We start from the raw sequence: 115,343 nt of genomic DNA on the forward strand, positions 1-115,343 counted from the left end.
AGTGAGTAGGATGCGCTGAGTTGCGGGAAGCTGATCAAGGCCTCGGTGGCGATGGCGAGCGGCGGTCGCCGGGGCTGAATCGCATCGGGACGCCTGGTGATGGACGGTCGAGGTCGTCGACTGACTTCAGAGCGCAGGGCTTGGGCAGGATTGAGAAGGACTGCGTTGGTGCGCCGCGGCCCCTTGTCTGTTCGGGTCAGGTGTCTGCGGAGTCGTTGTCAGCCTCGGTAGGGGCGGCGTCGGTCTCGTCCGTTGTTTCCGAGTTGCTGGTGGCCTGTTCCATCGCGTACGCGCACAGTTCCTCGAAGGAGACGTTGTTCTCCAGGGCGATCCTGAACAGCGTCTCGAACGCGTCCATCACCTCTACCGGTACCGATCCGCCGCGTACGCGTTGCAACCAGGCGGATTGTTGTTCCATCGGGTGGGTGCCGACTGCCGGCTCGCCGACGTAGAGGGGAAATGACGCGCGTGCCGTCCCGAACTGGCAGTCGATCATGAAGGATCTCACCGGGTTGACCCTCCGTCCGCTCGGACGTCGACCTGGCCGATGGTGCCGGTGTTCGCGATGTTGATGCCACCGGTGTTGTGCTGCTCGACCGTGCCGGTCTGCGGGAGTGGTGCAGGGGACTCGTCGATGCGGGGCGGGTCGTCCTGTTCGGCGGGAGGTGTTGGGTCCGCGTCGGTCGGTGTCTGCTGTCGGGTACGCGTCACGGCGATCGCAGCACTGACCACGGTGATCACGAACGCTCCCAGGCCGGCCCACCAACTCGCGCGTTCGAGCCCCTCGTCGACCAGGAAGATCACGCCGATGGCCAGCAGGATTGCACCCGCCAGCACATAGACGGTGACCCAACCGGCGGCCCGTCGACTACCCCACATGTCTCCATCGTGGCCTGTCACTTCACCAGCTGGGTAAGCCGTTCGGCCAGTAATGGTCGCGCCACGTATGGTTGTGCGGTCTCTGCGAGCCGGGTTTTCTGAAACGGTGACGCCGCCGCAGGATGACGTGCCACCCGTGAGCCAACCGCAGCAGCCGACCGGCGACGCTCTCGCCGGAGTGCTTCGCCAGCTGTCCGGCGGCACCACGGGCGCCACCGGGCAGGCCAACACGGGCGGCACGAACATCGCCAACAGCGGTGTCATCGAACGCCTCACGGTGGCGCTGTCGACAGCACCTCCGCAACCATCGACCACCGCCTTCGTCAGTTATCCGGAGAGCGACCGGGAATGGGTCGAGCAGTCGCTGCTGGCGGCGCTCGATCCGTTGCCCCTGCAACTCTTCTACTCCGGCGGTCACCTGAGTCAACCCGATGACTGGGAAATGGTGTACGCCGTCATGGACAAGGCGTCGCTGCTCATCGTGGTGGGTCGGGACAGTTCGGTGGTGCGTGACCGTCGGGTGCGCGACCAGGTCGCCTACTGGCTCGACAGCCATCCGGACCGCAGTGGGGTGGTGCTGGTCGGCCAGCCGGACAGTCGGCCCGAGGCGATCGACAGTCGGCTCGCCGGCCTGCCGATGGTCGCGATGCCGGTCGGCGAGGTGGCCGCGGCGTCGCGGGCCGCCGCCGACGACCGGCTGGTGCGGGCCATCCGTTTGACGCCGCGTGCCGAGCCGGTCGCCACCCGGGACCGGGTGGCCGACGAGGACGCGCTCGGCCCGGTACGCGACGCGTACCTGCGGTGGGTGTGCCGGACGCACAGCGTCATCGACACGGTCGTCGCCGGGGTGTCGGTGACGATGCCGCTGGCGCAGTGTCCGCCACCGGGACCGCTGGTCCGCGACGGTTCGTCCGGCCGGACCCGGATCACCGAACTCGACCACCTGCGTAGCCGGGCCCGTCAGGTGGACGGAGACGGCGGTACGACGCCGGACAGCGAGGCCGAGTTCTCGGTGCTCGCCGACCGGCCGCTGCCGACGTACCTGTCGCCGACCCGGTCGATCGACCGGCTCGACCTTTCCGGGCTGCCGGAACTGTCCCCGGCCCGACTGGCCGGCACCGTGTGGCGGGCGATCGTGCTCGGCGAGCCCGGCAGCGGCAAGAGCAGCATGGTGCGCAGGCTGGCGTACGACACCGCAGACCGACAGCTCGCCGACGACGGTGAACGTGACGAGGTACGGCGGTTGCCGGTGCTCTGCCGGGCCGCCGACCTAGCCGTCGGGCTGGCCGGTGCCGAGGAGTCGGCGGAGGGACTGGCCGCCCTCGCCATCCAGCTCGGCTGGGCCGGTGCGCTCCCGGCCGACCCGGTCAGCGGCGACCCGTTGCCGCCCGACGAGCTGGCCAGGCTCGCCCGGGTCGCGTTGCGTAGCCGACGACTGGTGCTGATCGTCGACGGTCTCGACGAAGTGCCCTCGCTGGCCGATCGTCGGTCCGTCGCCGCCGCCCTGGACGTCTTCGCCGCCTCCGGGGGTGTCCGGCTGGACCATCCCGCCCGGGCCCCCGGGAACCAGACCATCATCACCAGCCGGATCGCGGGCTACTACGCCGCCGCGCTCGGCGACCGGTTCGAGCAGTTCCTGATCGGCCCGCTCGACGGTGACGGGGCCGCCGCCGTCGTCGACTACTGGCTCGGCGGTTACTTCGCCCTCGCCCGGGTGCCCGAGCTGACCCAGGCGCAGCGTCGGACCGAGATCGATCAACTGATCACCGGCGGGGGCGCCGCCGTGTGGCAGCTCGCTGCCAACCCGTACCTGCTGGTGTCGTTGGTTTCGGTGGTGTTGTCCGGGCTTTCCGGGCGTCCCGGTGTGCGCGGCGACCGGTGGTTGCGGGTGGATCTCTACACCGCCATGGTCGAGCATGCGGTGCGACGGGGTGGGCTGCGTCTTCCCGACGTGCCGGTCGACACCCTGATCCGGCTTCAGGCTGCGGTCGCGTACCAGATGCACGACGTGTCGCGAAGTGGGCTCGTCGACCGCGCCACACTCACCCAGTTGTGCCGGCGGGCGCTGGAACTGCTCGGTGAACCGGCCCCGCCGGTCGCGGCCGAGCAGGTGGATCTGGTGATCGCCGGCATCGACCTGCTCACCGCCCGAGGGCAGGAGCTGTACGGGTTTCGGCACCTGACCGTGCAGGAGTACTTCGCGGGCCGGTGGCTGATCGATGCCGGCACGGTGGACGCGATCGTCACCGCCATCGGCGAGCGCCTCGGCGATCCGCGTTGGCTGGAAGCGGTCCGGCTCGCCCTCGGGCAGCTCAGTCGCGTCTCCGAACACGTCTTCGCGTCGGTGCTCGACAAGCTGCTCGCCGGACCCGGCAGACGACTGGCCGCCGAGATGCTCAGTCACAGCCTGGCCGACATCGCCGGGCTGCGCCGGCAACACCTGCGGGCCCTGGTCCAGGTGGCGGTGCAGACCGAGGCCGAGCTGACCGGCACCGTTGGCACGCTGCACCCGGACGGTGCGCGGATGCTGGAGCCGCTGCTGCGCTGGACGGTAAGCGTGCAGGGCGACACCGCACCTCGACTGCTCTGCGAAGCCCTCTGCGAGCACCTGCGCGACCCGGACCCGGCGATGGCGGCCGCCGCCGCCCGGCTGATCGACGCGTTACGCCTCGACGACCGGTCGGTGGTGCAGGCGCTGCTGGAGGCGCAGTACCGCGACAGCGCGGAACACGGCTGGCAGGTGACCCGGGCACTGCTCACCGTGCTGCATCGGCGGATGACCGCGATCGGTGGCGGTGACCCTGAGGCGGTCCGGTCCGGGCTGGATGCGGAACAACAGACCCTGGTCGACACGATGGTCAGGGCCGCGCCGCCGACGACCGCCGCAGGCAGCAGTCGACGCCGGGCCGGCATCCGTGCCGCCACCACGATCGGCGTACGCAACCAGATGCGGACTGCCCTGACGACTGAAGCGGTGCTGCGCGAGCGGGTGGGCAGTGACCTCGGTTGGCTGCGGGTGCTGCTCTGCCTCTACGGCGGCATCCCCTTCCTCGACATGATCCACTGGCTGCGCCGCCAGGACGAGGCGGTCTCGGTGTTCGCCGCGCCGACCAGCGGACCGGCGGAACGCTACCGGGCGGCGGTCCTGCTCGACACCCTCATCCGACCGGCGATCGCCGCCCGTGGCCCGCGTCCGGTGGCGTTCCGCCCGGAACAGATCGCGATCGACAGCCCGCTGACGGACCACCTGCTGACCTGGTTGCGGGCGGCCGTGCCCGGTCACGACCTGCCGGATCTGCTCGCCGGCATCCTCACCGATCGGCGAGCAGATCCGCAGGTACGTGGGGACGCCCTGGCCGCCTGGCTGGTGCTGGACACCGGTGAGGCTCAGGCCGGCGCCACGGCGCCGTTCGTCGAGGAAGACGTCGCCATTACGGAGGCGGTTCGGCGGCGGGCGCGGTGGCGGCTGGGGCGTACGGACATGCTGCTCAGCGACGCGCTCGCCGGTCTGAACCCGCTGGCGGCCGGTGCCGGGCTCGCCGGCGACGTGTTCGGGGACGCCGCGACCGACCTGTTCCGGGACGCCTTCACCGACGTGGTGCGCGCACTGTGGAGCGTCGGCACTCCGCGGCCTGACGGCGACTCGACGAGCCGGCCTCTGTCGGAGGAGTTGGCGCTGGCGGTCTGCGGGGCGAACGACGACAAGGAGTACGCCGTCGCCGTCACCCTCGACGTCAAGGGGCGGGACATGGTCAACGTCGCGGGCGGCCTGGCCTCGGCGCTGGCCGACGTGGCGCGGACCGCGTCCGTCGCCGCTGCCGGCACCGACGACTGGCGGCTCGACCCGCTCTCGCCTCCTGCAGGTGACCTTGCGGAGGCGCTGACGGTGCTCGCGGGTCTGCATCCCCGCTGGGGGTTCCTGCGGTGCTGGTGCCTGGATCGGCTCGCCGAGCAGATCATCGCGGAAGGATTCCGCACCGAGGCGGCCTGTCTGGCCCTGGAGGTGCTGGTCACCGACCCAGCCAGCGCCCGGCGCACCCTCGAACGCCTCGGCCCGGCGGCCGGCGCTGCCAGCGGCGGGGCCACGAGGGAGCACAGCGATCAGCACGAGGAGACAGGCGACGGCGAACCGCAGGTGGGCGAAGCACCGCTCGCCGGTAGCGGGCTACCGGCTGACCCGGTGGCGCTGTCCCGCCTCGACCGGTCGAGCGGACGGTCCCGATCCGCGTACGCCGAGCTTCGCGGCCGGATCCGGCTCGCGGCGCTGCTCGGCGAACGGTGGACCGTGCGTGTCCTCGACGAGGCGCTCGGCGGCCTGACCGACGCGCATCAGCGGCTGCGGGCCATCGAACTCGCGGTGGGGGAGCGGCTGGTCGCACCGGGCCCCGAGCTGCTGGAGCGGGCGGTGACCGCGGCCCGGCAGATCGATGGCCCCGCCGTACGCGCCAGTGCCCTGGCCCGGACCGCCCGGTGGACCGACCTGGGCACCGAAGAGGGACTGTTGCGCGAGGCGCTCGTCGCGCTGCGGGATGCGCCACCGGACGAGGTTGCCCGCGTGCTGTCTCTCCTGCCGCCGCCGACGAGCGACGAGACGCGGGCCCTGCGCCGACGGTGCGAGACGGTGTTGACCTCCCGTCGCCAACGCAGCATCGCCCGGGGCGACGCGGCGGGTGCGCTGCTCAGCCACGACCGGCTCGACCGGGACGCGGACACGGTGCAGGCCTGGGCCGCGCTCACCACGGCGATGCTGTGCCGACGTGGCCTGGACCTGCTCCGGGACACCGCGGGCCGGTTCACCTCGGAGCGCGCCGCATGGTCCGCCCTGTCCGACCCCGAGCGACGACCCGCCGCGCTCGCCGCCCTCCGCGCGCGGGCAGCAGCCGGTGTGACAGCCCTTCGGCTGGAGAAGGAGGCGGTGGCCGGCATCGACGCGCTGCTCGCCGCGCAGCAGGTCGACGACGCCGTGGAGTTGCTGGCCGCCAGCCGCGCCACCACTGCGGTGGCGCGCCTGCGTCGGTGGCGCGAGCATCCCCGGGCGGATCTGGCAGGTGTGGCGACACTGCTGGCGATCGAGTCCGGCGAACTGGATCCACCAGCCGTGGCCGGCCTGGCGGACCTGCTCCGCAGCGGCGACGACCGGATCCGGCTGCGCACCCGCACCGCCATCGCCTCGGTGTCCCGAGGCGGGCAGGGGCCACCGAGACTGCGGGCCAGCGTGCTCGGTGCGGAGTCGATAGTCGAACTCGTACGGCTGGTCTGCGCTGCGCGCGATCGCCACCCGCACCTGTACGGCGACCTGTGGTGGGCGCTTGCCGACATCGTGCACGACGCACCCGGCGTGCTGCGGTCGGCGCTGGACCTGCTCGCCGGGGAACCGGCTGCCCGGCGCCGGCTCCTCGTCGCCCTCCAGCACCTTCGCCTGCCGGTACTGGACATGCTGCTCGCCGAGTTGCCGCGGCTGCCCGACGAGGAGCAGATGGAGGTCCTGTGGGCGTTGCAGACCGTGGCCTGGACGCCGAGCCGCTTCGGGATGGAGGCCACCCGGCTGCGTCGGGCGGCCGGCGCGGCCCGACGGTGTGTCAACGAGAGCGGCGACGGGCCGGCGGCACAGGCGCTGCGCCTGCTCGGGCTGATCCTGCCGGTGACAGGTCTCTCCGTCGACGCGCTGCTCGGCGAGGCGCTCTCCGGTGACGGGCTGGCCGAAGCCGCCTGCGACGGCCTCGGGTTCCTGCTGCACCGGGCCCGGTGGGAGGCGCCGGAGCTGGATGCCGCGGAGGCGGTGACGGAGCTGTGGCTGCTCGCCCGCGATCCGCACGAACCGATCGCGGTCGCCGCGTTGACCGCGTTGGCCCGTGCCGGGGTGACCATCGAGGACGACGTCTCGATCGCGCCCGACCTCGTCCTGCGCGGCCTTGTCGGGGCCGTGGACCAGTTCGTGGTCGGTGACCAGTGGCATGCCGATCTGCGGCGGGCCGCACGGTTCGTGCTGCACGGTACCCCGGTGGGGGAGGGCACCGACCCGAACCCGTTGCTCGCGCTGCTGCTGGAGCAGGTCGTCGCGCAGGTTCTAAACCAGATCGAGGCACCCGACAGGCCATACCGGGAGGCTGGTGCCGACTACCTGTCCGTGCTGTACGCCGTGGCCGTGCAACAACCGGCAGCGCTGCGGGAGGCGGTCGCCGGTGAACCCCGGGACCTGCCCGCCCTGCTGCTGACGTTGCTCGGGCACGAGCCCGCGTGGGTGACCCGTAGCGTCGCCGGCGCGTTGCTGGCCATCCTCGGCGACGGTGACGCACCGTCGCTGCGGACGCTGCTGGACATGGCCTGGGACACCGACGCGGTCGGGGAGCGGGTGCTCGGGTCGTTCCGGTGGCTGGACCGGGTCACCGAGCAGGGCCTGGCGGAACTCGTCCAGGCCACCGCCGACCCGTTCGTCGCCCGGGCCTACTTCGCCGTCCAGATGCTCGCCGCGCTCGCGAAGCAGGGCGTGTTCGGGCCGGACGAGCAGCGGACCGCGTTGGCCGCGGTGGCCGGCGCGATCCGTCGTCCGGACGCCACCCGGCACGTCCTGCTCGAACGCGACGGCCGGATCAGCAGCTTGGGCACCCTGGCGGATGCCTGCCGACAGGCCATCGGCTGGATCGAGTCGGACCGGCGGTTGCGCGAGTCGGAGGCGGTCCACACCGGTGTGGTGCTTCCTGCCGCAGGCGTCAACGGGGAGCCCGTCACGCTGCGGCTCACCGGCGACGTGCCGATCGACCAGCCGGTCCGCTACCAGATCGACTATCTCCAGCAGACCGAGAACATCGAGCTGCCGGCCGCGCTGACCCAGCGACTCGGCGCGGTGACCGCTGCCGCCGCCGGGGCCAAGGTGCCGCTTGTCGCCCTGGTGCCGCCGGCTGCCGATCGTCCGGGCCGCGGATCCGAGGCGTCGCCAGTGACCGGGGAGCAGGATCAGGGGCGCCTGGCGGAAGCCGCGGCCGAGAGCAGCAGCGCAGCGTCCAGGGCGGCGCTGATGCTGATCGTGGGCCGGAACATGGCCGGTGAGGAGATATACAGCTATCTGCGGGTGTCGGAGCAGCAGATCGAGGATGTCCGGGCGGCGCTGGACTCCGGTGGGCCGTTCACGCCGGGGGACTTCGGGACGGTGGTCATCAGCGGCCGGGGCAAGCCCAGCGTCGAGGTGACCGAACTCGTCGGTGTACCCGACTTCCTGATCCAGTTCAACGAGCCCGCAGCGGCGGCGTCGACAGCCGCAGACCCTCCGGCCGAGACCGGGTAGTACCGGGAAGCACCGCGAGGCCGGACGCCGGCCGGAGCCCCGTGACCCCGGCCGGCGTGCGGGTCAGAGGATCCGCAGGTCCTTGACGGTGTACGAGAGCGAACCGCGGAAGCCGACACCCACCCGCAGCGGCGCCAGGTCGGCGAGTTCCTCGCGCGGTGCAGGCAGGAACCGCAGGTCGCCGGTGCCGACCCAGGTGTTCGCCATCCGCAGGCTGTCGAGCACCGACATGGTCAGCTCGTGGACCGGCGGCCGGTGGTGCTGCCCGGCCGCGAGCTGCGGGAAGTGCCGCAGGTTGACGATCGGCCGGGTCAGGGCCGGCAGTCGCTCGGCGGTCCGGTCCAGGGTGACTGTGGTTTCCGCCAGCCGGTGGCCGCCCGCGGAGAGCACGGCGGCGAAGCGGCCACCCTTGCCGACGACCGGACCGGCCAGGCTCTCGACCGCGAACGCCCGGGTCTGCTTGATCGCCCCGAGCTTCTTCGGGAAGCCCTGGACCCAGCCGCGGGCCAGCGACGAGTCGTTGTCGACCCAGATGAACGGGCACCAGGCCACCGGGGTGCCGCGCCAGTACGCGTCGAGCAGCACCAGGAACTCGGAGTACTGGCTGTAGGGCGGGTCCAGGTAGTCGTCGGTGCCCCCGTTGAACTGCCAGTCGATGAACACGCCGTACCCGTGGCCGGGGTTGACGGGGTCGGGATCGAGGCCGGTGGGCAGCGACGCGGCGGCCGCCTCCGGGCTGGTCCAGAACTCCGCGCCGACGGCGTCCCCGACGTAGTGCCACGGCGGTTTGCCGGCCAGGTTGGCCACTCCGCGTGCGCTGAGGGGCAGGGTGTAGCCCTTGAGTCGTTCCGGGTCGGTGACGGCCGCGGCAGCCGGCGATGCCGTCGCGGCGGTGCCGGCGAGGCCGACGGTCCCGCCCGCCAACGCGGCGAGCACGGTACGCCGCTGAAGGTTGTTCTCCACGCTTTCCTCCTGGAGATCGTCGTTCCACCCTGGACGACGACCGGTCCGGTCGGAATCTCATCGGCCGGCGGGGAAGTGTTGTAGATCATGCGCAGCGTTCCTGGTCGAGGCGTTGATCAGGATCGTTGCGTTATCGCTCACTCCAGCCGGCGCGACCGTGCTCGTGAGGTGCCGAGAGGGCTGCGCAACATTCAGCAGATGTCGATGATCATGATTAAGTTGAGTCGAGTATGCAGGACTTCTTGAGTGCGCCGAAACTTTGTGGCAATCTCAGCTTCATCGACGCTTAGCGTTCTCTCGTCTCCTGTGTCGCCCCGGTGGACGGTCTGAACCGGCTGGTGATGTTAGCGCTAACCCGTCGGAACTAGTCGACTCCGAGAGGGTGCTGGCACATGAATCTGGTACATCCGAGTGGTTCTCCACGACGCAGGCGGCTCATCACCGCGACGCTCCGCACGCTGGCTGCCGCCGCACTGGCGGCCGGCATGGTCCTGGCGCCTGTCACGGCCGCCAGCGCGGCCTCCACACTTGGCGCCTCGGCGGCGGAGAAGGGCCGCTACTTCGGCGCGGCGGTCGGTACCTACAAGTTCAACGACAACACGTACATGACGGTGCTGAACCGCGAGTTCAACAGCCTGGTCGCCGAGAACGAGATGAAGTGGGACGCGACCGAGCCGCAGCGCGGCGTGTTCAACTACAGCGCCGGTGACCGCATCGTCAGCCACGCACGGTCGCGGGGCATGAAGGTGCGCGGGCACACCCTGTTGTGGCACGCCCAGCAGCCCGGCTGGGCTCAGGGCCTGTCCGGCGGCGACCTGCGCAACGCCGCCATCAACCACGTCACCCAGGTGGCCAGCCACTTCCGGGGGCAGATCTACTCCTGGGACGTGGTGAACGAGGCGTTCGCCGACGGTGGCAGCGGCGCCCGACGTGACTCGAATTTGCAGCGCACCGGCAACGACTGGATCGAGGCGGCGTTCCGTGCCGCCCGGGCCGCCGACCCGAACGCCAAGCTCTGCTACAACGACTACAACACCGACGGGATCAACGCGAAGTCGACTGGCATCTACAACATGGTGCGCGACTTCAAGTCCCGCGGCGTGCCTATCGACTGCGTGGGCTTCCAGTCCCACCTGGGCACCACGCTTCCCGGTGACTACCAGGCCAACCTCCAGCGCTTCGCCGATCTGGGCCTGGACGTCGAGATCACCGAACTGGACATCACCCAGGGCGGAAACCAGGCCAACATGTACGGCGCCGTCACCCGCGCCTGCCTGGCGATCTCGCGTTGCACCGGCATCACCGTCTGGGGCGTACGGGACTGCGACTCCTGGCGTGGCGGCGACAACGCCCTGCTCTTCGACTGCGCGGGCAACAAGAAGGCCGCGTACAACGCCGTCCTCGACGCCCTCAACAGCGGCTCGAACCCGAACCCGAACCCGAACCCGACCGGCAACCGGCTGCGCAACGAGGCTTCCGGTCGATGCCTGGACGTCAACGGGGCAAGCTCGGCCAACGGATCACAAATGATCATCTGGGATTGCCACAGCAACGCCAATCAGCAGTTCACCCAGAACGGGCGGGCGTTGCAGGTGATGGGCAAGTGCCTGGACGTGCCGAGCAACGCCGGCACCGGGACCCGGGTGCAGATCTGGGACTGCAGCGGCGCGGTGAACCAGCAGTGGGTCTTCAACAGCAACGGCACGATCAGCAGCGCGCAGACCGGGTTGTGCCTGGACGTCAACGGCGCCGCCACCGCCAACGGCAGCGCGGTGATCGTGTGGAGCTGCCACGGCGGCGGCAACCAACGCTGGTCGAGGGCCTGATCTGACAAGTGGGCACGACGGTCGGCACCATGAAGAGGGGAACGACAATGGTCAGATCCCGTTCGAGTCGCTACCTGACCCGGTTACTCGCCTGCGCCATGGTCGCGCTCGGCGCGGTGCCGACCGCCGTGCTCGCCGGAGCCTCGCCTGCCGCCGCGGACACCACTGCGTTCCGCGGCGTCAACTGGGCCCGGCTGGGAGACAACTTCCACGGCGGACCGCTGGTCCTGCACGGGTTGAGCAGCTCCGACAGCTACGCCACGGTCCAGGCCAAGGCCAACGCCATCTACACCGGATTCCAGAACAACCTGGGCGCCAACACGGTCCGGCTGCCGATCAACACCTACACCGTCGGTACGAGCTGGTGGAACTCGTACACCGGCGCGATCGACGCCGCGACGGCGAAGGGTTTCAAGGTCGTCCTCTCCTACTGGGACGACGGGGTCGCTGCCAGCGGCGGCCGGATCGTCAACACGAGCGCCTTCAACACCATGTGGAACACCGTGGTCGCCCGGTACGGCGGCAACGACCTGGTCTACTTCGAGCCGATGAACGAGCCGGGCGGGCATTCCGCCGCCGACTGGGCCAACGTGGTCGTCAACTGGCTCGACGCCCGCCCGTCGATTCCCCGTGACCGCGTCTTCGTCAGCGGCGCCGGCCTGAACACCGACATCAGGTCGATGTGTGCCGACCGCCGGCTCGACGGGACGCTCGTATCGCTGCACCACTACACCTTCTTCAGCGGTGCGAAGAACTACGACCAGTGGGTGGCGTTTCTGCGGGACGCGATCGGTCCCTGCGCCGGGCGTACCGTCATGGACGAGTTCGGCGCGCCCATGGACACCGGGCTCAACTACCACGACGCCGCCAGCAGCGACAACTTCGTGCGCTACTTCCGCGCCACCACCGACGTGCTGCGGGAGTTGCGGATCGGCTCGATCTACTGGCCGGGCCTGGGCGGCAAGGTGACCGCAGGCCAGGGTGACGACTGGTACGCCATGCAGAAGCTGCACGGCACCGGCACCAACCTCACCCTGAGCACCCCCAACGCCAGCGGCCTCGATCGCCTCCGGTACGCCTGGGGCCTGACCGGCGGCGTCCCGGACCGGGTGAGCCGGCTCCGCAACGTCGGCACCGGGCAGTGCCTGGACATCCCCGGCGGCACCACCGCCAACATCCAGGTCCAGGTGTACGCCTGCAACACCAGCACAGCCCAACGTTGGACCGCGACGGCCGGTGGACAACTCACGGCGCTCGGCGGCCAGCGCTGCCTCGACGCGTACAACCGGGGGACGACAAACGGCACCGTCGTCGGCACGTACGTGTGCAACGGCGGCGACAACCAACGGTGGACGATCGGCGGCGACGGTTCGATCCGCAGCGCACTGTCCGGCCTCTGCCTGGACGTGAACACCACCACCCTGAAGGTCCAGCTCTGGGCCTGTTGGGGCGGCGACAACCAGAAGTGGCAGACAGAAAACATCTGACCAACACCCCCGGTTCGCATGGATGGCTCAGGCGGCGGCCGGTCGACGAAGGTGGGAAGGGCAGCAATGGGATCATTCGTTCGGGCCGGAAGACATCTGCTGCTGGCGGTGGGAGTGCTCGTCTCCGCTGTACTGCCTGCCGTGGTCGCCGATCAGGCGCCGGCTTCGGCGGCGACCCAGGCGACGTACTACGTCGCTCCGGGCGGCAACGACAGCAACGCGGGCACCCTCGCCGCACCATTTCGCACCGTGCAGCGCGCCCGGGACGCCGTTCGCGCGATAAATGCGAACATGACCGGCGACATCCAGGTCTTCCTGCGGGGCGGAACGTATCCGGTCAGCAGCACGATCGAGTTCGGGGCGAGCGACTCCGGCACCAACGGGTACCGGGTCAGCTATGCCGCCTACCCGGGCGAGACGCCGGTGCTTCAGGGCGGTGTGCAGGTCGCCGGCTGGACCCAGCACAGCGGCAACATCTGGAAGGCTCCGCTGGACCGGGCCAACAAGCTGCGGTCGCTCTACGTCAACGGCAAACGGGCCTTCATGGCGGCCAAGACCATCAACTCGGCGGGCTGTCACGGGTCGTACGCCATCACCGCGGGACAGGCCGACTGGGCCTGGGAATCCGGCTCGCAGTGCGCGGGCGCGCGATACAGCCAGGCGGATTTCCCGGCCGTGGCCGCGAACCAGGAGGACATCGAGATCGAGACGGCGACCACCTGGACCACCGCCATCGTGGGGGTTCGCCAGGTGATCACCGACGGATCCAACCGGGTGGCCCTGTTCCAGCAGCCCGGTGCCGCCATCGCCCAGGGAGCCTTCAACGGCAACGCCCAGATCAACGGCAGCCACAAGGTCATGAACGCGTACGAGTTCCTGGACGCGCCGGGCGAGTTCTACTTCGACAAGTCCAGCCGGACTGTCTACTACTACAAGGCGAGCAGCGAGAACATGGCGACCGCCTCGGTCTTCGCGCCGAACAATGTGGCCACCGTGCTGCGGATCGCCGGCACGTCGACAAGCAACCGGGCGCGGAACATCACGTTCTCCGGGCTCACCGTGGAGCACTCCGACTGGAACCTGGTGAACGTCGCCGGTTCGGTGTTCAAGCAGGCACAGCAGGGCAACCTGAGCGCCTTCGCGTACGCCCGGGGCAACTTCCACGTCTACCACTACCGCAACGTCGACCTGACTCCCGGCATCGTCCACCTGCAGAACGCCGACGGGATCCTGTTGGAGCGCAACCGCGTCCAGCACACCGGTGCCGACGGGATCAACATGGTCAACGACGTGATCAACACCCGGCTGATCGGGAACTACACCAACGACGTCGCGGGTACCGCGGTCAGCGTGGGTCATCCGCAGCACGTCTACATCGGTGACCACACGTCGAGCAACCGGGAGAAGTATTCGCCCCAGGTCGAGGGAGCGCCGCGGAACATCGAGATCAAGAACAACTACATCCATGACAGCGCGGTGTTGTTCAACGGACACGGCGCGGTCGCGGCCTACTTCGTCGATGCCCTCACCGTGCAGCACAACCGCATCGAGAAGGCCCCCTGGGCCGGCATCACCATGGGCTGGGGGTGGTGGAACTTCGACGGCTCATCGGGATCGATCGTGCCGAACCGGCCCACCACGACGGCGAAGAACAACACCATCAGCCACAACCACATCATCGACACCGTGCAGCGGCTCAGCGACACGGCGCCCATCTACACGTTGGGCAGCCAGCCGGGCACCGTCGTCAGCAACAACTATCTCCAGGGCGTTCCCGCCGGCCACAAGTACGGGCTCCACCCGGACGAAGGCTCGGCGTACATGACCTTCCGGGACAACGTCCTGAGCGTCGACAAGAACATCACCTGGATGATCAACTCGGACAACTTCGGGCGCAAGCACGACCTGACCATCACCCGGACGTACGGCCCGATCAACAAGGTCTCCGAGAAGAACCTGCCCAACAGCACAATCGACGACATCATCGTCTCCTCCGACTACGTGTGGCCGGCGGCGGCGTACCAGATCGCGGTGAACTCCGGGCCGGAGGAGTCGTTCCGCGACGTCGTCCAGGCCCGTGGGGTGCCGATGCAGGACCACGTCCTGCCGGCCAGCACGACCGCCGCCAGCGGCGTGACCTCGATTCCGATCCGCAGCACCGGGGACGCGGCCAGGAGCCTCTGGCTGGCCCCCTCCGGCACCACCAGCTTCACCGTCGGCCCGACGATGACCAGGGCGGACGGCAACGCCACAAGCATCGCGGTGCCCACGACCTCGGGCGACTACCGGCTCTACGTCGTCGACGCCCAGGGCAACCGGTCGGCCGAATCCGCGTCGATCGTGCGGCGGCAGGGCACCAGCAGCGGGCAGAACGTCCAGCTCGTGGGCGGCCAGTCGGGCCGTTGCATCGAGGTGCCCGGCGCGGCCACCGCCAACGGCACCCAGGTGCAACTCTGGGACTGCGGCGCCGGCACCCACCAGCGGTGGACCTACACCGCAGGCAAGCAGCTGACCGTGTACGGCAACAAGTGCCTGGACGCCTTCGGCAACGGCACGACGAACGGCACGGCAGTCATCATCTGGGACTGTCACGGCGGGCTCAACCAGCAGTGGAACGTCAACGCCGACGGCACCATCACCAGCGTCCAGTCCGGACTCTGTGTCGATGCCAACGGTGCCGCCACCGCCAACGGCACGAAGATCATTCTTTGGTCGTGCAACGGCGGCACGAACCAGCAGTGGAGTCGACGTAGCTGAGAACCGACCCGGGGGCCAGGCATCCTGCCTGGCCCCCGGGCCTCTGCTGGTCGACCGGTCCGGTGCGCCGCACCGGACCGGATCGGGTCACTCCGACTTGCCGAAGGCGTCGACGCCGGTCAACTCGGCCGAGAGCGCCCAGAGCCGCTCGGCCGCCTCGCGATCCTCGGGGCCGCCGAAGGTCTTGGCGACCTTGCACGCCTGAAGGTAGGCACCGCCGTCACCCGTCAGAGCCGGTGACGTCGCGGCCCAGACCTGGGTCGCGGCACCCTGCTCGGGGGCCCGGAACTCGGGCAGCAGCGCGGTGCCCTCCTCGTCGATCCAGCCGGCACCGACCATCTCCTCCTTGGAGAGGTGGCGCTGCAACGGCGTGAGGATGTAGCCGGGGTTCACCGAGAACGCCTGCACCCCGGCCGCCCGACCCAGCCGGTCCAGCTCGGCGGCGAAGAGAATGTTCGCCGACTTCGACTGGCTGTACGCCGCCCACTTGTCGTAGCCGTCGGTGAAGTGCACGTCGTCCCAGTTGATGCGGGGGGTCTCCCCGGCGCCGGAGGACAGCACGACGACGCGCGCGCCGCCGTCGGCGGTCAGGGCCGGCCAGAGCCGGTTGACCAGGGCGTAGTGCCCCAGGTGGTTGGTGGCGAACTGGGCCTCCCAGCCCGGACCGACCCGGGTCAGCGGGGTGGCCATGATCCCCGCGTTGTTGATCAGGATGTCGATGCTGCGGCCCGAGGCGAGGAACCTCTCGGCGAACGCCCGCACGCTGTCCAGATCTGCCAGGTCGAGCTCGTCGACCTCGACCCCGTCGATCCCCGCGACCGCCTCCCGCGCGACGTCCGTACGCCGGGCCGGGACGATGACCCGGGCGCCGGCGGCGGCGAGCGCACGGGTGGTTGCCAGACCCAGGCCCGAGTAGCCGCCGGTGACGATGGCGACCTTGCCGGAAAGGTCGATGCCGGCGAGCACCTCTGTCGCGGTGCTGTCGATGCCGAAGCTCAGGTCGTCATGCTTGTCAGAAACAGTCATCTTCCACTTCCGGTCGGGCACCACTGCTGCTGGCGCGGAGGGGTCAGGCAGGCGTCTCGACGCGGTGGAGCCGCTGGGTCAGGCTCGGATACAGCAGGCCCTGCAGGATGCCGATGCTGGCTGCCGGCGTCGACGTGAGCGTCACCAAGAGATGGAGCACCGTGAACTGTAGTCCAAAGGTGACTCCGTGGTGGGGTAGGCGTACGCGCAGGTGCGCTTGTCCTCGTCCAGGAACCGCTGACCCAGCGCGCGGTGTCCGCGAGGGGGTACGGCCGAAGTCCGTACAACTTCGGGGAAGGTGCTGCCTCGTCAGCCAGCGAGACAGCACTTTCCCCGAAACTGCCGCCAGGGCCGGGTGGGCGGGGCCTGGGGGGCGTCGTTGTTCAACTTATTCATGACGGGCGTCAGAATTTCTTGACTTCCGGTGCCGGGTGACTGACCATGGCCAACACAGCGACGTGACCTCTCACACAGTGGTAGGTCACCTGCAGATCCGTGGCATCCGCCGATTTCTGACGCACCCCACCACCCCCGCCCAGGAAGGGCCTCGTCAATGAAGAAGGTCATCGCACTCGGGCTGATCGCCGCCACCGCGATCGCCCTCACCGCATGTACTGATTCCGATGCGTCCTCCCCGTCCGACCCGGCCGACGGCGACCTGCGCCAGGTCCGGGTCGCGGCGTTGCCCATCACCGAGACCGCCGCGCTGTGGGGCGGCATCAAGGCGGGCATCTTCGCCAAGCGCGGCCTCAGCGTGGAGGTGCTGCCCGCCCAGGGTGGTGCGCAGGCGATTCCGGCACTGCTCAACGGCGACATCGACTTCGCGATCGGCCAGCCCTTCGGCCCGTTCCGGGCCGACCTCCAGGACCTCGGCGTGGTCATGATCGGCAACTACGCCTCCTCGTACGCCGAGGGTGACGACATCAACGCCGTGGTGGCCTCGGCGAAGTCCGGCATCACCCGGCCGGCCGAGCTGGCGGGTCGCCGGGTCGCGGTGAACAGCCTGGGCGCGGCGGGCGACGTGACGATCATGGCGGCGGTCGAGAAGGACGGCGGGGACCCGTCCACCATCAAGTTCGTCGAGGTCGCCTTCCCGGACGCCCCGGCGCAGTTGGAGGCCGGCAACATCGACGCGGCCTGGGTGCCGGAGCCGTTCGTCACGCAGCTGCGCAGCCGTGGCGACACCTTCATCGTGGCGCCCTACCAGGCGGTCGTGCCGGGTCTGACCACGCTGACCACGATCACCACCAAGGAGCGTACGGAGAAAGACGTCAAGCTCGTCGACGACTTCGCGGCGGCGATGAAGGAGACGCTCCAGTGGGCCCAGGACTCCGCCAACGAGACGGCGGTCCGGCAGGCCATCAAGGACAACCTGCAACTGCCGGAGCCGGTGGCGGATTCGGTGAAGCTGCCCGAGTTCGGCTGGGACCTTGACCGGACGAGCCTGCAGACGCTCGCGGAACTCGCCCAGAAGTACCGCGTGCTCGACAAGCAGCCGAACCTCGACCGGCTCATCCAGCAGAAGTAGCCCGCGATTGCCCGCCCTCCCCGGTGCCCGAGACCGGGGAGGGCGTCGCCGCCGCTTGTTCACGGGAGTGACATGGCTGTCCCATCCACCCGACGCCTGCGTGGGTTGCGCAAGGCGCTGCTGGGCCTCACCGGCCTGGCCGGATTCCTCGTCGTCTGGCAGCTGATCCCGACGCTGGGCCTGATCAACTCGCAGTACCTGCCGTACGTGACGGACGTGTTCGCGCGGCTGGCCGAGGAATCCGTCGACCTCGCGTTCTGGCGGCGGCTGGGGTCCACCATGAAGTCGTGGGCGATCGGACTGACGGTGGCCACGCTCGCCGCCGTGGTCCTCGGCACGGTCGTCGGTCTGGTGCCGTTCCTCCGGCGCGCCACGCACACGATGATCGAGTTCCTGCGGCCGATCCCGTCGGTGGCGTTGATCCCGTTGGCCGTGCTGATGTTCGGCATCCAGATGCAGGCCGCCCTCGTCATCATCATCTACGCGTCGTTCTGGCAGGTGTTCGTGCAGGTGATCTACGGGGTTGCCGACGTCGACGCGGTCGCCCGGGACACCGCCCGCAGCTTCGGTCTGACCCGTCGCGAACAGTTGACCCACCTGGTGCTGCCGACGGCCCTGCCGTACCTGATGACCGGGGTGCGGCTCGCCGCGGCGGTCGCGCTCATCCTGGCCATCACCGCGGAGATGGTGATCGGCAACCCCGGCCTCGGGCGGATGATCGAACTGTCCCGCTCCGCCGGGGACTCCGTCGGCCTGTACGCCTTCGTGGTGGTCACCGGCCTGCTCGGGCTCGCGGTCAACCTGGTCTTCCGGTTCGTCGAGCGGCGCACGTTGTCCTGGCACGAGTCGATCCGAGGGGAGCAGGCCCTGTGACCAAGCACCCTGACCGGATCGCCGTCGCCGAGCGCACGGCCGGGCCCGACGTCGCGCGTCGGCCCGGGGTCGGCTCCCGGATCGCGTCGAGTCTCGGCTACTCGCTCGGGCTGCCGATGCTGCTGCTGGTGGTGTGGGGACTGCTCGCGACGAGGTCGACGAACCGGTTCTTCCCCGATCCGCTGACCATCTTCGAAGCCTTCGTGGACACCTGGGTCGGGCCGGCGTTCGTCGAGGACGTGCTGCCCAGCCTGTACCGCCTCGGCCTCGGCATCACCGCCTCGATCGTGGTCGGCATCGCCGCCGGCACCATCATCGGCCTGGTGCAGTGGCTGCGCGAACTGCTCGAACCGCTGCTGGAGTTCTTCCGGGCCATCCCACCGCCGGTGCTGATCCCGGTGGTGATGCTGCTGCTCGGCATCACCGACACCATGAAGGTCGTGGTCATCGTCTCCGGCGCGGTCTGGCCGATCCTGCTGAACACCATCGAGGGCGTACGGGCCACCGACAGCGTGATGACCGAGACCGCCGAATCGTTCCAGGTCACCTGGTGGGAGCGGCTCTGGTTCCTGGTGCTGCCGGCGGCCAGCCCGCGCATCATGGCCGGGGTCCGGCAGGGCCTGTCGGTCGCGCTCATCCTGATGGTGATCTCGGAGATGTTCGCCTCGTCCGCCGGGCTCGGCTACCGCATCGCCTACTTCCAGCGCAACTACCTCATCGCCGAGATGTGGAGCGGAATCCTCCTGCTCGGTCTCGTCGGCGTCTTCCTCGCCGTCGTCTTCGGAATCGTCGAGCGGCGCGTGCTGCGCTGGTATCACGGACTCAGGGAGGTCAACCGTGCCTGACCGGAGCACCCTGCTGCGGGTGGAGCATCTGCGCAAGGTCTACGAATCGGCCACCGGCAACGTCGAGGCGATCGGGGACATCAGCTTCACGATGAACGCCGGTGAGCTGGTCTGCATCGTCGGGCCGTCCGGTTGTGGCAAGACCACGCTGCTGAAGTGCCTGGCCGGTCTGCTGCGCCCGACAAGTGGTGTGGTCGAGATGGACGGTGCGCCGGTGACCGGGCCGAGCCCGGCCATGGCTGTGGTGTTCCAGGAGTACGGCCGCAGCCTCTACCCGTGGCTGACCGTACGCGGGAACGTCGAGCTGCCGCTGCGGCACAAAAAGTTCAGCCGCGCCCAGCGGGAGAAGTTGGTCACCGACGCGCTTGTCGCGGTGGGGCTGGACCACGCCGCCCGCAGCCATCCGTGGCAGCTCTCCGGGGGCATGCAGCAACGGGTGGCGATCGCACGGGCCATCGCGTACCAACCCGAAGTCATGATCATGGATGAGCCGTTCGCGGCGGTCGACGCGCAGACCCGGGCGGACCTGGAGGACCTCGTCCGCGAGCTGCACACCAGCCGCAACATGTCGATCCTCTTCGTCACCCACGACATCGACGAGTCGGTTTACCTGGGAGAACGGGTTCTAGTATTGTCCAAGTCGCCGACCTGGGTACAAGAGGACCTCGCGATCGATCTGCCGCCTACGCGTGATCAGATCACCACCCGCGCCCTGCCCCGGTTCACCGAGCTGCGGACCCACGTCTACGACCAGATCCAGCGGGCCAAGCGTGGCAAGACTGTCGACGCGCAACCGGCGCGGTGACCGCTGCGGTCGCCACGACGGATTCGCCGAAAGGGAGGGCTGTGCGTAGCCGTCAGCCGAAGCAACTGCTGCTCGCCTTCTTCGGTGAGCATGTGGTCGACGCCGCCACCGGGCCGATCCGGGCCAGTGCCCTGATCAGTGTGCTGGAGCCGGCCGGCGTCGCCGCGCCGGCCACCCGCGCGACGCTCGACCGCCTGGTCGGCAGCGGCATCCTCGCCCGCACCAGGAACGGTCGGGAGACGCTGTTCTCGCTGACCGAGCACGGGGCGGCGGTGCTGCGCGAGGCGACGGACCGGGTCCGTGGCCCTCGGCCGTTCGACCCGCAGGGCAACGGGTGGACCCTTGTCACCTTCTCCATCCCCGAGGGGCAGCGGATGCTGCGGCACCGGCTGCGCTCGACCCTGACCTGGGAGGGGTTCGCGCCGATCCGGGACGGCCTGTGGCTCGCGCCCGGTGAGGTCGACCTCGCCGGGTCGTTGGAGCCGTTACGGCAGGACCTGCCACCGCACACCGTCATGGCGTTCCACGCCCGGGAGTTGGACGGCTTCCCGATCGGGGAGAGTGTGCGAGCCGCCTGGGACATCGAGGCGATCCGGCGCGAACACCTCGCCTTCATCGAGGTGTGGGACGACCCCGCCGCCGTGGCGCTGGCACCGAGCGCGCTGACCGTACGCACGATGCTTGTGGCGGACTGGCTGGCGTTGCTGCGCGCCGATCCCCGGCTGCCGGCCGAGTTCATGGACGAGCAGTGGCCGGCCACCCGGTCGGCGGAGACCTACCGCCGGATGCACGAGAAGCTGGCCGAGGCGTCCGCCGCGGAGTTCGCCGAACTCGTCGCCGCCCGCACCTCGGTCAGACGCCGAAACGGGCGCGCAGGTCCGCCTTCCGCACCTTCCCCGACGCCGTCCGCGGCAACTCGTCCACGATGATGACGTTCTTCGGCAGCTTGTAGCGCGCGAGCCGACCGTCGAGGTAGGCCCGTACGGCCTCGACGTCCACCGCCGCGCCGTCGCGTACCGTCACGATCGCCCACGGCACCTCGCCCCACCGTTCGTCGGGCACGCCGATGACCGCCGCCGCAGTGACCCCCTCCAACTCGCCGAGCAGTTGCTCGATCTCGGCGGGGTAGATGTTCTCCCCGCCGGAGATGATCATGTCTTTCAGGCGGCCGGAGATGTGCAGGTAGCCGTCGGAATCCAGGTAGCCGAGGTCGCCCGAGCGGAACCACCCGTCCGGGGTGAACGCGTCGGCGGTCGACTCGGGCAGCCCGTGGTAGCCGGGGAAGACGTTCGGCCCGGCGATCTCGATCTCACCGACGCTGCCGGTGGGTGCCGGCTCGCCGCTCACGTCGGTGATCCGTACCTCGGTGAAGAAGTGCGGCAACCCGACGCTGCCCTGCTTGGCGCGGGTCATGTCCGGCGGCAGCGAGGTGGCGCCCGGTGACGCCTCGGTCATCCCGTACCCCTGGGAGAACGACAACCCCCGCGCCTCGTACGCGTTGAGGATGCGCGGCGGCACCGCCGAACCCCCGCAGGTCAGCTTCGCCAGCGTGGACAGGTCGGTCGAGGCCCAGTCGGGATGGTCGGCCATCAGCTGGTACGTGGTCGGTACCCCGCTGAGCATGGTGACGCCGTGCCGTTCGATCTGGGCCAGCGCGCGCCCCGGCTCGAAGCCCTTCTCCAGCACCATCGTGGCGCCCTTGAGGATGACCGGAAGGGCCCCCATGCCCAGCGAGGCGACGTGGAACAGCGGCGAGATCATCAGTGCCACGTCGGTCGAGACGACGTCGTAGTCGACCACGCAGTTGATGGCGACCCACGTCAGGTTGCCGTGGGTCAGCACCGCGCCCTTGGCGCGGCCGGTGGTGCCGGAGGTGTAGACGATCGCCGCCGGGTCCCCGTGGTCGGTGGCGACAGGGCCGGCGGGATCGGTGGCAGCGGTGCGGGCCAGTCGCGCCAGCCCCGGCCGGTCCGCGTCGCCGTCACCGGTGATCACGACGTGCGGCGTCCGCGCGGCCGGCACGGCTGCGGCCACCCGGGACGCGAACTCGGGGTCGTGGATGAGCACCCGGGCACCGGAGTCGTCCAGGACGTGGGCGATCTCCGGTGCCGCGAGCCGGGTGTTGACCGGGACGAAGACGGCCCCCAACTGCGCCGCGCCGAACATCACCTGGAGGAACTCGGGACTGTTCTCACCCAGGTACGCGACCGCGTCGCCCTTGCCGACGCCCCGGTCGCGCAGCACGGCGGCGACCCGGTCGGTGGCGTCGGCAAGCTGGGCGTACGTCAACGTCGAGCCCTCGCCGTGGACGAGGGCGACCTTGTCGGGGGACTTGAGTCGACGCTTGGCCATCCAGACGCCGATTCCGTGCTGGTGCATCATCAGTCTCCTGGTGGTGGAGGTGGTGTGCTCACCCGGCCCGGCTGACCCCCCGCTCGGGCGTGAACCCTGTCAGCGCCGGCTCAGGCGTAGAAGCGGTACAGCCCACGGGCGACGACCGCCGGCTTGGTGCCGCCTTCGATCTCGATGGTCTGGTCGACGGCGATCTGGTAGCCACCCCGGACCTCGGTGACCTCGGCGATGGTGGCCCGCATGCGCACCCGGGAACCGACAGTGACCGGCGCCGGGAAGCGGACCTTGTCCAGGCCGTAGTTCACCTTCGTGGTCACCCCCTTGACCTCCAGCAGCTCGGTCCAGAAGGGAACGGCCAGCGAGAGGGTGAGGAAGCCGTGCGCGATCGGCGCGCCGAACGGGCCGGTCTTCGCCCGCTCCGGGTCGACGTGGATCCACTGGTGGTCGTCGGTGGCGTCGGCGAAGAGGTTCACCTGGTCCTGGGTGACCGTCCGGTACTCGGTGTAACCGAGGTCGGTGCCGGCGAGGTCGGCGAGCTGGTCGTAGGCGATGGTGGTCGTCATGGCGGTTCCTCTCGTCGTCACCGGGCAAGGCGCAGCAGGCGGGCCGCGTTGTCCTTGAGGATGCCCGGAAGCACGTCGGGCTTGAGGTCGGTGGCCGCCACATCGCGCAGCCAGCGGTCGGGGGTGATCAGTGGAAAGTCGGTGCCGAAGAGCACCCGGTGCTTGAGCATCGAGTTGGCGTAGCGCACCAACTCGGCCGGGAAGTACTTCGGGCTCCAACCGGACAGGTCGATCCAGGTGTTGTGCTTGTGGGTGGCCACCGACAGCGCTTCGTCCTGCCACGGCACCGACGGGTGGGCCATGATGATCTGCAGGTCCGGGAAGTCGGCGGCGATCGGGTCGAGCAGCATCGGGTTGGACAGCCCCAGCCGCAGACCGTAGCCGCCCGGGGTGCCCGCGCCGATGCCGGTCTGTCCGGTGTGGAAGATGGCGGGCAGGCCCGCGCGTTCGATCAGCGCCCACAGTGGTGCGTACTTCTCGTGGCTCGGGTCGAAACCCTGCACGGTGGGGTGGAACTTGAATCCGCGTACGCCCTCGTCATCGATCAGCCGGGCGGCGAGTTCGAGGGCCGCTTCGCCGGTGCGCGGGTCGACCGAGCCGAAGGGGATCAGCACGTCGGCGTGCTCGGCCGCGGCGCGGGCGATGTCGGCGCTGGACAACGGCGGATGCTTGAGCTGCGTACGGGCGTCGACGGTGAAGACGACGGCGGCCATGTTGCGCTCGCGGTAGTACTGCGCCACCGCGTCGACGGCGGGGCGCGGCCCGTCGGTGCGGAAGTACTTCGACACCGCCGCCACGAGTGGCTCGGGCAGCGAGGCGTGACCGTGGTCGTCGACCTCGATGTGGACGTGCATGTCGATCGCCGTGACGGCGTCGAGGTCGATCGCGGGCTGGTACATGAGGGGCACCTTCGTCGGGCGGGGTGGCGTCGGGCGGATCAGGAGGCCGCGGGCTTGAACTCCTCGGGCAGCTCGGGGAAGCGTTCGCCGACGCTCTGCAGGGCGGTGGCGAACTCGGTCGGCCAGGCCTGCACCAGCGCCTCGTAGCTCCAGCCGCCCTCGTGGTAGGCGGTCAGCGCCGCCTCCGGGTGGGTCCAGATCTGCAGGCGGTCGCCGCCGACGCCGATCACCTGGCCGGTCACCCCGGCCGCCGCGTCGGAGCCGAGGAAGGCGATCAGCCCGGCCACGTCGTCGGAGGTGCCGAAGCCGAGGTCGTGGCGGAAGAACGCGGGCATCGGCTCGCCGTTCGCCTCGGCCTGCACGGCGGCGGCGAAGTAGGGCACGGTCGCGGTCATCGCGGTCGCCGCCACCGGTACGACGGTGTTTGCGGTGATGCCGGCCCGCTTGAGCTCCAGCGCCCAGGTGCGGACCATGCCCACGATGCCCGCCTTGGCGGCCGCGTAGTTGGTCTGGCCGAAGGTGCCCCGCTGCCCGGTGGGCGAGCCGATGCAGATGATCCGGCCACCCTCGCCGGCCTGCCGCATGTGCAGCACCGCCTCGCGCACGGTGGTGAAGGTGCCGCGCAGGTGCACGTTGATCACCGTGTCGAAGTCGTCGTCGCTCATCTTCCACAGCACCGTGTCGCGCAGCACGCCCGCGTTGGTGACCAGGATGTCGAGTCGCCCGAACTCCTCGACCGCGGCGGTGACCAGTTGCTTCGCCGTCTCGGTGGGGCCGACCGGTGCGGTCACCGCGACGGCCCGCCCACCGGAGGCCTGGATCGCCGCGACCGCGTCGGCCGTGACGTCGGCGTCGACGTCGTTGACCACGACGGACGCCCCCCGGCGGGCCAGCTCCTTGGCGTAGGCGAGGCCGAGACCCCGACCGGATCCGGTGACGATCGCGACTTTGCCGTCAAGTGGTGACATAGAGGTGCTCCTTTGCGTCCACGCCGATCTGAGCACGAATCGTTGAAAAAGTCAATTATTTGTGAAGCTTGCTACCATCGTCGTCATGTCCCCTATCGGAAAGACCCGGCCGACCGGACGCGACCGGCTGCGGGACAGCGTGCTCGCCGGGGACCTGAGCTTTCTGCTGGCCCGCGCCAACGCCCTCACCCTCGCCGCAGCCAACGCGGCGTTGGCCGAACACGGGCTCAAGGCCCGCTCCTACTCGGTGCTCGCGCTCGCCGCCGACGACGTCCGTCCCACCCAGCGGGAGCTCGCCGAGTTCCTGCGGCTGGATCCGAGTCAGGTCGTGGCGCTTGTCGACGGGCTGGAGAAACGCCAGCTCGTCGAGCGGCAGACCGACCCCGCCGACCGCCGCGCCAACGTCCTCGTCGCCACCGACGCCGGTCGGGCCCTGTTCGCCCAGGCACAGGAGTCCGCGCGGGCCGTGGAACTGGGTCTGCTGGCCGCCGTCACGCCGCAGGACCATGAGCGGCTGGCCCAACTGCTGCGGCTGCTGGCCTTCCCCGACTGACGCCGTGACCGGGCGGCACCTGCGATGGCACCGCCCGGTCCCGGTCTGCAACCGTGCGACCGCTACGCGGCGCAGTCGACGGCCGCGTGTCCGCGGATCACCGCGGTCGTCACCGCCTCGCCGTCGAGCGACCCGGTGACACGTACCGTCGCCGTGCCGGTCGGCAGGGCCGCCACCCGCGTGGCGAACTGCTGGAAGGCGTTGCCGCCCGGTGCCACGTCCGCGAACGACCGCTCGCCGTGCGCGGTCTCCAGCGCGACGTCCACCGGCGCGTCGTGGTCGTTGCGCGCCTGCACCGCCACGTACGCCCGGCCGGCGATGCACCGCGCCTGCACGGTCACCGTCACCGGCAGCACCGGTCGCACCTGGGGCTCGGGTGACCAGCGGATCCAGGTGTCGGCCAGCGGCACCTGACCGACGCCGGGCTTCGACCAGTCACAGACACCGCCGGGGAAGACCGTCTGCAGGCGCTGCCACTGCTCGTCGGTGAAGCTCACCCCGTACGACTCCCGGCTCAGGGGCGTGAGCTGGCACTTGAGCACGGCGGAGGTGGTCGGCCCACCGGCGACCACACGCGGGTTGCGGTGGAACGGGAACAGCTGGTTGCACTGGGCCGCCGGGTCCAGGGTCAACGCCTCGGTGATCCGGTCACCGTTGGCCGCGATGCAGCCGTCGGCCAGGCCCTCGGGCCGGGACAACCGGGTCAGCGTCACGTCGTCCAGCTCCGGTTGTGCCGCCGCCAGCGTCGTCCGGGCGGTCAGCCAGGTCTCCATGCCCTCCAGCGCGAGGGTAGAGGCGGTGTCGGCGGCAGCGCCCGGTGCGGCGGTGATGCTGATGTGGTTGTCGGCGTTGCCGTTGGCCGCGACGATCCGCTCCCGCATCGTCCAGGACCGGAACCGGTCGTGGAAGTCGCCGGACGGGTCGGTGTAGCCCCGGGTCTCGATGATCGGCGTCCAGCGCAGGCCGCCGTCGAACTGGTTGATCCGGCCCGTCTCGTACGCCACCTTGAGCGCGTCGACGTCCGCCGAGGTGCGCTGCGGGGTGCGGTTGCCCTGCACGTCGAGGCCGCCGATGCCCTCGTTGAGCCGGACGAACTGCTCCGGGGTGATCGTGCCCGCCTGGAGGGTCTCCAGGCCGTACTGCACGCCGACGGTGTCCGGGATGATCGGGCGACCGAAGCCGGTGGCCGGGTCGACGCCGTACACGTTGGAGATGAAGTCGGCCATCGCGCACCGCAGGCCGGTCGGGTTGGTGACCGGGTGGTACCGCTGCGCCGCCGGGACGTGGGCCGGGCAGTTGGCCGGCCAGTCGACACCGTCGAAGAACTGGTAGCCGAAGCAGGTGTTCGGGCTGGCGAAGCCGGTCACCGCGGTGTGCTGCGCGGTGGACAGGCCGGCGGCGGAGGCGGCCTGGCTGATGAAGCGGCACTCGTGACCGCTGACGGTCGTGGAACGCTCGTCCGGGTAGCCGATCTGGCCGATCACGCCGTCGATGATGCCGGGGTACGCGTTGGAGATCAGCAACTGCTGCATGGTGCCGGCCGAGCCGCCCCAACCCATGGTGAAGGCGGGCACCCCGTACGTCTCGACGAAGTGCTCCTTGACCATCATCGCGGTCTCGGCGGAGGTCACGTCGTTGCAGTTGTTGGCGAACACGTTGAACGTGGAACTGGCCACCGCGTAGCCCCGGCTGAGCAGCCCGTGGTCCAGGACTCCGCCGGTGCTGGTGGCCTGGGTGTAGCCGATGCCGCAGGCGCCGCCGAAGGTGTAGACCAGCCGTTCGTTCCAGCCGTCGGTGGCCGTCCACGGGTCGGGCAGGGCGGTGCCCGGCTGGTGCAGCAGCGCGATCTCGTAGACCGCCCGGTTGATGGTGCCCCGCTCGATGCGCACGACGTACGGCACGGTGCGGCCGTCGATGGTGGTGGTCGTGGCCACGTTGCCGGGCAGCGGACCGTCGGGCAGGGCGGTGAAGCTGCCGGCGGTGGTGCGGTACTGATACGTCACGCGTGGCGTCGCCACGTGGCAGTTCTCGTCGACCGGCCCGAGGTTCCAGGGGCTGCCGGAGGCGGTGCAGAACAGCGGGATGTGCGGGCCGGAGAAGACCGGGCCCTGCGCGGGGTGGTTGACGAGCGTCACGTCGGCCGTCGGGCGGCCCTGCCCGTTGCCGTTGGACCGGATCTGAAGGGTGTTGTCGCCGAGCGCCAGGTCGTCGACGAGGCCGAGCAGCGTACGGCCGTCGCCGATCGGGCGGAACTGGCTGGTCAGGTTGCGGCCGTCGAGGTGAACCCTGACCTGGTGCGGTGGAACGTTGCGGGGCACGTCGATGCGGACCAGGGCGTCCCCGCCGCTGACCAGGTCGGCGCGGGTGGAGACGACCTCCACGTCGAAGGTGCGGTCGACGCCCGCCTGGGGCGGCGGTGCGGCCAGGGCGGGCACCGCTGGACCGCCGACGAGTGTGCTGGCGACGATCGCGGTCAGGGCGAGTTTCCAGGGTCGTTGCGGAGATTTCTCCCGTGATCGACGTGCGTGCATAGCAGGGCCCCTTTCAGCCGGGAACGGGCGGCTGGACCTCCTGGTCACATGTGCACGGGGAACCTAATGCGAATTCTGATCGCGCGTCAACGAATCTGCAATGTATCTACTTCAGACGCGACTTCGCGCCGTCCGCCGCGTGGTCGGGAGTCTGGACGAGTTCCTCGAAACGCTGCTGCGCCGGCCGGGCCAACGCCGCGGAGGTCTCCAGGAACATCGCCCGAGCCTGGGCGCGGGGGAAGGAGGCGGGCAGGAACATCGCCGGCAGGTCCGGGTCCTCACCCACCAGCGCCCGCCAGTCGTTGACCATCTCGGTACGCCGCACGAGCGCCTGCGCGGGTGACACCTCGCCCGCGGCGGCCGGCCAGGCCAGATCCCGGTAACGCTCCAGGAAGGACTGGTAACCGGCAGCCAACTCGTCGATCCGCCACGCCGCCTCGAGCCGGGCCCGGCCACCGGGCAGCAGATCCAGGTCGGTGGCGCGCAACACCACCGCATCACTGACGCCGAGTTCGCTCAACTGCTCGCGTACCTCGTCGAAGCGGTCGTGCGGGGTGACCCAGGTGCCGTCGTACAACGGCGAGAAGGTCAACCAGCGCAGCCGGGCCCGCAGCAGCCGACGCTGGTTCGCGTCGTCAAGCGGCAGGGTGAACGCGATAAGGGTCCACCTGCCGTCCCAGCTGCTCTCGTCGGTGCTGGCGAAGATGCGCCGGCCCCCGCGCTGGAGGATCTGCGCCGCCGACTCGGTCAACCGGTAGCTGGTCCGGCGGCCCTCCTTGGTCCGCTCCAGCACCCCGCGCTGGGTCAGCCGGCTGAGCGTCGCGCGGGCGTTGGCCGGCGCGATGTCGAATTCGGTAAGCACCGCGACCAGACCGCCGGAGGGCAGCGGCGCGTGCCCGGCACGCCAGTAGTCCCCGAGCAACGTCACAAGCAGCCGTTGCGCCCGCGCCCGACCGACCGCCGCCGCGCCGTCCGTGGGCGGCTCCAGCGCGTGATGGAGGTCGGACATCCGGATAAATTACTGCGTCTCAGAACGCGTCGGCGACGGCACCCGACCGGGTGACCGGCGGTACGAGGTGCCCAGCGCCCGGGACAGCACCCGGCCTGCCGCCTGCACCAGCGGCGCCAGCGCCAACGGGTCCGCGCGGTCGTGGGCCACCACGAGCGAGATGGCGGCCACCACACCGTCGGATCCCCGGATGGGCGCGGCGACCGAGAGCGCGTCCATGGTGACCTGGCGGTCGCTGACCGCGTACCCGACCCGACGCACCTCGGCCAGACACCGGCGCAACCGCCTCGGGTCGGTGATGGTCAGCTCGGTGTACCGCTCCAGCGGTGCGGCCAGCACCTGCTCCTGGACCTCGGCCGGCGCGTAGGCGAGCAGGACCAGCCCGACCCCGGTGGCGTGCAGCGCGAACCGCCCCCCGACCCGGGTGAGCACCGGCACCGCGTGCCGACCGGCGATCCGCTCGATGAAGACGAGTTCCAGGCCCTGCCGGACGGCGAGCTGGACGTTCTCGTGGGTCACCTCGTAGAGGTCTTCCATGATCGGCAGCGCCAGCTCGCGCAGCCCCAGACCCCGGGGTGCCAGGGAACCGACCTCCCACAGCCGCAGGCCGATGCGGTACCGCCCGTCGTCGCCACGCTCCAGCGCACCCCAGGCGACCAGTTCCGCCGCGCGGCGGTGGGCGGTGGGCAGCGGCAGCCCGGCGCGGCGGGCCAGCTCGGTCAGGGTCAACGCCGGGGTGGCGGGGGTGAACGCGTCCAGCAGCGCCAGCACCTTGCTGGTGACCGACCGGCCGGGCTGCGCGTCCACCCCGCCATCATCCCGCCTGCGCCGGGCGCGTCACAGCTCCAGCACGAGCCGGGGCGTACGGGCCCGGGACACGCAGATCATCATGGTGTCCCCGGCGGCCCGTTCGTCCTCGGTGAGCAGACTGTCCCGGTGGTCCGGCACCCCGGCCAGCACGGTGGTCTCGCAGGTGCCGCAGGTGCCCTCCCGGCAGGAGGAGAGGACCTGCACACCGGCCTCCTCGACCGCCTGGAGGATCGGCGTGCCGGGCGGCACCGTCAGCGTCCGGCCGGAGATGGAGAGTTCCACCTCCACCGCCGTGTCGACACCGTCGACGACGGATGCCGGAGTGAACCGCTCGACGTGCAGGCAGCCGGGCGGCCAGCCGAGACAGTGCTGCTCCACCGCCGCGATCAGCGCCTCCGGACCACAGCAGTAGACCAGCCCGGCGTCGGGACGGCCGAGCAGCCCCGGCAGGTCGAGCAGGCCGGTCTCGTCCTGCGGGCACAGGGTCACCCGGTCGCCGTACTTCTCCCGCAGCGCGTCGGCGAAGGCCATGGTGGCGCGGCTGCGTCCGCCGTACACCAGTCGCCAGTCGGCACCGGCGGCGTCGGCGGCGGCGACCATCGGGCTGATCGGGGTGATGCCGATGCCCCCGGCGACGAAGAGGTACCGCGCCGCCGCGACCAGCGCGAAGTTGTTCCGGGGACCGCGCACCGTGACGGTGGCGCCGGGCGTCAGCCGGTCGTGCACCTGCCGCGAGCCGCCGCGCCCGTCCGGCTCGCGCTGCACCGCGATCCGCAGCCCGGACCGGTCCGCCGGGTCGCCGCAGAGCGAGTACTGGCGAACCAGGTCCGGGCCGAGCAGCAGATCCAGGTGTGCACCAGGAGTCCACTGCGGAACGTCACGGCCGTCGGGGCGGCCCAGGGTGAGCGCGACGACGTCGCGGGCGACCTGCTCCCGGGCGGTCACCACCAGGTCCCACTCGGTCACGCCGGCACCGCCGTCCGGGTCGGCACCTCGGGCGCGGGCGGGACGGGGGAGTGGTGGCCCTGCGGGTGGGCGAGCAGCCACTCCCACAGTTCCACCGGTTCCTCGGCGACCCGTTCGGCCCCGCAGTGGCAGACTCCGCGCAGGATGTCGGTGCCCGGCATCCAGTGGATCCGGTAGACCCGGTCACCGGTGAGCATGCGGGCCGGCCCGCTCACCGGGTCGCCTCCACCCTCCCCGCGTCGACCATGCGGGCCAGCAGCCGCCGGGCGGCCAGGCCGCCGGTGTCGATGTTGATGCTCAGCTCCTGGTACTTCTCCGGCTCGGCGGCGATCACCTGCTCCAGGATGTTGAGCGCGGTCACGTCCTGCATGACCACCGTGTGGTTGCTCTGGTGCAGGTACTCACTCACCGACTCGTCGTCGATGGCGAAGTCCCGGGCCACCGCCCAGAAGTCGTACGTGGTGTTCTCCGTCGACGGGGTGATGGCGTACACGATCTCGGCGTGGAACGCCTCGGTGTCCTCGCCCTGGGCCGGCGGGTAGACGCCCTGCGGGGCGATCCGGCTGTGCAGCAGGTACAGGCACGGCGGGTGGTACTCGATGTCCTGCCAGCGGGTGATCCGGCCCTGGATGCCTGTGGAACGCGCGTAGAAGGGCGGGCACTCGGCGTCGTCCATGTGTCGGCTGACGTAGACGATGCCGCGCTCGTCGTCCACCTCCGTGGTGATCGGGGTGTTCGCCACCTCGGGCGTGCCGATGTAGCCGCCGTGCAGGTAGGTCTCGTGGGACAGGTCCATCAGGTTGTCCACGAGCAGGCCGTACCGGGCGTTCAGCGGCGCCATCCCGCGGACCACCGCGTAGCGCGGGTCGGTCAGCCAGGGTGCGCGGGGGATGGTGGTCGGATCGGCCCGGTCCCGGTCACCGATGAACACCCAGACGAACGAGTCCTGCTCCACCACGGGGTACGCCGCCACCCGGGCGGTACGCGGAATGCGCTGCTGACCCGGGACGAAGACACAGGAGCCGGTCTGGTCGTAGGTGAAGCCGTGGTAGCCGCAGACGATGGTGTCGCCGTCGAGCCGGCTCTCCGACAACGGGTAGCGCCGGTGCACACACCGGTCGGCCAGCGCCACCGCCTCCCCGGCGCCCGTGCGGTACAGCACCAACGGCTCACCCAGCACCGTACGGGCCAGCAACTCCCGCCCGACCTCGCTGCCGTAGGCCGCCACGTACCACTGGTTTCGTGCGAACGCCATGGGACCCTCCTCCTGAGACGAACCAGCCGGATCATCCCGTGACCCACAGGTGATCGGGACCACAGCTTTCACTGAATGAAAGCCGAGGATGACTCGATCATCGGGGCGGTTCTGGTTAGGGTGTGACGTCGTGCTCGGCGGAAGACTCCACATTGGGGCGGGTGCTGGATGACGATCACTGCGATCGACGTGGAACTCGTCACCGCGGCGCGGTCGGGCGACAGGTCGGCGCGTGAGCAGCTGATCGCCGCGCATCTGCCGCTGCTCTACAACATCGTCGGTCGGGCCCTGCACGGTCACGCCGACATCGACGACGTGGTGCAGGAGACCCTGGTCCGGGTGATCCGTGACCTGCCCGCGTTGCGCGCCCCGGAGAGCTTCCGGTCCTGGCTGGTCGCAATCGCGGTACGGCAGATCGCCAGTCACCGCCAGCGGATCCGCACCGCCACACACCGGGCCAGCGCCGTCGACCCGGCCGACCTGCTGGCAGCCGGTGGCGACGTCGCGGACGAGGCGATTCTGCGGCTGCACCTGACCGACCAGCGCCGTCAGGTCGTCGAGGCGAGCCGCTGGCTCGATCCCGCGCACCGCCCGATGCTGGCCCTGTGGTGGCAGGAGTGCGCCGGCCAGTTGACCCGCCAGGAGGTGGCCGCTGCCTGTGACACCCGGGTCGCGCACGTCGGCGTACGCCTGCAACGGATGCGCGAACAACTCGAACTGAGCCGGGGCATCGTGGCGGCACTGGCCGCGCAGCCGCGCTGTGCCGGGCTGACCAGCGCCGTCGACGGCTGGGACGGCGCGCCCACGCCCGTGTGGCGCAAGCGGATCGCCCGGCACACCCGCGCCTGCCCGACCTGCTCGACGTGCACCGAGGACCAGGTGCCGACCGAGCGGTTGCTGCTGGGCATCGTGCCGCTCGCGGTGCCCGCCGGGCTCGTCGCCGCGCTCGCCGCCAAGGGCCTGCTGACCACGACCACCGTGGCCACGCCGACGCTCGTGGCGGCCTCCACTCCGGCGAGCACCACCGGTGGTACGCCCGGTCTGCTGTTCGGCAAGATCACCCAGGTGGTCGGTGCCCACCCGATGGCCGGCCTGGCCGCCGGTGCGGTCCTGCTCGCCGGTGCGGTGGCGGTGGTGGTGCAGTCCGGGGCGACGCCGACTCCACCGGCCATCGCGGCACCCACCTCGGTGGCGTCGGCAGCGGTGAGCATCGCGCCGTCGCCCACCACCTCCCCGGCCCAGCCATCCCTGGCCCGACGGTCCCCGATCCCGTCGCCGCCGGTCGCACCACCACCAGCCCCACCCGCGCCACCGCCCTCGCCGGCCGCGCCGCCGTCGAGCCGGCCGGCCATCGCACCGGGCACCATCGGTGTGGGCGTCTGGTCACTGGAGTCGGCCAGGAAGGCCGGCCGATACCTCAACCACGACGGCAAGTACGCCACGCTCGGCGCGGTCGACGGGTCCAGCCCGAAAGCGGCCCGGCAGCGAGCCACCTTTGCCGTGCAACGCGGACTGGCCGACCCGAACTGCGTCACCCTGCTCGCCGCCGACGGACGCTACCTGCGGCACTGGGGAATGCAGGTGCAGCTCAGCCCCCAGGAGAACTCGACGATCTTCCGGGAGGACGCGACCTTCTGCCCGCGCCCGGGAGCGACAAGCGCATCGGTGACCCTGCGGTCGTACAACTACCCGTCGCACGTGGTGCACCACCGCGACGGAGGGTTCTGGTTGGACGTTCCCGACGACAGCGCGGCCTTCGCGGCCGACAGTTCGTTCGTCGTACGGGATCCCTGGGCCTGACCCGATTTCCGTTATCCACGGGTCGGTCGCGCAGTCTCCCACTGTGTGAGGTGCCGTCGGTCACGCGTGGGCGTCCCGGAGTGGACGTGTCAGTTCCGTCCCCCGGGGAACGAACTCCGGGGGTGGGGCGGTCGTGGCTGAGCACGTCGAGCAGCCGCCCCCGCCGCTGCCGGCCACCGAACCCGCGGAACATCCACCGATGCGCCCGCTGTGGTTGTGCCGCCGGTGCGGTCAACCATGGCCGTGCACGCAGGCCAAGCTCGCCCTGCTCGCCGACTACGCCAGCAACCCGGTCGGCCTGCGCCTCTACCTGGCCGGCTGCCTGTGCGACGCCATCGACGATCTGCACCGGCTCAGCCCCAGCGTCACCGGCAGCGCCGTCGACATGTTCGATCGCTTCCTGGGCTGGCCGGGCCAGCTCGCCCGCGCCTACCGGGTGACCCGCCGCTCCGGTGGCGGTCCGGGGCGGCTCTCCGGCGACGGTTCGCCGGGTGCCCGGTCGCTGCCGGTGCCGCCACCGGCGGTCAGGGAACGTTCAGAAGAGGGTTGTGGGCTCGACCGGGATCGGCCTCGGTAGGGGCGCCAGTTCGGGCAGGCGGGCGCGTACCTCGTCGTGGAAGCGGCGGGCGAGCGTCGGTGCCTGCGCGTTGTCCGGGGTGTGGATGAAGACGGTAGGTGAACGTCCCTCGCGCAGCCAGTCGACGGTGATGTCGACCCAGCGCTGCCATCCGTCGACCGTGCGGACCGGGTCGTCACGGCCGAGGTAGCGGACGATCGGCTGGTCGGTCAGCGCCTCCGTACGCAGTGGGGTGCGGGGCTTCTTCACCCAGGCGTCCCGCTCGGCGTCGCTGGTCGGCGGGCTGGCGAAGAACGTGGTGGTGTCGAACGGCACCCACTCGGCACCGGCCTGCGCGAGGGCTTCCGCCAGCCCGAGCGCCGCACGGGCGTCGGTGAAGAACTCGGGATGGCGCACCTCGACGGCACACCGGTGGTTGCTCGGCATCCGGTGCAGGAAGCGGGCCAGGGTGGGTACGTCCGTCGGCGCGAAGGACTGGGGGAGTTGCACCCAGAGCGCGTGGGCGCGGGGGCCCAGCGGCTCGATCGCGTCCAGGAAGGCCCGCATCGGCTCGGTGACGTCGGTGAGCCGACGTTCGTGCGTCACCACCTTCGGCAGCTTCGGCACGAATCGAAAGCTCTCGTCGGTCTGTCGTGCCCAGGAGGCCACCGTATCCCGTGTCGGAGTCGCGTAGAAGGTGGTGTTGCCCTCGACGGCGTCGCACCAGCCGGCATAGTGCCGCAGGCGTTCCTCGGCCGGCAGCGGATGCGCCAGCAGCCGGCCCTGCCACGCCTTGTGTGTCCACATGGCACAGCCGACGTGCAGCCGCATCTCCGGCGACCTCCCCTCACTCGCCGGCGAGCCTACCCACCGAGGCGACGAAGTCGAGGATGCGCTGGTTGACCAGCTCGGGACGTTCCAGTGGCAGACCGTGGCCGGCACCGGGCACGATCTCGGCTCGCACCGACGGTATCAACGCCTCCGCCCGGGCCACCGCCTGCCGGGGATGCAGCAGCGAGCTACGTCCGGCCACCACCAACTGCACAGGTACGCCGATGGAGCGCAGCTCGTCGTCGGTGAACGGCCGGGCGGCAGCGGCCCGACCGGAGCGCCAGTACCGGGCGGCGATCATGACGGGAGCCAGTTGATCGGCGGGCTCCACCAGCGCGGCGTTGGCCAGCCGCTCGGCGAACCAGGCCCGGGTGTTGCGGGGCGCCAGCGTCGCCAGGGCGCCCGCGATCACGTTGGCGTAGAACTTGACCGGCACCTTCTGCAGCCCGCCGGGGTCGAGCAGGGTGACCGACGCCAGCCGGGCGGGCTGGTGCACCGCGTGCGCCAGGGCCAGGTAGCCGCCGTAGGACATGCCGACCAGGTGTACGCCGTCGAGTCCGAGGCCGGCGAGGGTCTCCTCGATCCAGGCGGCGTCGTCGGCGCTGTCCTGCACCGGTACGGATTGCACGCTGCGGCCCGGGTCGTCGACGGAGTCCAGCGCGTAGACGGGGTGGTGCTCGCCGAGCGTGGCGACGTGCCGGTACCAGTTGGCGGAGTTGCCCTGTGCCCCGTGCAGCAGCACGAGGGGTTGGCCCTGACCAGCGCCGTGGCGGTAGGCGCGGACGGTGCCGAAGCGGGTCTGCACGTCGAACTCCTGCCGGGGCTGCGGCCAGGCCTGCATCGCCACGTCGTACGCCTGCAGGAAGCGTTCCCGCGTCGCGTCGCTGGTGAATCGACCGATCTTCGACTGCCTGGTCTTCGCCATCTGAGCCTCCCCGTCTTTGGTAGTACGACCGTACTATACACTCGTACTACCAACCGACCAGAGAGGGTGACGGTGCCGAAGCTGTCCGACCATGACGAGCGTCGAGGGCAGATCCTCGCCGCGCTCCTGCGCATCGCGGCCAGTCGCGGGCTGCACGCCGCGAGCATGCGGACGGTGGCCGCCGAGGCGGGCGTCTCGGTCAGCACCGTGCAGTACTACTTCCACAGCAAGGAGCAACTGCTCTTCGCCGGCCTGCGACACCAGGCCGAGATGGTCGGCCGGCGGGCAGCCGGCAGTGTGCCGACCGGTGCCGGTCGGGACGGCGTACGCGCCTGGTTGGTCCAGATCATCCCCGTCGACGCCGAGCAGCGCGCCGCGTACACCGTCTTCGCCGCATACCATGCGCTCGCGCTGACCGACCCGGCGCTGGCCGAGCTCTCCTACAGCCGGTACTCCCGCGATCTGGAGACGTTGCTCGGCGAACTGCTCCGCGCAGCGCAACGAGCCGGCGAGGTGTCCGACGAGTGCGACGTCGAGGCGGAGGCGGTCAACCTGCTGGCCCTGGCAACCGGCCTGGCCGACGGGGTGATGGCGGCGATGCGGACGCCCGAGACGGCCATCGCCCTGCTGGACTACCAGCTCGACCGGCTCTTCGCCGGTGCTCAGCGATCGGCGTCGGCGCGTTCGACGGTGAGGTGCGATACCCCGGCGGTCGCGTCGATGTCGTAGCGGTCGGTCACCGCCTCCCACTGCGGGGCGGTGAACGTGCTGCCGCCGGCCACGCCGGAGTGGGTGGTGCCGTCGATGGTGACCGAGCCGGCGCCACCGCCAGCGCGCACCTGGACCGGCGCATCGGTGCCGAGGCGTACGAGGACCTGGCTCGCGCCGCCGCCGAGGACGGTGCGTTGGGTGCCGGTGGGTGCGGGCAGCGTCAACTCGACCCGGTTCGCGCCTGCGGTGAACTCGACCCCGCTCACCCGGCCGTTGCTCAGGTCCAGGTGCTGCTCCTTGGCTCCGCCGTCGAGCCGGATGTGCCAGCGTACCGACTCGCGCAGCACCACCTCGACGATCGCCGGACCGTCCTTGCCGGTGTCGCGCAGGCTTGCCATCAGGGTCTCGTCGGTGCGCGAGACGGTCGGCCGGACGCTGGCGTCGCGCGGGGTGGACACCCGGTAGGCGTCCTCGCCCAGGTCGGCGGTGCGCACCCGGATCACGTCCGCGCCGTCGAGCAGGACGAAAGTGGCCTCCTGCAGATCGTCGGCGGCACCGGTGACGACGTGTCCGGCTCGCCCGTCTCCGCGTACCGTCACCCAGGTCCAACTGGCGACCAGCACCACCACCACGAGCACCAGCACACCGCCGAGCCACCACCAGAGCTGTCGCCCGCCGCTCGTCCGCGCGTCGTCCATCTCGCCTCCCGCACCTCGGTGACTGTTGCCGGCTACTACCCACCGCGCCCGTCACCGACGCTTACGTACCGGGGCGCACCATCGTTCGACGACGATGCGCCCCGGCGAGGGGTGCCTGCTCAGGCCCGTGACCACTTCTGGTTGGCGGTGCCGCCGCAGTCCCACAGTTGCAGTCGGCCGCCGTTTGCGGGGTTGTTGTCCCGGACGTCGACGCAGCGGTTCGCGTTGAGGTTGACCAGGTCCCCGGCGGCGTTGAGGGTGAAGCGTTGAGCCGGGTTGCCGTTGCAGGTGACCAGGTTGACCTCGGTGCCGTTGGCGGTGCCGGCCCAGGCCGGGTCCATGCACTTGCCCATGGCGCGGATCGTGCCGTCGGCGGCGAAGGTCCACGCCTGTGCGGCGGTGGTGTTGCAGTCCCAGATCTGCAGCGGCGCGCCGTCGTACGGGTTGGCGCTGGGGATGTCGATGCAGCGACCGCTCTGCTGGCCGCGGATCCGGGTGGTCCCGGTGTTGCCGTCCGGGACGTACCCGTGGACGCGGACGTAGTCGACGAGCATCTGCTGCGGGAACTGGGTGCTGCCGTCCGGGTAGCCGGGCCAGTTACCGCCCACCGCCACGTTGAGGATCATGAAGAAGGGGTGGTCGTAGACCCAGCGGTTGCCGCCGAGGCGGCTCGGGTCGACCCGGAAGAACTCCTGGCCGTCGAGGTACCAGCGGATGACGTTCGGTTCCCAGTCCACCCGGTAGGTGTGGAAGGCGTCGGCCAGCGGCTGCCCGATGGTGCGGCTGCCGGTGATCCCGCCGCCGCCGGAGTAGCCCGGTCCGTGGATGGTGCCGTGCACGGTGTTGGGCTCCCGGCCGACGTTCTCCATGATGTCGATCTCGCCCGAGGCCGGCCAGCCGACGTTGCCGAAGTCGTTGCCGAGCATCCAGAACGCCGGCCAGATGCCCTGCCCTCGGGGGATCTTGATGCGCGCCTCGAATCGGCCGTACGCCTGGTTGAAGGTGGCCGCGGTCAGCAGCCGCGCCGAGGTGTACTCGCACCGGCCGTAGTGGCACTGGTAGTTGGCCGGGTTCTCCCGCCGGGCGGTGATGACCAGGTTGCCCTGGCCGTCGTGCACAGCGTTGCTGGTGCTGTTCGTGTAGTACTGCCGTTCGTTGTTGCCCCAGCCGTGGCCGCCGATGTCGAAGCGCCACTTGGACTGGTCGACCGGGGTGCCGGCCGGGGCGTTGAACTCGTCCTGCCAGGTGAGCCCGCCGATGGCGGCGGCGGCCGGGGTGGCGCTCACGGGTACGACGAGGGTGCTGGCGACGAGGGCCGCGACCAGGACGGCGGCCGGTCGTCGGAGCCTGCGGGAGATGACGGACATGATTGATCTCCTTGAGGTGGACGGACGAAGCGGGCGCCCCGGCGAGGAGGGGAGAGCGCTCTCCATATCGCAGTCTGTCGATGTGAACGGAATTAGTCAAGGTTGTTAACAGCGATCTTCTTTGAAGTCTGCCCGAGATCGTCAACCTGGGGTTGACGGGGGGAGTGCGTCAACCTACGGTTGACGCATGACGAATCCTGTCCAGATGACCAGTACGGTCCGGCTCGACGACCTGATCCAGACCATCAAGCAGACCCACACCGACGCCCTCGACCAGCTCGCCGGGGCGGTCCTGGTCGCCGACCACATCGGCGACGTGGCCGACCATCTCATCGGCCACTTCGTCGACCAGGCCCGCCGCTCCGGCGCGTCGTGGACCGAGATCGGCCGCAGCATGGGGGTGAGCAAGCAGGCCGCGCAGAAGCGCTTCGTCGCCGGGACGATGGACCCCCAGGAGGGCTTCCAGCGGTTCACCCCACGCGCCCGCAACGTGGTGGCCGCCGCGCACAACGAGGCGAAGGCCGCCGGCAGCGCCCACACCACCCCGGCGCACCTGGTGCTCGGGCTGCTCGCCGAGCCGGAGGCCCTGGCCGCGAGGGCGCTGGCCGCTGCCGGTGTGTCGACCGAGGCGGTACGGGAGGCCGCCACCGCCGCGCTGCCACCGGCGGCCGACGAGGCGCCCGACCTGATCCCGTACGACGCTGCGGGCAAGAAGGCGCTGGAGTTGACCTTCCGGGAGGCGCTGCGGCTCGGGCACAACTACATCGGCACCGAGCACATCCTGCTGGCGCTGCTGGAGCAGGAGGACGGCGACGGAGTGCTTACCGGACTCGGGGTGACCAAGGCCGCCACGGAGGCGAACATCGTGGCGACCCTGGACAAGCTCCGGGTGTTCGAATAGGCGGTCAGCCGGCGGTGGGGAAGCCGTACCGGGCGGCGTGCTCCGGGTCGGCCGGGTCGATCTGGCGCAGGCCGGTGTCGGCGAGGCGCTTGTTCACCTCGTCGAGGTGCTCGCGCACCAGTCGGGCCTCCTCCTCGGTGACCCGCCCCCGGTGCGGCTTGCCCGCGTGCTCGATGGTGCCGTAGTCGATCTTCTCGGTGGCCCGCCGCGCCTTGGGCGGGCGTACCCGCTCGGCGGTCTTGAGCAACTGGGCCATCGGCATGTCGGTGGCCATCGCGTCGAACTCGCTCGCGGTCAGCACCACCCGGCGCGGCTCGCCGTGGCCGTGCCGGTCATGAATCTCGATCACCGCCACGTCCAGCGCGGCGTCGTCGAGGCTCTCCACCTCCACCGGGGTCGCGTCCAACTGCACGGGCCCGGCCACCAGGTCAGGGTGCTCGAGGACGACGACGCGGACCGCCTCGTCGTCGGGGCCCAGCACCGTGCCGCTGAAGTCGGAGACGCGGATCGTCTTCTTGCCCATGGGTGCGCTAGCTCCTGTCGTAACCGGTCGGAGGACCAGCAGACGTTACCCGACAGGTGTGCGAACGGCGGTGCTGGCTCGCCGTCGGAGTCGGCGCGGCCACTCGGGCTGCGGCGGGGAGAAAACGGCGGTCGCCGCCGGGTCAGTGCGTGTTGAGATGGCGGGCCGAACTGCCCACCGGAAGTCGGTTCAGCGCCTCCCAGGACAGCGGGCCGGTACGGCGGCTGCGGTGTGGCGGTTGGTCGGGGAATCGTCGCGCGGCGCGGCCGTCCGGCCAGATCCGGGTGAGGTCCTGCTGGTGACGGTCGTGCGGTTGCATCGGCATGAGCCCACCGTTCCAGAGAAAGTTGTACATGTATGGAATTGGGTATGACGGTAGACCGCTGACCGGGGTTCCGGTGCCCAGCGAAGATCACGCCGAGGTCACTCGTGCCGAGGTCTCGCGCCGACGCGTTCCGGCCGGACGGTCGGCGTCGCAGCCCCGATCCGTCGTACGGTGGGCGGGCGGCAGCGACGGCGCAGGAGGTGGACGGTGCGTGACCGGCGGCTCCAGTTGCACCTGGCCACCTGGCTGGGGCGGTGGCCGGCACCCGCAGGGCTGCACGTGGTCGGTTCCTGGCGACGCAGTCAGCCGGCCTGGGACGGCCGACTGCGACCGGCGATCGCGGTCACCGCCGGCACCAGCACCGTGCTGTCCGTACCGACCGACCGGGTCGCCGCGGTACGCGACCTGGCCCGCCGGCCCGACACGCTGCTGCCCACCCTGCCGGCGGCGGTCGGCGAGCCGGGCTGGGCGGTGCACGACGACGTGTTCCGCTGGACCATGGCACCCGCGCCACTGCCCGAGGTCGGCGAGTGGGTCGCCCCCACCATCCTCGGCCTGCCGTCCTGGCTGCGGCTGTTCGACCGGCCCGTGCTGGTGGTCCGCGACGATCAGGGCCGCTACCTGGCCGGTGTCGGGATCAAGCGGCACGACCAGTTCGGGCACGAGCTGGCGGTGGGCACGGTGCCCTCGGCCCGCGGGCGCGGACTGGCGCGGCGGCTGGTCGCCCAGGCGGCCCGGCGGGTGCTCGACGAGGGTGCCGTGCCGACCTATCTGCACGACCGGGCCAACGCTGCCTCGGCAAGGGTCGCCGAGGCGGCCGGCTTCCCGGACCGGGGCTGGCGGTCGTACGGGGTCTACCCCAGTTGACCTGCGACGGCAGGGCGCGGACCGTGGATCCCGGGCCGGATCCACGGTCCGCAGCCTCCCCCCAGGTCCGCGTGCGGCTCGCTGCCGATCACGCTACGTATCCGGTTGCTTCCACGGCAAGCATCCAACGTCGATTCACTGCTGTCCAATAGTGGACTTGACCAGCGCAAACGGGTCAGTGGCGCAGCATGCGAAGCAGTTCGACGATCTGCCGGGTGACTGGCCGCAGCACCCGCAGCCGGGAGAGCGAGACCAGCCGGTCGATCAACGGCACCGCGCCGTCGATAAGCGTCCGGGTGCGGGTCTGCCCCGGCGAGCGGTCGTAGACCCAGTAGAGCACCGTCCCCATGTACGCCAGCCAGAGCAACTCCGGCAGGTGGGGACGCAGTTCCGGATCGACCTTGCTGGTGGAGCCCGCCAGCACCTCGGTGAAGAGTTCGATGGACGCCTGACGCGGCCCGGCCGTCTCGGACGAGAACGGGCTCAGCGGCGAGCTGGGCTCGGCGGCGACCTTGAAGAAGCTGGCCGCGAACTCGTGCGACGGGGTCAACACGTCGATGGCCGCGTGCAGCACCCCGGCCAGTCGGGCGGCGAACTCGCTCTCCCGCTCCAGCACCGGCCGCGCCGCAGCCCGGTGTTCGTCCTGGGTCCGGCTGTAGAACTCCTGGATCAGGCGTTCCTTGGAGTCGAAGTAGTAGTAGGCGTTGCCGACCGCCACCCCGGCCTCTTCCGCGATGGCGCGCATGGTGGTGCGGGCGTAGCCGCGCTCGCGGAACAGCCGAATCGCGGTTTCCAGGATCAACTGCCGGGTCTGCTCGCCCCGGGCGGTCGGCGCTTCACCCGCAGCGGTCGTCGGCACAGGCTGGTCGGTCATCCGGGCCACCGTATCCCGCCGGCCCGTCGAGCGACGGCGGCCCCGGTTCGCGGACATGTTCGCGGATCGCCGAGGCGGCGGCCACCATCCGTCGAGCCAGTGGCAGCAGGTGCGGGCTCGACAGGCGTTCGGCCGTCGCCCGGTACTCGGCCAGCGCCCACAGGCAGGCGAACCAGGCGCCGTCGCCGACGTAGACCGCCCCGGTGTCGGCCACCACAGTGATGTCGCGCAGGGTCGCGGCGTGGTCCAGGCCGGGGAAGCGCTGCCGGGCTTCGGCCGAGCCGGCCGGCACGAACTCCAGGGGTACGAGCTGCGCCCGCGACGCCAGCCAGCCGCGTGCCGCCCGGCACATCGGGCAGTGTGCGTCGTAGAGGACGGTGAAGTACCGGATGCCACCACCCCCGTGCGTGGTGGCATCCGGCGTCCCACCAGCCCGATCCGGGCCGTGGGTGCTCATCGCGGCGGCTCCGGCGGGTTCGCGGCCGGGTTCACCTGCGGAGGTGCGGCCGGGTTCACCTGCGGAGGTGCGGCCGGGTGTGCCGGCGGAGGTGCGGCCGGGTGTGCCGGCGGAGGTGCGGCCGGGGTCACCTGTGGAGGTGCGGCCGGGTGTGCCGGGCGTTGGCCGGGCGCGGCGGCCGGGTGGGGTTGCTGCATCGGCCGGAAGCCGGCCGGGTGGGGCTGCTGCATCGGCAGGAAGCCGGCCGGGGGCAGCGGCGGTGCGGTGGCCAGTTGACGTAGCCGGCTCTTCCGGTAGCGGTTGAGGGTGAAGACGTTGAAGAAGTGCAGAGCGCCGAGCACCAGCAGCACCAGGCCGATCTTCCAGGAGAGTTCCTCCATGGCCTCGCTCGTCGACCCGATCGGGTCGGAATGGCGCATCGCCACCGTCACGTAGCCGAGGTTGAGCAGGTAGAACCCGACCACCAGGAGGTTGTTCACGGCGCGGGCGAGCCGCTCGTCGGAGAACACCTCCTCCAGGAAGACCAGTCCGTTGCGGGCCAGCGTCCGGGCCACCCAGACGGTCAGACCGATGCTGACCGCCAGGTAGACCAGGTACATCCAGACTTTGATGTCCATGCCACCGCGCTCCAATTTGAACGTGTTCAAGTATCGACACGAGCCAGCGTAGGGTGGAACTTGAACATGTTCAAGAGCGACGGTCCAGAGTGGCGTACGCCTCAGCCGGCCAGACCCAGCACCTCGGCGGCGGCTAGACCGTTGGCGTGGCTGGCGCCGTAGGTGATGACGAAGGCCCGCGTGCCGGTCGGCCGCCACCTGGCCGGCCAGCCCATCTCGACCACCGCCACCGGATGCGTACCGGCCAGCGCGGCGACCAGCTCCGGCCCGCCGGGCAACTGGTGCAGCCGCCGGCCGACAAGCACGATCGGCCGGTTGCCGGCCCGCCGCCGAAGCTCCTCCGGGTCGGCCTCGGTGGCCACCACCTCGATCAGCTCGGTGCCGTGCAGGTGCGGGCCGAGACCCCACGGCACCCGCCCCTGCACGACTGTCGACCGCGCGTGCACCTGCACCACAAGCGGATGGTCCAACCCGGCCAGCGAGCCCTCCACCCGGACGGCACGACGGGCCGCCGCGTACCCCAGGTCGGCGGAGGAGACGGCGGCCGGGCCGGCGGCGGCGGTGTTCGGGGTCGACGGCACCTGGGTCCAGTCGGCAAGCTCCGCCGCGCGTCCGGCGGCCTGCTCGACCCGGTCCCGCGCCAGCCGGCCGTCGCCCACCGCCGTGACGATCTCGGTGGCCACCTGTTCGACCAGGTCGGCGTCCACCTTGGCGCCGATGCAGAGCAGATCCGCGCCCGCGGCCAGGGCGCGTACCGCGCCGGGGGCGATCCCGCCGGCCGCGAGCGCGGCGCCCTTCATCTCCAACGCATCGGTGATCACCGCACCGGTGAAGCCGTACTCGTGGCGCAGCAGGTCGACCAGGACGGCCTGGCTGAACGTGGCCGGCCCCGCGCCGGTCAGGGCCGGTACCCGGATGTGGGCGGTCATCACCGCCCTGGCTCCGGCCGCGATCACCGCGGCGAACGGCGGCAGGTCCCTGCGGCGCAGCACCTCCGGCGGCACGTCCACGGTGGGTAGTTCGTAATGCGAGTCGGTCACCGTCGCGCCGTGCCCGGGGAAGTGCTTGGCGCAGGCGGCCACCCCGCCGGCCTGGAGGCCGGCGACCGCGGCGGCGGAGTGTGCGGCGACCCGCGCCGGATCGGCGCCGAACGACCGGGTGCCGATCACCGGGTTGTCGTCGGTGCTGTTGACGTCGACGGTGGGCGCCAGGTTCACGGTGACGCCGAGCGCCGCCAACTCCGCGCCGATGGCCTGGTGGATGTCCCGGGTCAACGCCTCGTCGTCGATCGCGCCGAGCGCCGCGTTGCCCGGGTACGGGCTGCCGGTGGCGTGCGCCAACCGGGTGACGTCGCCGCCCTCCTCGTCGATGGCCACGAGGACGTCGGCCCGCGCGGTGCGCAACGCGGCCGTACTCGCCGCCACCTGTGCCGGTTCGTCGATGTTGCGGCCGAACAGGGTGTGCCCGGCCAGTCCGTCGGCGACCAACTCGACCGCCCAGTCGGGTGGGGTCGGTCCCGGGTACGCGGCCAGCAGGGTGCCCAGGGCGAGCCGGCGAAGTCCCGGATCCAGCCGCACGGTTTCTCCTTCCGGTGCCGGCGGCGCTGATCGTGGTGCCGGATCGGCTGAACGATCCGTTTCCACCCTGCCGATACGCTACGGCTACCCGTTCGTAGCAAAGTTATAGTTTGCAAAGCTCACTAAATTCGAGGACATGGCATGAGTGCGACCCGGCTCCCCGGCACCCCACGGCTGTTGCGGGCTCTCAACGACCGTGCGGCGCTGGAACTGCTGCTGGAGCAGGGGCCACTGACCCGGGCCCGGATCGGTGAGCTGACCGGCCTGTCCAAGGTCACCGCGTCCCAACTGGTGGAACGGTTGGAGGAACGCGGTCTGGTCACCCGGGTCGGTGAGCAGGCCGGCGGGCGCGGGCCGAACGCCCAGCTCTACGCCGTGCGACCGAGCAGCGCGTACGTGGTCGGGGTGGACGTCGGTCCGGAGCGGGTGGTCGCCGCCTGCGCCGACATCACCGGCACGGTCGCCGGTCGGGTGGAACAGTCCACGAAGGACACCGACGATCCGGTGGGCGTGGTGCACAACGCCGTGGTCCAGGCGGCCAGCAGTGCCGGAGCCGAACTGTCGAGCGTACGGCGGATCGTGCTCGGCACCCCCGGCCTGGTCGATCCGGGCACCGGCGACATCACCTTCGCCTTCAACCTGCCCCGCTGGCACCGCGGTCTGCTCGCCGCGCTCCGCGACGACCTGGACACCCCGGTGGTCTTCGAGAACGACGTAAACCTCGCCGCGGTGGCCGAGGCGCAGTCCGGCGCGGCCCAGGGCATGTCCGACTTCGTGCTGGTCTGGATCGGTGCCGGCGTTGGTCTGGCGATCATGCTGGGCGGGCGGCTGCACCACGGCAGCAGCGGCGCGGCCGGCGAGATCGGCTACCTGCCGGTGCCCGGTGCGCCGATCCCACGCGACGTGTCCCGCCGCGCCAAGCCGGCGTTCCAGCAGCTCGCCGGGGCGGACGCGATCCGTGCCCTGGCGAGCGAACACGGCTACCCCGACGGTGGCGCCGCCGAGGCGGTGAAGGCCGCCATCGCCGCCGGTACGGCCGGCGGACCGATGCTCGACGAGGTGGCCCGTCGGCTCGCCCTCGGTGTGGCGAGCACCTGCGTGGTGCTGGACCCGCCGCTTGTCGTGCTCGCCGGCGAGGTCGGCCAGGCCGGCGGGGCCGCGCTGGCCGAGCGGGTGCAGCACGAGGTCGCCGCCATCACGCTGGTCCGCCCCCGGGTGGTGCCCACCGGCCTGCCCGAGGAGCCGATCCTGCGCGGCGCACTGCGCACCGCCCTCGACGCCGTCCGCGACGAGGTCTTCGGCTCCACGGTCGGCTGAGCGCCGACGCAGGCGTCAGATCAGGTCGCGGCGGCGGAACACGGCGAACGCGGTGGTGGTGAGCCCGGCGGTGAACAGCAGCAGGACCACGAACGCCAGGTGCCAGGTCAGCGGGTACGTGCCGTTGCAGTACCCGGTGAAGGCGTCAGCGCAGGGCGTGGCGTCCCAGAACCGCAGCTCGCCGGCCAGCCACGCGCCCACGTGGTTGCTGAGCAGCAGCTGGTCCGGCCGGGAGACGTCCAGGATCTGCATCATGATCCGCCCGCCCATCTCCCACACCACCAGGTAGGCCAGCACCGCGCCGACCGCCGCCGCGGTGTGCCGACCCACGGTGGCGAGGGCGAAGCCGATCGCCGTGGCGAACAACACCAACCCGACGCCCCGGCCCCACCGGGCGGCCAGGTCGGCCCAGAAGGTCGCATCGGTCGGCCCCGGATAGCCGGCGACCTGGGCGATGACCCAGAAGGTGACCAGGTACGCCACCGAGGCGAGCACCGACAACACCAGGACCGCGCCGAGCAGGGTGCCCAGTTTGGTGCCGAGGACGGTCATCCGCCGGGGGCGCCACAGCAACAGGTTGACCACCCCGCCGGAGTTCAGGTCGGCGCCGATGTAGGAGGCACCGACCAGGAAGCCGAACAGAACCAGGAAGGCCACCAGGAAGTACAGCAGCGCCTCGGCCTGCTGGGTGAAGGTGAACACGTCGGTGAGGTAGTTGGCAGCCGTCGGCGACCAACCCTGCACCACCGGATCGATCTCGCTGCAGTCGGCGGGCAGGTAGTGGTTGCGGTCCTGGGCCCACGCCTCACCGCGGTCCCGGGCCAGGCAGCGGGCGTGCTCCCGCTCAATCACGCTGCGCTCGGCCGCAGCCTGCTGCTCGGCCGCGGCCACTTCGGCGCTCGTGGGTGTGTGTGAGCTGGCCAGGGTGGTCCCCGCCGTCACCACGAACGCCAACATCAGCAGGAGCACCATCAGCTGCACGAATCGGCGGGCGGCCAGCCGCTCCGCCTCGGCGCGGATCAGGTTCACGCCTGCACTCCCCGGAACTCGTCGAGATCGATCGACGGTGCGCCGGACAAGCCGGGTGCGGATCCACCGTCGGTCTGCCGGGGGAGCGTCGGCTGCTGCCCGGCACCTGTCAACTCCAGGAAGACGCTCTCCAGATCCGGCCGTACCGGGGTCAGTTCGCGTACCCAGACATCCTGCTCGCCCAGCGTCCGGCTGATCAGCGTCGGGTCCGGTACGCCACCGACCACCAGATGGTCGGCGTGCGCGGTGACGGTCAGCCCGGCCGCCTGCAACAGCTGCTCGGCCCGGGTCAGGTCGTCGGCACGGACCAGACACTCGTTGCGGTCGAACCCGGCCAGCACCTCGGTCACCGGGCCGGCCGTCACCCGCTGGCCCCGCGAAATGATCGTGACGTGGTCGCAGATCAGCTGGATCTCGGCCAGGATGTGGCTGGAGACCAGCACGGTCACCCCGTTGCCGGCCAGCGTCCGCATCAGGTCCCGCATCTCCCGGATGCCCGCCGGGTCCAGCCCGTTGGCCGGCTCGTCGAGAATCAGCAGCTCGGGTCGTTTGAGCAGGGCCGAGGCCACCGCCAGCCGTTGCTTCATGCCCAGCGAGTAACCCTTGACCCGATCGTGGCCACGATCGCGCAGGCCGACCTGCTCCAGCGCCTCGTCGACCCGGCTGACCGGTACGCCACCCGCCACGGCGAGCAGCCGCAGGGTGCGGTGGCCGGTGAAGTTGCCGAAGAACTGTGGGCTCTCCACGATCGCGCCCACCCGGTGGGCCACCTGGGGCAGCGACTGCGGTGCGTCGGCACCGAACACCCGCATCTGTCCCGCATCGGCGCGGACCAGCCCGAGCAGCGCCCGCAGGGTGGTCGTCTTACCCGACCCGTTGGGGCCCAGGAAGCCGTGCACCTGACCGGCCTCGACCAGCAGGTCGAAGCCGGCGACGGCGACCCGGTGGCCCTTGCGTACGCTGCGGAAAGTCTTCCGCAGACCCTCGATCTCGATGACCCCGCTCACGCGGAGGGTCCCCGACGACGACCGGGCATGAACGGCCCCTCCGGATCAGGTGAGCAACGACACGGCGCTCACCCTACGGCGGCAGCGCCCGCCCGTGGGGGCGGCACGCGATGCGTGGTTGGATGGGCGGGTGACTGGTGACCTGATCGCTGGCGCCGGTGGCGCCACACCCGCCCCTGCATCCATGGACGCGGATCTGGTGGTCAGCCTCGACGGCGTCGGCGTACGCCGGTCCGGCACCGCCCTGCTGCACGACGTCGACTGGCGGGTGGAGTCGGACGAACGCTGGGTGGTGCTGGGCCCCAACGGTGCGGGCAAGACCACCCTGCTCAACCTCGCCGCCGGCCGGCTGCACCCGACCACCGGCGTCGCGCACGTGCTCGGCGAGCGGATCGGCCGTACCGACCTCAACGAGCTGCGTACCCGCATCGGGTTGACCACGGCGGCGCTGGCCGAGCGGCTGCCCGCCGAGGAGAAGGTCCGCGACGTGGTGATGACCGCCGCCTGGTCGGTGGTCGGCCGCTGGCGGGAGGAGTACGACCCGGCCGACGAGGCCCGCGCCCTGGCCCTGCTCGACCAACTCGGCGCCGGCACGCTTGCCGACCGCGACTACGGCACCCTGTCCGACGGGGAGCGCAAGCGGGTGCAGATCGCCCGGGCCCTGATGACCGACCCGGAGCTGCTGCTGCTCGACGAACCGGCGGCCGGGCTCGACCTGGGCGGCCGGGAGGACCTGGTGGCCCGCCTGGCCACGCTGGCGCAGGATCCGGACGCCCCCGCGCTGGTGCTTGTCACCCACCACGTGGAGGAGATCCCGCCCGGCTTCACCCACGCGATGCTGCTGCGCGACGGCGCGGTGATGGCGCAGGGCCCGCTGGACGCGACTCTCACCGCCGACAACCTCACCAAGACCTTCGGCCTGCCGCTGCTCGTCGACCGCACCGGCGACCGCTTCACCGCCCGCGCCGCCTGACGCGGTGCAAGGAAGGGCACCTGCTTAACGTCTCCGGTAGAGCAGGGGCCCCCTGTTAACACAACGCAGGAGGCTCCGGTGCCACAGACACGAGTCGTCGTGGTGGGCAGCGCGAACATGGACCTGGTCGCCACCGCGCCGACCCTGCCCCGCCCGGGGGAGACCACCCTCGGCACCGACTTCGTCACCGTGCCCGGCGGCAAGGGCGCCAACCAGGCCATCGCCGCCGCCCGCGCCGGTGCCGCCTGCACCTTCCTCGGTGCGATCGGCTCCGACTCGTTCGGGGTGACCCTGCGGGCCCGGATCACCGCCGCCGGGGTGGACACCAGCCAGCTGCGCACCACCTACGGCGCCTCCGGGGTGGCCCTGGTGATGGTCAACGCCGAGGGTGAGAACGCCATCCTGGTCACGCCGGGGGCCAACGACTCGCTGACCGCGCTCACCGAGAGCGAGCTCGCCGCCGTACGCGATGCCGACGTGCTTGTCGCGCAGCTGGAGATTCCGGTCGAGACGGTGACCGAGGCGGCGGTCGCCGCCCGAGCCGCCGGGACCCGGGTGGTGCTCAACGCCGCACCGGCGCTACCGCTGCCGCCCGAGCTGCTGGCCGCGGTGGACCTGCTGGTGGTCAACGAGAACGAGGCGCAGGCGTACACCGGTCGGGGTCGGGAGGAGCCGCAGGCCCTGCTCGACCTGGTGCCCCGGGCGGTGCTGACCCTCGGCGCGGAGGGTGCCTGGTACGGCGATCGGGACGGCACCGCCGTGCACGTGCCCGCGACCAGAGTGGACACCGTCGACTCGACCGCCGCCGGGGACGCGTTCACCGGCGCGCTCGCGGTGGCCTGGGGTGAGGGCCGCGACCTGGTCGACGCGGTCCGCTGGGCGGCGGCGGCCGGCGCGGCCTGCGTACGCCGACTCGGCGCGAGCGTGTCGCTGCCGCACCGCGTCGAGATCGACCAGCTCTACCTCCCCGCGACCTGACCCGAGGTTCACCGGTCGACGGAGGCCGTCGCCGCCCCGTCGTGGGCGCGGAAGGCCCGTCGGTACGCCGAGGGCGACGTCCGCATCGCCCGGGTGAAGTGGTGGCGGTACGTCACCGCGGTCTCGAAACCGACCGTCGTGGCGATCTGCGCGACCGGCGCATCAGTCGTCTCCAGCAGCGCCAGGCTGGCCCGGATCCGCTGGTGGACAAGCCAGCGGATCGGGCTGGTGCCGGTGGCCCGGGCGAAGTGCCGCAGGTAGGTGCGCGGTGACATGTGGGCCTGCCGGGCCAGCCGGGCCACAGTCACCGGCTCGGCGAGGTGCGCGAGTGCCCAGGCGATGCTGCCGGCCACCCGGTCGTCGTCCGCCCTCGCCGGCACCGGCGTCTCGATGAACTGTGCCTGCCCGCCGTCGCGGTGCGGTGCGGTCACCAACCGGCGGGCCACCGCGTTGGCCACGGCCGCGCCATGGTCACGCCGTACCACGTGCACGCACAGGTCCAGACCGGCCGCGCTGCCGGCGCTCGTCAGCACGTCACCGTCGTCCACGTAGAGCACGTCGGGATCCACAGTCACCGCCGGATAGCGGCGGGCCAGCAGGTCGGCGTACCGCCAGTGGGTGGTGGCCCGGCGACCGTCGAGCAGACCGGCGGCGGCCAGCGCGAACGCGCCCGAGCAGATGGACATGAGCCGGGCACCGGCCCGGTGTGCGTGACGCAGCGCCGCCACCAGGTGCGCGGACGGTGTCGCGTGCACGTCGCCGACGCCGGGCACGATCACCGTTGCGGCCTCGGCCAGCACGTCCAGGCCGTACGGGCTGTGCAGGGTGGCGCCACCGATCACCGGCACCGGGCCGGGGCGCTCGGCGCACAGCCGCAGGTCGTACCAGGGCACGCCGAGTTCGGGTCGGGGGAGTCCGAAGACCTCGGTGACGATGCCGGTCTCGAAGACCGACATTCCCGGGTACGCCAGCACGGCGACGGTACGGGCGACCGGAGCCATGGCGGGATGTTAGCGCAGTACGTCGTCACCGCCACTCCTCCGGACGCGTCCGCAGCGGTCAGGATCGGTGCCATGACCCGCGCTTTCGCCGTACCGGCCGCCGATCCCGCCACCGCCATCGGCCTCTTCCTGGCCGAGTTGAGCGTCACCACCGACGTCGCCGACGTGCACGCCGACCTCACCGCCGGGGTGCCCGACCTGGTCGTGGTGGATTCCCGGGGCGAGGCCGCCTGGGCCCAGGGCCACCTGCCCGACGCGGTGCACCTGCCCACCGCCCGAATTGCCGAGCAGGCCGCACGGGTGGTCCCGGCCGGCACCCGAGTGGTCACCTACTGCTGGGGTCCCGGCTGCGACGGCGCCACCCGGGCCGCGTTGGCCTTCGCCCGGCTCGGCTACCCGGTCAAGCAGATGCGCGGCGGCTACGAGTACTGGGTTCGCGAGGGCCTGCCGGTGGTCACCGCGACCGGGTCGACCCGTCGGCTGGTGGACGACCTGACCGCGCCCCGCCCGGCCGTCGGCTGCGACTGCTGATCAACGCCTGTGCCTGCGTCAGCTCCCGTCGTCGTTGAGCTTCTCGCCGCGTCGACGCAGCATCGCCAGGCCGGGAATGCCCGCCACGGCGAGTTTGAGGTCCCGGGTGACGTCGAGCAGGTCGTGCAGGTCGGGACCGACCCGGTCCAGGGTGGCCAGGATCGGCATCACGTCGGCGGTGAGGTGTTGGCGCAGCTTCGGCAACTCGTCGACCAGCCGTACCGCCGCGGCCACCTCCTCGTGGCTGAGCTGCTCGACGAAGTGGGTGGCCATCGGTGCGGCTCGGCGCAACGCCGGCTCATACGCGGTCAGCAGTTCGGCGGCGGTGGCCGTCGCCTCGGCTGCCGCGCCGACCGTCTCGGCGGTCTGGCCGGACACCTTCTCCGCCCGCGCCACCACGTCGGCTGCGGCGGCGGCGACCGTGCCGGCGTTGTCGACGGCGACGGTCGCGGCGGCGCTGATCACCGCGACCTCCCGGACGGCGACCTCGGCGTCGGCGAGCACCTGGTCGGTCCGGTCGAGGGTCTGCTCGATCCGGTCCACCACCCCGTTGATCCGCGTCAGCAACGCCTCCACCCCGTCGAGCACCGCGAAGGCGCGGGCCGGGATCGCGGCGAAGGACGCGGCCGAGTCGAGGGCGGAACGGGTGAGGCCGACGACCGCGGTCGGCCGGGGAAGGGGGATCACCATGGGCTCCAGTGTTCCTTGGGCGGGCGAGGGCCGCTCACCAGTGGTCGCCCTGCTGCTCCACGGCCCGCTGCACCGCCCGGTAGATCTGCCCGAAGCGCAGCGCGTCCGGGGTGCGCAGCACCATGACCTCCTGCCCGCGGTACTGCACCCACAACTCCTGGACCCGGTTGCCGCGTTCGTACGAGCGGTCCAGCCAGCCGAGCGGGATCTCCAGGAACGGCACCAGCGCCACCGCGATGACCAGGCAGGCCACCAGCACCACGAGCGCCGGCACCCAACCCCGGTCCGGTGCCGACCAGACCAGCGACAGTACGCAGACCAGCCCGACCAGCGGGGGCAGCGACAGCAGCAGCACCAGTACGCCCCGGCCGAGCACCCGCCCGCGCACCGCGAGGGTGGTGCGCCCCTTCTGATGCCAGACGTAGGTGACCTCGGATATCGGGATGACGTGTCTTCCGGCCCGCAGCGACTCCGAGGAAACCTGCACCGCGTCGTCCCGGTAATAGAGCGCCATCACTAAGCCTAACCATCTTGCGGCAACCCTTGGCGATGGTGTCGTCACCCTGTGGCGATCAGCTGTACCCGGTGCGGCCTTCGGTGGCAGTTAATTTCGCGCCGGACGCTCGGTGTGGGCCCGGACGATGCTCGCCGGTTCGGGCGGCACGCTAACATCGCCGCGTCTTGAGGTGACTGCGGAGACGAGGCTCTATGGGGTGGCTCCAGCGTGTGCTGGGTGGGCGGCAGGTCGAGCACGATCCCGGCCGGCAGGAGGCGCTGTTACAGCAGGTCCGGCACGGGTTCGGCATCCGCAGCCAGGTCCGCGTCCGCGATCAGATCGAGGAGATCACGCGGCTGCTGGACGATGAGGACGGTCTGGTCGTGGCGACCCGGATCGTGCGCGAGGTCGCCGACGCGGCCCACACGGATCTGCTGGCGCAAGCCGCCGACCTGCACCGGCGTACCGGTTACCGGCTCGTGGTCGATCGTCGCAACTATCGGGTCCTGTGGCGGGAGGCCGGGGCGGCGCTGCGGTGGCCGCTGTTCGATCCGCCGGGCGGCCTGCATCCGTACGTGCAGGTGGCCGCGGCGGCCACGGTGCTCGGCGACCGTGCGTCGCGGGTCGTGAAGGCCACCGACCCCGCCCCGGTGCTGTCCGCGGTCTTCGAGCTGTTCGACCTCACCACCACCGGTTGGGAGTACGGCCGGGTGCGGCCGGACACCGACGGCGCCGAGTTGGTCCTCCGGTTGATCTCGGCGGCTCGGCAGATCAACGCCGCGTTGTCGGATCCGCCGCCGCTGCCGCAGCCGGTGCGGGAACTGATGCGCCGCAACAACACTACGAACGTGTACGACCCGGCCGGTCGCGGGGTGGTCGGCGCGATCAATCTCGGTGCGGAGTTGAGGCCGGCCCTGCTGTCCTGAGCGTCCCCCGCCCGACCCGGCCGGTCAGCGGGCGGCCCGGCCCTGCACCTGGGCTTCCATGGCGCGTTGCACGGCCCGGTAGATCTGCCCGAAGCGCAGCGCGTCCGGGGTGCACAGCAGGCGTACCGGGTGGCCCCGCCAGCGGATCCAGACCTCGCGGGGGCGGCTGCCCCGGGCGTACGACCTGTCGAAGTACTCGAAGAGCTGGTCGGCGATCGGCCCGGCGGCCAGTCCGATCAGGATGGAGACGCCGACGATGGCGACCGTGACGGTGGCCGAACCGTCGAGCCAGACGGCGAGCGCGATGCCGAGGACGGCGGCCACCAGCGGGCCGATCATCGCCGCGCCGAGCGCACCCCGGCCGATCAGCACCCGCCACGACCGGCCGCCCCGGTGGTGCCAGACCTCGGTGATCTCGGCCAGCGGGTAGGCGTCGCCGTTGACCGTGACAGCGTTGGAGGTGACCTGGACGGACTTGTCGTCGTAGTACGTGACCATGGGAACTCCGGGGCGCGGGACTGGCAGCCAGACTACGTGCCGACGGCGGCTGGTCGTAAGGTTGGCAGGCGACTTCGACGAGGAAGTGAGGCTCAGCGTGGGCGAGTTCGTGCGGCTGGAGACCGGGGACGGCATCGGCACCATTCGGCTGGAGCGGCCACCGATGAACGCGCTCAACACCCAGGTCCAGGAGGAGTTGCGCGCCGCTGCGGCGGCGGCCACCGCCGACCCGCAGGTCCGCGCGGTCATCGTGTACGGCGGCGAGAAGGTCTTCGCGGCCGGGGCGGACATCAAGGAGATGGCCGACATGTCCTACGTGGACATGGCCGACCGGGCCGCCGACCTGTCCAGCGCGCTCGGCGCGATCGCCCGGATCCCCAAGCCGGTGGTCGCCGCGATCACCGGGTACGCCCTCGGTGGCGGCTGCGAGCTGGCGCTGGCCTGTGACTGGCGGGTGGTGGCCGAGGACGCCAAGCTCGGCCAGCCCGAGATCAAGCTCGGCATCATCCCCGGTGCCGGCGGCACCCAGCGGCTGGCCCGGCTGGTCGGCCCGGCCCGCGCCAAGGATCTGATCATGTCGGGTCGGATGGTGGACGCCCAGGAGGCGCTGCGCATCGGCCTGGCCGACCGGGTGGTCCCGGCCGCCGAGGTCTACGACGCGGCGGTGGCGCTGGTGAAGCCGTACCTCAACGGGCCGGTGCAGGCGCTGCGCGCGGCGAAGCTCGCGGTCGACGGCGGCCTGGACATGGACCTGAACTCGGGTCTGGCCTGGGAGAGCCAGCTCTTCGCGGCGCTGTTCGCCACCGAGGACCGGCGCGAGGGGATGGTCGCCTTCGTGGAGAAGCGCAAACCGGACTTCACCGGTCGCTGAGAATGGTTCACATTCCTCCTACCGGCCAGTAGCGTGTGACTCCGGTCAGGCGACGAGAGGGAGCGGCGATGACGGAGCGGATCGAAGGCCACGGCGGAGAACTCGCCCTCGCGGCGCTGCGCGCGTACGGGGTGCGGGAGATGTTCACCCTCTCCGGCGGGCACGTGTTTCCGCTCTACGACGCCGCGCACAAGACCGGCTTCCCGCTGTACGACGTGCGGCACGAGCAGTCCGCCGTCTTCGCCGCCGAGGCGGTGGCGAAGTTGCAGCGCCGCCCCGGCCTGGCCGTGCTCACCGCCGGCCCCGGCGTCACCAACGGCATCTCCGGCCTGACCAGCGCCTACTTCAACGCCTCGCCGGTGCTGGTGATGGGCGGGCGGGCACCGCAGTTCCGGTGGGGTTCCGGCAGCCTCCAGGAGATGGACCACCTGCCGCTTGTCGCCCCGGTAACCAAGCACGCCGAGACGGTGTTCAGCGCCGACGACATCCCCCGGGCCGTCGCCGCGGCGCTGACCACCGCGCTCACCCCGCACCGGGGTCCGGTCTTCCTCGACTTCCCCCTCGAAGCGATCTTCTCCACCGGTGACGCCGACCTGCCCGCCGGGCCGGCCATCGCCCCGATCGAGGCCGACCCCGACGAGGTGGCGAAGGCCGCCGGTCTGATCGCCGGGGCGCAGCGGCCGGTCGTCATCGCCGGCTCCGACGTCTACACCGGTGACGCCGTGGCGGCCCTGCGCGCCGCCGCCGAGGCCCTCGACGTGCCGGTCTTCACCAACGGGATGGGTCGCGGCGCCCTGCCGCCGGAGCACCCGCTGGCCTTCGCCAAGGCCCGGCGGGTGGCGCTGAAGAACGCCGACGTCATCGTGGTGGTGGGCACCCCGCTGGACTTCCGGCTCTCCTTCGGCGACTTCGGCGACGCCACCGTCGTGCACATCGTCGACGCGCCCAGCCAGCGGGCCACCCACGTGCAGCCGGCCGTCGCGCCCGCCGGCGACCTGCGCGGCATCCTGTCCGCCCTGGCCGGCTACACCGGCGACCGGGTCGACCACACCGACTGGGTGGTGCAGCTGCGTACCGCCGAGGACGCCGCGAAGGCCCGCGACGCCGAGGAGATGGCCGCCGAGACGGATCCGATCCGCCCGGCGCGCGTCTACGGCGAGCTGCGCAAGGTCCTCGCCCGCGATGCGATCACCATCGGCGACGGCGGGGACTTCGTCTCGTACGCCGGCCGCTACCTGGAGCCGGCCCAGCCGGGCACCTGGCTCGACCCGGGCCCGTACGGCTGCCTCGGCACCGGCATGGGCTACGCGATGGGTGCCCGGGTCACCCACCCGGACCGGCAGATCTGTGTGCTGATGGGCGACGGCGCGGCCGGTTTCTCGCTGATGGACGTGGAGTCCCTGGTCCGGCAGAAGCTGCCGGTGGTCATGGTGGTCGGCAACAACGGCATCTGGGGTCTGGAGAAGCACCCGATGCGGGCCATGTACGGCTACGACGTCGCCGCCGACCTGCAGCCCGAACTGCGTTACGACCAGGTGGTCACCGCCCTCGGCGGGGCGGGGGAGACGGTCGCCAAGGCCGCCGACCTGGGCCCGGCCCTGCAGCGGGCCTTCGACGCACGCGTGCCCTACCTGGTCAACGTCATCACCGACCCGGCGGACGCGTACCCCCGCTCGTCAAACCTGGCCTGACGCGGGCGACCTTGCCCCGGGGTGGTCACACCTCGGGGCGGGGCTCCTCGCGGGGCGGGTCGCCCTCGCGGCGGCGCAGGTCGTCCTCGCGCTTGCGCAGGTCCTCCTCCCAGCGGCGGAAGAGTTCCTGGTCCTCCTGGCGCGAGCGCTCCTCGATCGAGCGCAGGAACTCGGGGTCGTCGTCCGGCGCGAGCGGCCGAGTCGGCCGGCGTACGACGGGCTGGGCTCCGCCGGAGAACACCCCACCACCGGCGGGGTTGCGCTTGCGGCCGGCGAGGAACCAGGCGATCGAGCCGATCACCGGGAAGAACAGGATCATCAGCACCCAGGCGATCCGGGGCAGGTGACGAACGTCGTCCTCCTCGGCCGACAGGCAACTGATCAGAGCGCAGACGGCGAGGACTACCTGCACCAGGAAAAAGAGGATGTAGAGCCGGGCCATGTACCCATCATGTCCTACTCCCCGTCGATGCTCACACCCCGCACACGACCAGCACCACGCCGATCAGGGCGAGACCGGCGATGCAGAGGCCCACGGCGGAGAGCGTACGGACGCTGGGGTCGGGTACGCCGGTGCCGACCGCCCGTGGCCAGCAGAGGGTGATCGTGGCACCCCAGCCGAGGATGGCGAGCGCGGTCAGCAGTGCACCGACCCGGCCGCCGGTGAGCCCGAGCCGGCCGGCGAGGATCGTCACCACGGTCACCGCCAGCATGGTGCGACGCCAGGCCAGCCGGGTCCGTTCGGGCTGGAGACCGGGGTCGCGTGCGGCGGTCATCCGCCCAGCGCCCCGGCCAGAACCGCCACCACCAGCAGCAGCGCGCCGAGCCCCACCACCACGGCGAGTACGGCCGGGAAGCGGGACGCGGGCAGTTCCCTGTCGAGCCGGATGGCCCGATCGACGCGCGCCCAGTGGTCGATGGCGCGGATCGCGACCGCGCCGCCGAGCAGCAGCAGCGCGATGGAGATCGCCTCGCGCAGGTGCCGCAGCGGCAGGGCCGGGAGGAACTGTGCGGCCGCGAGTCCACCACCCACCAGCGCCAGCCCGGTCCGCAGCCAGGCCAGGAAGGTCCGCTCGTTGGCCAGCGAGAAGCGGTAGTCGGGGGTGGTGCCCACCGACCGGAGCTCGTCGGGGTCGAACCAATTCCTGATCCTTTGCCACACGGTGGTGATTATCCGGTGCGAACTGGGCATAGCCTGGAAACATGACGGATCTTGATGTGACCACTTTGCGTGCGGCGTACGACGCCCAGCTTCGGCCGGGCCTGCCTGACCCGGCACCGCAGGGCGCGAGGGTGGAGCAGGACGGACCGTTGTTCCGGGTGTTCGGCCTCGATGACGTCGGCCTGGTGACCTACCGGGATCTCGGCGGGACGGCCGACGCCGAACTCGACGCGTTGATCGCCCGCCAGGTGGCGGTGGCCCGGGAGCGGGGCGAGCCGGTCGAGTGGAAGCTGCACGGCCATGACGAGCCGGCGGACCTGCCGCAGCGGCTGCGCGCGGCCGGCTTCGTGCCGCAGACCCAGGAGACCGTCATGGTCGGCCCGGTCGCGCCGCTGGCGTCCGCGCTGCCGGTGGTGCCCGAGGGCGTACGCCTGCGGGAGGTCACCACCCGCGCGGACCTGGACCGGATCGCGGCGCTGGAGACCGAGCTGTGGGGCCGCGATCTGACCGGCCTCGCCGACGGGCTGGAACGGGAGATCGCCGCCGATCCGCAGGCGATCACGGTCGTGGTGGCCGAGGCCGGTGAGGCCGGTGAGACGGTCGTCAGCGCGGGCTGGGTCCGCTATCCACCGGACACCACCTTCGCCACCCTCTGGGGCGGGTCGACGCATCCGCAGTGGCGTCGGCAGGGTGTCTACCGGGCGCTCGTCACCTACCGGGCGCGGCTCGCCGGCCAACGCGACCGGACCCTGTTGCAGGTCGACGCCGCCGACGAGAGTCGTCCACTGCTGGGGCGGCTCGGTCTCGTCCCGGTCACCAGCACCACGCCCTACGTCTACACTCCGTGATCATGGCGCAGTCGCTGACGGACGAGGAGATGCTGATCCTCAAGACGGGGGCTTTCGGCGCCGTGTTCCTGGTGTCGAACGCCGACCCGGGCGTGCTCGCCATGTTCCGGGAGAGCTTCGCCGCCTCCGGCGCGATCGCCGACGCCAGTGGTCTGGTCAAGGCGGCGCTGAGCAGTGGTCCGCTGCCGAGGCTGCCGCGGGATTCGCAGTCGCAGGTCGAGTCGGTGGTGCTGCCCGCGCTCCGCCAGGCGATCACGATCCTGACCGAGAAGGCCCCGGAGGATGTCGCGATCTACCGCTCGGTGGTGCTGGCCGCCGCCGATCGTACGGCGCGGGCCCACAACGGGATCAGTACGGCAGAGGCGCAGGTCATCGAGCGGATCGCGGCGGCGCTGGGCGATCCGGCGGCCTGAGGAGCGGGCCGGCCCGAAGGCGGCCGGCGCGTGCCGGTTCGGCGACGGTGCCCGGGGACGGCAGAATGGCGGTGAGCTGAGTCACTCGGGGTGTATCCGGGAGGCAAAGCTACTGACAGGTAACATTGCGCCGTGGGCAACCGCGCAGCGGCTTCAGGTTGACCTAACGGTCACTAAGGAGCGAGGCTGCGCCCGATACCCGGGCAAGTGATCACACCACCACAGCAGGAGGGTCGTCGAAGCGCGATGAACATCGTCGTACTCGTCAAGCAGGTGCCCGACTCGGGCGCGGACCGCAACCTGCGCAGTGACGACAACACAGTCGACCGCGGTTCGGCGAACAACGTCATCAACGAGATGGACGAATACGCCATCGAAGAGGCGTTGAAGATCAAGGAAGCGCACGGCGGCGAGGTGACCATCCTGACCATGGGTCCGGACCGGGCGACCGAGTCGATCCGCAAGGCGCTGTCGATGGGCCCGGACAAGGCGGTGCACGTGGTGGACGACGCCCTGCACGGGTCGTGCGCCGTGGCCACCTCCAAGGTGCTCGCCGCCGCCCTCGGTCAGCTCAACGCCGACCTGGTGCTCTGCGGGTCGGAGTCGACCGACGGTCGGGTGCAGGTGATGCCGCACATGCTCGCCGAGCGGCTCGGTGTCGCGGCGCTGACCGGTGCCCGCAAGCTCACCGTCGACGGCGGCACGTTGACCGTGGAGCGGCAGACCGAGGAGGGCTACGAGGTGGTCACCGCCACCACGCCGGCCATCGTCTCAGTGTGGGACACCATCAACGAGCCCCGGTACCCGTCCTTCAAGGGCATCATGGCCGCCAAGAAGAAGCCCGTGCAGACGCTGTCCCTGGCCGACCTGGGGGTCGCCGCGGACGAGGTCGGCCTCGCCGGGGCGACGAGCGTGGTCGTGGAGCACAGCAAGCGTCCGCCGCGCTCCGGTGGCGCGAAGGTCACCGACGAGGGCTCCGGCGGCGTGCAGCTTGTCGAGTTCCTCGCCACCGAGAAGTTCGTGTGAGGGGTGTGGGACATGTCTGAGGTTCTCGTCGTCGTCGAGGCAACTCGCGAGTTCGGCGTCAAGAAGGTCACGTGCGAGATGCTCACCCTGGCCCGTGAGCTGGGCACCCCGTCGGCCGTGGTGCTCGGTGGGGCCGGTGCCGCCGACGCGTTGTCGGCCAAACTGGGTGAGTACGGCGCGGAGAAGATCTACGCCGCCGAGGGTGAGCAGATCGACGGTTACCTGGTCGCGCCGAAGGCCACCGTGGTCGCCGACCTGGTCAAGCGGGTACAGCCGGCCGCCGTCCTGCTCGCCTCCTCGCAGGAGGGCAAGGAGATCGCCGCCCGACTGGCGGTCAAGCTGGACAACGGCATCCTGACCGACGTGGTCGCCCTGGCCGCCGACGGCACCGCCACCCAGGTGGCCTTCGCCGGCTCGACGATCGTCACGTCCAAGGTGACCCGGGGCCTGCCGCTGGTCACCGTCCGGCCCAACTCGGTCACCCCGGCCCCGGCCGCCGCCACCCCGGCGGTCGAGCAGCTCACCGTGACCGTCAGCGACACCGACAAGCTGGCCAAGGTGGTCGACCGGGTGGCCGAGCAGAAGGGCTCCCGCCCCGAGCTCACCGAGGCCGGCGTGGTCGTCGCCGGCGGCCGCGGGGTCGGCAACGCGGACAACTTCAAGCTGGTCGAGGAGCTGGCCGACCTGCTCGGCGGCGCCGTCGGCGCGTCCCGCGCGGCGGTGGACTCCGGCTTCTACCCGCACCAGTTCCAGGTCGGGCAGACCGGTAAGACCGTCTCCCCGCAGCTGTACGTCGCGCTCGGCATCTCCGGCGCGATCCAGCACCGGGCCGGCATGCAGACCTCGAAGACCATCGTCGCGGTCAACAAGGACGGCGAGGCGCCGATCTTCGAGCTGGCCGACTTCGGCGTGGTCGGTGACCTGTTCAAGGTGGTCCCGCAGGCCGCCGAGGAGATCCGCAAGCGCAAGTAGGGCCTACCCACGACAGCCGCTGCCCGGTATCGGGCGGCGGCTGTCGGCTGTGGTGGGAAAGGGAGCTGATCGGCGGGCCGGGGAGCTGAACCGGCCCGCCGATCAGCCCGTCAGAGAGCCCCTCAACAGGCTGTCGCCGGAGTGGGCGGTGTTGTTGTCGAACTGCTCGGCGGAGACGTCGACCACAGAATATTGCCCGAGGTCCACGTTCGGCGGCAGCGGTAAGAGTACGTCAGAGCCGCCACCGAGAACCCCGATCGAGAACATCTCCATGTTCTGCGGGTTGATCAGCCACACCTCGTAATACCCCGACACGGGCGGGAGATTCGCCACGTGCAGGTGCAGTTCTCCGGTGCCGAGCACACGGGCGTCACCCCGGGCCTGTGGCGGGGTCGAGCCGTACGCGGCCAGTTGGGCGCTGGCCGTCACCGGCGGTGGCGGTGAGGTGCCCTCGCGCAGCACCGCGGCGGTGCCGGCGATGCCGACCGCGGCGGCGGCGACCGCGGTGACCGCGTACCGGACCCAGCGCCGAGGTCGGCGCGACCGTGGCGTCACCGGGTCGTCCCGCTGATCGGCCGACTGCGGTCCAGCGGTGGTCAGCGTGGGTAGTTGTTCGGCGGCCCTGATCTCGGCGGTGATGCCCTGCCAGAGGTGCTCCGGCGGGTCGGGCAGGTCGCGCAGGGACTGGGTGGACCGACCAAGACCGGCTACCTCACGTAGACCCGTCAACTCGGCGCGGCAGTGCGGGCAGGCGTCGAGATGGGTGCGGTCGGCATCGTCCGCCTCACTCTCACCGAGCGCCAGAAATATCAGCCGGCCGTGCTCCAGATGCTGCACCGTCCACCTCCCATCTGCGCTTCAGGCTCGCCATGCCCCGCCGGATGTGACTCTTCACCGTGCCCAGCGGCACCCCGGTGACCGCCGCGATCTGCTGGTGGGTCAGATCGTCGAAGAACGCCAATTCCAACATGCGTCGCTGCTCGTCCGGCAGCCGCGCCAACTCGTCGGCCACCACCAACCGGTCGACCACGGTGTCCGGGTCGCTGCCGGGAGACACCGGCTCGGGCAGTTGGCGTACGGTCTCGACCACCCGGTTCTCCCGCGCGGAGGAGCGCAGCCGGTCGATGACCTTGCGCCGGCCGATCCCGAGCAGCCAGCCGACAAGCGAGCCCTTCGTCGGATCGAAGGTGTCCCGACCGAGCCAGGCGGCGACGAAGGTGGCCTGGGTCGCGTCCTCCGCGTCGCTGCGGTTGACAAGTGTGCTGGTGGCCAGGTGCAGGACGGCCCGCCCGTAACGCTCGTACGCCTCGCGCAGCGCCCGTTCGTCACCGGCGCGGAAGCGTCGGGCCAACTCGTCCTCGGGAGTGTCCGGCTGCTGCCGGATCTCCGTCACGAGACGGCTCGCCTGGTTGGAGGCATGCCCGACTGTAGCTCGCACCAGTGCCGTCCCCTCTGTCGCCCGGCGTGGCTCCGCGACCCGTCCGTCAGCCCGATGGCTCCTCCACTGCTTTTCGTCCGCCGGGTGCCCGTTGGATGCGCTCTCGGATGAAAAAGAAAAGTCGCCTCCAGCCGCATCCGGGCGGCGACGTGCCGGCGTAACTCGTGGTGCACAGCAAGCCTGACGAACCAGCACAAAACAGCAGGAGGCAGACATGCAGTTCGCGTATCTTCGCCGGGTCGCCGCGGGTGGCGCGGTCGCCGCGCTGACCTTCGTCGGCGCCGGCATCGCGACGGCCACCCCGGCGTACGCCGCCACCTCGAAGGTCTCCGTCGTCCACGGCATTCCGGACACCCCGGTCGACGTCTACGTCAACGGGGAGAAGACCCTGGAGAACTTCAAGCCCGGCGACGTGGCCGGTCCGCTGGACCTGCCGGAGGGGTCGTACGACATCGCCCTGACCAAGCCCGGTGAGCCCATCGGACAGGCGATCCTGACCGCGGACGACGCCGAGGTGCCGGGAGGGGCGAACATCAGCATCGCCGCCCACCTCGACGCCGAGGGCGAGCCGACGATCACCCCGTTCGTCAACGACACCGCCAAGGTCGACGCCGGCAAGGCCCGGCTGATCGTCCGGCACACCGCCGCCGCGCCAGCGGTGGACGTACGGGCCGGCGGCAGCCCGGTCTTCGAGGGCTTGACCAACCCGAACGAGGCAAAGGCCGACGTGGACGCGGGCAGCGTCTCGGCGGACGTGGTGCTCGCGGGCACCGACACGGTGGTGATCGGGCCGGCCGACCTGAACCTGCGCGAGGGCACGGCCACGATCGTCTACGCCACCGGTTCCGCCGAGGCGGAGAACCTGACCGTGGTGGCGCAGACCATCGACGGCCTGCACGCGGCGCCCTCCGGCGTGCCGAGCGGCACCGGTGGTCAGGCCGACACCGGCCTGGGTCTCTGGTGGTACGCGCTGGCGGGCACCGGGGTTCTGCTGCTGGTCGCCGGTGGGGCGCGGGCGGTCGTCGTCCGGTCGGGCCGCCGGTGAGCATGGTCAACCGTGGGGCGCTGGCGGCGGTCGCCGCCGGCGCCACCGCGCTCGTCGTGGCGGCCGTGCTGGCCGTGGTGTCCCGACCGGACGGGAGCGTCGGCGCCGACCAGGCCGCCGCGCTCGCCGAACCGAGCCCGTCGGCCGGTGCGTCGTCGCTCGGTGCGTCGTCGACGGGTGTGCCCCCGGTGCCGGTCGCCCCGGGGGCGCTGCCCGACGACGCCGCAGCGGTGCCGCCGGTCCGGCTCCGGATCCCCGCGATCGACGTCACCGCCCGGGTCGACCCCGTCGGCGTGGACAGGCGCACCGGCGAGTTCGACGTGCCGCCCAGCGTCGACCAGGTCGGCTGGTACCGCTACGGCCCCGGCCTCGCCGCCGAGACCGGTTCGGTGGTGATCGCCGGCCACGTCGACAGCGCCGAGCAGGGGCGGGGCGCCTTCTACCGGCTGCGGGACCTCGCACCGGGGGACACGCTGACGGCCACCGGTGACGACGGGGTCGAGCGGACCTACCGGGTGGTGGCGCGCGAGGAGTACGACAAGACGAAGATCCCGTTGGCGCGTTATTTCGCCCGTGACGGTCGGCCGCGACTCACCCTGATCACCTGCGGCGGACCCTTCGACGCCGAGGCCCGCCGGTACCGCGACAACATCGTGGTGACCGCGGTGCCGCTCTGATGTCGACGTCGGGTTATCCAGCCTGCGGTCGGGACGCCAGCGGTCGTTAGGCTGAGTCGTGATGGCTTACCTGGATCATGCTGCGACGACCCCGGTGCTCGACGAGGCACTCGAGGCGTACGTCGCGGCCGCCCGCGAGGTCGGCAACGCGTCCTCCCTGCACGCGTCCGGCCGGTGTGCCCGTCGGCGGGTGGAGGAGTCGCGGGAGCGGGTGGCCGCCGCACTCGGTGCCCGGCCCTCCGAAGTGATCTTCACGGGTGGCGGTACGGAGAGCGACAACCTCGCGGTCAAGGGCATCTTCTGGGCCCGTCGGGACGCCGATCCCCGACGCCGCCGGGTGGTCTCCAGCGCCATCGAGCACCACGCCGTACTCGACGCGGTGGACTGGTTGGAGCGGCACGAGGACGCCGAGGTGGGCTGGCTGCCGGTCGACGAGGTCGGCCGGCTGCACCCCGACGCGCTCCGCGCCGAACTCGCCGAGCACGGCGATCAGGTGGCGTTGATCACCGCGATGTGGGCGAACAACGAGGTCGGCACCGTGCAGCGGATCGCCGACCTGGCCGCCGTCGCGGTGGAGTACGGCGTGCCGTTCCACACCGACGCCATCCAGGCGGTCGGCCAGGTACCTGTCGACTTCGCCGCCAGCGGCGTTTCCGCCCTCACCGTGACCGGGCACAAGCTCGGTGGGCCGGTCGGGGTGGGTGCGCTGGTGCTGGCCCGGGACGTGGCCGCCGTCCCACTGCTGCACGGCGGCGGGCAGGAACGCGACGTGCGTTCCGGCACCCTGGACGCCGCCGGCATCGTCGCCTTCGCCGTCGCCGTCGAGACCGCCGTGAAGGGCCAGCAGGAGTACGCGGCCCGGGTGGCCGCGCTCCGCGACGACCTCGTCCAGCGGGTACGGCAGGCGGTGCCCGAGGTCGTCTACAACGGCGACCCCGACGACCGGCTGCCCGGTAACGCCCACTTCTCCTTCCCCGGCTGCGAGGGTGACGCCCTGCTGCTCCTGCTGGACGCCCAGGGCATCTACTGCTCGACCGGTTCGGCCTGCTCGGCGGGGGTGGCGCAGCCTTCGCACGTGCTGCTCGCGATGGGCGCCGACGACGACCGGGCCCGCTCGTCGCTGCGGTTCTCCCTCGGTCACAACAGCACCTCCGCCGACGTCGACGCCCTGATCGCGGCCCTCCCGGGGGCCGTCGAACGAGCCCGTCGCGCCGCCCAACGCACCCCCCGCTGACGGTGAAGGAAGGGCCCCTTGTTAACGCCTCCGGTAGAGCAGGGGCCCCCTGTTAACACCGGCCGTACCGAACGCCGACGGGTGCCGGCGCGGGGGATAGGCTCGACGGGAAGGGAGTGTGGTCCGGGTGAGGGTGTTGGCGGCGATGTCCGGCGGCGTGGATTCCGCCGTGGCGGCGGCGCGGGCGGTGCAGGCCGGTCACGACGTCACAGGCGTACACCTGGCTCTGGCGCGCAATCCGCAGACCTATCGCACCGGCGCGCGGGGCTGCTGCACGCTTGAGGACTCCCGCGACGCGCGGCGCGCGGCCGACGTGCTCGGCATCCCCTTCTACGTCTGGGACATGGCCGACCGGTTCCACGCCGACGTGGTCGACGACTTCGTCGCCGAGTACGCGGCCGGGCGTACCCCCAACCCGTGCCTGCGCTGCAACGAGAAGATCAAGTTCGCTGCGGTGCTGGACCGGGCGGTGGCCCTCGGGTTCGACGCGGTGGTCACCGGCCACCACGCCCGGCTGGGCCCGGACGGCCTGCTGCGCCGCAGCGTCGACGAGGCCAAGGACCAGTCGTACGTGCTGGCCGTGCTCACCCGCGAGCAGTTGGACCGGTCGATGTTCCCGCTCGGCGACTCGACAAAGGCCCAGGTGCGGCAGGAGGCCGCCGAGCGTGGCCTGGCCGTGGCCGACAAGCCGGACTCGCACGACATCTGCTTCATCGCCGATGGTGACACCCGAGGTTTCCTCGCCCAGCGGCTCGGCGAGTCGCCCGGCGACGTGGTCGACGCGACCACCGGCGCCGTGGTCGGCCAGCACGCCGGGGCGTACGCGTACACCATCGGGCAGCGACGTGGCCTGCACCTGGACCGGCCCGCCGCGGACGGCCGACCCCGGTACGTGCTGTCCATCACGCCCAAGACCAACACGGTGACCGTCGGGCCGGCCGAGGCGCTGGAGGTGTCCACCGTCTCCGCCAACCGTCCGGTCTGGACCGGCGGCCCGCGCCCCGAACAGCCGATCGAGTGCGAGGTGCAGTTGCGGGCGCACGGTGTCGTCGTGCCCGCCGTCGTCACCGTCGACGGCGACCGGCTGCACGCCGACCTGCGTCGCCCGGTTCGCGGGGTGGCGGCTGGCCAGGCGATCGTGGCCTACCGCCCCGACCCGGCCGGCGACATCGTCCTCGGCTCCGCCACCATCACCGACTGACCGCCCCGCCTCTTCCTACCGGGCTGGCGGCGGTGCTGGTGGTGCCGGTCGTGCTCGCGGTGCCGGATCAGTTGGCCGGGTCGGCCGGTGGAGGCGGCAGGGTGGGTCACGACGGCGGTAGGGTGCTGCCGTGAGTGATCGGGATTGGCCTTGGCCGGTGGGCGCGGCGACCGGGATCGGGTCGCTGCCCGGCACCGACATCGCCGAGGCGCAGCGGATCGTGCTCGGCGAACTTGCCGCCCTGCCACACCTGCCCGAATTGCCGGCCCGTGGGCCGGGCGCGGACCTGATCGGGCGCACCGCCGGCCTGCTCGTCGAGTTGCCGGTGGAGTTGTACGCCGCGCGCTGGCGGGTCGCGCCGCGACCCGGCAAGGACCTGCGTCGAGCACGTGACCTGATGGAACGCGACCTCGACCAGCTCGCCGAGCAGGCCGAGGAGTACGCCGGCACCATCAAGATCCAGGCGGGTGGCCCGCTCACCCTGGCCGCCTCGCTGGAGTTGCCGATCGGTGGCCGGATGCTTCGCGATCCCGGTGCCGTCCGCGACCTGGCCGGCTCGCTCGCCGAAGGGCTGCGCGGCCACGTCGAGGCGGTGATCCGCCGGCTGCCCCGGGCCAGTGTGCTGCTGCAGCTGGACGAGCCCTCGCTGCCGACGGTGCTGGCCGGTCGGGTGCCGACCGAGAGTGGCCTCGGCACGTACCGGGCTGTGGAATCGGAGACGGCCCGTGCGCTGCTGCACGGGGTGATCGAGGCGGCGGGCGTACCGACCGTGGTGCACTGCTGCGCCTCGGACGTGCCGCTGGAGCTGATCCGGTCGGCCGGTGCGGTGGGGGTGGCGCTCGACCTGAGCCGGGTGACCGAGCTGGATCCGTTGGGTGAGGCACTGGACGCCGGCCTGGGCCTGCTGGCCGGCGCCGTACCGACGTCACCGCCGCCGGCCGCTGGCGCGCCGACGTCGGCGCAGGTCGCCGATCGGGTACGCGGGCTCTGGGACCGGCTGGGCTTCCCCCGCGCCCAACTCGCCGAGCAGGTGGTGGTCACTCCCGCCTGCGGGCTGGCCGGGGCAACTCCGGCGTACGCCCGGGCCGTCCTGGCCGCCTGCCGGGACGCGGGTCGTCGGCTCGCCGAGGTGTGAGGTTTTCCGTCGTACCCGGTGGGCAGGATGACGGACATGATTGGACGACTCCGTTCCACTGTCATCGACTGCCCTGACCCGCGGGCCCTGGCGGGCTTCTACGCCGAGCTGCTCGGCCTGCCGCTGATGGAGGAGGACTCCGAGGGCAACGAGTGGGTGGTGCTCGGGGGCCCACCCGGCCATCAGCCCCGGCTGGCCTTCCAACGGGCCCCGGACCTGCGCCCGCCGGACTGGCCCGATCCGGAACGGCCCCAACAGTTGCACCTCGACGTGACGGTCGACGACATCGAGGCGGCGGAGCGGGCGGTGCTGGCGTTGGGCGCGCGGCGACTGCCCGGAGAGGGCGAGGGCTTCCGGGTCTACGCCGACCCGGTGGGTCACCCGTTCTGCCTCTGCTGGGACTGACGCACCCGGCGACCCGCGGCCGGCAAGCCCGGGCGGTCTGGGGGTGGTGACCCGGGCTTGCCGGCGAACGGCATGATCGCCTCCATGACCACTCCTGCGCCGGGTCGAGTCGCCGGTTCGATCTTCGGGCTCGCCTTCGGTGACGCCCTCGGCAAGCCCACCGAGTTCCTCAGCGTCGCCGAAATCGACGAGCGGTACGGGCCGGCCGGTCCTCGGGACCTGGTCGGCGACCCGGTGCTGGTCACCGACGACACCCAGATGGCGCTGGCGGTGGCCTGGGCACTGCACGACGCCCCGCAACTCACCCCCGGGGCGGTGGAACCACTGCTGCGGCAACGCTTCCTGGCCTGGGCAGCCAGCCCGGACAACAACCGGGCACCGGGGATGACCTGTCTACGGGCCTGCGCCGAGTTGTCCCGGGGCCTGCCGTGGCAGCAGGCCACGGTGATCGACTCGAAGGGCTGCGGGGCCAACATGCGGGTCACCCCGGTCGGGCTGCTCGACGTCGACCCGGACACCCTCGCCGGGCTGGCCCAACTTCAGGCCGGCCTGACCCACGGTCACCCGACAGGTCTGGCCGCCAGCGAGCTGACCGCGTACGCCGTCTGGTTGCTGCGGGCCGGCGTCGGCCTGGCCGAGCTGCCCGGCCTGCTCGGCGAACGGGTGGCCGCGCAACGGACCGTCTACCGGGCCGACTGGCTCGGCGACCTGTGGCGGCGCGCGGACGCCGCCACGCCCGAGGCGTTCATCGCCGCCGGTTGGGACGAGTGCGCTGCGGCGCTGCGTCGGCTCGACGCGGCGCTGTCCGCACCGGACGACGGCGGCGACCCGTGCCGGCTCACCGGCGAGAGCTGGATCGCCGAGGAGGCCCTGGCCACCGCCCTCTACTGCGCCGTGCGACACGCCGACGACCCGGTCGGCGCCCTGGCCCGGGGTGCCCGCACCTGCGGTGACTCCGACTCCATCGCCGCGCTCGCCGGCGCGTTCGTGGGTGCGGCCCAGGGCATGGCCGCCTGGCCGGCCGGCTGGGCCGAGCGGATCGAGTACGCCGACCAACTCACCGCCCTGTCGGCAGGCCGCGACTGACCCGGCACACCCCCCGGCAACGCTCGTTGCTGCCCTGGTCGGCCCGGTTGTCCCACCCGGGCGCTACCGTGCGGGGGTAGCACGATCACGGGAGGTCCGGTGGCCGGAGGCGGCAGCGTGTCCGAAGAGGCGAGCGGTCAGCCGCTCAGCGCGGCGCAGGAGGCGGCGGCGGGAGCCGAGCCGACCCCGCAGGCGCGGGAGCGCCACGCCACCCTCAGTCAGGAGCTGACCGAGCATCAGTACCGCTACTACGTGCTCGATGCGCCGACCGTCTCCGACGCCGAGTTCGACAGGCAGCTGCGTGAGCTGACCGCGTTGGAGGAGGAGTTCCCGGCCCTGCGGACGCCGGACTCACCGACCCAACGCGTCGGCGGCACCTTCTCCACCGACTTCACCCCGGTCGCGCACGCCGAACGGATGATGTCGCTGGACAATGCCTTCGCCGACGAGGAGTTGGCGGCCTGGGCGGAACGGGTCGAGCGGGACGCCGGTGGGCCGGTGCCGTACCTGTGCGAGCTGAAGGTCGACGGGCTGGCGATCAACCTGACCTACCAGGGCGGGCGGCTGATCCGGGCGGCGACCCGCGGTGACGGACGCACCGGCGAGGACGTCACGGCCAACGTGCGCAGCATCCGGGACGTGCCCAGCCGGCTGACCGACTCGGCCGAGTACGGCCCGGTCCCCGAGTTCATCGAGGTGCGCGGCGAGATCTACTTCCCGGTCGAGGCGTTCGCCGACCTCAACGCCGGTCTGGTCGAGCAGGGCAAGGCACCGTTCGCGAATCCGCGTAACGCGGCCGCGGGCAGCCTGCGGCAGAAGGATCCCCGGATCACCGCGTCCCGGCCGTTGCGCCTGGTGGTGCACGGCATCGGTGCCCGGCGCGGCTTCCAGCCGAGCACCCAGTCCGAGTCGTACTCGGCGCTGAAGGCGTGGGGGCTGCCGACAAGTGACCGCTGGCGGGTGCTGCCGGATCTGACCGGCGTCCGTGACTACATCGCCCACTACGCCGCGCACCGGCACGACGTCGAGCACGAGATCGACGGTGTGGTCGTCAAGGTCGACCCGGTGCCGATCCAGGGACGACTCGGCTCGACCAGTCGGGCACCCCGTTGGGCGATCGCCTTCAAGTACCCCCCGGAAGAGGTCAACACCAAGCTCCTCGACATCGAGGTCGAGGTCGGCCGCACCGGTCGGGTCACCCCCCGCGCACTGCTCGAGCCGGTGAAGGTGGCCGGCTCCACGGTGGCGTACGCGACCCTGCACAACGCCCGCGAGGTGGAGCGCAAGGGGGTGCTGATCGGCGACACGGTGGTGATCCGCAAGGCCGGCGACGTGATCCCCGAGGTGCTCGGCCCGGTTGTCGATCTGCGCCCGCCGGACGCCCGGCCGTTCGTCATGCCCACCACCTGCCCGGCCTGCGGCACCCCGCTCGCCCCGGCCAAGGAGGGCGACGTCGACATCCGCTGCCCGAATTCGCGCAGCTGCCCCGCACAGTTGCGCGAGCGGGTGTTCCACCTGGCCGGGCGCGGTGCGTTCGACATCGAGGCGCTCGGCTACAAGAGCGGTGCCGCCCTGCTCGACGCGCAGATCATCACCGACGAGGGCGACCTGTTCTCGCTCGACGCCGAGCAGTTGGCCCGGTCGCCGTTCTTCGTCAACAAGGACGGCAGCCTCGGCAGCAACGCGACAAAGCTGCTCGACAACCTCGCCGTGGCCAGGGAACGTGACCTGTGGCGGGTGCTGGTGGCGCTCTCCATCCGGCACGTCGGGCCGACCGCTGCGCAGGCCCTGGCCCGGCACTTCCGCTCGATCGAGGCGATCGACAACGCCTCCGAGGAGGAGCTGTCCTCCGTCGACGGGGTCGGCCCGACCATCGCCGCCAGCATCCGGGAGTGGTTCGCCGTCGACTGGCACCGCGAGGTGGTCCGCAAGTGGGCCGAGGCGGGCGTACGGATGGCCGAGGAGGCGGTGGCCGAGGGCCCGCGCCCGCTGGAGGGCCTCACCGTCGTGGTCACCGGCACCCTCAGTGGATACTCCCGCGACCAGGCCGCCGAGGCGATCCAGTCGCGTGGCGGCAAGGTCTCCGGCTCGGTGTCGAAGAAGACCGGCTTCGTGGTGGTCGGTGACAACCCGGGGTCCAAGGCGGACAAGGCCGCCACCCTGAAGGTGCCCATCCTCGACGAGGAGGGTTTCCAGGTGTTGCTCGACGCGGGGGTCGAGGCGGCCCGCGAGGTGGCCCGCGTCGACGAGTAAGCCCTCCGGGCACCCGCGGCGCATACCAACTTAGTTACGACTACGACCGATTCGTGACTGTCGCCGAGGGAAAACCCCTGCCAGGGGCGTTTCATTGGGTCACGGCACGTGAGAGCACGTGCCGAGTCCCGTACCGGGAGGTGTGATGGAGCCGCCCGACCCGCGCAACCTGGTCCCGCCCGAACGGGCGGCGCAGTTCACCGCCTTCGTGGCCGGTGTGCTCGCGGTGGCCGTGCTGGTCTCGGCCGGCGCGCTGGCGTCCCTGGCCACGACGCTGGACGCGCTGCCGGTGGCGTTCTGGACGATGGCGGTGCTCGCGGTGGCCTGCGACGCACGCCCGTTCGTGGCACCCGGCCAGCGACAGACCTCGGCGGTCTACCCGTCGAGCTGCTTCACCTTCGCGATCCTGCTCGGTTGGGGGCTCGGCCCCGCCGTCGCCGTGCAGGCGGTGGCCGTGCTGGTGTCCGGGGTCCGGATGGGCCACGCGCCGTGGCGTACCGCCTTCAACGCGGCCCAGTACGCCTGTTCCCTGGGTGCCGCGTACGCGGTCAGTCGGCTCGGGCCCGATGCCGCGTTCGACGGCGGGCCACTGAGCTGGGCGGACGTCGCGGCGATCGGTGGTGCCGGGGTCGCCTGGTTCCTGGTCAACTACGGCCTGGTCACCGCCGCCGTACGGCTGCGGTTCGGCGAGCGGTGGTGGCCGAACGCCTGGCGGGGCCTGCCGTTCGAGTTGCTCTCCACCGGCTCCCTGCTGCTGCTCGCGCCGATCCTGATGACCGCTGCCCGGGCGAGCGCGGCCCTGGTCCCGCTGGTGCTGGTGCCGCTGTTCGCGGTGTACCGGATGGCGCGGCTCACCATCGAGCAGCGCCAACTCGCCGCGCTCGACCCGCTCACCGGTCTGCCCAACCGCAAGGCGCTGCTGGCCGAGGTGAACGAGCAGGTGCACCGGCACGCCGAGCGCGCCGCACGGGGTGAGCCGGACGCCCACCTGGCCCTGCTCCTGATCGACCTGGACCGGTTCAAGAACGTCAACGACGCCCTCGGGCACGCGGTGGGCGATCGGCTGCTGGTCGAGGTGAGTGCCCGGCTGACCGATGTGGTCGAACCGCCGGACCTGGTCGCCCGGCTCGGCGGCGACGAGTTCGCCATCGTGATGACCGGCCTGACCGACGTCGGGCAGGCCCGCGCCTTCGCCGATCAGGTGGTGCGGGTGCTGGCCGAGCCGGTGCCGCTGGACGGGCTGCCGCTCGATGTCGGCGGCTCCATCGGCATCGCCCTCTATCCCGATCACGGCGAGGACTTCGCCACCCTGATGCGGCACGCCGACGTGGCGATGTACGACGCGAAGCACCGCAACGACACCGTCGCCGTCTACACGGCCGAGTCCGACCACAACTCCGCCGAGCGACTCGGCCTGCTGGCCGACCTGCGTCGGGTGCTGGAGGGGGGACCGGCGGGCCAGCCGCGCGCAGCGGAGGCCACGCCCCCGGTACGCGGTGGGGACGGCGCGACCATGGCCGTTGCCGGATCTGTGGACGGGCAGGCCGGCCAGCGCTGGTGGAGTCGACGTCGACGCCGGCTGCCGACCGGGGTGCACGACGACGAGCTGATCAACCAGATCGTGACCGCCGCGGACCCGATCCTGCGCCGCAGCATCCAGCCCACCCCGCCGGTACCACCCCACGACGACGAGGTGTGGGCCCGGCCCACGGATCCCGACGACTCCACCGAGTCGGCCCCGGACGCGGGCGAGATCATGCTCTACTACCAGCCGCAGGTCGAGATCGCCACCGGCGAGGTGGTCGGCGTGGAGGCGTTGCTGCGGTGGCGTCATCCCCGTCGAGGGATGGTCGACCCCGAGGAGCTGATCCGGGTCGCCGAGCAGAGCGCGGTGATGCGGCTGCTCACCCGCCGGGTCGTCGACGACGTGGTGGAGCAGCTCGCGAAGTGGTCGGCGGCCGGCGTCAGCCTGCGGGCGGCCCTCAACGTCAGCGTGCGGGACCTGCACACCGGCGAGATCGCCGAGCAGATCGCCGACCGGCTGACCCGCTACGGCGTGGCCCCCGAGCGGCTGCAGCTGGAGATCACCGAAGGCGCCCTGATGGCCGACCCGCGTCGGGTGCTGGCCACCATCACCCAGCTGCACCGCATCGGCGTCGGCATCGCGTTGGACGACTTCGGCACCGGCTACTCGTCCCTGCAACATCTGCGTCGACTGCCGCTGTCGGAGGTGAAGGTCGACCGGTCCTTCGTCCTCGGCATGGTCGACGACAGCGACGACGCGGCGATCGTACGGTCGACAATCGAGCTGGCCAAGGCGCTGGGGCTGCGGGTGGTGGCCGAGGGGGTGGAGGACGAGCGGACCTGGCGGATGCTGCACGCGGCGGGCTGCGACGCCGCCCAGGGCTGGTTCTACGCCCGGCCGATGCCCGCCGAGGAACTGGTCGCCTGGCTGGCCCGCTACCGCCCGGTGCGCCCGCTCGCCACCTCCGACGAAGCGGAACTGCCCCGCCGCCACCCCCGCTGACCCCAGCGACACCCCCGCTGACCCGGCCGGCGCCTCCGCTGACCCGCCGGCACCGCCGCTGATCCGCAGGGCCCGATCCGGGGGTGCGGATCGGCGTCCGGGGAGCCGCCAGCGCTCGGTCGGGCGCGGAACAATAGACTCGCTTGGCGTCACCACGGGTCGTAGCGACTCCGGTGGGCGCAGGCAGACGCAGGACAGCCATGAAGGGGGCACCGATGGCCGCCATCTCCCGCGAGGAGGTCGCGCACCTGGCGCGACTGTCGCGGCTCGCCGTCACGGAGGAGGAACTCGACACCTTCGCCGGCCAGCTCGACGTGATCCTCCAGGCGGTAGCCCAGGTCGGTGAGGTCGCCGCCGCCGACATCCCACCGACCTCGCACTCGGTGCCGCTGACCAACGTGTTCCGCGAGGACGTCGTGACGCCGTGCCTGACCCCGCAGGAGGCGCTGTCGGGTGCACCCGACGCGGAGGAGCAGCGGTTCCGCGTACCGCGGATCCTGGACGAGGATGTGGCATCGTGAGCGAGCGGATCATCGTGCTCGGTGACGGGCGAAGCGGAGTGACGGCATGAGTGACCTGACGAAGTTGAGCGCCGTCGAGATCGCCGGCCTGGTCGCCTCGGGGCAGACCTCCGCCGTCGAGGTGACCCAGGCGCACCTCGATCGGATCGCCGCCGTCGACGGGCGGATCAACGCCTTCCTGCACGTCGACAGCGAGGGCGCGCTGGCCGCCGCCCGTGAGGTGGACGCCCAGCGGGCCGCCGGTGCCCAGCTGGGCCCGCTGGCCGGGGTGCCGGTCGCGGTCAAGGACGTGCTGACCACCAAGGGCGTACCGACCACCGTCGGGTCGAAGATCCTGGAGGGCTGGCGTCCGCCGTACGACTCGACGATCGTGCAGCGGCTGCGCGACGCCGGCACGGTGATGCTCGGCAAGACGAACATGGACGAGTTCGCGATGGGCTCCTCCACGGAGTACTCCGCGTACGGGCCGACCCGCAACCCGTGGGACACCGACCGTATTCCGGGCGGTTCCGGTGGTGGTAGCGCCGCCGCGCTGGCCGCGTACGAGGCGCCGCTGGCGATCGGCTCGGACACCGGTGGCTCGATCCGCCAGCCGGGCGCGGTCACCGGCACCGTCGGCGCCAAGCCGACCTACGGCGGCACCTCCCGCTACGGCCTGGTGGCCTTCTCCTCCTCGCTGGACACCCCCGGCCCCTGCGCGCGTACGGTGCTCGACGCCGCGCTGCTGCACGAGGCCATCGGCGGGCACGACCCGCGCGACTCGACCTCCATCGCCGCGCCGATGCCGGACGTGGTGGCGGCGGCGAAGCTCGGTGCCACCGGCGACCTGACCGGGGTGCGGCTGGGCATCGTCAGCGAGTTCGCCGGTGAGGGGGCCGAGCCGGGGGTGATGGCCGCCTTCCACGAGGCGGTCGACACGCTGACCAAGCTGGGTGCGGAGATCGTGGAGGTCTCCTGCCCGCACTTCAAGTACGCCCTGCCGGCGTACTACCTGATCGCGCCGAGCGAGTGCTCCTCCAACCTGGCCCGCTTCGACGGGGTCCGGTTCGGGCTGCGGGTCGGCGACGACGGCAACCGGTCGCTGGAGGAGGTCATGTCGCTGACCCGGGAGGCCGGCTTCGGCCCCGAGGTCAAGCGACGCATCATGATCGGCACGTACGCGCTCTCCTCGGGCTACTACGACGCCTACTACGGGCAGGCCCAGAAGGTGCGTACGCTGATCACCCGCGACTTCACCGCCGCGTTCGAGCAGGTCGACGCGCTGATCTCGCCGACCACCCCGTTCGTGGCGTTCCCGCTCGGTGCGCGTACCTCCGACCCGTACCAGATGTACCTGGCCGACCTGTTCACCATCCCGACCAACCTGTACGGCGGCCCGGGCATCTCGGTGCCGTGCGGTCTGGCCGACGGGCTGCCGGTCGGTCTCCAGGTGATGGCCCCGACCATGGCCGACGACCGGATGTACCGGGTCGCCGCCGCACTGGAGAGCGCCGTCGGCACGCTCACCCCACCGACGCTGTGATCGATCGTGCGCAGGCGGCCGACCGCCGCCTGCGCACGACATCGTCGCGCGCCCGGTGCGGTCACCCCAGGGCATCGGGCGCGGTTGCCGTGGGCGGCCCACCGGTCCGGCCAGCAGCCGGATCTTGGCCCCGGACAGAATGCCGCCGGCGTACCACCGCGCCCGTCGCGACACGCTGGCCACCGTTCGGGTAATTGTCCGTCATCAAGCTTCCTGATTGGATGACTACGAGTCGGCTGGACCGGCTGGTCGCTGGCGAACGCGAGCCGTTCTGATCAGACCTGGATGTGCGATGAAGACACTGCGCCCGGTCATGGCCCTGACGATGGTGCTCGCGCTGCTGCTGGGCACCGCACCCCCGGCCGCAGCGGCGGCAGTCACCATCACTTCGGGCGCGCCCCGGTCGCCGATGTACCTGGGGCAGGTGTACGCGATCCACACGGTCGAGGCGACCGGTGGCACCGCGCCGTACGCGTTGTCGGTGAGTGCGGGGAGCCTGCCGCCGGGCATGCTCGTGGTCGGTAACTCGCTCGGGGGTTCGCCGACCACGGCGGGCACCTACACCTTCACCCTGCGGATGACCGACGCGGCCGACCAGTTCGCCGAGCAGACGGCCACGATCGAGGTACGCGAACCCACGATCGAGATCACCTCGGGCGCGCCCCGGTCACCGATGTACCTGGGGCAGGTGTACGCGATCCACACGGTCGAGGCGACCGGTGGCACCGCGCCGTACCGGTTGTCGGTGAGTGCGGGGAGCCTGCCGCCGGGCATGCTGGTCGTCGGTAACTCGCTTGGCGGTTCGCCGACCACGGCCGGCACCTACCCCGCCACCCTGCGGATGACCGACAAGAACGACTTCTTCGGCGAGCAGGAGATCACCATCGTGGTCGCCGAGGCCGCCACCGCCTTCACCTCCGGCAACCCGCCCGCCGGCAGGGTCGGCCAGCCGTACTCGTTCCGGTTCACCGCCACCGGTGACGAGAACATCACCTTCGCCCTGGCCGCCGGCACCCTGCCGACCGGGCTCACCCTCGCCACGAACGGCCGACTCAGCGGCACCCCGAGCAGCGCCGGCACGTTCGACTTCATGGTCCGGGCGGCGGGCGCCAGGACCAGCGCCACCGCCGAGGTGGAGTTGATCGTCGCCGCCGTCGCGACGTCGACCCCGACGGCGACCCCGACCGGTCCGAGCGCCACACCGACCGCGCCCACGGCCACGCCGACCCCGGTCGAGCCGACCTCGACGCCGTCGCAGAGCCCTGCCGCGCCCGTCCCGTCGCCGTCGAAGACGAGTGGGGCGTGGCTGCCGGTCACCGGCTCGAACTCGACACTCGTGCTGCTGTTGCTGAGCGTCCTGGCGTTCTCCATCGGCGGGATCCTGCTCGTGCTGACCTACAACCGTCATCGGCGCTTCCGCACCCCCGAGTGACACGCGGTCCGACACCTGGGTGACGCCCCGCCGAGGCGGGCCGGATCGAGCGGTTAGGCTTGGCGGCGTTGTGTCCGGATGCCGCCGTGGGCCGGCTACCGCCTGCAAAGCTGGAGTTCTCATGACCACGACGCTGCCCGCGTACGACGAGGTCGTCGCGCGATTCGAGCCGGTGATCGGCCTGGAGACCCACGTCGAGCTGGGCACGAACACCAAGATGTGGTGCGGCTGCCCGACCGACTTCGGCGGCGAGCCGAACACCCGGGTCTGCCCGGTCTGCCTCGGTCTGCCCGGCTCCCTGCCGGTGGCGAACAAGGCCGCCATCGAGGCGACCATCCGGATCGGCCTGGCGCTGAACTGTTCGATTGCCGAGTGGTGCCGGTTCGCCCGGAAGAACTACTTCTACCCGGACATGCCGAAGAACTTCCAGATCAGCCAGTACGACGAGCCGCTCTGCTTCGACGGCTACCTGGACGTCGAGGTCAACGGCGAACTGGTACGCATCGGCATCGAGCGGGTGCACCTGGAGGAGGACACCGGCAAGACGCTGCACGTCGGCGGCGCCACCGGTCGCATCCACGGCGCCACCGAGTCGCTTGTCGACTACAACCGGGCGGGCATTCCGCTTGTCGAGATCGTCACCAAGCCGATCCCCGGCACCGGTGCGCTCGCCCCCGAGGTGGCCCGCGCGTACGTCACCGAGCTGCGTGACGTGATCCGCTCGCTGGGCGTCTCCGACGTACGCATGGAGGAAGGTTCGCTGCGGTGTGACGTCAACACGTCGCTGAACCGGCCCGGCGAGGAGTGGGGCACCCGCACCGAGACCAAGAACGTCAACTCGCTGCGTTCGGTCGAGCGGGCGGTCCGCTCGGAGATGCTGCGCCAGGCGTCCGTACTGGAGGCCGGCGGTCGGATCACCCAGGAGACCCGGCACTTCCACGAGGACACCGGGGACACCACTCCGGGCCGGTCCAAGGAGACCGCCACCGACTACCGCTACTTCCCGGAGCCGGATCTGGTGCCCATCGCGCCCGACCCGGCCTGGGTGGCCGAGCTGAAGGCCGCCCTGCCGGAGCTGCCCCGGCTGCACCGCCGTCGCCTCCAGGAGGCGTGGGGTCTGTCGGATGCGGACATGCAGTCGGTGCTCAACGCCGGTGCCGTCGAGCTGATCGAGCAGACGGTCGCCGCCGGTGCCTCGCCGGCCGCCGCCCGCAAGTGGTGGCTGGGTGAGCTGTCCCGGCGGGCCAACGAGACGGGTGTGGAGCTTGCCGACATCGGGGCCACCCCGGCGCAGGTCGCCGAGCTGCAGAGCCTGGTCGACGCCGGCAAGCTCAACGACAAGCTGGCCCGTACGGTGCTGGAGGGTGTGGTCGCCGGTGAGGGTTCGCCCACCGAGATCATGACGGCCCGTGGGCTGGAGGTCGTCTCCGACACGGGTGCGCTCACCGCCGCCGTGGACGAGGCGATCGCCGCCAACCCGGACATCGCCGACAAGATCCGCAGCGGCAAGGTGGCCGCCGCCGGTGCGCTGGTCGGCGCGGTCATGAAGACCACCCGTGGCCAGGCCGACGCGAAGACCGTCCGCGAGCTGATCCTCTCCCGCCTCGGCGTCTGAGGTGTAAGGAAGGGCCCCTTCTTAACGCCTGGCGTAGAGGAGGGGCCCCTTCTTAACATCCGACTCGATAGCCGAGCCGGTGCCCAACCTCGGCGCTCCGACGGTGGGCACACACAGCGACGTCGGCACCACCACCCCCGTCCCCGACCGGGCGTCAACGGCGATGCCCCCTGGAGCCACCGTGAATCAGCACGACATCGATGTCCTCGACGAGATCCAGCGGCGGGTGCTCTGGCTCGCCACCCGGATCGTGGATGCCGCCAATCGGGAGCGGGCGACCGGGGACGGGGTCAAGGTCGGCGGGCACCAGGCGTCAAGTGCGTCGCTGGTCAGTGCGATGACGGCGCTGTGGTTCGCGCACCTGGACGCCGAGGACCGGGTCGCGGTGAAGCCGCACGCCTCCCCGGTGTTCCACGCCATCCAGTACCTGCTGGGCAACCTGGACCGGTCCTATCTGAACCGGCTGCGGGCCCGGGGTGGCCTCCAGTCGTACCCGTCGCGGACGAAGGACCCGGACGGGGTGGACTTCTCCACCGGCTCGGTCGGCCTGGGTGCCGCCGCACCGCTGTTCGCCGCGGTGACCCGCCGCTATGTGGACGCGCACTTCGGCGCCCGCCCCCACTCGCGGTTCGTCGCGTTGATCGGTGACGCCGAACTGGACGAGGGCAACATCTGGGAGGCGGTCGCCGACCCGGCCACCACCGGGCTCGGCAACGTGATGTGGGTGGTCGACTTCAACCGGCAGTCGCTGGACCGGGTCGTGCCGGGCGTACGCATCGACCAGTGGCGCGGGCAGTTCGAAGCGGCCGGCTGGCACGTGGTCGAGGTCAAGTACGGCCGCAAGCTGGCCGAGGCGTACGCCCAGCCCGGTGGCGAGGCGCTGCGCGACTGGATCGACGCGATGCCCAACGAGCAGTACCAGTCGCTGTTCGGGCTGACCGGGCCGGCGCTGCGCAAACAGTTCCTCGACGGCGCACCCGCCGAGGTCGCCACGTTCGTCGCGGACATCCCCGACGACAGATTGGGCCCGCTCGTCACCGACCTGGGCGGGCACGACCTGGCAGCGCTGCTCGACGCGTACGCCCAGTGCGACGCGGTGACCGACCGGCCGAGCGTGGTGTTCGCGTACACGGTCAAGGGTTGGGGTCTGCCGATCGCCGGCAATCCGCGCAACCATTCCGCGCTGCTCACCGGCGAGCAGGTCGAGGCCCTGCGGGCCACGCAGGGCCTGACCCCCGACACCGAGTGGGACCGTCTCGACCCGGCCTCGCCCGCGGGCATCCGGGCCGGGCAGCGTCGGGAGGCGCTGTCCCGCGCGCCCCGCGAGCGCGCGCTGGGGGTCACCGTCCCACAGACCACGAAGGTACGCGCCAACAAGCCGATCTCCACCCAGGAGGTCTTCGGGCGGGTGCTCGTCGACCTGGCCCGGGATCCGCAGGTGGGCAGGTACCTCGTCACCACCGCACCGGACGTGGCTACCTCGACAAACCTGGCCGGGTTCATCAACAAGACCGGGGTGTTCGCGCCGACCGCCCAGCGGTCCTGGTCGGAAGACCGGATGCTGCGCTGGACGGAGAGCCCCGACGGGCAGCACATCGAGCTGGGCATCTCCGAGATGAACCTGTTCCTGCTGCTCGGCCAGCTCGGCCTGGCCTGGGATCTGTCCGGGCAGCCGCTGCTGCCGGTCGGCACCGTGTACGACCCGTTCGTGCTGCGCGGGCTGGACGCCTTCCTCTACGGCACCTACTCCGGCTCCCGGTTCGTCGTCGCGGGCACCCCGTCGGGCATCACCCTCGCTCCCGAGGGCGGCGCCCACCAGTCCACGATCACCGCGAGCGTGGGCCTGGAACTGCCCGGGGTGACCTTCATCGAACCGGCGTACGCGACAAGCCTGGACTGGTTGCTCTGCGACGCGCTCGGGCAGATCGCCGGCCCGGCCCAGTCGGCGGTGACGGCGGCACCGGCCGAGGACGGCGCGTACTACTTCCGGCTCAGCACCCGGCCGCTGGACCAGGCACCCTTCGAGGCGGCCCGCGCCCGGCTCGGCGACGCGGTGCTGCGGCGGCAGGTGCTCGCCGGGGCGTACCGGCTGGTCGACGCCCACCAGGCGTACCCGCACCTGGTCGGGGCCCCGACGGTGCAGTTGGCCGCGTCGGGTGCGGTACTGCCCGAGGTGCTGACCGCCGCGGCGGAACTGGCCGACGAGGGTGTCGCCGCCCACGTCGTGGACGTCACCAGCCTCGACCGCCTCTACCGGGCCTGGCAGCGCACCCTACGTCAGGGCGTACGCACCGCGACTGTGCCCAGCGTGCCCGGCGCCCTGCGGTCGGCCTTCGCCGACCGGGTGCCGGTGGTCACCGTGCACGACGCCGCCTCGCACGCGATGGCCTGGCTCGGCTCGGCCCTGGCCGCCCCCGCGGTGCCGCTCGGGGTGGACGAGTTCGGCCAGTCCGGCAGCGTCGAGGAACTGTACGACCTGCACGACCTGCTCCCCGGCAGCATCGTCAACGCCGCCCTGGCCGCCCTCTCCCTCCACTAACCCCTCGGCCCCTCGCTGCCCGCCCCTCGCCCGCGCCCCGCGCGTCCTCGCCCGCGCCCCGCGCGCCCCGCGCGTCCTCGCCTCGTCGATCTTGCACTTTTGGTCGCGACAAAAGGGGCGCAGTGGGCCATCTCGGCGACCAAAAGTGCAAGATCGCGGGAGGCAGGCAGGCGGGGCGGGGTGGGTGGGGTGGGTGGGGAGGGGTGGGGTGGGGTGGGGTTAGCGGGTGGGGGTGGGGGTTGGGGTGGTCAGGGGGGTGGGTGGGGGGTTGATGACGGTGCGTTCGAGGTTGACCTGGGCCTGGCCGGTGCCGCCGACGGTGATGTTGTCGTACGCCTGGAGCTGCTTCTCCTGGTCGAAGTAGAGCACCGTCATGGTCAGCGGGGTGGGCTCCTCGCCTTCGAGGCCGCGCAGGCCGGCGCCGCCGGTGGAGCCCTGCACCATCAGCGTGGTGGGCTGCTGGCCGGGGACCTCCGGCAGCTGGTCGATCTGCCGGCGGTGGATGTGGCCGGCGAGCACGAGCGGGGTGGTGCCGGCCAGCGGGGCGGCGATGACCGGGTCGTGCACCAGAGCGAGGTTCACCGGCTTGGGCGCGCTGCGGATCGTGGCGGCGAGCTTCTCACCCGTGGCGGTCAACTCGTCGGCGGTGGGCGGGATGAGCCCGCCGGCGGCCGGTGAGGTGCTCTTGTCCGGGGTGAAGCGGGGGTCGCCGATGCCGGCGATGGTGAGCCCGGCGACGGTGGTGGTCGCGTTGTCCAGCACGATCGCGTTCGGCTGACGGGCCACCGCCGCCGACGTACGCCCCGAGTCGTGGTTGCCCCGGATGTAGACGTACGGCTTGCGGAGCAGGCTGATCGAGCCGACGTAGGACGCCTCCGGTTCGCTGCCCCAGTCGGTGATGTCGCCGGTGTCGATGATCACGTCGATGCCGAACTGCTCCACCACTGTGCGGATGAGCTGCCAGGCGGTCGGGTTGAGGTGCATGTCGGAGATGTGCAGCACACGGGTGGTGCCCGGGTCCTGCTCGTACACGGGCAGCGCCGACACGGTGGTGTAGAGCTGGGTGACGTTGCCGATGAGGCGCTGGAGCTGCTCGGCGTACCGGGTGTAGTCGTTGGCGATCTTGCGTACGTCACCGACGATCGCGGGTGCGTTGACCAGCAGCCCTTCGTACGTCGGCTCCTCGATCGCCTGGGGCCGTAGCGTCGTCGCCGCGGTGCCCAGGCTGCCCGCGGTGATCAGCAGCGCCAGTGCGCCGGCCCAGGCGGCCCGGCGGGTGTTGCGGAAGACCAGCAGGGCCAGCAGCACGGTGGCCAGCACGGTGGCACCGAGCGTACGCAGCCCGAGGCGCAGCACGCCGTCGGTGACCTCGTCGACCGCCGACTGGGTGGCCCGGTTCAGGCTCGCCGGATCGTCCAGCAGTGCCTCGACCCGACTCTGGTCCAGCGCGCCCAGCTCGACGGTCAGCTGGGTCGGCCCGTCGTGGCTGTTGAGCAGGAGCGCCCCCAGCGGTGGGATCTTGACGGTGGTGCCACCGTCGACGGACGGCGAGAGGGACAGTTTGGCCCGGAACGGGCCGATGTCCGTGCCGACCTGCCCGCCGGCGAGGGTGCCGAGCAGCACTCCGGCCAGGGTGACGACCAGCACGGCCAGGGCGACCCCGATCCGGCGTACGCCGGTGAGCCGCCCGGAGCGGCGCGGCGCGGCATCGGTCTGCCGCAGTGACGCAAAGCGTCTCGGACGGCGGGCCGGCGTCTCGGCCTCCCGGCCGTGCTCCGGCTGCTCGTGTTCCTGATCACCCATGGTGAGATTCTGACCTGCCTGCCGAAGGATCTTGACAAACCTGAGGTGTGGTGCTTCGAGGGTGCCTCAGCTTCGCCCAGCTCCGCCACCTGCGAAAACAAGTCGCAACAGTCGGTCGTCCTCGGGGGCGGGTCGACCCCGGCCGTCATGGTTGGAGGTGCTCACCCAGATCGAGCCGTCCGGGGCGGCCGCGACGGCACGCAGTCGCCCGTACTGCTCGGTCAGCAGCGCCTGGGGCTGCCCGAGGACCGTACCGGTGTCGGTCAGCTCGACCAGCCAGAGCCGCTGGCCGCGCAGGCACGCGGTGGCCAGCGTCCGCTCGACGGCGGCCAGCCCCGAGCAGGACGCCTCGTCGGTCGGCCATTGCACGATGGGGTCGACGTACTTCTCGTCGTCGCCCTGGCCCTCGACCTCGGGCCAGCCGTAGTTCTTGCCCTTGGTGATCTGGTTGATCTCGTCCCAGGTGTTCTGACCGAACTCCACCGCGTACATCCGGTCGCCGTCCCAGGCGATGCCCTGCACGTTGCGGTGGCCCAGCGACCAGACGGGCGAGTCCGGGTACGGGTTGCCGGGTGCCGGCTTGCCGTCCGGGGTGATCCGCAGGATCTTGCCGCCGAGCTGCTTGACGTCCTGTGACTGGTCGGTGTCCCCGGCGTCGCCGGTGCTGGCGTAGAGCTGCCCGTCGGGGCCGAAGGCCAGCCCGCCGCCGTTGTGGATGCCCGCCTTGGGGATGCCGGTCAGGATCGGGGTGGGTTCCTCGCCGAGCCGCAGCCGGGCGATCCGGTTGTCCTGTTCGGCGGTGTAGTAGACGAAGACCGTGCGGTCCTGCGCGAACTTCGGTGACACGGCGATACCCAGCAGGCCACCCTCGCCCGAGGCGGCCACGTCGTCGATGGTCTGCACCTCGGTGACCCGCAGGCCGTCCGGGGACGACTCCGGGCCGACCTGGACGATCCGGCCGGTGTCGCGTTCGGTGACCAGAGCGCCGCCGTCGGGCAGGAAGGCGATGCCCCACGGCACCCGCAACCCCTTGGCGAGCACGGTGGCGACGACCTCCTGGCCGCCGTTGCCGGCGCTGGTCGACGGAGTGGGCAGGTTCGGGGGCTTACCGGCCGGGTCCGGCTCCGGTTCGCCGAGGCTGCAACCGGCGGCGGCCAGCAGGAGTGTCGCGCCGGACGCGGCGAGAAGCGTACGGAGCTTAAGGGCGCGGGAGACTGGGGGACTGGCGCTCACCCGGCCCAGGGTAGTCCGCTGCGGACGCGGGCGTCGGTGGGCGCGTACGCGGCCCCTCGGCGGCGGTAACCGTCGCGAGGGCTATCGTCAGCGGGCGTGAAGGTATGGATTCCGCACGAGACCGGCCACGACCTGCTGGGTGAGCTGCCGCCGGAGGTCGTCGTCGAGACGATGAGTGATCCGGCCCGGCTGCCGTCGTCGACGTCCGGCGTGCGTTTCTGGGTGCCACCCTTCCTCGCTCCGGCGGCGGCCACCGCCCTGCTGCGTGACCTGCCCGACCTGGCGGTGGTCCAGTTGCTCTCGGCGGGGGCGGACACCTGGGTCGGGCGGATTCCGCCGGGAGTCGTGCTCTGCGACGCCCGGGGCGTGCACGACCCGTCCACCGCCGAGTGGGTGGTCACCGCCATCCTGTCCCAGCTGCGCGGTTTCCCGGCGATGATCCGCGCCCAGGCGCAGCGGCGCTGGGTGTACGACGAGGTGGCGCCCACCGACGAACTGGCCGGCAAGCGGATCCTGATCGTCGGGGCCGGTTCGATCGGCACCGCCGTGCGTGACCGGCTGGCCCCGTTCGAGGTGCAGTTCGACCTGGTCGCCCGCACCCCGCGTCCCGAGCAGGGCGTGTACGGGGTCGAAGACCTGCCCACGCTGCTGCCACAGGCTGACGTCGTGGTGCTGCTGGTGCCGCTGACCGAGCAGACCCGAGGACTGGTGGACGAGTCGTTCCTGGCCGCGATGCGCGACGGCGCGTTGCTCGTCAACGCCGCCCGGGGGCCGGTGGTCGTCACCGAGGCGCTGGTCGCCGAGGTGGCCGGCGGCCGGATCCGGGCGGCCCTGGACGTCACCGACCCGGAGCCGCTGCCGGCCGATCATCCGCTCTGGGAGTTGCCGAACGTGCTGATCACTCCGCACGTGGCCGGGTCGGTGCGGGGGCTGTTGCCCCGGGCGTACCGCCTGGTGGGCCAGCAGATCCGGCGGTTCGTTGCCGGAGAACAGCCCGACAACGTGGTGGTGGACGGCTACTGAGCCACCGGGACGTCGTCGCGGTCGGCCACCGGGTCGCCTCGGTCGGCCGCCGCCACCAGCAGTGGCAGGTCGACGTGGCGTACCGCGGGCAGGACGAGTTGCCGACCGTCGTCGAGAAGGGCGACCGCCCGGCCGCGGGCGTCGCCGCCCAGCTCGACGATCTGGTCCCAGCGGATCTGGCGGTCGCCGAGCAGCGCCCGTAGCCGCAGCCCGTGCGGATTCGCATCGGTGCCGGCCCGCCAGGCCCAGACGGCCACCGTCAGGGGCACCAGCAGCACCGGCAGCAGGTACGCGCGGGCGTCGGCCAGTGGCAGGGCGCCGATGGTGGCGATGATCGCCCCGACCAGGATGGCCTGGTGGTGCCGGAATCGGGTGGTATCGGTGCGGCTCACCCCTCGATGATCCCACCATCGCCGGCCCGGACGGCAGTGGGTTGCGAACCGGTCCGTCCGGGGGCCCTGATTCTGTGTGGTCAACCGAGCGCGTACAGTGATCTGACTCAATGGGCGTCACTGATTGCGTGCTTGCTCGTTCTCGGGGGTGAGTAGCCGACCAGCCGTCCGCCCTCGCACCGCCGCACCGCCCCAGTGCCCCCTCACGAAGGCGAATGTCGTGCCCGTCGCGTCCGTGTTCCGCGCCATCGTCCGACGCTCCGCCCTGCCGGAGACGTGCGTACTAGCGGTGGTGTCCGTGCTTGTCGTCGTCGGTGCGGCCGGCTCGATGCCGGCGCTGGCGGTGGTGGCGCTCGCCGGTGCGGCCGGCTCGACGCTGGCCGGTGTACGGCTGTCCCGGCTCGCCGCCGGCCCCGATGCGCCGACCCTCGGTACGCCCGGCGGGCGGCTCGCCCGCCGTCGGGCCGCTCGGCCGCGTCGGGCCGCCGCCCTGCTGCACGCCGCGGTGGTGAGCGCCGGTCTGACCGCGGCGGTGCTGCCGCTGGTCGCCGTCGGTGGTCGCTCGACCGCCGCCGTCGCCGGGCTGGCCGGCACCGCTGCGCTGCTCGGCGGTGGCCTGTTCAGCCTGCCGCGCCGAGCGGCGACGCCGGGCCGGCTGTGGTGGCGTCGACTGCTCGACGGCGCTGTGGCCGGTGCCTGCCTGGTGTTCACCGCCTGGCTGCTGCTGCCGTACGCGGGCGTGCCGACCCCGGTGCGCCTGGTCGCGGCGGTGGCCATCGGTCTGCTGGCCGGCAGCGTGCTCGCCCTGCTGACCGGGCCGGACCGTGCGTCCGGCATCACCCGCTGCCGGGCCGGCGCGGGACTGATCCTGCTCGCGTTGACGCTGCTGGCTGCGCTGCCGACCGGGGTCGGGCGCGCGGCCCTGCTGGCGGTCGCGCCGCTGGTGATCGGCGTGCTGCTGACCGCCGCCGGGGTACGGCGCGTGGTGGAGGCGGGCGGGGAACCGCCACTTGCCCCGGTGGTCTGGCCGCGGGTGGTGGTCCCGGCGATCGGGGTGGTGCTGGCCGTCGTGCACCAGTTGCAGTCCGGGCAACTGCCCGACCACACCACCGTCGTGCTCGCCCTCGCCGCGGTGCCCGCCCTGGTGGCTCGTGAACTGCTAAACGTCGGGCCACAGACCACCCAGGCCCAGACCACCCCGACCCAGGCCACGCCGACCCAGGCCACCCCGGCTCACACCGCCCCGGCTCACACCGCCCCGCCTCCGACCGCCGAGACCGGGGCCGGAAAGACCGGGGCCGGGGCCGTCGTCGGGGAGCCCGTACCGGTTGGACGTGCCGCCCTGCTGCGGGCGCTGGCGGCGCGGTCGGAGTCGGCGACCGGCACCCTGCTGGTGGTGGACCTGCACCTCACCGAGGTGCCCGGGGTGTCCGCGCGGGACGACGTGGCCGCCGAGGCCGTGCGTCGGGCGAGGGCTGTGACGGCCGTCGACGACGAGGTGATCGACCTGGCCGGCAGCGGTTTCGCGGTGGTCACCGGCGTGGCGGCGCTGCTGGCCTACGCGTTGGGCGCTCGGCTGCTCGAGGCGTTGGACCGACCGTACGAGGTGTCCGGCGCGGTGCTGCGCTCGCGGGCCAGCGTCGGGTTGGCCGAACTGGCCCACGGCCGGCCGGAGGACGTGTTGCGCCAGGCGGACCTGGCCCGACGACGCGCGGTGCAGCTCGGTCGGGACCGGATCGAGTGGTACGACGCGTACCTGGAGGAGCAGCTGGTCCGTCGGCTGGATCTGGAGCGGGAACTGCCCGGCGCGGTCGCCCGAGGCGAGCTGGATCTGGTCTACCAACCGGTGATCGGGCTCGCCGACCGGCTGCCGGTCGGTACGGAGGCGCTGCTGCGCTGGCGCAGCCCGGTCCTCGGCACGGTGTTTCCGGCCGAGCTGCTGCCGGTGGCGGAGGATCTCGACATCGTCGGTGAACTGGGTGTCTGGGTGTTGGACCGGGCCTGCCGGCAGGTGGCGGAGTGGTCAGTGGGCGGGCGGCGGCTGTGGATGGCGGTGAACGTCACCACCCGTGAACTGATCTCACCGGACTTCGTACCCCGGACGGCGGCGGTGCTTGCCGCACACGGGGTGGCACCGGACCAGTTGGTGATCGAGGTGGCCGAGCCGCGGGTCTGCACCGAGCTGCCGACCGTCGTGGCCCGACTGGCCGGGCTGCGGTCGTTGGGCATCCGCACCGCGCTTGACGACTTCCGGGCCGAGCAGGCATCCCTCGCCCAGCTCCGGCGACTGCCGATCGACCTGCTCAAGGTCGGGCCGGAGGTGACCGAGGCGAGCCGGGACCGCCCCCTGCTGGACGTGGTGGTCACCGTCGCCGACCGGTTGGGCGCGGAACTGGTGGCCGAGGGGCTGGAGTCCGCCCATCAGGTGGAGGCGGCCTGCCGTGCGGGGTGCCGCTACGGCCAGGGGTACGAGTTGGCGCGTCCCGCGACGGCCGAGCGGGTCGAGGCGTACTTCGAGGAGTTCCCGTCCGCCTCGCGGTGAATGCTTAACCGGTTCATGCCCCTATGCGGGGCGGGCCGGTGCTGCCGCGAGGCGTCAGGTGTGCCTGCTCGTCCTCCAGGTCGGTCGCCGGCGCACCCTCGATCAGTTGCAGGAGTTGCCGGGCGGCGTGTGCGCCGTACGCGGGGATGTCGCGTCCCACCGCGGTCAGTGGCGGATGCACCAGCCGACACAGTGGCGAGTCGTCCCAGGCCACGATGGACAGATCGGCGGGGACGGCGAGACCCATCTCCTGGGCCACCGACAGTCCGGCGATGGCCATCACGTCGTTGTCGTAGATGACAGCGGTGGGGCGGATCCGGGAGCTGAGCAGCCGACGGGTCGCCCGCGCACCCTCCTCGCCGGTGTAGTCGGTGGAGGCGACGACCGCCTCGGCGAGACCGAGGCGCTGGCACACCTCGGTGAAGGCCTGCGTGCGGATGGTGGTGTGCAGCAGGTCGGGCAGGCCGGCGACGCGGGCCACCCGGCGATGCCCCAGGGCGTACAGGTATTCCACTGTCTCCACCAGGGCCGCCGCGTCGTTCGACCAGACGCTGGCCAACCGGCCGGTGCCGGTCGGCCCGCCGATCACCACGGCGGGCAGCCGCAACTCCTCAAGCACCGGCACCCGCTGGTCGTCGGTGCGCAGGTCGCAGACGAGCACCCCGTCGACCCGCCGCTCACCCCACCACCGGCGGTAGACCGCGATCTCGGCGTCGGCATCGGCCACCACCTGCAGGGTCAGCGCGTACGACCGGGCGGAGAGTTCCACCTCGACGCCGCTGATCAACTCCATGAAGAACGGTTCGATGCCGAGCGTCTGGGCGGGCCGAGCGAGGATCAGGCCGATCGCCCGGGCGGTCGCGCCGGACAACGCACGGGCCGCGCTGCTCGGGCTGAAGCCGATCTCGGCGGCGATGGCGAGGATGCGTTGTCGGGTCGCCTCGGAGACGCCGGGCTGGCCGTTGAGCGCGTACGACACCGCGCCCTTGGAAACCCCCGCCCGGCGGGCGACATCCGCGATCGTGGGCCGCTTCACCGGCGTGCGCCCCCCTGAGCCAGTCCGTTGTCGCTGGACAGGCTACCCCTCGACCGCCATCGGCCAGGCGCGGGCCGGAACGGCGCTGCTTGTTCGGTTCAGTCCGAACGATGGCGTCGATTCCGGGCTGCACGACAACAAGGTGTCCGGCCTGAAGTCCCGATCAGTAAAGGGTTTTCGGGCCGAAGACGATGTCCCGGTCGCACCGTTGACACTCGGGAAGTGCACCCGTACGGTGGCGTCACTTATCCGGTTCAGTCGACATTTCTCGACCTGTGGGGACGGGGAGCGGTGACATCGTGAGCGACGCGCGGGGGACCGGTCCGCTTCGGCAGGCGCTGCACGACGGCTGGACCCTGCGGGCGGTGTCCGGCCCGCAGGTGCCACCCGAGATCGACGGCGTGACGGTGCCGGCCACCGTGCCCGGCTGCGTGCACACCGATCTGCTCGCCGCCGGGTTGATCCCCGACCCGTACCTCGACGACAACGAGACCGCGCTGGCCTGGATCGGGCACACCGACTGGTCGTACGAGACGACCTTCGACCGCCCGGGCGGCACCCACCAGCGGCTCGACCTGGTCTGTGCCGGGCTCGACACGGTCGCCACGGTCACCGTCAACGGCGTCGAGGTCGGCCGCACCGAGAACATGCATCGCGGCTACCGCTTCGACGTCACCTCGCTGCTCCAACCCACAGACAACACCCTGGCCGTACGCTTCGACTCCGCCTACCGGTACGCCCACGCGCACCGCGACCGCCTCGGCGACCGGCCCAACGCCTACCCCGAGCCGTTCCAGTTCATCCGCAAGATGGCCTGCAACTTCGGCTGGGACTGGGGGCCGACCCTGGTCACCGCCGGCATCTGGCAGGAGATCGGCCTGCACGGCTGGTCGGTCGCCCGGCTGGCCACCGTACGCCCGCTGGTCACGCTCGACGGCGTCGACGGGCGGGTGGCGGTGCAGGTCGAGGTGGACCGGCTGGCCGACCTGCCGCTCACCGTGCGGGCCCAGGTGGCCGGGGTGACCGCCGAGACGACAGTCGCAGCAGGACAGCGGAGCGCCACACTGACCCTCGACGTGCCGCGACCCGCCCTGTGGTGGCCGCGAGGTCACGGCGACCAGCCCCGTCACGACCTGGACGTCACCCTGCACGGGCCGGACGGCGACCTGCTCGACGCCTGGCACCGGCGGATCGGCTTCCGCTCGGTACGCCTCGACACCACCCCGGACGCCCACGGCGCGCCGTTCACCCTGCACGTCAACGGGGTGCCGATCTTCGTCCGGGGGGTGAACTGGATCCCCGACGACGTCTTCCCGACCCGGGTCACCCGCGAGCGCCTGACCCACCGCTTCGACCAGGCCGTCGACGCCAACATCAACCTGCTGCGGGTCTGGGGCGGCGGCCGGTACGAGTCGGACGACTTCTACGACCTGGCCGACGAACGTGGCCTGCTGGTGCAGCAGGACTTCCTCTTCGCCTGCGCGGCCTACCCCGAGGAGGAGCCGTACGCCGGTGAGGTCGCCGCCGAGGCCGCCGAGCAGGTGACCCGGCTGGCGTCGTACCCGTCGCTGGTGCTGTGGACCGGCAACAACGAGAACATCTGGGGCTGGCACGACTGGGGTTGGCAGGAGCAGTTGGCCGGGCGCACCTGGGGGCGCGGCTACTACCTGGACCTGCTGCCCCGCATCGTCGCCGAGTTGGATCCGACGCGCCCGTACTGGCCCGGCAGCCCCTGGTCGGGCAGCGAGCAGATCCACCCCAACGACCCGGCGTACGGCACCACCCACATCTGGGACGTGTGGAACACCGACGACTACGTGAAGTACCGCGACCACCTGCCCCGGTTCGTCGCGGAGTTCGGCTACCAGGGCCCACCGGCGTACGCGACGCTGCGCCGGGCGCTTACCGACGAGCCGCTCGCCCCGGACTCGCCCGGCATGGCGCACCACCAGAAGGCCATCGACGGCGACGCGAAACTGCGCCGAGGGCTGGACGCCCACCTGCCCGCGCCGCGCGACTTCGACGACTGGCACTACTTCACCCAGCTCAACCAGGCCCGCGCCATCCAACTCGGGGTGGAACACTTCCGCTCCCACCGCGGGCTGTGCATGGGCACCATCGTCTGGCAGCTCAACGACTGCTGGCCGGTCACCTCCTGGTCGGCCGTGGACGGCGACGGCCGGCGCAAACCCTTGTGGTACGCGCTGCGCCGGGCGTACGCCGACCGGCTGCTCACCGTGCAGCCCCGCGACGACGGCCAGTCCGGCACCGGCGGCCGGTCCGGCACCGATGGCCGGTCCGGCGACGGCTTCCGAACCGACGCCGGTGGGCTGGTGCTGGTCGCGGTAAACGACGGTGGCCAACCCTGGCGTGCGTCGGTGACGGTCACCCGGCTGACCGTCACCGGGGACCCACGGGCGAAGACGACGCTGGCACTCGACGTCCCCGCGTACGGCACGGTCAACCTGGCGCTGCCGGCGGAGCTGACCCGACCCGACGAGGCCCGGCGCGAACTGCTGATCGCCGACGCCGGTGATCCCGCCGGCCGTGCGCTCTGGTTCTTCGCCGAGGACCGCGAGATCGACTACCCGCCGGCCGAGTACGACGCCACGGTCGAGCCGGCCGACAGCGGCCAACTGGTCCGGGTAACCGCCCGCACCATCCTGCGCGACCTCACGCTCTTCCCCGACCGGCTCGACCCGTCCGCCCAGGTCGACGACGCCCTGATCACCCTGCTCCCCGGCGAGTCGACCACCTTCACCGTCCGCTCGACCCCACCGCTCGACCCCACCGCCCTCACCACCCGCCCCACCCTCCGCTGCGTCAACGACCAACAACCGCACGTCCCCGGCCCCGTCCCTGGCACTCGCGCTGGTTGATCAAGAGGTTTGCGTCTGGAATCCGGCCGGATCCGACGCAAATCTCTTGATCAACGCTTACTGGGAGAGGTGGTGGGGCGGTAGTAATGCGGTGGCGGGGGGTGGGGGGTGCTGTTAGGTTTCGCGGAGGCCGTGGGCAGAGCGAGGGGGTGGTATCCGTGAATGGGTCGACATGGGTGCTCCACTCAGGGGTCACGGTCGGGCGATAGGTCGTCCGGGAGCGCCGTTCACGAGCACTCCCGAAAGGCACGACCATGGAGTTCACTTCCGAACAGCGCCTCCACGACGGTGTCCTCGAGCGCGAATTCACCCTCGGCGAGATTCCCGGCATTCTGTGGACGCCCGCATCCGTATCCGCTCCGGCGCCGGTGATCCTGCTCGGCCACCCCGGCGGACTGCCGACGATGTATCCCCGATTGGCGGCCCGGGCCCAGCATTGCGCAGCGGTGGGCTTCGCCGCCGCCACCATCGAGCTTCCCGGTGGCGGTAACCGGTCCCGTCTCGTCGCCGTCGAGGAGGCCCGCACCGAGCTGCGCCGGGCACTGAAGGCCGGCGAGCCGGTCGGCGACGAGGTAGTCGACCGGCTTGTTCTGCCACTTGTCGACCAGGCGGTCCCGGAATGGCGGGCCGCCCTGGACGCCCTGCTCTCGCTGCCCGAAATCGGCGGCCCGGTCGGGTACTCGGGCGGAATCATCGCCATTGGCATCCGGCTGGCGGTGGTCGAGCCGCGCATCTCGGCCGCCCTGCTGTTCGCCGGTAGTTTCGTGCCCCGCGCCATGTTCGAGGAGGCCCGGAAGGTCACCATTCCGCTACAGGTTCTGCTGCAGTGGGACGACGAAGGAAACGACAGGCAGCAGGCCCTTCAGCTGTTCGACGCCTTCGGCTCGACGGAGAAGACACTGCACGCCAACATGGGCGGGCACACCGGCGTCCCGCAGTTCGAGGCAGACGACGCGAACCGGTTCTTCGCCCGACACCTGAGGTGAGGCCGGACCGTCCGGCCCGGCAGCGGACGATCTTCTGACTTTAAGAATCCTGCAAGTGCTAAAGTCTTCAGGGTGCCCGTCCGGGCGCGGCGAGGAGGCTGAGGCGTGTCGGTGCCGCTGTACCAGGCGAAGGCGGAGTTGTTCCGCACCCTCGGGCATCCCGTCCGCATCCGGGTGCTGGAGTTGCTCCAGGACGGCCCCAAGCCGGTGCGTGATCTGCTCGCCGTCATCGACGTCGAGGCGTCCAACCTCTCCCAGCAGCTCGCCGTGCTGCGCCGCGCCGGCATGGTCACCACCTACCGGGACGGTGCCCTGGTGATGTACGCGTTGAGCACCCCCGACGTGGCCGACCTGCTGGCCGCCGGACGGCGGATCCTCGGCGCGGTGCTCGCCGACCGGGACGGCCTGCTCGACGAGTTGCGGGCCGGCGGGCCGAACCAGTGAGCGGCGCCGAGGCGGCTACTCCCGCCACACCGCGTCCTGCCCTCGCCGCCGTGTGGGGGCGGGTCCGTGCCCTGCTGCCCGGCCGGGCCGACCTTGCGGCGGTACGCCGAGCGCCCCGCCGCGACCTGCTCGCCGGGCTCACCGTCGCCATCGTCGCGCTGCCCCTGGCCCTCGCCTTCGGGGTCACCTCCGGGCTGGGGGCGGAGGCCGGGCTGATCACCGCCGTGGTCGCCGGTGCCGTGGCCGCCGTCTTCGGCGGCTCCAACCTCCAGGTCTCCGGGCCGACCGGCGCGATGACCGTGGTGCTGGTGCCGATCGTGGCGCAGTTCGGGGCGAACGGCGTGCTGCTTGTCGGCGCGATGGCCGGAGTGATCCTGCTCGTCCTGGCCTTCGCGCGCTTCGGCCGATTTGTCAGGTATCTCCCTGTCCCGGTGATCGAGGGCTTCACCGCCGGCATCGCCGTGGTCATCGCCCTGCAACAGGTGCCGGCCGCGCTCGGCGTCACCGATGCGCAGGGCGAACGGGTCTGGGCGGTGGCCGCCGACGCGGTCGCCCGTTTCGTCGTACACCCGCACCCGGCTGCGATCGCGGTGGCCCTGGGTGTCGCGGCGGCGATGCTGATCGGTGCCCGGTGGCGTCCCGGCGTGCCGTTCTCGCTGCTGGCCGTGGCCGCCGCCACGATCGTCGCGGAACTCGTACCTGTCGACCTGATCCGCATCGGCGCCCTGCCGCAGACGTTGCCCGCGCCGTCGCTGGACTTCCTGGACCTCGGTGCGGTGGGGGTCCTGCTGCCCGCCGCATTCGCGGTGGCGGCGCTTGCCGCGCTGGAGAGCCTGCTCTCGGCCACCGTCGCCGACGGGATGACTGTCGACCAGCGGCACGACCCGGATCGGGAACTGTTCGGGCAGGGGCTGGCCAACCTGGCGTCCCCGCTGTTCGGCGGCATCCCGGCCACCGCGGCGATCGCACGTACCGCGGTGAACGTCCGGGCCGGCGCGGTGTCCAAGCTCGCCGCGCTCACCCACGCCGTCGCCCTGGCCGGCATCGTGCTGGCCGCCGCGCCGCTCGTCGGTCGGATCCCCCTCGCGGCGCTCGCCGGGGTCCTGCTGGCCACCACGGTACGGATGGTGGAGGCCGCCTCGCTGTGGGCGCTGGCCCGCGCCACCCGGGGCGACGCGCTGGTGCTCGTGCTCACCTTCGCCGTCACCGTCATCTGGGACCTGGTCACCGCCGTGGCGGTCGGCGTCGGCGTCGCCATCGTGGTGGCGCTGCGTGCCGTGGCCCGCAGCGCCAAACTCGAACAGGTCCCCCTGGACGCCCACGACCACACCGCCGAGGAGCAGGCCCTGCTCGCCGAGCACATCGTGGCCTACCGGCTCGACGGGCCGCTCTTCTTCGCCGCCGCGCACAACTTCCTGCTCCAGCTCTCCGACGTGGCCGACGTCCGGGTGGTCATCCTCCGGATGGCCCGGGTCACCACAATCGACGCCACAGGTGCCCAGGTGCTCGGCGACGCCATCCGCCGGCTTCAGGGGCGCGGCATCACCGTGCTGCTCTCCGGCATCGATCCCGGCCACGACCAGGTGCTGGACACCCTCGGCGTGGCCGACCAGCTCCGCCGCGACAACCTGATCTTCTCCGACACCCCGGCGGCCATCGCGTACGCCCGCACCCTCGCCCTGCCCGCCCCCGCCTGACCAGCGGGCGACGACCGGACGCCGTTGCGGCGGGCAGCCTCAGCGCAGGTCGAGCCAGACCAGCCGGTGGTCGGAGGTGGGGAAGCCACCCGGCAGGGTGGGGGAGTAGTCGCCGACCAGCCGGAACAGCGGGTCACCCGGCACCGGCCAGAAGACCCCGGCGGCACGGACCGGCAGACCCCGGCTCGGCAGCAGGTAGTCGACCCGCAGGTTGCCGGGGCTGGTGTCGGCGAAGTCGCCGGTGTCGAAGCGCGGATCGCCGCGGTGGTCGAGGTTCGCGCCGCCCTGCCGCTGCGCTGCGGCGGTGCCACCCGCGCTGGCCGGCACGACCCGATCGTCGACGCGGGGGTGGTCGAGCAGTTGCTGCGCCGCGCCGGGCACGCTGTCGCCGTCGTACGGGTCGGCGTTGAGGTCCCCGGCGATCACGAAGGCCGCGCCGGGCTGGAGCCCGCCGCGCCGCCCGGCGTCGTCGTAGATGTAGCCGCCCCGGCCAGGGGAGACGTAGTCGGCCCAGAAGCGGATCTCGTCGTGGTTGCGGCGGCCGTTGCGGTCCTCCGGCCCGTCGAAGATCGGCGGCGTCGGGTGGCTGGCCAGCAGGTGCACGGTACGGCCCGGCAACCGGATCGGCAGGTCCCAGTGGCTCTTCGAGGACAGCCGCAGGTCGGCAAGTTCCGCCGGGGAGTACCAGTCGGCCGGCTCGGGGGTGGACGGGTCGTCGGGCAGCAGCGCGCCGGGCATGTCCCGCCAGCGGAACGTCTGGAACGTACGGACCTTCGCCACGTCGATCGGGTACGCCGAGTAGACCGCCATGCCGTACTGGCCGGGAAAGAGACCGAAACCGTACGCGTCGTCGGGCCCGCCGACGGTGCCGTCGTTGTTGAGATCGTGGCCGGAGGGGACACCGGTGTTCGACGGTGCGGCGTACCGGTACGGGTAGTGGATGGCCCGGGTGCCGTTGCGTGGCACGGAGAGGTAGTTGTCCTGGAAGAGCGCCAACGCCCGGCCGGCCGGGTCGTGATCGAACTCGTTGATCAGCAGTACGTCGGGGCGTACCCGCTGGATCACCTCGGCGACGTTGGCGGCCTGGGCGTTGTCCCGGCGGGACAGGTCGGCGACCAGCCCACCGGCGGTGTCCCGGTTCAGCGAGGCGTTGAACGTGGCCACCCGTACCGGTGCGGGGTGCCGTCCACCGGCACCCGCCGGCGCCGCCACCGCGAACGTCGCCGTCACCGCGAGCAGCGCCGCCGTGACACCGGCGCAGAGCCTCCGCCTCGCACCCATCGACGTACCTCCCCATTCACGATCCACGATCGCCACGCTACCGAAAACGGCACGGCGGCAGGGTGAACCGTGATCGACGATCGTGCGTGCTGCCGGGACGGGTGCTCAGGGTGCGTGTGGTCCGTACAGTGCGCCGGTGACCGCGCGGGCCCGGTCGGCCACACCGAGGACGTCGGTGCTGTCCACGAACTGGTCCACGCCGCCCACGTGCCGTGGCAGCGTCGACACCTCCGGGTCGGTGATCGCCCGGTGGGTGGCGTCGGCGAAGCGGTCCGCGGCCAGCACCCGCATCGGTCGATCGTGGAACGGACGCACCGTGGGCTCGACCGGGTCGCAGAGGCCGAGGTCGTTGTGCGCGCGGGCGAGATGTTCGTACGCGGCGCAGAGCGCGCTTTCACGGTGCGGCCAGTCGGCGGCGGTGAGGGCATCGGTGAGCAGCGGTTGCAGCGTCGGGGCGCAGCGCAGCCGGACGAACGCCGTACCCAGCCATTTGGCGTAGGGCGGGTAGCGACGTTCGACGAGCAGCGCCAGGCGCATCAGGTCGCGGACCAGCCGGGCGGTGACCAGCCGGGAGCCGAGGTCGTCGCCGACCTCCGCACACCGGCCGGGGAAGGCTTCCTCCTGGGCGATGCGCCGCCACTGGCAGGCCAGCAGGTATCGCCAGATGTCGTCGGGATACCAGGCGAGCGCGGCGCGAATCGACGTCAGGTGGCCGAGACCGTCGTGGAAGACCGCACCCGAGGTGACCTCCAGCAGCCGTTGGGTGGGGATGGCCAGCCAGTCGCGGGCGTGCATGCCGTCGCGTGGGTCGGCGCCGAGGTGGGTGGCGAGCCAGGTGTCGAGGTCGAACACCTCGATGCGGTGCGCGATCGGGGCGTCGCCGGCAGGTTGCAGGGTGCGCGAACGTCCGGGTTCGGGTGGGCTGAAGTTCGTGCTCCAGCCCTGCACCGAGGAGGGCAGCCGCTCGGCGAGCACGCCGACGAGGTCGTCGGCGTGCCGCCGGGCGTCTGCGGGTGTCAGGAACAGCAGCAGGCGCGGTCCCCAGTCGTGGTCGGTCGAGCGGGCGGTGTCGTAGCCGAGCACGTCCGAACCCGGGCCCAGCAGCGCCGCCGAGTGCACCAGCCGAGGGAAGGCGACGTCGAGGATCGGCCGTACCGCCTCGTGGTACGTGCTCGCCGCCAGCGACAGACCGGGAACGAACGCCGGTACCCGCACCGTCTGCGCGTCTAGCTCACTCGGGGACGCGACGGTACGCGCCGTCGCTGGCGGAGGTGGCCATCGAGGCGTACGCGCGCAGCGCCGCGGAGACCGGGCGTTGCCTGTCGACCGGGGTGTACGGGCGGTCCCGCTTCTCCTGGGCGACCCGTCGGGCGTCCAGCACGTCGGCCGGCACGTTCAACTCGATCGACCGGTTCGGGATGTCGATGACGATCTCGTCGCCCGGCTCCACAAGCGCGATCAGCCCGCCGGCGGCGGCCTCGGGGGAGGCGTGGCCGATGGACAGGCCCGAGGTGCCACCGGAGAACCGGCCGTCGGTGAGCAGCGCGCAGGCCCGGCCCAGTCCTCGGCCCTTGAGGAACGAGGTGGGGTAGAGCATCTCCTGCATGCCGGGGCCGCCCTTGGGGCCCTCGTAGCGGATCACCACCACGTCCCCGGCGACGATCTCCTTGGCCAGGATGGCGGTCACCGCGTCGTCCTGCGACTCGTACACCTTCGCCGGACCGCGGAAGGTCAGGCACTCCTCGGGCACCCCGGCGGTCTTCACCACGCAGCCGTCCGGTGCCAGGTTGCCGTAGAGGATGGCCAACCCGCCGTCGGCGCTGTACGCGTGCTCCAGGTCCCGGATGCAGCCCTCGGCGGCGTCGGTGTCCAGGGTGGACCAGCGGTTGGTGGTGGAGAACGGCTCGGTGGTGCGCACCCCGCCCGGCGCGGCGTGGAACAACTCGGTCGCCTCGGGGGTGGCCGAGCCGCCGCGCACGTCCCAGTCGGCCAGCCAGCGCTCCAGAGTGGGGGAGTGCACCGCGTGCACGTCCCGGCGCAGCAGGCCGGCGCGGTCCAGTTCGCCGAGGATGGCCGGGATGCCACCGGCCCGGTGCACGTCCTCCATGTGGTACTGCGGGGAGTTCGGGGCGACCTTGGCCAGGCAGGGCACCCGGCGGGAGATCTCGTCGATGTCGGCGACGGTGAAGTCCAGTTCGGCCTCGCGGGCGGCGGCCAGCAGGTGCAGGATCGTGTTTGTCGAGCCACCCATCGCCACGTCCAGGGCGACGGCGTTCTCGAACGCGGCCCGGGAGGCCACCACCCGGGGCAGCACCGAGTCGTCGTCCTGGTCGTACCACCGCTTGGCGATGTCCACGACGGTGCGGCCGGCCTCGACGAACAGCGACCGCCGCGCGGCGTGGGTGGCAAGCGTCGAGCCGTTGCCGGGCAGCGCCAGCCCGATCGCCTCGGTGAGGCAGTTCATCGAGTTCGCGGTGAACATGCCCGAGCAGGAGCCACAGGTCGGGCAGGCGGAACGCTCGATCTCGCCGAGCTGGTCGTCGGTGACCGCCTCGTTGGAAGAGGCGATCATCGCGTCGATCAGGTCGATCTTGGAGTGGACGATGCCCTCGATGGCCACCGTCTTGCCGGCCTCCATCGGGCCGCCGGAGACGAAGACGGTCGGGATGTTGAGCCGCAGCGCGGCCAGCAGCATGCCGGGGGTGATCTTGTCGCAGTTGGAGATGCAGACCAGGGCGTCGGCGCAGTGCGCGTTGACCATGTACTCCACCGCGTCGGCGATCAGCTCCCGGCTGGGCAGGGAGTAGAGCATGCCGCCGTGGCCCATGGCGATGCCGTCGTCGACCGCGATCGTGTTGAACTCCCGGCCCACCCCGCCGGCCTCGGCCACCGCGTCGGCCACCAGGCCGCCCATGTCCTTGAGGTGTACGTGACCCGGGACGAACTGGGTGAAACTGTTCGCGATGGCGACGATCGGCTTGCCGAAATCGTCGTCGGTCATCCCGGTGGCCCGCCACAGGGCCCGGGCACCGGCCATCGTCCGACCGTGCGTGGAGGTCTTCGACCGCAGCTCAGGCATGTGTACCAGTCTGACACCGGCGAACCGGCAACGGACAGGCGAGCGCACTGTGTCCCAACAGATGCACACCAGATCCCCACGGACGGCGGTGATCCGGCAAAGTTGAGACCGTGCACACACCCCCGGGCATGATCGGCGCCGCGGTGCTGAGCGCGTTGGTCGCCATCGTGGCAGGTGTGTTGCTGGCCGCCGCCGCCCGGCATCGTAGTGGCCCACACCGGCAGGCGTACGTGCTGTTCACCGTCGCCGCGGCGGTGTCCCTGGTCACCCTGCTGCTGGCCGCCGCCGGTGCGCTGAGCGCGAGTGAACACTGGGCGCACGAGCAGTCGCAACGCACCAGTTGGGCGAGTGCGGTCGCCGTGGGCACCGCGGTGAGCGGCCTGCTGTTCTGTGCCGGCCTGCTCCGGATGCCCGGGGTGGCCGGTTCGGTCGGCGCAGCCGCCCGGCTCGCGCTGGACAGCGTCGTGGTGGGGGCCGCGCTGTGGTTCGTCGGCTGGGTGCTGCTCTCCGAGCCGACCAGAGTGCTCGGCGACGCCACCCCGATGGCCTGCCCGGCGATCCTGCTCGCCTCGATCAGCGCGGCGCTGTGCAGTGGCCTCGCCATCATCCTGGTGCTGCGGGCCAGACCGCCGCGCCGTGGCCTCGCCGTGCTGGGCGCCGGCATCTCCGTGGCGACAAGCGGTGGCCTCGGCGTGGCGACCGGGCTCTGTCAGGTCGGTCCCGCGATGACGTCGATGAGCCTCGTGGTGCTCGCCGTGGGCCTGCTGACCGCCGCGGTGGCGATGAGCCGCATCGACCCGGCCGGGCAGCTCACCACCGACGTGATCCGCCACGACGGCGAGTACGCCTTCGTCCCGATGGCCGCGATGGCCGGCTCGGCGATGTACCACCTGCTCCAGGACGGCCGGTTCGACGCGCTGGGCATCGTCGCCGGCAGCGTGGAGGGTTTCGCCCTGGTCGCCCGGCAACACCTCACCCTGCACCAGGTCCGGGCGTACGCCCGCCGCCTCGCCGAGCGGGAGGCGCACTTCCGGCAGCTCGCGCACACCGATGCGTTGACCGGGTTGGCCAACCGGCGCGGGCTGCTGCGGGCGCTGCACGAGTGCGCGGCGGCGGGCACCCCCTGCATGCTGCTCAGCCTGGACCTGGACGGCTTCAAGAACGTCAACGACATGCGCGGCCACGACGTCGGGGACGCGGTGCTGGTCGAGGTCGGCCAGCGGCTGCGGGCCAACCTGCGCCCCGGCGACCTCGCCGCCCGCCTCGGCGGGGACGAGTTCGCGGTGCTGATGCACGGCGGGCCGGCCGAGGCGGGGGCGGTCGCCGAGCGGCTGCTGAAGGTGCTGGGCGGGGCCTACCCGCAGCCCGAGGGGCCGGTCTTCTGCTCGGTCAGCATCGGCCTGGCGACCTGGGCGGACACGCCGGACGTCGAGCTGCTGCTGCGGCACGCCGATCTGGCGCTGCGCTACGCCAAGCAGCGGGGCAAGAACCGGATCGAGCGCTACGACGGCGCGTACGACCGGCTGCTGCGTCGGCGGACCACACTGGAGCACGAGTTGCGCGGCGCGATCGGCCGCAACGAGCTGCGGCTGGTCTTCCAGCCGGTGGCATCCCTGCCGTCGGTGCGCCCGGTCGGCGCGGAGGCGCTGCTGCGCTGGCACCACCCGGAGCTCGGCAACGTCCGGCCGGACGAGTTCATCCCGCTGGCCGAGGAGTCCGGGATCATCGCCGAACTCGGTGCCTGGGTGCTGCACGAGGCCTGTCGTCAACTGTCCCGGTGGCTCGCCGAGGGGCACGACGTCTGGGTGTCGGTGAACGTCTCGCCGCGCGAACTGCACGCCCCCGCCTACGTGGTCCAGGTCGCCGAGGCGCTGCGTACCCACCACGTCCCGCCGCAGCGGCTGGTGCTGGAGGTCACCGAGCACGCGGTCGCCACCGATCTGGACGAGCTGATCCGGCGGCTGACGGCGCTGCGGCGGACCGGTGTGCGGATCGCCCTCGACGACTTCGGCGCCGGCTACTCCTCGCTGGGGCAGCTGCGCCGGCTCCCGATCGACATTCTCAAGATCGACCACGGGTTGGTGGCCGAGCACGAGCCGGTCCGGCCGGTCGGGCGCGACGGCCCGGCCTTCGCCCCCATGGTCGACATCGTCATGCGGCTGGGTCACCAGTTCGGCCTGGAGGTCATCGCCGAGGGGGTCACCACCCCCACCGAGCTGGCCGCCGTGGTGGCCGCCGGCTGTCGATTCGGGCAGGGCGCGTTGTTCGGTTGGGGCGTACCGGCCGAGCATCTGGAGGCGATGCTGGAGGCGGCCACCTCCCCGGGGGCCCGACCGGCACGGCCGGGGAGTCCGGCATCCGGGCCGACGCCGGCGCCGAGGGCCGGAAACGGCACATCAGAGCACGTCAAGCCGGGTGCAGGTGGCCTTTCGGGGGGTGGTGCGCCACGTCCGTGAACCAAAATGTGGGATCAGTTGACTCATCGCATGAGATGCGTCAGTCTTGAGCCATGTCGTACCGGTCGCTGCGAGTACTTATCTGAGCGCACTCTCTGTCTGAGAGTGCGCTGGCCCCGTGCATCTGGCACGAGGGCTTTTTTGTTGCCGTCGACCCAACGCCCGCGGTTCGTCCGCGTGCACAGTGTGAGCAGCCCAACCAACTCCAGCCGAAGGCAATCGCCATGACGAGACCCACACCAGAGACGCTCGCCCACTCCGTCCGGCGCGCCCGTAGCTCCGCCGAGACCACGGGTGACAACGACCACACCCGCGCCGCCGCCGCTGCGGCCCCGGCGGTACGCCCCGCTCAGGTCTCCGGCGCCGGCTCGCTGGTGCGCTCCCTGGAGGCACTCGGCGTCGACGTCGTCTTCGGTATCCCCGGTGGCGCGATCCTGCCTGCGTACGACCCGCTGTACGACTCGACCGTCCGGCACATCCTGGTCCGGCACGAGCAGGGCGCCGGCCACGCGGCGACCGGCTACGCGCAGGCCACCGGCAGGGTCGGTGTCTGCATCGCGACCTCCGGTCCGGGTGCGACAAACCTGGTCACCCCGATCGCCGACGCGTACATGGACTCGGTGCCGCTGGTGGCGATCACCGGCCAGGTGGCCCGGCCCGCCATCGGCACGGACGCCTTCCAGGAGGCGGACATCCAGGGCATCACGCTGCCGATCACCAAGCACAACTTCCTGGTGCAGGACGCCAGCGAGATCCCCCGCATCCTGGCCGAGGCGTTCCACCTGGCCTCGACCGGTCGGCCCGGCCCGGTCCTGGTGGACATCCCCAAGGACGTCCTCCAGGCGGAGACCACCTTCGCCTGGCCGCCCACCCTGGATCTGCCCGGCTACCGGCCGACCATGCATCCGCACGGCAAGCAGATCCGCGAAGCGGCCCGGCTGATGACCACCGCCCGCCGCCCGGTGCTCTACGTCGGCGGCGGCGTGCTCAAGGCCGGGGCCACCGAGGGGTTGCGCCGGCTGGCCGAGCTGACCGGCATCCCGGTGGTGACCACCCTGATGGCGCTCGGCGCGTTCCCCGACTCGCACCGGCAGCACCTGGGCATGCCCGGCATGCACGGCACGGTCGCCGCGGTCTACGGGCTGCAGAAGGCCGACCTGATCGTGGCGCTCGGCGCCCGGTTCGACGACCGGGTCACCGGCAAGCTGGACTCGTTCGCGCCGGACGCCACGGTGGTCCACGCCGACATCGACCCGGCCGAGATCGGCAAGAACCGGCACGCCGACGTGCCGATCGTCGGTGACGCCCGCTACGTCATCGACGAGCTGCTCGCGGCGGTCACCGCCGAGCGGGCGGCCGGGCGGGTCGCCGAGCTCGGCGACTGGTGGACGCAGCTGGACGACCTGCGTGCGCGTTACCCGCTGGGCTACGAGGAGCCTTCCGACGGCACCCTCTCCCCGCAGTACGTGATCAAGCGGCTGGGCGAGATCGCCGGCCCGGACGCGATCTACGTCGCCGGCGTCGGCCAGCACCAGATGTGGGCCTCCCAGTTCATCTCGTACGAGAAGCCGCAGACCTGGCTGAACTCCGGTGGCCTCGGCACCATGGGGTACGCGGTGCCGGCGGCGATGGGCGCCAAGGTCGGCAGGCCCGACACGGTGGTCTGGGGCATCGACGGCGACGGCTGCTTCCAGATGACCAACCAGGAGCTGGCCACCTGCGCGCTGGAGGGCATCCCGGTCAAGATCGCCGTGATCAACAACGGCAACCTCGGCATGGTCCGCCAGTGGCAGACCCTGTTCTACGGTGAGCGCTACTCCAACACCGACCTGGGCACCCACAAGCACCGCATTCCGGACTTCGTCAAGCTGGCCGAGGCGCTCGGCTGCGTCGGGCTGCGGTGCGAGACCGCCGAGGACGTCGACAAGACGATCGAGGCGGCGATGTCCATCAACGACGCACCGGTGGTCATCGACTTCGTGGTCGGCAAGGACGCGATGGTCTGGCCGATGGTCGCCGCCGGTACCAGCAACGACGAGATCATGTTCGCCCGCGGCGTTCGCCCGACCTTCGACGAGGACGATATCTAATGACGATGCACACGCTCTCCGTGTTGGTGGAGAACAAGCCGGGCGTGCTGGCCCGGGTCTCCGGGCTGTTCTCCCGGCGCGGCTTCAACATCGACAGTCTCGCGGTCGGCGAGACCGAGAACCCGGACGTCTCGCGGATCACCATCGTGGTCAACGCCGACTCCTCGCCGCTGGAGCAGGTCACCAAGCAGCTCAACAAGCTGGTCAACGTGCTCAAGATCGTCGAGCTGGACCCGTCGACCTCGGTTGCCCGTGAGTTGCTGCTGGTGAAGGTGCGCGCCGACCGTAACGCCCGGGGGCAGGTCCTGGAGACGGTAAGCCTGTTCCGCGCCCGGGTGGTCGACGTGGCCGCGGACACCCTCACCATCGAGGCCACCGGCACCCCCGACAAACTCGACGCGCTGCTGCGCGACCTCGAGTCGTTCGGCATCAAGGAAATGGTCCAGTCGGGCCAGGTCGCGATCGGACGCGGTCCGCGTGCGATCACCGCCGGTCCGGCCCTGCGGGCCGCCTGATCACCACCGGTCGGCCTGCGGGCCGGGCGTAACCACAGCCACGACGGGCCGCATCGGCCGCCGTACGAAAGGGAAGTCATGAGCGTTGAGGTTTACTACGACGACGACGCCGACCTGGGCCTGATCCAGGCGAAGAAGGTCGCCGTGATCGGGTACGGCAGCCAGGGCCACGCCCACGCGCTGTCGCTGCGCGACTCGGGTGTCGACGTGGTGATCGGTCTGCCGGAGGGTTCGAAGAGCCGCCCCAAGGCCGAGGAGCAGGGCCTGCGGGTGCTCACCCCGGCCGACGCGGCGGCCGAGGCCGACGTGATCATGGTCCTCGCCCCGGACACCGCGCAGCGCCACATCTACGCCGAGTCGATCGCGCCGAACCTCAGCGCGGGCAAGGCGCTGTTCTTCGGGCACGGGTTCAACATCCGCTACGGCCTGATCAAGCCGCCGGCCGACGTGGACGTGGCGATGGTCGCCCCGAAGGGCCCCGGCCACCTGGTCCGCCGGCAGTACGTCGACGGCAAGGGCGTGCCCTGCCTGGTCGCCGTCGAGCAGGACGCCAGCGGCACCGCCCTCGCGCTGGCCCTGTCGTACGCCAAGGGCATCGGCGGCACCCGCGCGGGCGCCATCAGGACCACCTTCACCGAGGAGACCGAGACCGACCTCTTCGGCGAGCAGGCGGTGCTCTGCGGTGGTGCGGCGGCGCTTGTGCAGACCGGCTTCGAGGTGCTCACCGAGGCCGGCTACGCCCCCGAGGTGGCCTACTTCGAGTGCCTGCACGAGCTGAAGCTGATCGTGGACCTGATGTACGAGGGCGGCATCGCCCGGATGCGCTACAGCGTCTCCGACACCGCCGAGTACGGCGACCTGTCCCGGGGCCCGCGGGTCATCGACAGCCGGGTCAAGGACGAGATGCGCAAGATCCTCGGTGAGATCCAGAACGGCGAGTTCGCCCGCGAGTGGGTGGCCGAGGACGAGGCCGGCCGGCCGAACTTCAGCAAGTGGCAGGCCGAGGGTGCGGCTCACCCGATCGAGGAGACCGGCGCCAAGCTGCGCGGCATGATGAGCTGGGTGGACCGTCCGATCACCGAGACCGCCTGAGGTCTCGTCGGCGCACTGAGAGCAGTCTCACCTCAACGGCACCCGCACCCGGCGTTCTCCCCGACGCCGGGTGCGGGTGCCGTGCTGTGAGCGGCCGGACAACGGGCGTTAACACGCACGTCACGTCCGGTTTGTGAGGGCACTCACCCCGTACTGCGGGGTATGTGGGGCGGCCGGGCCCCTACGATCGCGGGTAGGTGTTCCAGGCCGCTGCACCTGACGGCCATGGCCCAGCCCACGCCGGGCGCAGCGCAGCGTCCAGCGCTGGCCGACCGCTCTGACGACATCTACGAGGACCAATGACTCCTGTCGTACTGATCGCCGAAGAACTCGCTCCTGCCGCAATCGAGGTGCTCGCCCACGACTTCGACGTCCGGCACGTCGACGGCACCGACCGTCCGGCTCTGCTCTCCGCACTCGCCGAGGCCGACGCCGTCATCGTCCGCAGCGCCACCCAGATTGACGCCGAGGCGATCGCCGCCGCACCCCGGCTGAAGGTCGTGGCCCGGGCGGGCGTGGGTCTGGACAACGTCGAGGTGCCGGCCGCCACCGCGCGGGGCGTCATGGTCGTCAACGCCCCCACCTCCAACATCGTCTCCGCGGCCGAGCAGGCCGTCGCGCTGCTGCTCGCGGTCGCCCGCAACACCGCCTCCGCCAGCGCCGCGCTCAAGGCGGGGGAGTGGAAGCGGTCGAAGTACACCGGCGTGGAGCTGCAGGGCAAGACCGTGGGCGTCGTCGGCCTGGGCCGCATCGGCGTGCTGTTCGCGTCCCGCATCGCCGCGTTCGGCACCCGGCTGATCGCGTACGACCCGTACATCCAGCCGGCCCGGGCCGCGCAGCTCGGCGTGCGCCTGGTCGGCCTGGAGGAGCTGCTGCGGGAGAGCGACTTCATCTCCATCCACCTGCCGAAGACCCCGGAGACCGTGGGCCTGATCGGTGAGAAGGAGCTGTCGATCGTCAAGCCGGGCGTACGGATCATCAACGCCGCTCGCGGCGGGCTGGTCGACGAGCAGGCGCTCGCCAACGCGCTGGCCGAGGGCCGGGTCGCCGGTGCCGGCGTGGACGTGTACGCCAAGGAGCCGTGCACCTCCTCGCCGCTGTTCGCCTTCGACAACGTGGTGGCCACCCCGCACCTGGGCGCCTCCACCGCCGAGGCGCAGGACAAGGCCGGCCTGGCCGTGGCCAAGAGCGTGAAGCTGGCGTTGCAGGGCGAGTTCGTGCCGGACGCGGTGAACGTGCAGGCCGGTGGCGTGGTCGCCGAGGACGTACGCCCGCTGCTGCCGCTGGCCGAGAAGCTCGGCCGGGCCTTCACCGCGGTCGCCGGTGGCGTCGCCGCCAGCGTCACCGTCGAGGTACGCGGTGAGATCGTCAACCACGACGTGTCGGTGCTCAAGCTCGCCGCCACCAAGGGCCTGTTCAGCTCCGTGGTGGAGGAGCAGGTGACCTACGTCAACGCGCCGCACCTGGCCGCCCAGCGTGGCGTGGAGGTGGCGCTGACCACCCAGACCGAGACCGTGGAGCACCCGGTGCTGGTCACCGTACGCGGTGCCCTGCCCGACGGTCGTACGGTGAGCGTCTCCGGCACGGTGACCCACGCCGGCACCCGGGACATCATCAAGCTGACCGAGGTGGACGGCTTCGACGTGGAGATCGGGGCGGAGGGCATCCTGCTCTTCCTCCGCTACGCCGACCGTCCGGGCGTGGTCGGCACCGTCGGCACGCTGCTCGGCGAGGCCGGCATCAACATCGCGGCGATGCAGGTGGCCCGTCGGGAAGCCGGCGGCGAGACGCTGATGACCCTCACCGTCGACCAGGCGCTCGGCGCCGACCTGCTCACCTCGGCGGCCGACTCGATCGGCGCGGCCTCGGCCAGCGCGGCGGACCTGCGCGACGAGTAGCCGTTTCAGGCACATGGCGACCAGGGGCCCGGCTTCGGCCGGGCCCCTGGTCGTATCCGTCTCAGTTGTGCCGGGGCGGGATGGTCAGCCGGGCAGCCGGGCTACCGGCGGCGGATAGACCGAGCCGTCCTGGGCGTCGAACAGCATCAGCCGGTGCTCTCCGGCCAGCCGTTCGATGTCGAGCAGCACCTGGTCCGCGCAGGCCGGGTCGAGATTCAACTCGACATGGTCGGCTGCCGCGTGCAGTGGTACCACTGCCCAGGGGCTACCCGCCACCGGCCGGTCGGGGTAGCTGGCGGTGATCGCCCGGTAGAAGGCGACCACCCGTGGATCCGGTTGGCGCTGGCCGTGCTGGCCCTCCCGGCACCGCCGCACCGCCGCTCGCACGTCCTCAGGCGTCGCCCCGTCGGCCAGGGCCCACACGCTCAGATCGAAACTCACGGCCGACAGCGTGCCATCCGCGATTCACCTTGTCGAAAACGCCCCTACCACAACGCGTTCGGCGAGTCGACCGGACTGGGTGGATGGTCCCCTGTAGAACCCTTGCCGGGAAACGCGCGGATTCGCTAGCGTACCGATGCGGTTCTGGCAGCTCGCGACGCGGCCCGTCTTCGGGTGGCGAGGTCGACGTCCCGGTTGGCCGGCCCGCACCCCTCGATTGCGCGAGCCTCGCGCATTCGTCGTCGACCGGCCTCCACAGCCGTTGCCGCGGCAGTGGAGGCCGATCGCTGCTCTCCACGATGGACGTGTCCGTGGCGATGCCGGGACCGGCAGCACTCCCGCCCGGTCGGCGGTCAGTGGTTGGCGATCAGGGCGCGGTAGTCCGATCCGGAGCGGAACCAGCTCAGCCCGCTCGGACCGGCGGCGTACAGCGCGGTGGCGTAGGCGTCGGCGACCGCGAGATTCGGGCCGACCACTGTGGCGGCGACCATCTGGTCGGCCGGTTCGCCGGTGTGCGGGTCCACCACGTGCCCGCGACGGCCGGTGACCCCGGACGTGCCGATCGCGCCCGCCGTCATCTCCAGCATCAGCGGCGGCCGGCGGCGGTCGGTCGGATGGTGCACGGCCACCCGCCACGGGCCGCCGTGCCCGGCGTGACCGCGTACCACCAGGTCGGCGCCGGTCAGTACGGCGTAGTCCTGGACTCCGGCGGCGCGCAGCCGGGCCGCGGCCCGCTCGACCGCCCACCCGCCGAGCAGGCCACCGGGGTCGAATCCACCGGGCACCGCCCAGGCGTCGAACCATCCGTCGGTGGCGGCCCGCATGGCGCCGCACCGGTCCACCAGGTCCGCCAGCGGCGGGTAGGACTCGGGGTTGATCTCGCCCCGGCGCAGCCGGGACACCAGGCTCTCCGGACGGTTCGGGCCGTAGGTGAGGTCGATCGCCCGCAGTTCGGCCACCGCGTCGCGGAGCGCGTCGCCGACGCCACGCCGACCGAGCCAGGCCGGTGCGTTGAGCAGCAGGGTGTAGTCGGCGGTCGAGGTGCGAACCGTGTGCCGCACGGTGAGCCGGTCGCCGGTGGTCGGGCCGGGACGGTCAGGGCGCGGTTCGCGGGTGCCCAGGCGCAGGTCGGGCCGGCGGTACCGGAACGTCGCCGGGTCGACCCAGCGGGTACGTGGCTGCTCGTCGGTCCACATCGCGTCCGCCCCTCCCTCGACGACCAGCCACCCCCTCGTGGTGGTCGTCCGGGCCTGCCCAGCCCGTCGGGCTCACGTTAGGGACCGCAGATGACGGCAGCGTGAGCGAACGCTGAGAAGCTGCTGTGTGTCTCGTATCCCGAAAAGTGGAACACCCGTACCGGGAGGCGGGACGGCGGCGTACCGTACAGCCGATACGAGCGAAGGAGCTGACGGACGTGGCACGCATCGCGGTGGTGGCCGGGGACGGGATCGGACCCGAGGTGGTCGCGGAGGCCCGCAAGGTCATCGATGCGGTCCTGCCCGGGGTCGAGGCAACCGAGTACGACCTCGGTGCGGCACGTTACCACCGCACCGGCGAGGTGCTGCCGGACTCGGTGTTGACCGAGCTGGCCGGGCACGACGCCATCCTGCTCGGCGCGGTCGGTGACCCCACCGTCCCGCCCGGCGTGCTGGAGCGGGGCCTGCTGCTCAAGCTGCGCTTCTCCTTCGACCAGTACGTCAACCTCCGGCCGTCGCGGCTCTGGCCCGGTGTGACCAGCCCGCTGGCCACGGTCAAGCCCGGCGAGGTCGACCTGGTGGTCGTCCGCGAGGGCACCGAGGGGCTGTACGCCGGCGCCGGTGGCACGCTGCACCGCGACACCCCGGCCGAGGTGGCCACCGAGGAGAGCCTGAACACCCGACACGGGGTGGAGCGGGTGGTCCGCGACGCCTTCGCCCGGGCCAGCCGCCGCGAACGGCGCAAGGTGACCCTGGTGCACAAGACCAACGTGCTCACCCACGCGGGCTCGCTGTGGGCTCGTGCCTTCGAGGCGGTCGCCGCCGAGTACCCGGACGTGAGCACCGAGTACCAGCACGTCGACGCCGCCGCGATGTTCCTGGTGACCCAGCCCCAGCGCTACGACGTGGTGGTCACCGACAACCTCTTCGGTGACATCCTCACCGACATCGCCGCCGCGGTCACCGGCGGGATCGGCCTGGCCGCCAGCGGCAGCATCAACCCCGACGGCACGTACCCGTCGATGTTCGAGCCGGTACACGGCTCCGCGCCGGACATCGCCGGGCGCGGGGTGGCCGACCCGGTCGCCGCCGTACTCTCCGCCGCGTTGCTGCTCGACCAGCTCGGGCACGCCGACGCCGCAGCCCGGATCACCGCCGCGGTCGGCGCGGAACTGGCCGCCCGTACCCCGGGCGAGGCGGTACGCACCGCCGAGGTGGGCGACCGGATCGCCGCTCAGGTAGCGGCCTGACTGCGACTGGCCGCCGTAACCGGCGGTAGCGGATCACGACCGGTCGACGGTCGCCTCAGAAGCGGGAACCCGACGGTGCCACCTACCGGTGCGCCTACCCGCTGAACGACCGTTCGGGGTAAGTTTCTGGCACATATCTTCGCGGCGTGCGGTCGGCGCATGCCGTCATCCCCCAGGGAGGTCAGCGCGATGAGCGGTGGTGACAAGCTCGACTTCGAGATCCGTCCGAATCCCGCGCCGGTATCCGCCGCCGACCGAGCCGCGCTGCTGGCCAACCCCGGATTCGGCCGGGTCTTCACCGACCACATGATCACCATCCGCTACGCCGACGGCAAGGGCTGGTACGACGCCCGGGTCGAGGCGCGGGGGCCGATCCCGATGGATCCCGCCAGCGCGGTGCTGCACTACGCGCAGGAGATCTTCGAGGGGATGAAGGCGTACCGCACGGCCGACGGCGGGGTGACGATGTTCCGGCCGTACGCCAACGCGGCCCGGTTCAACACCTCGGCCACCCGGATGGCCATGCCGACGCTGCCCGAGCAGACCTTCGTCGACTCGCTGCACCGGCTGATCGAGATCGACCGGGAGTGGATTCCGGAGGGCGAGGACGGCAGCCTCTACCTGCGGCCGTTCATGTTCGCCAGTGAGGTCTTCCTCGGCGTCCGCCCGGCCAACGAGTACCTCTACGTGGTGATCGCCTCGCCGGTGGGCGCGTACTTCTCCGGCGGGGTCAAGCCGGTGACGGTCTGGGTGTCGCCCGACTACACCCGCGCCGCCCCCGGCGGCACCGGCGCGGCGAAGTGCGGCGGCAACTACGCGGCCTCGCTGGCCGCCCAGGCCGAGGCCGCCGAGCACGGCTGCGAGCAGGTGGTCTTCCTCGACGCGGTGGAGCGCCGGTACGTCGACGAACTGGGCGGCATGAACGTCTTCTTCGTCTACGACGACGGCTCGGTGGTGACCCCACCGCTGACCGGCACGATCCTGCCCGGCATCACCCGGGAGTCGGTGCTCACCCTGGCCTCGGCGGCCGGCCACACCGTGCAGGAACGCCCGGTGAGCTTCGCCGACTGGCAGGCGGACGCGACAAGCGGTCGGCTGCGCGAGGTCTTCGCCTGCGGCACCGCTGCGGTGATCACCCCCATCGGCCGGGTCCGCTTCCCGGAGGGGGAGTTCACCATGGGCGGTGGCGAGCCCGGCACGGTCACCATGGCGCTGCGCCAGCAACTTGTCGACCTCCAGCGCGGCAAGGCTGCCGACCCCCAGAACTGGGTGCACCGCGTCTTCTAGACGCTCTGAGCGGTAAGGAAGGGCCCCTTGTTAACGCCTGAGGTGGTGCAGGGGCCCCTTCTTAACACGACCTGCCGTGGACGCCGAGCGTCGGCTCAGCCGAGCAGGTGGGTGCGGAGCGCGGCGAGTTGCTCGTCGGTGACCCCGGTGTGGCGCAGGTAGTCGTCGACCGACCCGTACCCTTCCCGGATCTCGGCCAGGAACAGCAGCATCGTCTCGGCCGGTGAGGCCAGGAAGGCGGCGGGCAACTGGGGCAGGTGGGGGTAGGCGGTGGCGATCCAGGCGGCGAAGCGCTGTGACGCCTCGCTGCTCAGTGCGTAGTCCGCAGCGATCTCGGCGTCGTCGACGCCGAGCACCGCGAGGGTGAGGCCGCAGACGATGCCGGTGCGGTCCTTGCCCGCCACGCAGTGCACCACCACCGGCGCGTTGGCGCTGTCGGCGATCAGGCCGATCGCCTGGGCGAGCCCGGTGGTGCCGGTACGGGCCAGGTCGGCGTACCGGTCGGCGAGGTAGCGGGCGAGATCCTGCTCCGGCTGGTACGACTGGGTGGACCAGTCCGCGTGCTCGGGATGGATGTGGCGGTAGGCCAGACCGTCGAGGTCGGGGACCCGGCCGTCGCGTTCGACCTCCTGCGGGCGACGCAGGTCGACGACCGTGCGTACGCCGAGGGCGCTGAACGCGTCCTGGTCCGCGTTGTCCATCCGGTGCAGGGAGTCGGAGCGGTACAGCCGGCCGTAGGGCACCGTGCGTCCGTCCAGGCCGCGATAGCCGCCCACGTCGCGGAAGTTGAACATCGCGGTGAAGGGGATTCTGCGTCTGTCTTCAGTCGCGTCCATCCGGACACGGTAACGGCCGGTGAGAGCCATTCCCACCGGCCGTTACCGTGATTTCAGTGCGTCAGGTTGCCTCAGCGGAGCCCACCGGGCGGGGTCGCGGCGTAGGTGTCGTTGTAGTACCCGCCGAGCTTGTCCCGGTACGACGGGTCGTTGATCGTGTCGTCGTACTCCGGCGCGGCCTTGATCTGGTCCTTGCTGCGGTCGACGAAGACCTTCTGCTCGTCGTGGTCGACGTGGTTGACCGTACCGGCCGGCAGCATGACCTTCTTGCCGAAGATCCACGGCCCGGTGTCGACCACCAGGTAGCTGGCGTTGACCTCGCTGCTGTCGCTGTCGATCTTGCCGATCGAGCCGTCCGTGGCCTCGACCTTGTAGCCGATCAGGTTGGTGCCGGCGACGCCGGCGTCGTCGCGGTAGCTCCACGGGTCGAAGGCGCTGGTGGCGCCGCCGGTCGTGACCACGTCGTCGCGGTCGACGGCGCGCAGGGCGGGGTCCGGCGTGGCGTTCGTGGTGTTCGGGTTCAGCCTGTCCATGGGGATCTCTCCTGCCTCGACTTGATCAGTCGTCTCGGAGGTACGTGTTTCGTTGTCCCGAAAACTCCTACCCCGCACGACTCGGCCTACACCCGTGACACCGAATGAGACCCAACTCATCGTCCCGAGATGTGGATTCTGCCTCCCAGATCCGCTTCCGAGTGGCAGAGTGCAGAGCGTGAACAGCACCGCCCGCATTATTGGCAACTAGCGCGCCGGCCTTCCCTCCGCCGAGCGCGCAGACCTCCCGCACCCGCGGGGGGTCTTTTTGTTGCGCCGGCCGGTGCCAGATGAAGGGGATCCCCATGACGTTCCAGGTGTACGACACGACCCTGCGCGACGGTGCCCAGCGCGAGGGGGTCAGCTACTCGGTGGTCGACAAGCTCGCCGTGGCGCGGCTGCTCGACGAGTTCGGCGTCGGGTTCATCGAGGGTGGCTGGCCGGGCGCGGTGCCCAAGGACACCGAGTTCTTCCGCCGGGCGCGTACCGAACTGGAGCTGCGGCACGCGGTGCTCGTCGCCTTCGGTGCGACCCGCCGGGCCAACACGGTCGCCGCCGACGATCCCCAGGTGCGTGGCCTGCTGGAGGCGCAGACCCCGGCGATCGCCCTGGTCGCCAAGGCCGACCTGCGACACGTCGAGCGGGCGCTGCGGACCACCGCCAAGGAGAACCTGGCGATGATCCACGACACGGTCACCCACCTGGTCGCCGAGGGCCGTCGGGTCTTCGTCGACGGGGAGCACTTCTACGACGGCTACCGCCACGATCCGGCGTACACGGCGTCGGTGGTGGAGACCGCCCTCGCCGCGGGCGCCGAGCGGTTCGTGCTCTGCGACACCAACGGCGGAATGCTGCCCTCGCAGGTCACGGCGGCCATCACCGACCTGACCGACCGCATCGGGGTGGCCCCCGAACTGCTCGGCATGCACGCCCAGAACGACACCGCCTGCGCGGTGGCCAACACCATCGCCGCCGTCGAGGCCGGGGTCCGCCACGTGCAGGGCACCGCCAACGGGTACGGCGAGCGGCCGGGCAACGCCGACATCTTCGCGGTCGTCGCGAACCTTCAACTCAAGCTCGGGCTGCCGG

Annotated in this window: 99 protein-coding genes and 1 pseudogene (1 of these 100 running past the window's edge); 54 read left to right on the forward strand and 46 right to left on the reverse strand. The window is 71.4% G+C overall.

The genetic code is table 11. The features are described 5' to 3' along the window. Positions 1-196: 196 nt before the first annotated feature. Both Vgi01_RS11410 and Vgi01_RS11415 read right to left on the reverse strand, forming a co-directional pair. Positions 197-508 (reverse strand): DUF2610 domain-containing protein, encoded by a 312-nt coding sequence (locus tag Vgi01_RS11410; RefSeq protein WP_204290984.1) that lies wholly within the window; start codon positions 506-508, stop codon positions 197-199. Further along, entirely contained in the window at positions 505-879 is a 375-nt protein-coding gene (locus tag Vgi01_RS11415; protein WP_204290985.1) for a hypothetical protein, read from the reverse strand. The genes Vgi01_RS11410 and Vgi01_RS11415 overlap by 4 nt, the downstream gene beginning before the upstream one ends. Before the next feature lie 136 nt (positions 880-1,015). Between Vgi01_RS11415 and Vgi01_RS11420 the strand changes: the two genes are divergently transcribed. Continuing rightward, positions 1,016-8,161 carry an NACHT domain-containing protein gene (locus Vgi01_RS11420; RefSeq protein ID WP_204290986.1) on the forward strand — a complete coding sequence of 2,382 codons (7,146 nt, stop codon included), beginning with the start codon at positions 1,016-1,018 and terminating at the stop codon, positions 8,159-8,161. Between the two features lie 63 nt (positions 8,162-8,224). On the opposite strand, the gene Vgi01_RS11425 is transcribed toward Vgi01_RS11420, so the two are convergent. Further along, positions 8,225-9,124 carry an acetoacetate decarboxylase family protein gene (locus Vgi01_RS11425; RefSeq protein WP_204290987.1) on the reverse strand — a complete coding sequence of 300 codons (900 nt, stop codon included), beginning with the start codon at positions 9,122-9,124 and terminating at the stop codon, positions 8,225-8,227. Between the two features lie 392 nt (positions 9,125-9,516). Between Vgi01_RS11425 and Vgi01_RS11430 the strand changes: the two genes are divergently transcribed. The 3 genes from Vgi01_RS11430 (at position 9,517) to Vgi01_RS11440 (ending at position 15,194) form a co-directional block, all read left to right on the forward strand. Further along, positions 9,517-10,950 (forward strand): endo-1,4-beta-xylanase, encoded by a 1,434-nt coding sequence (locus Vgi01_RS11430; RefSeq protein ID WP_204290988.1) that lies wholly within the window; start codon positions 9,517-9,519, stop codon positions 10,948-10,950. A 47-nt stretch (positions 10,951-10,997) separates the two neighbouring features. Further along, positions 10,998-12,437 carry a ricin-type beta-trefoil lectin domain protein gene (locus tag Vgi01_RS11435; RefSeq protein ID WP_204290989.1) on the forward strand — a complete coding sequence of 480 codons (1,440 nt, stop codon included), beginning with the start codon at positions 10,998-11,000 and terminating at the stop codon, positions 12,435-12,437. Between the two features lie 66 nt (positions 12,438-12,503). Then, the gene (locus tag Vgi01_RS11440) at positions 12,504-15,194 is read left to right on the forward strand and encodes an RICIN domain-containing protein (protein ID WP_204290990.1); all 2,691 of its coding nucleotides are present in this window, start codon (positions 12,504-12,506) and stop codon (positions 15,192-15,194) included. A gap of 87 nt (positions 15,195-15,281) precedes the next feature. On the opposite strand, the gene Vgi01_RS11445 is transcribed toward Vgi01_RS11440, so the two are convergent. Next, entirely contained in the window at positions 15,282-16,220 is a 939-nt protein-coding gene (locus tag Vgi01_RS11445) for an oxidoreductase (RefSeq protein WP_204290991.1), read from the reverse strand. 553 nt (positions 16,221-16,773) lie between these two features. Between Vgi01_RS11445 and Vgi01_RS11450 the strand changes: the two genes are divergently transcribed. From Vgi01_RS11450 to Vgi01_RS11470, 5 genes are all read left to right on the forward strand, one after another. Beyond that, positions 16,774-17,748 carry an ABC transporter substrate-binding protein gene (locus tag Vgi01_RS11450; RefSeq protein ID WP_204290992.1) on the forward strand — a complete coding sequence of 325 codons (975 nt, stop codon included), beginning with the start codon at positions 16,774-16,776 and terminating at the stop codon, positions 17,746-17,748. A 72-nt stretch (positions 17,749-17,820) separates the two neighbouring features. Then, the gene (locus tag Vgi01_RS11455; protein WP_102656897.1) at positions 17,821-18,621 is read left to right on the forward strand and encodes an ABC transporter permease; all 801 of its coding nucleotides are present in this window, start codon (positions 17,821-17,823) and stop codon (positions 18,619-18,621) included. Beyond that, positions 18,618-19,466: an ABC transporter permease gene (locus tag Vgi01_RS11460; RefSeq protein ID WP_204290993.1), complete on the forward strand. Its 849-nt coding sequence runs from the start codon at positions 18,618-18,620 to the stop codon at positions 19,464-19,466. Before Vgi01_RS11455 ends, Vgi01_RS11460 begins: the two co-directional genes overlap by 4 nt. Further along, on the forward strand, positions 19,459-20,271 hold the full coding sequence (locus Vgi01_RS11465; protein ID WP_204290994.1) for an ABC transporter ATP-binding protein: 813 nt from the start codon (positions 19,459-19,461) through the stop codon (positions 20,269-20,271). The genes Vgi01_RS11460 and Vgi01_RS11465 overlap by 8 nt, the downstream gene beginning before the upstream one ends. Before the next feature lie 41 nt (positions 20,272-20,312). Then, positions 20,313-21,200 carry a PaaX family transcriptional regulator gene (locus Vgi01_RS11470; RefSeq protein ID WP_013731949.1) on the forward strand — a complete coding sequence of 296 codons (888 nt, stop codon included), beginning with the start codon at positions 20,313-20,315 and terminating at the stop codon, positions 21,198-21,200. On the opposite strand, the gene Vgi01_RS11475 is transcribed toward Vgi01_RS11470, so the two are convergent. The 4 genes from Vgi01_RS11475 to Vgi01_RS11490 all read right to left on the reverse strand — a co-directional run bounded on the left by Vgi01_RS11475 (position 21,124) and on the right by Vgi01_RS11490 (position 25,053). Next, positions 21,124-22,650 (reverse strand): acyl-CoA synthetase, encoded by a 1,527-nt coding sequence (locus Vgi01_RS11475; protein ID WP_239088902.1) that lies wholly within the window; start codon positions 22,648-22,650, stop codon positions 21,124-21,126. The genes Vgi01_RS11470 and Vgi01_RS11475 overlap by 77 nt on opposite strands. Positions 22,651-22,733: 83 nt before the next feature. Further along, positions 22,734-23,186: a MaoC family dehydratase gene (locus Vgi01_RS11480; RefSeq protein WP_013731951.1), complete on the reverse strand. Its 453-nt coding sequence runs from the start codon at positions 23,184-23,186 to the stop codon at positions 22,734-22,736. 17 nt (positions 23,187-23,203) lie between these two features. Beyond that, positions 23,204-24,085: an amidohydrolase family protein gene (locus tag Vgi01_RS11485; RefSeq protein WP_204290997.1), complete on the reverse strand. Its 882-nt coding sequence runs from the start codon at positions 24,083-24,085 to the stop codon at positions 23,204-23,206. A gap of 38 nt (positions 24,086-24,123) precedes the next feature. Then, entirely contained in the window at positions 24,124-25,053 is a 930-nt protein-coding gene (locus Vgi01_RS11490) for an SDR family oxidoreductase (RefSeq protein ID WP_102656901.1), read from the reverse strand. An 85-nt stretch (positions 25,054-25,138) separates the two neighbouring features. Between Vgi01_RS11490 and Vgi01_RS11495 the strand changes: the two genes are divergently transcribed. Beyond that, on the forward strand, positions 25,139-25,606 hold the full coding sequence (locus tag Vgi01_RS11495) for a MarR family winged helix-turn-helix transcriptional regulator (RefSeq protein WP_013731954.1): 468 nt from the start codon (positions 25,139-25,141) through the stop codon (positions 25,604-25,606). 62 nt (positions 25,607-25,668) lie between these two features. Here the strand turns inward: Vgi01_RS11495 and Vgi01_RS11500 are convergent, their stop codons facing one another. From Vgi01_RS11500 to Vgi01_RS11525, 6 genes are all read right to left on the reverse strand, one after another. Then, positions 25,669-28,137, reverse strand: a complete 2,469-nt coding sequence (locus tag Vgi01_RS11500; protein WP_204290998.1) for a DUF6351 family protein — start codon at positions 28,135-28,137, stop codon at positions 25,669-25,671. Between the two features lie 106 nt (positions 28,138-28,243). Continuing rightward, positions 28,244-29,146 carry a PaaX family transcriptional regulator gene (locus Vgi01_RS11505; protein ID WP_204290999.1) on the reverse strand — a complete coding sequence of 301 codons (903 nt, stop codon included), beginning with the start codon at positions 29,144-29,146 and terminating at the stop codon, positions 28,244-28,246. 9 nt (positions 29,147-29,155) lie between these two features. After that, positions 29,156-29,953: an IclR family transcriptional regulator gene (locus Vgi01_RS11510; RefSeq protein WP_204291000.1), complete on the reverse strand. Its 798-nt coding sequence runs from the start codon at positions 29,951-29,953 to the stop codon at positions 29,156-29,158. Between the two features lie 30 nt (positions 29,954-29,983). Further along, the gene (locus Vgi01_RS11515) at positions 29,984-30,922 is read right to left on the reverse strand and encodes a PDR/VanB family oxidoreductase (protein ID WP_204291001.1); all 939 of its coding nucleotides are present in this window, start codon (positions 30,920-30,922) and stop codon (positions 29,984-29,986) included. Then, positions 30,919-31,137: a hypothetical protein gene (locus Vgi01_RS11520; RefSeq protein ID WP_199180106.1), complete on the reverse strand. Its 219-nt coding sequence runs from the start codon at positions 31,135-31,137 to the stop codon at positions 30,919-30,921. The genes Vgi01_RS11515 and Vgi01_RS11520 overlap by 4 nt, the downstream gene beginning before the upstream one ends. Next, positions 31,134-32,177, reverse strand: coding sequence for an aromatic ring-hydroxylating dioxygenase subunit alpha (locus Vgi01_RS11525; protein ID WP_102656905.1), 1,044 nt, complete (start codon positions 32,175-32,177; stop codon positions 31,134-31,136). Before Vgi01_RS11525 ends, Vgi01_RS11520 begins: the two co-directional genes overlap by 4 nt. 168 nt (positions 32,178-32,345) lie before the next feature. On the opposite strand from Vgi01_RS11525, the gene Vgi01_RS31125 reads away from it, so the two are divergent. Together Vgi01_RS31125 and Vgi01_RS11535 are read left to right on the forward strand one after the other, a co-directional pair. Next, positions 32,346-33,977 carry a sigma-70 family RNA polymerase sigma factor gene (locus Vgi01_RS31125; protein ID WP_275409906.1) on the forward strand — a complete coding sequence of 544 codons (1,632 nt, stop codon included), beginning with the start codon at positions 32,346-32,348 and terminating at the stop codon, positions 33,975-33,977. Positions 33,978-34,176: 199 nt separating this feature from the next. Further along, positions 34,177-34,419: pseudogene (locus Vgi01_RS11535) on the forward strand (hypothetical protein); the annotation flags it as partial. Positions 34,420-34,512: 93 nt separating this feature from the next. Here Vgi01_RS11535 and Vgi01_RS11540 read toward each other — a convergent pair. Both Vgi01_RS11540 and Vgi01_RS11545 read right to left on the reverse strand, forming a co-directional pair. Continuing rightward, positions 34,513-35,340, reverse strand: coding sequence for a DUF72 domain-containing protein (locus tag Vgi01_RS11540; protein WP_204291109.1), 828 nt, complete (start codon positions 35,338-35,340; stop codon positions 34,513-34,515). 40 nt (positions 35,341-35,380) lie between these two features. Continuing rightward, a complete protein-coding gene (locus Vgi01_RS11545; protein WP_204291002.1) occupies positions 35,381-36,289 on the reverse strand; it encodes an alpha/beta fold hydrolase in 909 nt (302 codons plus the stop codon). Positions 36,290-36,361: 72 nt separating this feature from the next. Between Vgi01_RS11545 and Vgi01_RS11550 the strand changes: the two genes are divergently transcribed. Then, positions 36,362-37,018, forward strand: coding sequence for a TetR/AcrR family transcriptional regulator (locus Vgi01_RS11550; protein ID WP_204291003.1), 657 nt, complete (start codon positions 36,362-36,364; stop codon positions 37,016-37,018). Here the strand turns inward: Vgi01_RS11550 and Vgi01_RS11555 are convergent. Beyond that, positions 36,952-37,698: a hypothetical protein gene (locus Vgi01_RS11555; protein WP_204291004.1), complete on the reverse strand. Its 747-nt coding sequence runs from the start codon at positions 37,696-37,698 to the stop codon at positions 36,952-36,954. The two genes, Vgi01_RS11550 and Vgi01_RS11555, sit on opposite strands and share 67 nt — an antisense overlap. 119 nt (positions 37,699-37,817) lie before the next feature. After that, positions 37,818-39,065 (reverse strand): glycoside hydrolase family 16 protein, encoded by a 1,248-nt coding sequence (locus Vgi01_RS11560; protein WP_102656909.1) that lies wholly within the window; start codon positions 39,063-39,065, stop codon positions 37,818-37,820. Between the two features lie 187 nt (positions 39,066-39,252). On the opposite strand from Vgi01_RS11560, the gene Vgi01_RS11565 reads away from it, so the two are divergent. Continuing rightward, a complete protein-coding gene (locus tag Vgi01_RS11565) occupies positions 39,253-39,966 on the forward strand; it encodes a Clp protease N-terminal domain-containing protein (RefSeq protein WP_102656910.1) in 714 nt (237 codons plus the stop codon). Positions 39,967-39,970: 4 nt separating this feature from the next. Here Vgi01_RS11565 and Vgi01_RS11570 read toward each other — a convergent pair whose 3' ends face one another. Then, a complete protein-coding gene (locus tag Vgi01_RS11570) occupies positions 39,971-40,489 on the reverse strand; it encodes a hypothetical protein (protein WP_102656911.1) in 519 nt (172 codons plus the stop codon). Between the two features lie 142 nt (positions 40,490-40,631). Further along, a complete protein-coding gene (locus tag Vgi01_RS11575) occupies positions 40,632-40,844 on the reverse strand; it encodes a hypothetical protein (protein ID WP_233196670.1) in 213 nt (70 codons plus the stop codon). A gap of 177 nt (positions 40,845-41,021) precedes the next feature. Here Vgi01_RS11575 and Vgi01_RS11580 point away from each other — a divergent pair, with 177 nt between their 5' ends. Further along, the gene (locus tag Vgi01_RS11580) at positions 41,022-41,681 is read left to right on the forward strand and encodes a GNAT family N-acetyltransferase (protein ID WP_102656912.1); all 660 of its coding nucleotides are present in this window, start codon (positions 41,022-41,024) and stop codon (positions 41,679-41,681) included. A gap of 175 nt (positions 41,682-41,856) precedes the next feature. Here Vgi01_RS11580 and Vgi01_RS11585 read toward each other — a convergent pair whose 3' ends face one another. From Vgi01_RS11585 to Vgi01_RS11600, 4 genes are all read right to left on the reverse strand, one after another. Further along, on the reverse strand, positions 41,857-42,555 hold the full coding sequence (locus Vgi01_RS11585) for a TetR/AcrR family transcriptional regulator (protein WP_204291005.1): 699 nt from the start codon (positions 42,553-42,555) through the stop codon (positions 41,857-41,859). Next, positions 42,518-43,012 carry a thiol-disulfide oxidoreductase DCC family protein gene (locus tag Vgi01_RS11590; RefSeq protein ID WP_102656913.1) on the reverse strand — a complete coding sequence of 165 codons (495 nt, stop codon included), beginning with the start codon at positions 43,010-43,012 and terminating at the stop codon, positions 42,518-42,520. The genes Vgi01_RS11585 and Vgi01_RS11590 overlap by 38 nt, the downstream gene beginning before the upstream one ends. Continuing rightward, positions 43,009-43,659: a hypothetical protein gene (locus Vgi01_RS30600; protein ID WP_239088904.1), complete on the reverse strand. Its 651-nt coding sequence runs from the start codon at positions 43,657-43,659 to the stop codon at positions 43,009-43,011. Before Vgi01_RS30600 ends, Vgi01_RS11590 begins: the two co-directional genes overlap by 4 nt. A gap of 71 nt (positions 43,660-43,730) precedes the next feature. Continuing rightward, complete coding sequence (locus Vgi01_RS11600; RefSeq protein WP_204291006.1) at positions 43,731-45,206, reverse strand: glycoside hydrolase family 3 N-terminal domain-containing protein; 1,476 nt, start codon at positions 45,204-45,206, stop codon at positions 43,731-43,733. Positions 45,207-45,347: 141 nt separating this feature from the next. On the opposite strand from Vgi01_RS11600, the gene Vgi01_RS11605 reads away from it, so the two are divergent. Further along, positions 45,348-46,523: an ROK family transcriptional regulator gene (locus Vgi01_RS11605; protein ID WP_204291007.1), complete on the forward strand. Its 1,176-nt coding sequence runs from the start codon at positions 45,348-45,350 to the stop codon at positions 46,521-46,523. Between the two features lie 15 nt (positions 46,524-46,538). On the opposite strand, the gene Vgi01_RS11610 is transcribed toward Vgi01_RS11605, so the two are convergent. After that, positions 46,539-47,552: an ABC transporter permease subunit gene (locus Vgi01_RS11610; protein ID WP_204291008.1), complete on the reverse strand. Its 1,014-nt coding sequence runs from the start codon at positions 47,550-47,552 to the stop codon at positions 46,539-46,541. Further along, a complete protein-coding gene (locus Vgi01_RS11615) occupies positions 47,549-48,559 on the reverse strand; it encodes an ABC transporter ATP-binding protein (RefSeq protein ID WP_204291009.1) in 1,011 nt (336 codons plus the stop codon). The genes Vgi01_RS11610 and Vgi01_RS11615 overlap by 4 nt, the downstream gene beginning before the upstream one ends. 130 nt (positions 48,560-48,689) lie before the next feature. On the opposite strand from Vgi01_RS11615, the gene Vgi01_RS11620 reads away from it, so the two are divergent. Then, the gene (locus tag Vgi01_RS11620; protein ID WP_239088905.1) at positions 48,690-49,532 is read left to right on the forward strand and encodes an ABC transporter ATP-binding protein; all 843 of its coding nucleotides are present in this window, start codon (positions 48,690-48,692) and stop codon (positions 49,530-49,532) included. A gap of 78 nt (positions 49,533-49,610) precedes the next feature. Beyond that, positions 49,611-50,510: a ribokinase gene (locus tag Vgi01_RS11625; RefSeq protein WP_102656918.1), complete on the forward strand. Its 900-nt coding sequence runs from the start codon at positions 49,611-49,613 to the stop codon at positions 50,508-50,510. Between the two features lie 8 nt (positions 50,511-50,518). On the opposite strand, the gene ftrA is transcribed toward Vgi01_RS11625, so the two are convergent. After that, positions 50,519-51,511 carry a transcriptional regulator FtrA gene (gene ftrA / locus Vgi01_RS11630; protein WP_204291010.1) on the reverse strand — a complete coding sequence of 331 codons (993 nt, stop codon included), beginning with the start codon at positions 51,509-51,511 and terminating at the stop codon, positions 50,519-50,521. Between the two features lie 72 nt (positions 51,512-51,583). On the opposite strand from ftrA, the gene Vgi01_RS11635 reads away from it, so the two are divergent. Continuing rightward, a complete protein-coding gene (locus Vgi01_RS11635; RefSeq protein ID WP_204291011.1) occupies positions 51,584-52,042 on the forward strand; it encodes a rhodanese-like domain-containing protein in 459 nt (152 codons plus the stop codon). Between the two features lie 18 nt (positions 52,043-52,060). Here Vgi01_RS11635 and Vgi01_RS11640 read toward each other — a convergent pair whose 3' ends face one another. Further along, positions 52,061-52,732: a hypothetical protein gene (locus tag Vgi01_RS11640; protein ID WP_204291012.1), complete on the reverse strand. Its 672-nt coding sequence runs from the start codon at positions 52,730-52,732 to the stop codon at positions 52,061-52,063. Positions 52,733-52,766: 34 nt separating this feature from the next. Beyond that, on the reverse strand, positions 52,767-53,246 hold the full coding sequence (locus Vgi01_RS11645) for a DUF6232 family protein (RefSeq protein ID WP_102656921.1): 480 nt from the start codon (positions 53,244-53,246) through the stop codon (positions 52,767-52,769). 194 nt (positions 53,247-53,440) lie between these two features. Here Vgi01_RS11645 and Vgi01_RS11650 point away from each other — a divergent pair, with 194 nt between their 5' ends. After that, positions 53,441-54,154: a hypothetical protein gene (locus Vgi01_RS11650; protein WP_204291013.1), complete on the forward strand. Its 714-nt coding sequence runs from the start codon at positions 53,441-53,443 to the stop codon at positions 54,152-54,154. A 24-nt stretch (positions 54,155-54,178) separates the two neighbouring features. On the opposite strand, the gene Vgi01_RS11655 is transcribed toward Vgi01_RS11650, so the two are convergent. After that, positions 54,179-54,652, reverse strand: coding sequence for a DUF6232 family protein (locus Vgi01_RS11655; RefSeq protein WP_204291014.1), 474 nt, complete (start codon positions 54,650-54,652; stop codon positions 54,179-54,181). Between the two features lie 97 nt (positions 54,653-54,749). Here Vgi01_RS11655 and Vgi01_RS11660 point away from each other — a divergent pair, with 97 nt between their 5' ends. Continuing rightward, positions 54,750-55,523 (forward strand): enoyl-CoA hydratase-related protein, encoded by a 774-nt coding sequence (locus Vgi01_RS11660; protein WP_102656924.1) that lies wholly within the window; start codon positions 54,750-54,752, stop codon positions 55,521-55,523. A gap of 68 nt (positions 55,524-55,591) precedes the next feature. Then, positions 55,592-57,214 carry an acetolactate synthase gene (locus tag Vgi01_RS11665; protein WP_204291015.1) on the forward strand — a complete coding sequence of 541 codons (1,623 nt, stop codon included), beginning with the start codon at positions 55,592-55,594 and terminating at the stop codon, positions 57,212-57,214. A gap of 25 nt (positions 57,215-57,239) precedes the next feature. Here the strand turns inward: Vgi01_RS11665 and Vgi01_RS11670 are convergent, their stop codons facing one another. Genes Vgi01_RS11670 through Vgi01_RS11680 form a run of 3 tightly spaced genes read right to left on the reverse strand, consistent with a single transcriptional unit; the run spans position 57,240 to position 58,376 of the window. Continuing rightward, positions 57,240-57,656, reverse strand: coding sequence for a PLD nuclease N-terminal domain-containing protein (locus tag Vgi01_RS11670; RefSeq protein ID WP_204291016.1), 417 nt, complete (start codon positions 57,654-57,656; stop codon positions 57,240-57,242). 31 nt (positions 57,657-57,687) lie between these two features. Then, the gene (locus Vgi01_RS11675) at positions 57,688-57,990 is read right to left on the reverse strand and encodes a DUF202 domain-containing protein (protein ID WP_204291017.1); all 303 of its coding nucleotides are present in this window, start codon (positions 57,988-57,990) and stop codon (positions 57,688-57,690) included. Beyond that, complete coding sequence (locus Vgi01_RS11680; RefSeq protein ID WP_102656958.1) at positions 57,987-58,376, reverse strand: YidH family protein; 390 nt, start codon at positions 58,374-58,376, stop codon at positions 57,987-57,989. Before Vgi01_RS11680 ends, Vgi01_RS11675 begins: the two co-directional genes overlap by 4 nt. 41 nt (positions 58,377-58,417) lie before the next feature. Here Vgi01_RS11680 and Vgi01_RS11685 point away from each other — a divergent pair, with 41 nt between their 5' ends. The 4 genes from Vgi01_RS11685 (at position 58,418) to Vgi01_RS11700 (ending at position 61,635) form a co-directional block, all read left to right on the forward strand. Further along, positions 58,418-59,224, forward strand: coding sequence for a GNAT family N-acetyltransferase (locus tag Vgi01_RS11685; RefSeq protein WP_204291018.1), 807 nt, complete (start codon positions 58,418-58,420; stop codon positions 59,222-59,224). Then, a complete protein-coding gene (locus Vgi01_RS11690; RefSeq protein WP_102656929.1) occupies positions 59,221-59,637 on the forward strand; it encodes a hypothetical protein in 417 nt (138 codons plus the stop codon). Before Vgi01_RS11685 ends, Vgi01_RS11690 begins: the two co-directional genes overlap by 4 nt. A gap of 246 nt (positions 59,638-59,883) precedes the next feature. Beyond that, entirely contained in the window at positions 59,884-60,663 is a 780-nt protein-coding gene (locus tag Vgi01_RS11695; RefSeq protein WP_102656930.1) for an electron transfer flavoprotein subunit beta/FixA family protein, read from the forward strand. Positions 60,664-60,675: 12 nt separating this feature from the next. After that, entirely contained in the window at positions 60,676-61,635 is a 960-nt protein-coding gene (locus Vgi01_RS11700) for an electron transfer flavoprotein subunit alpha/FixB family protein (protein ID WP_204291019.1), read from the forward strand. A 102-nt stretch (positions 61,636-61,737) separates the two neighbouring features. On the opposite strand, the gene Vgi01_RS11705 is transcribed toward Vgi01_RS11700, so the two are convergent. Together Vgi01_RS11705 and Vgi01_RS11710 are read right to left on the reverse strand one after the other, a co-directional pair. After that, the gene (locus Vgi01_RS11705; RefSeq protein ID WP_204291020.1) at positions 61,738-62,472 is read right to left on the reverse strand and encodes an anti-sigma factor; all 735 of its coding nucleotides are present in this window, start codon (positions 62,470-62,472) and stop codon (positions 61,738-61,740) included. Further along, on the reverse strand, positions 62,426-63,028 hold the full coding sequence (locus Vgi01_RS11710; protein WP_102656932.1) for an RNA polymerase sigma factor: 603 nt from the start codon (positions 63,026-63,028) through the stop codon (positions 62,426-62,428). Before Vgi01_RS11710 ends, Vgi01_RS11705 begins: the two co-directional genes overlap by 47 nt. 259 nt (positions 63,029-63,287) lie before the next feature. On the opposite strand from Vgi01_RS11710, the gene Vgi01_RS11715 reads away from it, so the two are divergent. From Vgi01_RS11715 to Vgi01_RS11780, 14 genes are all read left to right on the forward strand, one after another. Continuing rightward, the gene (locus Vgi01_RS11715) at positions 63,288-64,118 is read left to right on the forward strand and encodes a DUF4397 domain-containing protein (RefSeq protein ID WP_204291021.1); all 831 of its coding nucleotides are present in this window, start codon (positions 63,288-63,290) and stop codon (positions 64,116-64,118) included. After that, entirely contained in the window at positions 64,115-64,795 is a 681-nt protein-coding gene (locus tag Vgi01_RS11720; RefSeq protein WP_204291022.1) for a class F sortase, read from the forward strand. Before Vgi01_RS11715 ends, Vgi01_RS11720 begins: the two co-directional genes overlap by 4 nt. A 61-nt stretch (positions 64,796-64,856) precedes the next feature. Continuing rightward, positions 64,857-66,029: a cysteine desulfurase family protein gene (locus Vgi01_RS11725; RefSeq protein ID WP_102656935.1), complete on the forward strand. Its 1,173-nt coding sequence runs from the start codon at positions 64,857-64,859 to the stop codon at positions 66,027-66,029. A 127-nt stretch (positions 66,030-66,156) separates the two neighbouring features. Continuing rightward, on the forward strand, positions 66,157-67,230 hold the full coding sequence (mnmA, locus tag Vgi01_RS11730) for a tRNA 2-thiouridine(34) synthase MnmA (RefSeq protein WP_102656936.1): 1,074 nt from the start codon (positions 66,157-66,159) through the stop codon (positions 67,228-67,230). 130 nt (positions 67,231-67,360) lie between these two features. Next, positions 67,361-68,365, forward strand: a complete 1,005-nt coding sequence (locus Vgi01_RS11735) for a methionine synthase (protein WP_204291023.1) — start codon at positions 67,361-67,363, stop codon at positions 68,363-68,365. Between the two features lie 36 nt (positions 68,366-68,401). After that, complete coding sequence (locus Vgi01_RS11740; protein WP_204291024.1) at positions 68,402-68,770, forward strand: VOC family protein; 369 nt, start codon at positions 68,402-68,404, stop codon at positions 68,768-68,770. A gap of 84 nt (positions 68,771-68,854) precedes the next feature. Continuing rightward, on the forward strand, positions 68,855-69,856 hold the full coding sequence (locus Vgi01_RS11745) for an ADP-ribosylglycohydrolase family protein (protein ID WP_373306931.1): 1,002 nt from the start codon (positions 68,855-68,857) through the stop codon (positions 69,854-69,856). A gap of 117 nt (positions 69,857-69,973) precedes the next feature. Continuing rightward, on the forward strand, positions 69,974-72,109 hold the full coding sequence (gene ligA, locus Vgi01_RS11750; RefSeq protein WP_102656960.1) for an NAD-dependent DNA ligase LigA: 2,136 nt from the start codon (positions 69,974-69,976) through the stop codon (positions 72,107-72,109). 145 nt (positions 72,110-72,254) lie between these two features. After that, positions 72,255-74,636 (forward strand): putative bifunctional diguanylate cyclase/phosphodiesterase, encoded by a 2,382-nt coding sequence (locus tag Vgi01_RS11755; RefSeq protein ID WP_102656940.1) that lies wholly within the window; start codon positions 72,255-72,257, stop codon positions 74,634-74,636. A gap of 215 nt (positions 74,637-74,851) precedes the next feature. Next, positions 74,852-75,157, forward strand: coding sequence for an Asp-tRNA(Asn)/Glu-tRNA(Gln) amidotransferase subunit GatC (gene gatC, locus Vgi01_RS11760; protein WP_013732007.1), 306 nt, complete (start codon positions 74,852-74,854; stop codon positions 75,155-75,157). Between the two features lie 46 nt (positions 75,158-75,203). Continuing rightward, positions 75,204-76,679 (forward strand): Asp-tRNA(Asn)/Glu-tRNA(Gln) amidotransferase subunit GatA, encoded by a 1,476-nt coding sequence (gene gatA / locus Vgi01_RS11765; protein WP_204291026.1) that lies wholly within the window; start codon positions 75,204-75,206, stop codon positions 76,677-76,679. A 292-nt stretch (positions 76,680-76,971) separates the two neighbouring features. Then, positions 76,972-78,111, forward strand: coding sequence for a putative Ig domain-containing protein (locus Vgi01_RS31130; RefSeq protein ID WP_204291027.1), 1,140 nt, complete (start codon positions 76,972-76,974; stop codon positions 78,109-78,111). Between the two features lie 121 nt (positions 78,112-78,232). Beyond that, positions 78,233-79,726 carry an Asp-tRNA(Asn)/Glu-tRNA(Gln) amidotransferase subunit GatB gene (gatB, locus tag Vgi01_RS11775; protein ID WP_126711558.1) on the forward strand — a complete coding sequence of 498 codons (1,494 nt, stop codon included), beginning with the start codon at positions 78,233-78,235 and terminating at the stop codon, positions 79,724-79,726. Between the two features lie 181 nt (positions 79,727-79,907). Continuing rightward, complete coding sequence (locus Vgi01_RS11780) at positions 79,908-82,265, forward strand: thiamine pyrophosphate-binding protein (protein ID WP_204291028.1); 2,358 nt, start codon at positions 79,908-79,910, stop codon at positions 82,263-82,265. Between the two features lie 219 nt (positions 82,266-82,484). Here Vgi01_RS11780 and Vgi01_RS11785 read toward each other — a convergent pair whose 3' ends face one another. Both Vgi01_RS11785 and Vgi01_RS11790 read right to left on the reverse strand, forming a co-directional pair. After that, the gene (locus Vgi01_RS11785; RefSeq protein WP_204291029.1) at positions 82,485-84,068 is read right to left on the reverse strand and encodes a metallophosphoesterase; all 1,584 of its coding nucleotides are present in this window, start codon (positions 84,066-84,068) and stop codon (positions 82,485-82,487) included. Positions 84,069-84,134: 66 nt separating this feature from the next. Beyond that, positions 84,135-85,310: a PQQ-dependent sugar dehydrogenase gene (locus tag Vgi01_RS11790; protein WP_373306938.1), complete on the reverse strand. Its 1,176-nt coding sequence runs from the start codon at positions 85,308-85,310 to the stop codon at positions 84,135-84,137. An 87-nt stretch (positions 85,311-85,397) separates the two neighbouring features. On the opposite strand from Vgi01_RS11790, the gene Vgi01_RS11795 reads away from it, so the two are divergent. Continuing rightward, the gene (locus tag Vgi01_RS11795; RefSeq protein ID WP_102659514.1) at positions 85,398-86,324 is read left to right on the forward strand and encodes a 2-hydroxyacid dehydrogenase; all 927 of its coding nucleotides are present in this window, start codon (positions 85,398-85,400) and stop codon (positions 86,322-86,324) included. Here the strand turns inward: Vgi01_RS11795 and Vgi01_RS11800 are convergent. Further along, entirely contained in the window at positions 86,318-86,716 is a 399-nt protein-coding gene (locus Vgi01_RS11800) for a PH domain-containing protein (protein ID WP_204291030.1), read from the reverse strand. The two genes, Vgi01_RS11795 and Vgi01_RS11800, sit on opposite strands and share 7 nt — an antisense overlap. A 220-nt stretch (positions 86,717-86,936) precedes the next feature. Between Vgi01_RS11800 and Vgi01_RS11805 the strand changes: the two genes are divergently transcribed. Next, positions 86,937-89,258 (forward strand): bifunctional diguanylate cyclase/phosphodiesterase, encoded by a 2,322-nt coding sequence (locus Vgi01_RS11805; protein ID WP_204291031.1) that lies wholly within the window; start codon positions 86,937-86,939, stop codon positions 89,256-89,258. Between the two features lie 13 nt (positions 89,259-89,271). Here Vgi01_RS11805 and Vgi01_RS11810 read toward each other — a convergent pair whose 3' ends face one another. Next, the gene (locus Vgi01_RS11810) at positions 89,272-90,294 is read right to left on the reverse strand and encodes a LacI family DNA-binding transcriptional regulator (protein ID WP_102659517.1); all 1,023 of its coding nucleotides are present in this window, start codon (positions 90,292-90,294) and stop codon (positions 89,272-89,274) included. Positions 90,295-90,593: 299 nt separating this feature from the next. Between Vgi01_RS11810 and Vgi01_RS11815 the strand changes: the two genes are divergently transcribed. From Vgi01_RS11815 to Vgi01_RS11830, 4 genes are all read left to right on the forward strand, one after another. Beyond that, positions 90,594-93,173, forward strand: a complete 2,580-nt coding sequence (locus Vgi01_RS11815; RefSeq protein WP_204291032.1) for a glycoside hydrolase family 2 protein — start codon at positions 90,594-90,596, stop codon at positions 93,171-93,173. A 254-nt stretch (positions 93,174-93,427) separates the two neighbouring features. Then, entirely contained in the window at positions 93,428-94,159 is a 732-nt protein-coding gene (locus Vgi01_RS11820; RefSeq protein WP_204291033.1) for an alpha/beta hydrolase family protein, read from the forward strand. A gap of 105 nt (positions 94,160-94,264) precedes the next feature. Further along, entirely contained in the window at positions 94,265-94,603 is a 339-nt protein-coding gene (locus tag Vgi01_RS11825; protein WP_102659520.1) for an ArsR/SmtB family transcription factor, read from the forward strand. Positions 94,604-94,653: 50 nt separating this feature from the next. After that, positions 94,654-96,300 carry a SulP family inorganic anion transporter gene (locus Vgi01_RS11830; RefSeq protein WP_204291034.1) on the forward strand — a complete coding sequence of 549 codons (1,647 nt, stop codon included), beginning with the start codon at positions 94,654-94,656 and terminating at the stop codon, positions 96,298-96,300. A 39-nt stretch (positions 96,301-96,339) separates the two neighbouring features. Here Vgi01_RS11830 and Vgi01_RS11835 read toward each other — a convergent pair whose 3' ends face one another. From Vgi01_RS11835 to ilvD, 3 genes are all read right to left on the reverse strand, one after another. Then, positions 96,340-97,581, reverse strand: a complete 1,242-nt coding sequence (locus Vgi01_RS11835) for an endonuclease/exonuclease/phosphatase family protein (RefSeq protein ID WP_204291035.1) — start codon at positions 97,579-97,581, stop codon at positions 96,340-96,342. Positions 97,582-97,686: 105 nt separating this feature from the next. After that, complete coding sequence (locus Vgi01_RS11840) at positions 97,687-98,796, reverse strand: DUF4037 domain-containing protein (protein ID WP_204291036.1); 1,110 nt, start codon at positions 98,794-98,796, stop codon at positions 97,687-97,689. Between the two features lie 16 nt (positions 98,797-98,812). Further along, positions 98,813-100,660: a dihydroxy-acid dehydratase gene (gene ilvD / locus Vgi01_RS11845; RefSeq protein WP_204291037.1), complete on the reverse strand. Its 1,848-nt coding sequence runs from the start codon at positions 100,658-100,660 to the stop codon at positions 98,813-98,815. A gap of 110 nt (positions 100,661-100,770) precedes the next feature. Here ilvD and Vgi01_RS11850 point away from each other — a divergent pair, with 110 nt between their 5' ends. The 5 genes from Vgi01_RS11850 to serA all read left to right on the forward strand — a co-directional run bounded on the left by Vgi01_RS11850 (position 100,771) and on the right by serA (position 108,711). Next, positions 100,771-103,116 (forward strand): putative bifunctional diguanylate cyclase/phosphodiesterase, encoded by a 2,346-nt coding sequence (locus tag Vgi01_RS11850; protein ID WP_239088908.1) that lies wholly within the window; start codon positions 100,771-100,773, stop codon positions 103,114-103,116. A 224-nt stretch (positions 103,117-103,340) separates the two neighbouring features. Then, positions 103,341-105,206: an acetolactate synthase large subunit gene (locus Vgi01_RS11855; RefSeq protein ID WP_204291038.1), complete on the forward strand. Its 1,866-nt coding sequence runs from the start codon at positions 103,341-103,343 to the stop codon at positions 105,204-105,206. Beyond that, positions 105,206-105,721 carry an acetolactate synthase small subunit gene (gene ilvN / locus Vgi01_RS11860; protein ID WP_102659526.1) on the forward strand — a complete coding sequence of 172 codons (516 nt, stop codon included), beginning with the start codon at positions 105,206-105,208 and terminating at the stop codon, positions 105,719-105,721. The genes Vgi01_RS11855 and ilvN overlap by 1 nt, the downstream gene beginning before the upstream one ends. A gap of 78 nt (positions 105,722-105,799) precedes the next feature. After that, positions 105,800-106,813 carry a ketol-acid reductoisomerase gene (ilvC, locus tag Vgi01_RS11865; RefSeq protein ID WP_102659527.1) on the forward strand — a complete coding sequence of 338 codons (1,014 nt, stop codon included), beginning with the start codon at positions 105,800-105,802 and terminating at the stop codon, positions 106,811-106,813. A gap of 299 nt (positions 106,814-107,112) precedes the next feature. Beyond that, positions 107,113-108,711 (forward strand): phosphoglycerate dehydrogenase, encoded by a 1,599-nt coding sequence (gene serA, locus Vgi01_RS11870; protein WP_102659528.1) that lies wholly within the window; start codon positions 107,113-107,115, stop codon positions 108,709-108,711. 84 nt (positions 108,712-108,795) lie between these two features. Here the strand turns inward: serA and Vgi01_RS11875 are convergent, their stop codons facing one another. Next, the gene (locus tag Vgi01_RS11875) at positions 108,796-109,152 is read right to left on the reverse strand and encodes a hypothetical protein (RefSeq protein WP_102659529.1); all 357 of its coding nucleotides are present in this window, start codon (positions 109,150-109,152) and stop codon (positions 108,796-108,798) included. 353 nt (positions 109,153-109,505) lie between these two features. Next, on the reverse strand, positions 109,506-110,348 hold the full coding sequence (locus tag Vgi01_RS11880; protein WP_102659530.1) for an FAD:protein FMN transferase: 843 nt from the start codon (positions 110,346-110,348) through the stop codon (positions 109,506-109,508). Positions 110,349-110,566: 218 nt separating this feature from the next. Here Vgi01_RS11880 and Vgi01_RS11885 point away from each other — a divergent pair, with 218 nt between their 5' ends. Beyond that, positions 110,567-111,598, forward strand: a complete 1,032-nt coding sequence (locus Vgi01_RS11885; protein WP_204291039.1) for a 3-isopropylmalate dehydrogenase — start codon at positions 110,567-110,569, stop codon at positions 111,596-111,598. Positions 111,599-111,787: 189 nt separating this feature from the next. Further along, complete coding sequence (locus tag Vgi01_RS11890; protein ID WP_204291040.1) at positions 111,788-112,885, forward strand: branched-chain amino acid aminotransferase; 1,098 nt, start codon at positions 111,788-111,790, stop codon at positions 112,883-112,885. A gap of 95 nt (positions 112,886-112,980) precedes the next feature. Here the strand turns inward: Vgi01_RS11890 and Vgi01_RS11895 are convergent, their stop codons facing one another. Both Vgi01_RS11895 and Vgi01_RS11900 read right to left on the reverse strand, forming a co-directional pair. Further along, entirely contained in the window at positions 112,981-113,721 is a 741-nt protein-coding gene (locus Vgi01_RS11895) for a tyrosine-protein phosphatase (RefSeq protein WP_204291041.1), read from the reverse strand. A 71-nt stretch (positions 113,722-113,792) separates the two neighbouring features. Continuing rightward, on the reverse strand, positions 113,793-114,254 hold the full coding sequence (locus tag Vgi01_RS11900; RefSeq protein WP_204291042.1) for a PRC-barrel domain-containing protein: 462 nt from the start codon (positions 114,252-114,254) through the stop codon (positions 113,793-113,795). A gap of 305 nt (positions 114,255-114,559) precedes the next feature. Here Vgi01_RS11900 and cimA point away from each other — a divergent pair, with 305 nt between their 5' ends. Next, on the forward strand, positions 114,560-115,343 hold the start of the coding sequence (cimA, locus tag Vgi01_RS11905) for a citramalate synthase (RefSeq protein ID WP_204291043.1). 794 nt of this gene lie beyond the right edge of the window; 784 of the gene's 1,578 nt are visible here — the first part of the coding sequence; it begins with the start codon at positions 114,560-114,562; the stop codon falls past the right edge of the window.

The sequence above is a fragment of the Micromonospora gifhornensis genome, assembly GCF_016863515.1.
Classification (GTDB): Bacteria; Actinomycetota; Actinomycetes; order Mycobacteriales; family Micromonosporaceae; genus Micromonospora; species Micromonospora gifhornensis.

Excerpts from the sequence above, each read along its gene's own strand:
- Vgi01_RS11855 (WP_204291038.1), top strand. The coding sequence starts at position 103,341 with ATGACGAGACCCACACCAGAGACGCTCGCCCACTCCGTCCGGCGCGCC.
- Vgi01_RS11495 (WP_013731954.1), top strand. The coding sequence starts at position 25,139 with ATGTCCCCTATCGGAAAGACCCGGCCGACCGGACGCGACCGGCTGCGG.
- Vgi01_RS11590 (WP_102656913.1), bottom strand. The coding sequence starts at position 43,012 with ATGAGCACCCACGGCCCGGATCGGGCTGGTGGGACGCCGGATGCCACC.
- Vgi01_RS11635 (WP_204291011.1), top strand. The coding sequence starts at position 51,584 with ATGACCCGCGCTTTCGCCGTACCGGCCGCCGATCCCGCCACCGCCATC.
- Vgi01_RS11605 (WP_204291007.1), top strand. The coding sequence starts at position 45,348 with ATGAGTGCGACCCGGCTCCCCGGCACCCCACGGCTGTTGCGGGCTCTC.
- Vgi01_RS11435 (WP_204290989.1), top strand. The coding sequence starts at position 10,998 with ATGGTCAGATCCCGTTCGAGTCGCTACCTGACCCGGTTACTCGCCTGC.
- serA (WP_102659528.1), top strand. The coding sequence starts at position 107,113 with ATGACTCCTGTCGTACTGATCGCCGAAGAACTCGCTCCTGCCGCAATC.
- Vgi01_RS11820 (WP_204291033.1), top strand. The coding sequence starts at position 93,428 with ATGGAGTTCACTTCCGAACAGCGCCTCCACGACGGTGTCCTCGAGCGC.
- ftrA (WP_204291010.1), bottom strand. The coding sequence starts at position 51,511 with ATGGCTCCGGTCGCCCGTACCGTCGCCGTGCTGGCGTACCCGGGAATG.
- Vgi01_RS11480 (WP_013731951.1), bottom strand. The coding sequence starts at position 23,186 with ATGACGACCACCATCGCCTACGACCAGCTCGCCGACCTCGCCGGCACC.
- Vgi01_RS11900 (WP_204291042.1), bottom strand. The coding sequence starts at position 114,254 with ATGGACAGGCTGAACCCGAACACCACGAACGCCACGCCGGACCCCGCC.
- Vgi01_RS11640 (WP_204291012.1), bottom strand. The coding sequence starts at position 52,732 with ATGGTGATCCCCCTTCCCCGGCCGACCGCGGTCGTCGGCCTCACCCGT.
- Vgi01_RS11570 (WP_102656911.1), bottom strand. The coding sequence starts at position 40,489 with ATGGGCAAGAAGACGATCCGCGTCTCCGACTTCAGCGGCACGGTGCTG.
- Vgi01_RS11665 (WP_204291015.1), top strand. The coding sequence starts at position 55,592 with ATGACGGAGCGGATCGAAGGCCACGGCGGAGAACTCGCCCTCGCGGCG.
- Vgi01_RS11500 (WP_204290998.1), bottom strand. The coding sequence starts at position 28,137 with ATGCACGCACGTCGATCACGGGAGAAATCTCCGCAACGACCCTGGAAA.
- Vgi01_RS11505 (WP_204290999.1), bottom strand. The coding sequence starts at position 29,146 with ATGTCCGACCTCCATCACGCGCTGGAGCCGCCCACGGACGGCGCGGCG.
- Vgi01_RS11670 (WP_204291016.1), bottom strand. The coding sequence starts at position 57,656 with ATGGCCCGGCTCTACATCCTCTTTTTCCTGGTGCAGGTAGTCCTCGCC.
- Vgi01_RS31130 (WP_204291027.1), top strand. The coding sequence starts at position 76,972 with ATGAAGACACTGCGCCCGGTCATGGCCCTGACGATGGTGCTCGCGCTG.
- ilvN (WP_102659526.1), top strand. The coding sequence starts at position 105,206 with ATGACGATGCACACGCTCTCCGTGTTGGTGGAGAACAAGCCGGGCGTG.
- gatA (WP_204291026.1), top strand. The coding sequence starts at position 75,204 with ATGAGTGACCTGACGAAGTTGAGCGCCGTCGAGATCGCCGGCCTGGTC.
- Vgi01_RS11445 (WP_204290991.1), bottom strand. The coding sequence starts at position 16,220 with ATGACTGTTTCTGACAAGCATGACGACCTGAGCTTCGGCATCGACAGC.
- Vgi01_RS11645 (WP_102656921.1), bottom strand. The coding sequence starts at position 53,246 with ATGGCGCTCTATTACCGGGACGACGCGGTGCAGGTTTCCTCGGAGTCG.
- Vgi01_RS11585 (WP_204291005.1), bottom strand. The coding sequence starts at position 42,555 with ATGACCGACCAGCCTGTGCCGACGACCGCTGCGGGTGAAGCGCCGACC.
- Vgi01_RS11575 (WP_233196670.1), bottom strand. The coding sequence starts at position 40,844 with ATGTACAACTTTCTCTGGAACGGTGGGCTCATGCCGATGCAACCGCAC.
- Vgi01_RS11440 (WP_204290990.1), top strand. The coding sequence starts at position 12,504 with ATGGGATCATTCGTTCGGGCCGGAAGACATCTGCTGCTGGCGGTGGGA.
- Vgi01_RS11415 (WP_204290985.1), bottom strand. The coding sequence starts at position 879 with ATGTGGGGTAGTCGACGGGCCGCCGGTTGGGTCACCGTCTATGTGCTG.
- Vgi01_RS11485 (WP_204290997.1), bottom strand. The coding sequence starts at position 24,085 with ATGTACCAGCCCGCGATCGACCTCGACGCCGTCACGGCGATCGACATG.
- Vgi01_RS11835 (WP_204291035.1), bottom strand. The coding sequence starts at position 97,581 with ATGGGTGCGAGGCGGAGGCTCTGCGCCGGTGTCACGGCGGCGCTGCTC.
- Vgi01_RS11655 (WP_204291014.1), bottom strand. The coding sequence starts at position 54,652 with ATGGTCACGTACTACGACGACAAGTCCGTCCAGGTCACCTCCAACGCT.
- Vgi01_RS11525 (WP_102656905.1), bottom strand. The coding sequence starts at position 32,177 with ATGGCGTTCGCACGAAACCAGTGGTACGTGGCGGCCTACGGCAGCGAG.
- Vgi01_RS11430 (WP_204290988.1), top strand. The coding sequence starts at position 9,517 with ATGAATCTGGTACATCCGAGTGGTTCTCCACGACGCAGGCGGCTCATC.
- Vgi01_RS11745 (WP_373306931.1), top strand. The coding sequence starts at position 68,855 with ATGACCACTCCTGCGCCGGGTCGAGTCGCCGGTTCGATCTTCGGGCTC.
- Vgi01_RS11695 (WP_102656930.1), top strand. The coding sequence starts at position 59,884 with ATGAACATCGTCGTACTCGTCAAGCAGGTGCCCGACTCGGGCGCGGAC.
- Vgi01_RS11560 (WP_102656909.1), bottom strand. The coding sequence starts at position 39,065 with ATGTCCGTCATCTCCCGCAGGCTCCGACGACCGGCCGCCGTCCTGGTC.
- Vgi01_RS11755 (WP_102656940.1), top strand. The coding sequence starts at position 72,255 with ATGGAGCCGCCCGACCCGCGCAACCTGGTCCCGCCCGAACGGGCGGCG.
- Vgi01_RS11455 (WP_102656897.1), top strand. The coding sequence starts at position 17,821 with ATGGCTGTCCCATCCACCCGACGCCTGCGTGGGTTGCGCAAGGCGCTG.
- Vgi01_RS11890 (WP_204291040.1), top strand. The coding sequence starts at position 111,788 with ATGAGCGGTGGTGACAAGCTCGACTTCGAGATCCGTCCGAATCCCGCG.
- gatC (WP_013732007.1), top strand. The coding sequence starts at position 74,852 with ATGGCCGCCATCTCCCGCGAGGAGGTCGCGCACCTGGCGCGACTGTCG.
- Vgi01_RS11785 (WP_204291029.1), bottom strand. The coding sequence starts at position 84,068 with ATGGGTGATCAGGAACACGAGCAGCCGGAGCACGGCCGGGAGGCCGAG.
- Vgi01_RS11700 (WP_204291019.1), top strand. The coding sequence starts at position 60,676 with ATGTCTGAGGTTCTCGTCGTCGTCGAGGCAACTCGCGAGTTCGGCGTC.
- Vgi01_RS11725 (WP_102656935.1), top strand. The coding sequence starts at position 64,857 with ATGGCTTACCTGGATCATGCTGCGACGACCCCGGTGCTCGACGAGGCA.
- Vgi01_RS11540 (WP_204291109.1), bottom strand. The coding sequence starts at position 35,340 with ATGTGGACACACAAGGCGTGGCAGGGCCGGCTGCTGGCGCATCCGCTG.
- ilvD (WP_204291037.1), bottom strand. The coding sequence starts at position 100,660 with ATGCCTGAGCTGCGGTCGAAGACCTCCACGCACGGTCGGACGATGGCC.
- gatB (WP_126711558.1), top strand. The coding sequence starts at position 78,233 with ATGACCACGACGCTGCCCGCGTACGACGAGGTCGTCGCGCGATTCGAG.
- Vgi01_RS11740 (WP_204291024.1), top strand. The coding sequence starts at position 68,402 with ATGATTGGACGACTCCGTTCCACTGTCATCGACTGCCCTGACCCGCGG.
- Vgi01_RS31125 (WP_275409906.1), top strand. The coding sequence starts at position 32,346 with ATGACGATCACTGCGATCGACGTGGAACTCGTCACCGCGGCGCGGTCG.
- Vgi01_RS11555 (WP_204291004.1), bottom strand. The coding sequence starts at position 37,698 with ATGGACGACGCGCGGACGAGCGGCGGGCGACAGCTCTGGTGGTGGCTC.
- Vgi01_RS11675 (WP_204291017.1), bottom strand. The coding sequence starts at position 57,990 with ATGACCGCCGCACGCGACCCCGGTCTCCAGCCCGAACGGACCCGGCTG.
- Vgi01_RS11715 (WP_204291021.1), top strand. The coding sequence starts at position 63,288 with ATGCAGTTCGCGTATCTTCGCCGGGTCGCCGCGGGTGGCGCGGTCGCC.
- Vgi01_RS11490 (WP_102656901.1), bottom strand. The coding sequence starts at position 25,053 with ATGTCACCACTTGACGGCAAAGTCGCGATCGTCACCGGATCCGGTCGG.
- Vgi01_RS11475 (WP_239088902.1), bottom strand. The coding sequence starts at position 22,650 with ATGCACCAGCACGGAATCGGCGTCTGGATGGCCAAGCGTCGACTCAAG.
- Vgi01_RS11685 (WP_204291018.1), top strand. The coding sequence starts at position 58,418 with ATGACGGATCTTGATGTGACCACTTTGCGTGCGGCGTACGACGCCCAG.
- Vgi01_RS11565 (WP_102656910.1), top strand. The coding sequence starts at position 39,253 with ATGACGAATCCTGTCCAGATGACCAGTACGGTCCGGCTCGACGACCTG.
- Vgi01_RS11880 (WP_102659530.1), bottom strand. The coding sequence starts at position 110,348 with ATGTGGACCGACGAGCAGCCACGTACCCGCTGGGTCGACCCGGCGACG.
- Vgi01_RS11895 (WP_204291041.1), bottom strand. The coding sequence starts at position 113,721 with ATGGACGCGACTGAAGACAGACGCAGAATCCCCTTCACCGCGATGTTC.
- Vgi01_RS11545 (WP_204291002.1), bottom strand. The coding sequence starts at position 36,289 with ATGGCGAAGACCAGGCAGTCGAAGATCGGTCGATTCACCAGCGACGCG.
- Vgi01_RS11650 (WP_204291013.1), top strand. The coding sequence starts at position 53,441 with ATGGGGTGGCTCCAGCGTGTGCTGGGTGGGCGGCAGGTCGAGCACGAT.
- Vgi01_RS11450 (WP_204290992.1), top strand. The coding sequence starts at position 16,774 with ATGAAGAAGGTCATCGCACTCGGGCTGATCGCCGCCACCGCGATCGCC.
- ilvC (WP_102659527.1), top strand. The coding sequence starts at position 105,800 with ATGAGCGTTGAGGTTTACTACGACGACGACGCCGACCTGGGCCTGATC.